Below are 115,343 nucleotides of genomic sequence, written 5' to 3' on the forward strand. Positions count from 1 at the left end.
AAATTAACTCATCGCGTACATGAATATAGCGGTGAACCGGGTCCTTGAACACTTTTTCCTCTTCTAATTTTTTATAACGGCCCGTCATTATGTAGCTCCTTTCATACATTCCAATCAAGATGGTATGCAGTTCTGCTGTTTTTGCTCTTTTTTCGACCTCGTTCTTTGATTCTATTATACAAAACTTACTAACAACTTATCGATATTGTTTAAAAAGTCGGCTAAAAATAGCTGTTTTGCTATAGGTCTTCTGCTAAGTAGGGATTGCTGAATAACGCTAGAACTCATATACAAAGGGTGCCGCTTTCATGGCTTCGCTTTCCGCAGGCAAGCTTCAGCCCCCTCTTTATATACACGATCCTTTAGTAAATATGTAAGTTATTGTGATTATTAAATTGGTGTCTGTTGAAGCTAGCTGAGTTGGAATTGCTCTTGAAGTGTTTGAAAGGCGCCCGACTAACGGAGAGGACGCCTGGAGCTAGATGTCGCTCCAACTTTAAAATGTTACCCAGAGCCTTAAAAAAATATAATTTGTTGGTAAACAAAGAAAAAAGGGCTGGCAAAAGCTCATCTTTTGGCACCCCTCCTGTCTTTATACACGATGTCACGCGGCTTGAAGGTGACTCAAAGTTAAACAAAATCAAGCTTTGAGACAGCATCTCGCTTTATTTTTTCATTCGTTTCAGTACTTTTTCGATGAGTTGCTCTTCACTAAGTCCAGTTAATGCCCGATCATTAACGAATGTAAAAACTTTTTTCCTGCCAGGTCCGCAATACGATTGGCAGCCGATTTTTACATCAGCGTCCGGATCGAGCTCTTTTAACTTTGGTACGAGTGTCTTAATGTTTGTGGCCTGACAATCGTCACAAATACGAAATTCATTTGCCACATTAACCACCACTTTATTGTATTTTCGTGCTGAAAAACAATGTTGTTTTCATTCACTAACGAGTATTTTACTATGAGCTTCACCGTGTTTGCAACGGTAACCTTGTCCAATTTTTAAATGGGTCTAAACACGCTTTGAAGGCAAATATGATATACTCATGTAGCAAAATATCAACGACGAAGTTATTTATTATAAGCTTTTGAACAACCTCTCAAAGGGAGAAAACAAGATGAAAAATAGACATGATTTATTAAATAGAACAAGCTGGCATGTGCTAGATGAGTCCGCAACTGGATTGACAAAAAATCCAATGCACTCCTTTGCAATGGACGATACCCTCTGCAAGAGAGTCTCTGGTGAAAACAACAGAGGCATTGCTAGAACGTGGGTTCATGACCGAACCATTGTCCTCGGTATCCAAGATAGCCGGCTTCCTTATATTGATGAAGGCATCCATTTTTTACGCGAAAATGGATACGATGTGATCGTTCGAAATTCGGGCGGTCTTGCCGTCGTCTTAGATGAAGGGATCTTTAATCTTTCATTAATTTTTAAAGAAGAAAAACGGTTATCTATTGACAGTGGATATGAAGCGATGACGTCCTTTGTTCGGCACTGGCTTGAAGATTTAGGACTAGATATAGTAGATGGAGAAATAGCTGAATCGTATTGCCCAGGGCGTTATGATTTAAGTGTGGGTGGGCAAAAGTTTGCGGGGATTTCGCAACGGCGTCTGCGCGGAGGTGTAGCTGTTCAGATTTATTTAGCTGTAAACGGAAGCGGCAGTAAAAGAGCAGCCTTGATCCGCCGTTTTTACGATAAAGCGGTGAACGGTGCAACAACGAAATTTAGCTATCCAGAGATCATACCGGAAAAGATGGCGTCATTAGAAGAAATCAGCGGTAAGCCTCTAGCAATGACTGACCTCCTTCATTCCCTGCTCCTCACACTACGACCGTATTCGGAACAGCTTGGAAACTTGACACTAACCGAAGAAGACTGGCACCTTTATGAAAAAAATCTTGAAAGAATAATCAAACGAAACGAAAAATTATAGTGCCTGACCCCCAACGCGTTAATACTGTACAGCGGTGGGGGTCAGGCACCTATTCAGGCACCTATTCAGCTAGTCCTTGCATTGCGGTGATTAGCGCCAGCTTGTAGACATCTTCCACGTTGCAGCCGCGGGAGAGGTCATTTACTGGTTTGTTTAACCCTTGCAAGATCGGGCCAATGGCTTCAAATTCGCCTAATCGTTGCGCAATTTTATACCCGATGTTTCCTGCTTCAAGGCTCGGGAAAATAAAGACATTGGCTTCTCCTTTTAGTGGAGAATCCGGTGCTTTTTTTGCTGCAACCGATGGAACAAAGGCCGCATCAAACTGGAATTCTCCGTCTAACATGAGGTCAGGGTGACGCTCTTTTGCGATTTGCGTTGCTTCTACGACCTTGTCTGTTTCTGGACTTTTAGCCGACCCTTTTGTTGAGAAGCTTAACATCGCAACTTTTGGGTCAATATCGAATACGCGGGCTGTTTTAGCCGCTTCGATTGCTGTTTCTGCTAGATCATTGCTATCTGGAGAAATATTGATCGCACAGTCACCAAAAATGAACTTTTGGCCGTTTTTCACCATAACGAAAACGCCTGACGTTTTCCCAACGCCTTCTTTCGTTTTAATGATTTGCAGTGCAGGCCGAACTGTGTCACCAGTAGAATGGGCCGCCCCACTAACAAGGCCATGTGCTTTGTTGACATAAACGAGCATCGTTCCGAAGTAGTTTGGAGTTTTAAGGATTTTACGTGCAGCCTCGTGTGTTGCTTTCCCTTTTCTTCGCTCTACAAAAGCTTCAACCAGCTCTTCGAAGTGCTCATATGTTTCAGGGTTATAAATATCAAGACCTTCAATGGACAAACCTAATTCTTCTGCTTTCCCTTGAATCTCCTTTTCATTCCCTACTAAAATTGGCGTAAGTACACCATCTTGCTTTAAGCGAACGGCAGCTTCTAAAATACGTTCGTCTGTACCTTCTGGTAAAACAATCGTCGGATTTTCCGCCTTCACTTTTTCCGAAATGGAAGTAAATAAGTCGCTCACAGTGATTCCTCCTTGTTTTCGTACCATGACTATTATTTATAAGGATACTCCTTAACATAAAAAAAATAAATTGTTATGATCAATTCTTCACAAAGTTCTAATTTTCAGAACACACCTGCTCTTTTTCGTATGCTTCGATAGCCTTATTTTTACAAGTTCATTGTTCCTTTATCCAATCTCCAGTATAATGAATGAATAATCACTCATTGTCACACTATTTTGACTTCATTTATCATTAAAAGGAGGAGTTTCATGGGATGTGATGCCTTATTTCAACCGTTCACGATTCGAAATCTTACCCTCAAAAGTCGCGTAATGATGGGGTCCATGCACGTAGGGCTTGAAGGGTTAGAAAATGGAATTGAAAAGCTTACGGAATTCTACAAACTTAGAGCCCGTCATGAAGTCGGAATTATCGTAACTGGCGGAGCCGCCGTTTGTCCTGAGGGAAGTGGCGGTCTCGACTTTATGATGATAGACTCCGACGATGATATTGACAGGTGGAAACCGCTAACTGACGGCGTTCACGAAGCAGGAGGGAAAATAGCATTGCAGCTCTTTCATGCTGGACGGTACGCGTATAAGGCGATGATTGGCCGTGATCCGGTGGCACCTTCTGCTCTTCAAGCACCTATTAATCCTGATCCACCCGTGGCTCTTTCAAATGAGGAAATAATCCAAACGATTGATGATTTCGCTCAAGGAGCCAGGCGGGCTAAAGCGGCAGGCTTTGATGCAGTCGAAATTATGGGCTCTGAAGGTTATTTGATCAATCAATTTGTTTCGCCTGTTACGAACCAACGAACTGACCAATGGGGAGGCAGCTTTGAAAAGCGTATCGCTTTTTCCCTCAGAATCACAGAAGCCGTCCGTAAGCAGGTCGGCAATGATTTCCCTGTAATCTTTCGTATGTCTGGTTTAGATCTCATTGAAAATAGTACAACGGCAGAAGAAACCATCTCCTGGGCTAAAGCTCTCGAAATTGCAGGTGCTGATTTACTTAACATCGGCATTGGCTGGCACGAATCACGAGTGCCGACGATCTCAATGAAGGTTCCACGGCTTCATTTTGTACCGGTTGCTGAGAAAATTCGTGAAGCCGTTCAAATCCCGGTCGTCGCTAGCAATAGAATCAACGACCCTCGTGATGGAGCAAAATTGTTGGAAAAAGCCAGTGTCGATATGATTTCTATGGCCAGACCTTTTCTCGCTGACCCAAAAATTTTAACGAAAGCAAAGGCAAAACGTACGGAAGAAATTAACACATGCATCGCTTGTAATCAAGCATGCCTTGATCACGTATTTGAAGGAAAAGCAGCCACTTGTCTCGTAAACCCTGAAGCCGGTCGAGAAACTGAGTTAACTCTCTCCCCCACTTTTCATCCGAAAAAAATCCTCGTCGTTGGAGCGGGACCTGCCGGTTTGGAAGCAGCACGAGTAGCAGCAGAACGAGGCCATATTGTTACACTTGTTGATGAAAAAGATGAAATTGGTGGACAGCTGAATTATTCAAAGCGGATTCCGGGAAAACAAGAATTTTACGAGACGCTCCGATACTACGAGGTTCAACTCCGCTTGTTAGGAGTAAAAGTCGTTCTCGGAAGCCGAATCAATGAAAACGACCAGACTGTAAAAGAAGCTGATGAAATCATTATCGCAACGGGGATCACACCTCGTATCCCTGATATTCCTGGGGTTGACAGCTCGCATGTCTACAGCTATCGTGACGTGTTTGATGGAAATGTGAACATTAATGAAAACGCAATCATTATTGGTGGTGGTGGAATCGCTTGTGATCTCGCCTTATATTTGAAGGAAAAAGGTGTGAAATCACTCACTCTGTTGCAACGAAGTAAAAGTTTTGCCAGAGGAATAGGAAAAACAACGCGCTGGGCTACCATATTGGAATTAAAGCAACATCATATACGGATGATTGGCGGGATCACAACATATAAACGGATAGATGAGTCCGGTGTTGTTGTCGAAGTCGATGGTAAAGAAAGTTTGATTCCAGCAGAGGCAATCATTCTTGCAAGTGGACAGCTAGTGAATAATAGCCTAGCCTCAAAGTTTGAAGACCAAGGTAAAAATGTCCACATCATCGGTGGCGCCAAACACGCATTAGGGTTGGATGCAAAAAAGGCAATATATGACGGCACACTCGTTGGACGTGCAATTTAACGAATACTTTAAAGGAGTGAGGAGTAAAATGCAGGACTATCAAACGTTACGTTACGAGGTTAGAAACGGTGTCGGGACAATTACACTAAATCGACCTGAAGTAAAAAATGCCCTCAATGAAAAAATGCATGATGAGCTTTATGAGTGCCTTCAGGATGCACGGTCACATGAAAGTATACGTGTCATTGTGCTAACCGGAACAGATAGTGCTTTTTCCAGCGGGGCTGATTTAAAAAGTATTCCTGTTGCCTCCATGGAACACTTTGACCATGGAGAATATTTGGAGCGAACCTACAATCGGCTGATTAAACTTATGGATGCTATTAATAAACCTACTTTAGCTTATTTAAATGGAACAGCCGTTGGTGCAGGTTTAAGTATTGCTTTAGCGTGCGACTACAGGGTAGCAGATCGCGATGCCAAGCTCGCTCTGAGTTTTATGAAAATCGGACTCATTCCCGATGCCGGCGCTTCTTATTTTCTCCCGCGCCTCGTCGGTTTATCAAAAGCGTTGGAGCTCGCGTTAGGTGACTCCGTGAGTGCTGAAGAAGCATATAGAATAGGACTGATTCATCATATCGGCAAGCCAGATTCGCTAATCAACGTTTTGAAGCAAGCCCCTCCCACTGCTTATGCGAATATGAAAAACAATATGAAATGTGGATTGAATCTAAGTTTAGATGAGGTGTTAGAGGAAGAACGAAAAGGTCAGCAGCAAGCCGGTAAATCTGAAGAACACCTTCTCGCGATTAAGCAATTTTTAAAAAGTACGGTGAAGTAAATCCCTATTGTAACGGTTTTTCAACTCAAATGATCGTTCATCTGTCCGTAACATCATTTGAGTTGAAATACTTAAAAAAACATCAAACCATTTGAGTACAGAGTTTTGTGATAAAACAGTGACCAAGCGGCAAGTCGTTTGGTTTTTCGTTTTGCTAATAGTATAATAAGAGTGAGTAAAAATTCATGTAATAAATGAACATGATTACATACAGGTAGTCTCAAAAGGCTCTTTTTTGACATTGAGATCACCTCGTAAGTTATGATTTAACAAGTAGATTGGAGTGTTTCGAATGAGTGAAGCAGCTAAAACATTAGAGGGTTGGTATTGCTTGCATGATTTCCGTTCTATGAACTGGCCAGCGTGGCGCAACCTTGAATCAGAGGAACGCGAATCGATTATTGCAGAGTTTAGACAACTTCTAGACAAGTGGAGTGCCACACAGGAAAAATTCAACGGAAGCCATGCTTTATATAGCATTCTTGGCCAAAAAGCAGACCTTATGATCATGGTTCTTCGCCCGACAATGGACGAACTCAATGAATTAGAAAATGCCTTTAACAAAACACGCCTAGCAGAATACACAATTCCAACATACTCCTACGTTTCAGTTGTGGAATTGAGTAACTACCTGCCACCTGAAGTCGACCCGGAAACAGACCCGGAAATTCAAGCTCGCTTAAAGCCGATCCTACCAAGGTGGCAGTATGCTTGTTTCTACCCAATGGACAAGCGTCGTGATGGAGAAGATAACTGGTACATGCTTCCTATGGAAGAGCGGCGTTCCATGATGCGCAGCCATGGGATGATCGGACGTCAGTATGCCGGAAAAGTCCGCCAAATTATTTCAGGCTCCGTTGGCTTTGATGACTGGGAGTGGGGCGTCACACTTTTCGCTCACGACGTGCTTCAATTTAAAAAGCTCGTTTATGAGATGCGCTTTGATGAAGTAAGTGCTCGCTATGGAGAGTTTGGATCTTTCTACGTCGGGACATACCTTGACGAAGATGCTCTTCCAAAATTCCTCTATATATAATAAGAAAAACTGCATAGATATCTCGTAAGAAATACTAAGAAACAGTCGATGCATCAGTCGGCTGTTTTTTTTACCCTCCATAATTGCTATCACCTTTTTAATTCATCCCTTACCCAACTACGTAAAAATAACGAAAGGATTCCACATAGGTCAAGCAACGACTTGCTGGTTATTTCATAGTATGACATTAGCTTGTGAATGCCAATTCGTACTTTAACCGTTATCCACAATTGGAAGAAGTCTTAAAGGAGATGAAATGAATGGCTGTTATTAAAGCTTCTTCAAGCGATATCGATATGCTCGCCCGATTAGTTCGCGCAGAGGCTGAAGGTGAAGGAGAAATCGGGATGCTTAAGGCAGGTAATGTCATGGTTAACCGGGTACGAGTGCCTTGCTTGGACTTCGAAGACATCAATACGGTTCCTAGAATGGTTCATCAATCACCAGGGGGATTTGAAGCAACAGAAAAAGGCTACTTTTATCAACGTGCCAGGGAGCGCGATAAACGATTAGCACGGCGATTGGTTAACGGAGAGCGTACGGGTATTGCGGAGTTTTCCCTATGGTTTTTCCGTCCCGACGGTCCATGTCCTCCAGAATGGTGGGGGCAGCCAACTACTGGACGTTACAAACTCCACTGTTTTTACAGCCCTGAACATGCTGATTGTCCTGAAGTTTATGGCACTTTTTAAAATTCATTTCCGAGGAGAAATGCGAAACGGCCGAAAATTTTCGGTCGTTTTTTCATGAGAGATAAAATAGTATAAAAATCTACGTTTCTGTGTCTAGCCCCAGGCGCCATCGGCTCGTGTTAAATAACCTGCCCGATTAAAAGTAAATATGAGTATGTCATTAGCTCAGAAATCATTCATATGAGAAGCATATTATACTTCCGCAGAAGTGTTGTGGTGTCTTCGGGCCTTTATAAGTAGGGCTGTTTTCTAAAAGATTGTTGTTCTTGACACAAAATATATAAACTGCGACATAGAAGTAGATTGATTTCCGCTCCGGACAGTCGCTTTCCACGGGATCTTCAGTTGTTGCTTTTCCCGCAGGAGTCGACTGCCCTTCGCTCCAATCATCCATTATAAAAATGAATAGCCATTGTTTGACTTCATCAATGTGATGAATTTACAAAGCACTATACCAGCGAAGGAAATACACGTAGACTCCAGCGGGAAAGCGAAGGCGTTGAGACCCCACAGTGAGCGCATTTTGCGAACGAGGAGGCTCAGCGCGAGCCCACGGAAAGCGTAGTGTATTTCCGAAGCGGTAGGTTATGCATGTCGCCGAAAAGCAGGTGCCTTGCGCTTTTCTAAACTCCTTTCTGTACTAAATTGTTTCAGCATTTTCATTGTAAAACCATTTCAATCGAGCATAGCCTATTCACTTCATTCATAGTAATACAATAGCGCAGGTGCGCCAGCTTTCTAATAAACCTTCCCGATTTACTGCAATGGAGATCAGCATTTAAGGAGGTGTAAAACTTACAACGGCACTCTTCTCTCATCCGTTTTATAGGAAAAAGCTGAAGATATCGGTAAACTCGGGATAGTAAACTGTATTACCTTCGCACAGGTTCAGTGGTTGTCCAGATGTTTGCAACGTTATTAATTAGCAAAAGGACGTGATGTAATGTATTATCCTTACCCACAATTTGGATTTGACGCTTACCGCAATTCTCAAGGGATGGGATATAATCAGAATGGTATGGGGATGAATGGGATGAATGGAATGAATGGGATGCAAAACGGGCAGCAACAGTTTCTTCCCGGAACACCTGAGCCACCTCAACCAGGTTTCGCAGGCGGACAACAGCAACAGCAGCAGCAAGGACCATTCGGTATTACTGCACAGATGCCAGGTCAGCTTCCAATTGAACAGTCTTACATCGAAAATATACTTCGCTTGAACCGAGGGAAAGTCGGTACTTTTTATATGACGTTTGAATACAACGAAAGATGGAATGCAAAAATCTTTAAAGGAGTTATTGAAGCAGCGGGAAGAGATCACATTATTCTTAGTGATCCGCAAACAGATAAACGTTACCTCCTTTTGATGGTAAACCTTGATTATGTAACGTTTGATGAGCCGCTTGAATATGAATACCCTTTTGAAGAGGGATTTGATCCCCAGTTGGCAACGTATTCACCGCGATAATGTAATAAGCAGCAAACTAAATTCAGCTCATTCGCACGAAGAATTTTTATCTACCAATGACTCCACTTACTACTCGTATAAAGCATGGATCCCCACATCCTAAAAAGAAGCTAGCTCCCCAGTGAGCCAGCTTCTTTTTTGAAAGGATAGACTTTATCCTGTTTTCTTTCATTCGGTTTTACCCTGAATGATTCATAGCAGCGACAAATAGCAGAGCCCATCCGACTAAAAAGGCGATGCCACCTAATGGCGTGATTGCTCCTAGAACCTTAATGCCTGTTACACTCATTACATAGAGACTTCCGGAAAATAAAATAATTCCGATGAAAAAAGCCCAGCCAGCACCATGCACAAGTCCGGTAGAAGATAAGTACTTCGTTAAAATCGCTACTACAATTAATGCAAGTGCATGAATCATATGATATTGAACCGCTGTTTCAAAGGTTTTTAAATAACCACCTTGCTCCAGCTTATCCTTCAATGCATGGGCTCCAAAAGCACCTAATGCTACAAATAAAAATGCATTCACACTTCCTAGCAACAAAAATAATTTCATATACGATCTCCTTTACTAATTTTCCGGCTTTTACTAAACAATGAAAGAATATCATATACAAGCCTGTAAAGGAAACTCCATTTGTCCTATGTCTGAATAATCCTGCTTTCCTCATACTTTAAGTAATTTAACCCCTTTGATGGAGGAAAGTATAAGCCAAGTCTTTACCGGTTCTGTACAAAAACTCGTAAGGCATTTTCCATTCGTTCTGCTTCTTCGTGGGTGGGTGTAATGACGACGATGTGGTCTCCGTTCACCTCTATATTTACATGCTTAAACCCTTGCTGATGAAGAAAATCCTTTACACCTGCTACATCCTCTTTTTCTGCGTACAAAGTGTGATCGCCTATGTAATGATTGTTTACAAATAGTTCGTAGCGATCTTCGGTCAACTTTGACTCCGTTTCACCCCCTGTAAAAATGTGAAAATAAATCGGAAAACCTGTATTTCCTGAATTGTTAAACATCACTACTCACTCCTTCCTTATCCACACTATCTCCTATTTTTCCGAAACCATGCATTGAACAAAACATTAAAAGCGCATAAGAAACACGCCCCCACCGACGGGAAATATCATCTCGAAACAGCAAAAAACCCGAATCTTCTAGGAGACCGGGTTTTTCCACTTATTATTTTGTACGCTAAAAATCCAACAAGTTATCGCTATCTGGTTTGTCATCTGCATCGTAAATATCCAAAGAAGATTTCGTTGCAGGCTGACGATCCTTCTTAACGGAGGGTTTGTCCTCTAAGTCCCCCATCATTTTCTGCCTTTCCAGTGCAGCCATCGAAGAAGTATGCTGTACATTGGTTTCGCGGTTGGAATCTGATGAAAGCAAGTCACAATACGTTCGTAGTGCCGTAACATGCTCACGAAAACGACCGTTTTCAGTGACACCGGAATCGACTTCCCGTTTTAATTGAGCAAGTTCCTGCTCCATCTTAGCCACTACAGTTTTCGCTGAAATATTCATGGTGCTCGTTCCCCTCCTCTTCCACGCTTTTCCCATACTAGCATAGCTTTATTTTTCCGTTAAATCAATAAACGTATCTACGTCTTCCGCGACTAAGTCAATCGCCTTTTGCCAAAATTCAGGCTGTGTTAGATCGACGTCTAAATGTTTCTTTGCTAAATCTTCTACTTGCATGCGACCTGTGTCGCGAAGTAAATCAATATATTGTTTTTCAAAGGCTGTACCTTCTTCTGCCGCTCGTGCGTAAATTCCCATACTGAACAAATAGCCGAACGTGTACGGGAAATTGTAGAATGGCACTCCTGTAATGTGAAAATGAAGTTTTGAAGCCCAGAAATGAGGTGAATATGAACCTAACGCATCACAGTAGGCTTCCTTTTGTGCACCCAACATCATTTCATTTAACCTGTGTACACTTACAAGACCCTTTTTACGTTCTTCATAAAAGCGAGTTTCAAATAAAAACCTCGCATGGATATTCATAAAGAATGCGATACTCCGGTTGAGCTTATCATCTAACAATTGGACCTTTGCCTTATTTGATGATGCCTGCTTAACAGTAGCATCAGCAACAATCATTTCCGCAAAAGTAGACGCCGTTTCTGCTACATTCATCGCATAACGCTGGGCCATTTGCGGCAAGTCGTTCATCACATGCTGATGATAGGCGTGCCCTAATTCATGGGCAAGGGTAGCAACATTGGAAGCAGAACCGTCGTATGTCATGAAAATACGAGACTCTTCTGATACAGGAAAGCTCGTGCAAAATCCCCCAGGGCGTTTACCAGAGCGGCTTTCTGCTTCAATCCAACGTTCGTTAAACGCTTTCTGAGCAAAGTCAGCCATTTTCGGACTGAAAGATCCAAATTGCTGAACAATCATCGAGGCTGCCTCGTCATAGGAGACTTCCTCCACTTCACTTGTCAGAGGTGCGCCGACGTCAGTCCAATCAAGCTTTTCCAGACCGAGAAGTTCCGCTTTCCTTTTCAGATATTGAACAAATTTTGGTTTATTTTTTTCGATCGTCTCCCACATCACCTTTAATGTTTCCTCTTGCATTCGGTTAATGTCTAAAGGTTCTTTTAAGACATTATCCCAGCCGCGAGCTTCATACGTTTGTAAGCGGAATCCGCCCAAATGGTTCAATGTGTTTGCAAACAGTTCGGCTTCATCGCCCCATGCTTTTTCCCATTTATCAGACATGTATTGACGAGTCTCACGGTTTTTACTTCCCATTTTGTTTGCCGCTTGACCAACAGATAAGGACTTTTCTTCTCCGTCCTCTTCTACATTAATCGTCATTCTGCCAACAATCGTATTATAGAAATCTCCCCACGCGTGATAACCATCAACAGACAACGATTGGATCAATTTTTCTTTTTCACCTGATAGCTTATCCTTTGCCAGGGATCGTCTTTCTTCCAAGTTATATGTAAGAGCTTTCAATTCTTCTAGCTCTAAAAGTTGACTCCATAAATCATCAGTTAATCCCAATAATAGGTCGTCAATAGACGTCATTACAGAAGAATAGGAGGAAGACAGTTTTTTTACTCTTCCTGTGAGAAGCTTCGCCTGGTCATCTTTTGTGTTTTGAGCAGTTAAACAGCTAACAAAAGCACCTGCTTCCCGGACTCGTTTTGAAATCTCCTGTGCACGAACGAGAACATGAACAATATTAAATAACGATTCTTCAGACTTCGACACTTCAGTGCAGTCCAAATCCTTTTGAAATTGGGTAATGTCTTCTTCCAACGTTATTAAAAACGACTGGAATTTGTCCGATTCACTTCCCCCTGGAAAGATTGCATCTAAATCCCAAACTTGATGATACATTTGTTTCATTTTGTTTGCCCCTCTCGCTAATGGTCTTGAAGTAGTTTTGCGAACTGTTGATTAGATTCTTACATAAAGACACCATTGCATTCTTTTCTGAGCTACCGTACACATAACAACAACTTTTGACCTTCATGACTAGTTTATACTTTGTTACTCTATTATGTGTAGTTTCACTTTACCATGTTTCAAAAACAAAAATAAAGAATATTACAATAACTCGAAAGATAAAAGCTGTGTTTTCAACTTACTTAAAAAACTGGCTTCAAAAGGTCAATGTTATTGACCCTTTTGAAGCCTCTTTTTTCATGTCTGTTTATTTTTTAGTAAGTATAGCTTGTCCCTGTTCAGCAGGAAGGCGAATCGTAAATGTAGTTCCTACTCCATGTTTTGAGGTAACAGAGATTTGGCCATCCATTTCTTCAATAATGCGATAGCTGGTAGTCAATCCAAGTCCCGTGCCTGTCTCTTTCGTGGTGTAGAACGGTGTACTTAGCTTACCTAGCGTATTTTCATCCATTCCGGTACCCGTGTCGGAAAAAGAAATGACAATCTCTTCTTCTTGCTTTTGGTAAGAAGTACTGACTGTTAGCCTCCCCCCATTCTCCATTGCTTCAACAGCATTTTGGACAAGATTTAAAAATACTTGTTGTATTTTATTTGCATCCAAACATACTGTCGGTAACCGCCCATGAAAATACGTATGAACTTCAATCCCATTCTTGCGAGCTTGAGATTGGTATAAGAGTAGGAGGTCATCCAGTAAAAGCTCCAAATTCGTTTCCTTCAACACCTCTGATGTCTTTGGATTTGCAATATTCATCAGGTCGGTTAGGATAATATTCACGCGATCAATTTCATTTATAATTAAATCATAATAGCGTTTCTTTGAAGACTCCTCTTTATTATCAAACAGTTGAATAAAGCCGCGAATCGTCGTTAATGGATTGCGGATTTCATGAGCTAGTCCTGCTGCCATTTGTCCGACGACCTTTAACTTTTCCGAACGAACAAGCTCCCGTTCCATCAGCCGTTTTTCTGTAAGGTCATGGATTACCACAAGCATCTCTTCATGAACATTTTCTTTTGAAATACTCGGAAGCGAGGTAATGCTCAAATAAAAGAAATGGGGCGTTTCGTTGATCGTACACTCCACCTCATATGTTTGGCGAACTTCATCTTTACTTAGCATTTCAATAAGGTTTCCTGACTCGATTAAATTGCTGAATGCTGTTGACGAAGCGCTCATTTCAGTAGCCTTTTGGCCAATGATATGCTCTCGCTTAATTCCGAATATTTCCTCACAGCGCTTATTAAACAGAGTCACTTCTTTTGTTATCCGATTGATCGCAAACACACCGTTGTCAGTGGTCTCAAGAATGAGGGACGATTTCTTATGACCCTTCTCTCTCTCCTCAAGCTTTTGTGTCATTTCGTCAAATGTATTGTTTAACCGGTTAATTTCCTCATAAGCATTTACGTATTTCGGCTCTGCCCGTTTTCCGAAAGCAACATTCGTAGTCGTATCAACGAGTTGTTCTACAGGTCTGACGATGTATCGGGATAGTCGAAATACAGCAATTGTCATAATTAACAACACAACACCAAATACAATTAAGTATTGATATAACAAACGCGTCAGCGGTGCGTACATCTCCGATTTGTCTACTGCCACACCAATATACCAATCGTTTTCAAAACCAGGCACTTGATTGATTTTTGAAAAAGCGTGAACTTCTTCTTCCCCGTCATAGGAAGTTAAGCTCTTGTTTTCCGCAAGCTCATCCAGCTCATCCTGTGAAGTCGAAAAACGTTCCATGTAGTTTATCTCTAGTACTTTAGAGGAATCCGGATGGGAAATCACTTCTCCGTCACCATTAACCAAAAATGCATACCCTTGTGCATCCCCTATCGGCTGGGTCCGCGTAAACGTCTCGAGAGTCTGATCGAGCTCATCTAAATCAAACAAGGGCGTAATCACACCAATAACTTCATCTTCATAGTTAAAGACTGGTGCAGATAGAACAATGATAGGATCATTAATAATTGAAGACCGATAAATATCTGAAATAAACGGATCGCCTTTCATTGAATGGTTAAACCAAGCCCTGTCTGTTACATCGTTACCTGCGATGTTGTCGTCCGTATCGGCAATTACCGTCCCATCGGTATCAGCAAGCACGACCCCGAAGTAAATATCATGAATGGCTAAAAATTCATTAAACTGCTGTCTAATTTGTTGAATATCCTCTTGTTCTTCCATAATAATAGGGTTTCTTGATAAATAGTTAACATCATATAACCGTTCTCGAATAAACATTTCTATTTCTTGAGCCATATTCGTCGTATGTGTAGACAAAGATTGCTCTAAATTATTCGTTAATTCACTTTTTTGTGCATAGTAACCCATCACTCCTACAACACTTAACGGAATAAAAGTTACAAGCAAAAAGAAAATGAGGAGTTTTGCTCTGAGTGTCTGAAACATAAGATTTCTCCCTTACAAGCGTTCTTCACTCTCACCATTATAGTATATCGCTTAGGGCATATGTGTAGAAAATACGACATTTTTTTCAGTTTTTTTACGAAGATTACAATTGGAAGTTACAAGCCCAGATAATTGCTAGATGCGGACTTTCTATAGTGCACAGTAAAAGTAGCCAATAAGAGGAGGAAAACATTCGACAATTAATGACATCTGTACCTCTTTAAGCCACGAGGGGGACTTTATGGAGCTCCGTTGGCCTGCATCTGCTCCCTTTCCGCGGACGAACCGCCAAGCCTCCTCGGGAAATGCGCCCTGCGGGGTCTCGGCTGGTCCGTTTTTCCGCAGGAGTCTCGCTGATTACGGCCTAGATCTTTTTTTATTAAGAGATACTATAAAGCGCGAAAGAAGGCACAACGAGCGGACTTTATCTGCTCGTTGTGCCTTAACCTATTCTTATAAATAAACCATGCCGTTCTTCTACAAATAATATTTTATCAACGCTTGAGTACCTGAGCTATCTTCTCCCTGTTCAGCTAACTGTTCATAAAGTTCTTTTGCTAGGGAGAGGCCTGGGGTGTTAAGTCCCATCTCTTCGGCTGTCGTTAGCGCAATCTTCATGTCTTTGATAAAGTGTTTAATGAAAAAGCCGGGACTGTAATCTTCTTTAATCATTCTGGGGACAAGATTACTTAACGTCCAGCTCCCTGCAGCACCCGTTTCAATACTTTCGAGTACACGAGTTGGTTCAAGACCTGCTTGTTTTGCATAAGCCAATGCCTCGCTTGCACCAAGCATCGTCCCCGCAACTGCAATTTGGTTACACATTTTCGTATGCTGCCCGCTGCCAGCAGGCCCTTGAAGTACGATATTCCCTCCCATTACAGAAAAGATAGGCATTACCTTTTCAAATGTGGACATGTCTCCACCTACCATAATCGCAAGTCTCGCTTCTCTTGCACCAATGTCCCCACCTGACACTGGAGCATCGAGCACGGAGACCCCCTTTTTCTTGCATTCTTCATAAAGCGTCTTTGCCAATGAAGGTGTGGAGGTGGTCATATCGATGCAATACGTCCCGCTTCTAACGTTTTCAACAATTCCCTCATTGCCTAGATACACTTCCTCAACATCTTGTGGATAGCCAACCATCGTTATGATGACATCACTTTTTGACGCTAACTCCGCCACTGAATCAGACAAATGAGCGCCTTTGTTAACAAGAGTCTCTGCCTTAGCTTTTGTGCGATTGTATACGTTTACCTTGTAACCATGTTCAACAAGGTTACTTGCCATACTTTTTCCCATCACACCGATTCCGATAAAACCAATGATTGGTAACGTTTCTTTGTTCATGCTGGATCGCTCCCTTAATTTCTTTTAATGATTATCCCCTTTGCTCAGAATTATGAAGGCATCAGCCATGTTTACTATTTCACTTTTATATATGGCTCTTTTCGTATGTATTGTTGCTTTTAATCTTCGCAGCTGAAATAAACTGCGACATCACCTACCGCTTCGGAAATACACTACGCTTTCCGCGAAAAGCGACTGTCCGGAGCGGAAATCAATCTACTTCTATGTCGCAGTTTATATATTTTGTGTCAAGAACAACAATCTTTTAGAAAACAGCCTTACTTATAAAGGCCCGAAGACACCACGACACTTCTGCGGAAGTATAATATGCTTCGAATATGAATGATTTCTGAGCTAATGACATACTCATATTTCTTTTTTACACCATTCAAACGGAAAGTTATAAAGAAACTCCACTACCTAGTATAGGTGGAGCTTCTCATTTGCGGATTTATACGAATTCATCAGGGTCTGCGCCAAAACGGTGATTTTGATTCATGCTATTCAACTTCTCAACATCTTCACGTTCCAGTTGAAAGTCAAAAATCTCTGCATTCGCTTGAATTCTTGACGGTGTCACCGATTTTGGTATTGTCACTACTTCGTTCTCCAAGTCCCAACGCAAAATAATTTGTGCTGGTGTTTTTCCGTATTTTTCAGACATAGCAGTAAGTCGTTTGTCTTCAAAAATACGTCCTCGAGTTAATGGACTCCAAGCCTCAAGCTGAATGCCTTTTTCTTTGCAATAGTTGTGCAGCTCGGGTTGTGTCAAAAGAGGATGGTATTCGACTTGGTTTACGACTGGAACAACCTTTGCTTCTTTCAATAATGCTTCTAAATGGTGAACTTTGAAGTTACTCACACCAATTGCCCGAACTTTACCGTCTTTATAAAGCTTTTCCAACGCTTTCCACGTGTCGAGAAATTTGCCAGTTACAGGCCAGTGAACCAAATATAAATCGACGACTTCCACACCTAGCTTTTGACGGCTTTCTTCAAAGGCCTTGAGAGTTTCTTCATACCCTTGTTGGTCATTCCACACTTTTGTCGTAATGAACAAGTCTTCTCGAGGTACATCGATTTCATGAATGGCTTGTCCTACCCCTTCTTCATTTTTATAAACTGAAGCGGTATCAATACTACGATACCCTACCCTCACAGCTTCCTTGATCGCTTCTGCAACTTCATTTCCGTCCTCTGCTTTATATACGCCCAGTCCAAGCCAAGGCATTTTAACACCGTTGTTTAATGTCGTTGTTTCAGTAATCGATTTCATCGTTTTATCCCCCTTTTATAGTCGGTACTCGTAGAAATCTCTTAATCTAGCTCAACCGGAATAGCCCAATCTATTTCTTCACAACCGATCTCCTTTAAACATGCATTTGCCTTAGAAAAAGGGCGACTTCCAAAAAAGCCCCGGTTAGCTGAAAAAGGACTTGGGTGAGGCGATTGAATAATAAAATGATTGTCATTTGTAATCAGTTCTTTTTTCGCTTGGGCATGGCGCCCCCACATTATAAAAACAACAGGATTATCTCGCTCATTTAATTTTTTAATCACTCGATCCGTAAACTGCTCCCATCCTTTACCTTTGTGAGAGTTCGCTTCATGCGCACGAACAGTCAGTACTGAATTCAAAAGAAGGACACCTTCCTCCGCCCACTTTTTTAAATAACCATGCTTTGGAATCGCACAACCTAGATCGGAATGCAGCTCTTTATAAATGTTTCGTAAAGATGGTGGGATTGTAACACCTGGTTTTACAGAAAAGCTGAAACCGTGGGCTTGATTCGGTCCATGGTAAGGGTCTTGCCCTAATATGACCACTTTCGTTTTTTCATAAGAAGTCGTTTGGAGAGCAGTGAAAATATCTTGCCTATTAGGATAAACTTTCTCACTCTCATATTCCCTTGCAAGAAACTCTCGTAATGTAAGATAGTACGGCTGAACAAATTCGTTTTTCAAGTGGTCTTGCCAGTCGTTTGATAAATTCACCATTTCCTCACCTGCTTTAAATAAGGGTTCAAAAGGAGGACAATCAAAGCGCAGCGGATTACTTGTCCATCCTTTGTTAACAAGTTAATGGAAACAGTTTAACATAGAAAAACCAGCGTTAGCCCGCATATCGTTTCAAGGGTTTGAGTCAGTATTTATGGGAGGAAATATAACCAGGTGGTGTCGTGGCCTGTAGTCATACGTATAGGAACTGTTCGAACGCCTCCCAAAGGCTGTTTTTCTTTATGAATGAAGTGTCGTTTTTCTTTAAAGCTGTGCGCTTTTCCGTTGACTTCCCACTGATGGACCGCTGCGATTTTCACTTCTCTTCCTCGACGATTCTTTTCCTGGCTCTTGGTATAAAGCTCGCCGACCTCCATGAAGAGGACTCTCTAATCGTTTCTTGTCACGCTCTTGCATTAGTCGATCATCAATCACAGAAAGCGTTTCGGTCATCACCTGAGCGTAGGTTTTCTGTAGGGTACTGTGACATCTTTCATGTTGAGGATCTTTTTTTCATTCATTTTGCACTCCTACCGCGCTTCCGCTTGTTCCCCCTGCATTTCCTTTCTCAGCACCCATTCATCCTGGATGTAAATTCCGTTATCAGCACGCAGTGGAATGTCCGGTTTTATCTGTCTTGCCTCATTTACCGCATGTCGTCTAATATTGATTAGTTGGTACCCTCTTTTTTGATAAAAAGAGAGAGCGTGGACATTATCATTTGTCATGACGAGCCAAACTGTTTTAATACGGTTTGCATGAGCATCACTTTCTACCATTTCCATGAACCGGTTCCCTATTCCTTGTCTCTCGATGAGACTGTTCAAAGAAATGATCTCTCTTTCCTTTGTATTTTGGTCATCTTGAAACGTTACAGCACCTACAATACTTTCATCGCTGAGCGCTACAAATCCGTCTAGCTCATGGCAAATATAACTTCCATGAGAATAAACCATTTCTTCATCGCCCCAATGCGCCTTAAAGAAAGATTGGAGTTCGTGCCGATGTGCTTCTTCAATTCGTTCCATTTCAAACGTTATCATTTTATGCCTCATTCCTTTTCCTCTGCCGTTCAATATGCTTGAGACCTTCTTTTTTGCTCAAATTCGAAAGCGACTCATCGAAAATAAATCTTTCCACTCGGTCAGACTCGGTTTTTGAGTATTCACGAAGTGCCCAGCCTATCGCTTTACGAATAAAAAATTCCTTGTCTTCGGCATTTTCTTTAATATAGCGAAACAACCTTTCCTCATCTGTTTTTTCCTTGTATTTCAATTGAAACAAGATGGCACTCCGCCTCAACCACATATTTGAATGGGTTGACCATTCACTTGCGCGCTCAATCTGTGCAGGAAACCGGAGAAAATAGCTGCCTACGACATGCGGCGCTAAGCTATCAACCGAATCCCACCATGACTTGGAGACAATTAACCGTTCGAAAAAAGCCAAGTCCTCCGGCAGGTAAACCTTATGTAGCCGCGCCAATATCTCAATCACAGTATATTGAAACTCACGTTCAGGCAAATCCCAAATCGTTTGAAGTTCGTCAGCTGGAACTCTTTGTGCTGTATCTAATTTTGTTTCTTTTAAAAACGTCTTCGTTAACATTTTTCTTTCAGGTGACTTGATTCCTAAAAAAAGAAAGTTATTTTTCATATATTGTTCCATAGGAGCAGCATGTTCAGGGTTTGCATGTTCACGGAATAACCGTTTTAGTTGAATAACACGGTCACTTGACACATTCGAACATCCTTTCTTTTGTTTGTGCGGGGTTATCGGACTTTCAACAACCTCTACTAAGTAATATTCTCCATTGTTTTCCTTTTCCCTGTTCTTGATTTTAAATGAACGTTCATCATTAAAGCTACTAACTTAAAAAAGGGCGATAGAGCATTGTTAAATAACTGCTTGATTTTCATGACAATGTCATTAGCTAAAACAACCTAAATCATTGACACCTTCATTCTTTATGACTATATTTAAAGAAAATAAGGACATTAGTATCAGTAAAAAAGGAGGGGTTTTACATGGGGAGATTATTGATTACTGACGATGCGGCTTTTATGAGGATGTCGCTAAAGCAAATCGTGACGAATGCCGGGTACGAAGTCGTAGGTGAAGCGGAAAATGGTAAAGAAGCAGTCGAACTCTATGAAGAAATGAAGCCTGACTTAGTTACGATGGATATTACGATGCCTGAAATGAATGGGATTGAGGCACTAAAAGAAATTAAAGAAAAACACCCGAACGCACGAGTGCTCATGTGTTCAGCAATGGGGCAACAAGCAATGGTTGTCGATGCGATCAAGCACGGGGCAATTGATTTTATTGTTAAGCCCTTCGATGAAGTTCGAATTCGTGAAGCCCTCGGCAAAGCGATGGCTCGATAACATTACGTACATAAGAAAGCACAGGACGCACGCGTACCCGACGAAATGCAGTGCTGTCGATAAAAAGTGCTTTCTACTTTTAAATCGGCAAGGTTAATTGACACAAGCCAATGGCGCCTACACCTGGAGCTAGATTTGAAACAGAGATTGTTACTTTCTGATCTTTTAAGAAAACCCGCATGGACTTTTCAGCAGACCATGCGGGTTCCTGATTAAAGACCAAGAGTCCATTTCTTAAGAGAAAAAGACGTCGGTTCAGATGAGCTAAACTGGATGTTTTTCTCATGCGGACCTGGAAAGTAACGCGCGGTAAACACTTCTTCTCCACCGTTTACAAACAGCTCGGCTGATGATGTATCGAGGAAAATCCGCAACGAGCGCAGCTCTTCTAAATGACATTGTCTTCTCTCTGTTAGACGGTTTGCAAAACTCTTACGCTCAAATGTCATTACGCGTGCCTCACGATCATAAATGAGACGCGCCTCTCTACGAAATTCAATCTCAAAATAAGCAGGAAGGTTGGTGAAATCACGAATTTCAATTTCTAACGTGTCTCCACTAACCCCTTCAAACGTCACTCCTTGGTGTTCCACTGTAGCCTTTTCAACAGAAACCTCCCCACTACGTAACGCTTCCAGGTCATCAACTGGTACTTGAATTAAGCGACATCCCTTTCGCTTTAACTCACGAGGAAGGGTTAAGCAATGAATCCAACCGTTCTCAATCGTTGGATGAAGATCTTCCTGCTGTTCAGGAACCCCCATCCATCCGATCATTATTCTTCTACCCTTCTCATCCACTGTCGTTTGTGGAGCGTAAAATTCAAAGCCGCGGTCTAGTTCATCAAAAGCCCCGTGATGAAACTTCGGAGCCGCTAAGTCTAATTCACCAATAAAATACCCAGCTTGGTATGTGTTATGGTAGTGCATCCCTTCTGGTTGAAGGCCTTGTGGAGAAACAATCAGCACTTTTTTATCTTCTAGTGAAAAGAGGTCTGGACATTCCCACATATAGCCGAAATCATGAAGCGGAGGTACTCCAGAACCTGCAACCGGCCCTAAAAAACTCCAACTTTTACCGTCTTCTGAGCGATAAAGCAGTGCATGTCCTTTAAGGTCCTTCGTCTGAGCCCCAATGACCATATACCACTCACCCTGCTCTTTCCACACTTTCGGGTCCCGGAAGTGTGCCGTATAGCCTTCTGGGAGTTCGGCAATAACAGGTCCCTTTTTTTCAAAATGAATTCCGTCCACTGACTGTGCTACACATTGATAGGATTCACGATTTCCCTCCTCATCTTTTACATTCCCTGTGTAAAAGAGGGTGAGTTTTCCATCTAAGTCGACAGCACTGCCTGAATAACAGCCGTTTTTTTCATACCACTCACTTGGGGAAAGGGCAATCTTTTCGTGCTTCCAATTCACTAAATCTTTAGAAGTGTAGTGACCCCAGAATTTTGCACCATGACCGGTGTCGAACGGGTTCCATTGATAGAACATATGGTAAGTGCCTCGCCATTGAATCCAGCCGTTCGGATCATTGATGAGCCCTACCGGAGCCATCAAATGATACGTCAAACGGTGAGGATCACTTTCAACCTTACTTTCACACTCTTTCACTTTATCTTCTGCTTGTTGAATCAGCTTTTTTTCATTGTCTGTCATTGTCATAGAGATACCCCCTCACTTTACACTTGTTCATTTAAAATCATCTTCACTTGATCGAGAGTTGGTAAAGCCGTCATCGCCCCTTTGGTCGCTGCTGCCAAACCACCCGAAACACTTGCAAAGCGTGCCATTTCAGCTGCTTCTGCAACAGTGAGGTCATCCACACTTTTGTCGTAATGGTGAAGCTGATATAGCATACCGGATACAAAAGCATCCCCCGCCCCTGTCGTATCCACCGCATTCACTTTCATTGCAGGAACATGCGTTTTCTCATTATTAACAAAAATATAGCTACCTTCAGCCCCAAGCGTTATCAATGTCACCGGAACCTGATAGTCACGAAGAGCTTTTACACCCGCGTCAATATCTTTTTTCCCCGTAATAAACTCAAGTTCTTCTTCAGAAATCTTCAACACATCTACTTGATCTAACATCGAAATAATTGTATCCCTCGCAGTTTGCTCATCCTTCCACAAACTGATCCTCAAATTCGGATCATAAGAAACAATAACTCCTTGTTCCTTTGCAAACGAAACAGCCTTTTTCGTCGCAGACCGAGCCGGCTCGCTAATCAGACTAATCGAACCAAAATGAAGCAAATTGTGTTCTTCAAAGATCGAGGTGTCAACTTCTTTTTCCGCTAAAAAACGATCAGCACTCGGGTCAATATAGAATTCAAAGCTTCTTTCCCCGCCTTCACCTAATGTAACGAATACAACGCCTGTGCGAACGTCTTTAGAGAAGGTTAACCCTTCAGTATTTACGCCGTATGATTGCAGTGTTTCTTCTAAAAATCGACCGAGAACATCATCACCCACTTTACCTAAGAAGGTAGAACGAGCTCCCAGACGCGCCAAACCCACGGCTACATTTGCCGGAGCACCACCTGGACTTTTTTGAAAGACCTCATTATGATCGTCTAATGGAATAAAATCAATCAAAGCCTCCCCTAAACTAACAATCCCTTTTTTCATCTATTTTTCCTCCTCTATTCATTCCCACTTTTATAGGTATACCCATTCTTTTTTACTACGAGCCAAAAGATAGTGAACTATGTAACATGTTGCCACAACTATCGTTTATCTGGCAACGACTACAGGTTATTTGACACGAGCCGATGGTGCCTGGAACTAGACACCGAAAAGAAAAATTTATACTTTTTTAACTTTGAACAAAAGAACAAGGTGCCCATGGAAAAATACTGAAAACCTTGGTAAACTAAATTAAAACCAATTATTTTTATCGGAATAATATTAAAGGAGAGGTGATCAAATGGATAAGGTATATATCATCCATGAAAACGAAGAATGGACAGCACCTTTAAAAGAAGCGTTGCATTCTCACAATGTTCCTTTTGAAGACTGGCATATGGGCGAAGGTATGATCGATTTACAAGAAGAGCCACCTCAAGGCATCTTTTACAATCGCATGAGCGCCTCTTCTCATACACGCGGGCACCGCTATGCACCAGAACTTACTCAAGCAGTACTCACCTGGCTCGAAAGTCACGGCCGTCGAGTATTAAACAATCGTACAGCACTCTCCCTTGAATTGAGCAAGGTGATGCAATATGAAGCATTAAAACGTTACGGCATCCAAACACCTGATACGATTGCTGCTTTAGGAAAAGAGCAGCTCATAAAGTCAGCCCACTCATTTCCCACTCCATTTATCACCAAGCATAACCGTGCGGGAAAAGGACTTGGTGTGATGCGTTTTGACGCAGTTGATGCCCTTGTGAGACATGTATCTGAACCGGAATTTTCCGAATCCATCGATGGTATCACTCTTCTTCAACAATTTGTTGAATCCCCTACTCAAACCATCACCCGCTGTGAATTTATCGGTGGAAAGTTCTTTTATGCTGTGCGTGTCGATACATCTGACGGCTTCGAACTTTGTCCTGCTGAAGCTTGTGAAATCGGAGACGGCTCTTGTCCGACAACAGGCACTGAGACCGAATCAGTCACAAGACCTAAATTTGAAATTATCGAGAACTTTCAAAGTCCACTAATAGAAAAATATGAAGCCTTTTTAGCAGGAAATGGGATCACCTTTGCCGGTATTGAGTTTATTGAAAATGCAGATGGGAAAACCTATACGTATGATGTCAACACGAATACGAACTATAATCCTCAAGCAGAAAAAACAGCTGGTATGTTTGGCATGCAAGAAGTTGCGCTCCATTTAAAAAACGAATTGGCCATGTTATCAGAGCCGGTTCGTAGATAAGAAAAAGTTCATTTCAACACCAATTCAGTTAGTATATGAAGTCAAAACGAGCGTTCGTCCAGACAAACGCTCGTTTTTTTAGTAACATAGAAGATAAGATATCCGACTGTTGCAGGAGGAATGTAAAACATGAAACCAATTGATCGCCAACAAGTCCAGCAAACAATCGACCAGCTTGCTGGAAAAGAATTATATATTCATTTGGAAACAACGAATGGGGCCTATGCCTCACATAAGAATCAAAGCTTTTTTTCTGCCGGAGCTTTTTTAAGAAATGCAAAGATACAATACGTACAAGGAAAATTGACCGGAGAAGGCCCTTTTCGATTAGGCCTTGAAATGGAGAGTGGCTGGGCCTACGCCGAAGGATTAACCGACTGGGAAATTGACGATTCGCACCAAGTCCTCCTTGCAGGCCACGACCATGACGGAAAGCTAGCCATCGCTTTTCAATTAAGTGAAAAACCATTCCGAAAATAAATGGTGCCTGACCCCCACTGCTGTACAGCATTAACGCAGTGGGGGTCAGGCACCAAAACAACTGAACATAAAAGGATGTGAAATAATGGAACGTCAAGTATTAGTTGTTTTTCCCCATCCCGATGACGAAGCTTTTGGAGTTGCCGGTACGATTTTGTCACATACACAAAACGGAACCCCGGTCACCTACGCTTGCCTCACACTTGGTGAAATGGGACGAAATATGGGGCGCCCTTTGATTGCCAACCGGGAAACGTTGCCCGAGATCCGTCTAAAGGAGCTTAATGAAGCATGCCGCCTTTTAGGCATTAAAGACCTTCGTCGCTTTGGCATGCGCGATAAAACAATCGAATTTACCGATGAAGCTTTACTTGTAAACCGAATGTCTGAGCTCATTGATGACGTGAATCCTTCGTTAATTATCACTTTTTACCCTGGATACGCTGTTCACCCTGATCACAATTCAACAGCAGCGGCTGTTATTCAAGCTGTTCAAAAGATGAAGCCGGAAGAGCGTCCCACTGTTCACGCGCTCGCTTTTTCTGAAGGGTGCGAAGAGGAGATCGGTGAACCCGATATCGTACATGATGTTAGTGCGTACGCTGACCAAAAAATCAAAGTTGTCGAAGCCCATGAATCACAAACGGCGGGTATTATCGAAATGATGAAGCAACGATTCCTTGAAAATGATGAAACGATGAAAGACCGAATAAACACCGAACGCTTTTGGACATACCCTGTTGATAATGGCTAGCTGTCTTCGTAAGAGTGACTTTCAACTCAAATGATGAGCTGAAGGCAATAACTCTGTTCTTTTTCATCATTTAGGTAGTTGAAAGGCTGTCAAGCTCCAAAATAGCAACTGTCTATCTTTTATAAATGTGCCAAGTGGCTAAAGGTAGCACCTGACACCTGAACCGATAAAGTGGTTCAGGTGTTTTTTATGCCAACAAAAGGTTAGAAAATGATAAGTAGGAATAGCTTTCAGCAAAACCAATGATTTGTCGTACCCCACTCCTCGACCTTCTAGGCACTGATTTTGAGCAATTAATTAATGGTTTGTCCCTTTCATGAACAATCTCATTTTTCGACACGGTAAATGCTCCCAAATAATGTTTGAGAGCATTTTAATAAACTAGGATCCCTTCTTCTCTAATTCATCTTGCTTATAAGGGACCGAAACATCTGTTGTTTTTTCTAGGGCATCGACAAACTTTTGCTTTGTGAGAATGAAAAAGGTGAAGTTTTGATACTGATTTGGAAATTTCGCAGTAAACTCCGCAGTCAAGCCATTCACATCTTTCCGAACAATTTCCTTGCCCTTAAGCACGGTACGTATTTTACCAAAGAGGGGGACAAACAAAAGGTAGTTATCAGTTAAAACGAGGTAACCCCTCTTATCCTTTTCCTGACGGTAAGCCTGAACGGTAGCTCTCGGTTCTTCATTCACCATAGCAAATGCTTTTTGCCGGATGATTTGCCGGAACCCAAAATCCAAGCCTACCGTTAAGAAAAATGCGATACTTACACTTGCAAGTGCGAATAGCAATGAAAATTGTATGAGATACGTAAAGCCAAACAAACCGAATAATAGCCAGCATAAAATATATCGAACATACTTATCTGTAAATGGTCCCACCATGAGAGAATCACCTCCTTTTTTAAAAAAAATATATAAGCAGACAGCTACCTCCACGCCGCCATCTCAAGGGAAAAGCATCCTTGAGAATTTAATAAAAGAACGCTATACGGTTTTCTGAAGTGGTGTAATTTAACACTATACCACAACTATTCATAATTTTCAAAATATTGCACAGGGCCAATATTGGTGTATTAGGTATAACTATGCAAATGAGCACGAGATATTCCTATGCCCTTCCCGGCCATAATCAAACATCTTGTAAAATTGTGCGGGGACAGTCCCCGCACAATTTTAATGCGTTAAAAAAACCAAGAGCAGATTATAATCTGCTCCTGGTTAGCGAAAGCGTAGGAGGTCCCCGTAGATAATGTTGTCGGAATAAAACACTTCCCATTCACCTCGTTCACGCATGGCATCACATGACTCTAACAAGGTGGGTTCTCCTGTTTCTTTTTCGTAGCACGTCTCTCCAACGTAAAGATAATCGTCTGTAACAATTGTACCGTTTCTCATTACAACGAAATCTTCCCTTTGCTCTGAAAAAAGATCGGTCCCGAACATGACGTGGGGCCACTCAGGAATTCCTAGCAAGTTTAGTAAAGTTGGTTTGACATCAACCTTTCCAGCTACTGTGTCCAACTCCTCACCTTCTTGACCCGGAATGTGGATGATGAGAGGTACACGAGCAAGCTGAGTATTTTCGAAAACGTCAATTTCTTTTCCTAAAAATTCCCCCATCGCCTCGTTATGACTCTCGGCGATGCCATAATGGTCGCCATAGAAGACAAAAATTGTCTCTTCATACAAGCCCGCTTCCTTCATATCTTCCATAAACAGTTTAATCGCTTCATCCGTATAACGAACCGTTGGAATGTAACGGTTTAAAATATCACTGGACGATGAGTAGGGATCAATATAATGATCTTCCTCATCCAATTCATATGGAAAGTGGTTAGTCAACGTTAACAACTTTGCGTAGAACGGTTCTGAAAAATCTTTAAGATATTCCATGGATTGCTCAAAAAACTCAATATCCTTCATTCCCCATCCTACAGTGTTGTCACCACCAATATCATAATAGCTTTGTGAAAAGTAATCATCATACCCCATATTTTCGTACATAATATCCCGGTTGTAGAAGGTTCTGTCATTAGCATGAAAAGCAGCTGTATAGTAGCCTTCATCCCGAAGTGTGTCAGGAAGACCCATATATTCGTTATCACTATGAGTGTGAAAAACTGCTCCTCTTCCCAACGGATACATGGATGTATTTACTAAAAACTCTGCATCAGACGTTTTTCCTTGTCCTGTCTGATCATAAAAGTTAGGAAAATAGTAGCTTTCCCCAATTAGCTCATTCAAATATGGCGTTATTTCTTCCCCGTTAATCGACTCGCCTATCACGAAACTTTCAATAGACTCCAAAGAAATCATAACCACATTTTTATCACTTGCTACACCCTGCATTTCAGGATTCGCTGGTGCTCGATGTTGAGCAAGATGATCATGAATGTCATCCCAATCATCCTCTTCAGAGAAAAGCGCCTGAGCCGCAGTTCGCGTATGAATAAACGCGTCGTACACATAAAAATTATAGAGACCGTACCGTTTAACCAGCCACTCCCGATCAAAGGAATGCGTCATTGTTTCTGGATTTTCCGGTCGATCAACCTGAGATAATCCGATAATGACAAGAGCAGAGACTAAAAATGCTAGAATAACTTTCTTATTTCTTTTGTATAAAACTTGAGTTACCGTGAGCCATTCTCGTTTTTTCCAAATGAGATAGGCAAAAAGAATAACATCGGCAAAAAACAATACATCATACCATCTAATAAGTTCAAAGACGCTCGTACTTAAATCTCCTGCATTCCCGCTCATTACAAGCATCGGTAGGGTAATAATGTCGGTGAATTCCCGGAAATAAACGGCATTGCTGTAAAGAGCAATAGAAAGAAGTAAGCTCACAGTAAGAATATACCACCGCTGGAAATGTGCTTTCATTAACAACCCGAAGGCAAACACAATGAACATGAACGAAAGAGGATTCAGAACGAAAATAATCGTTTGCAGAATGTTTTCCGTGGATACGTTAAAAACAAACTTGGAGACAATATACGTCTTTAACCACATCGTAAGGAGACAGATCATCATGAAGCGGTGGTTGTTGACGAACGTTCTCATGGATTCACACCTCTTTATTTGATACTTATATTTTAATGAACGTTCCATTTAATTTACAATTAAAAACAAGGAATTACACGATTTTAAACATTTATCCTTCACCTCTTTACCATACCCTTTTCAGCCTATTTCTTAATCACTGTCCATCCATTCTAAGTAGTCTAATCTACCCGGTTAGATTCCTAAAGTTTCAAAATAAACTGCAAACTGATAAAATAGCCGTAAGACATTTAAATTTACCATACGGAGAGAAGGGATTTCGAAAATGAGTAACTTTGAACAAAAGCTTGCAAAATATGCGGAATTAGCTGTTCGAATGGGGATTAACGTCCAAGAAGGACAAGACGTTGTCGTAAACGCCCCGGTAACCGCTGCTGATTTTGTGAGAAAAGTGGTAAAAGAAGCTTATGAAGCAGGTGCAAAAAATGTACACGTAGAATGGAACGATGACCAAACTGCGAGAATCCGCTATGACCTCGCACCGATGGAAGCTTTCAAAGAATTTCCTGAATGGAAAGCAAAAGGAATGGAAGCGCTCGCTGAAAAAGGAGCAGCGTTTTTAACGATCAAATCAACGGACCCGGACTTATTTAAAGGCGTGCCAGCTGAACGAATTTCCACCCAAAACAAAACAGCCGGTCTGGCGATGGACACGTTTAGAAAATACATACAGTCTGACAAAGTCAGCTGGTGTGTAACAGCAGCACCATCTGCAGGATGGGCTAAAAAAGTATTTCCTGATGTATCAGAAGAAGAAGCGGAAGAAAAACTTTGGGAAGCGATGTTTGAGGCTGTTCGTATTAACACAGCAGACCCTGTACAAGCATGGAAAGACCATGATGTAACTCTCCAAACAAAGGCGAAGTTTTTAAACGAACAAAAATACAAAGCGCTTCATTATACAGCTGCAGGAACAGATTTAACAGTTGAACTTCCAGAGGGCCACATTTGGGTTGGCGGTGGTGGTCCAAATACTGATGGCACTCACTTTATCGCTAACATGCCGACAGAAGAAGTGTTCACATTACCTAAAAAAGATGGGGTAAACGGTACCGTTCGCAACACGAAACCATTAAACTACAGCGGCAATGTAATTGATGGCTTCGCTTTAACTTTCGAAAACGGGAAAGTGATTGACTTCCAAGCAGAAGAAGGTTATGAAACATTGAAGCATTTGTTGGATACAGATGAAGGCGCTCGCTACTTAGGTGAAGTTGCCCTTGTTCCACACAGCTCACCGATTTCACAATCAGGCATCCTCTTCTACAACACGTTGTATGATGAAAATGCATCGAACCACCTTGCATTAGGAAGCGCCTATGCGTTTTGTGTTGAAGGAGGACCCGACATGTCAAAAGAAGAGCAAGAAGCTCACGGCATTAACAACAGCATTACCCACGTCGATTTCATGGTTGGCTCTGGTGACATGAACATTGATGGTATTAAAGAAGACGGCAGTCGCGAACCTGTATTCCGTAATGGGGAATGGGCAACGAACGACTAAACTATTTGTCTCATTTACATTTCAAGCCTGCCCTGCTATTAGTAGGGCAGGCTTTTAATTATAGTTCGACGTTTTTTTACTCTAACAGCTTGTAATATAATAGAATTAATATACAGCGAGATTTAAGGAGGTCACACAAATGACAATGAAAAAAGCACTAACAATTGCAGGATCTGATACAAGTGGCGGGGCTGGTATCCAAGCTGATTTGTCAACATTTCAAGAGCTTGGTGTATATGGGATGACAGCACTCACGACCATCGTAACCATGGATCCGAAAAACGGCTGGGCACATAATGTTTTCCCACAGCCAATTAATGTCGTGGAAACCCAGCTCGAGACAGTTCTCGATGGTGTTGGCATCGATGCTATGAAAACGGGCATGCTTGGTTCTAGTGAAATGATTGAAATGGTAGCCGCTACAATTACGGAAAAAGGAGCTAATGTCGTCGTCGATCCTGTTATGGTTTGTAAAGGTGTAGATGAACCACTTCACCCCGAGCATACAGTGAGCTACCGCGAAGCGCTTGTACCTAAGGCAACCGTCGTCACACCTAACCTGTTTGAAGCCTCTCAATTGAGCGGTTTACCACCAATCGAAACACTTAACGATATGAAGCAGGCAGCAGCAAAAATTAAAGAGCTGGGACCAAGCTACGTACTCATCAAAGGTGGCGGTGCTATCGGGGAAACTGCCGTGGACGTCCTTTACGACGGTAAAGAATTCGAAGTTCTTGAATCAAAAAAAATTGACACTAACTACACACACGGAGCTGGCTGTACTTACTCATCAGCGATTTGTGCGGGACTAGCAAATGGCAAGGACGTAAAAACTGCCGTGAAAGACGCGAAAACGTTCATTTCAAAAGCGATCGAAGGTTCATTTGCTTTGAATCAATACATTGGGCCGGTGAAGCGATTCGCATATCGAGAGCAGTGATTCTCGGGGGAGCGAACGGGAAGCGTAAGATCGATGTGGAGCCTGTCTTCTGATTTCTGAAGGCTAATTTGCATTTCACCCGAATGGCGGTGAACTTGAGACCCCCCCCCCACAAAACCTCCTCAATCATTTTTGTTCAATAAAAACGGTCCCAATTATCGAACGCGGATAAATGGAACCGTTTTTTACTTAATGAGAGACTGTATTATCCCAGCTTCTTTTTATATTTAATTCTATTAAATTATAGGTATCCATTAGCTTAAGAATAACCGCATAGTTATCTTTTAATAAAAACAGCGTTAGCTCGCATGCTTTTAAGTCTCAAGGATGCTTTTCCCTTTAGACGCGTAGCGTGAAGGTAGCTATCAGACCTATACTTCCTTATCTCTGAACAAAAACTATTGACTACACCGTATTGTTACTAGAGGATGTTCAAAAAGTCCGCTAAAAATAGCTGCCGTTGAAAAGGATTTCCTGCTAAGTAGCTCGGTGTCTTTTTGGGCTTCTTTTGAACACGCACTACTAAAGAATGATATTTAAGACATTAGACGACAAGATCTTACAAATATCAAACAATTTCTTTCATGTCGACCTCCTATCCAGTATTCATAATGAAATTTTCGTTATTTTCATAGTTCAAATGTAACTGTACAAGGGGATCATCCTAAAATTTAACACGACAGCACTCAACAAATTCTGTATACCTTTTCTAGTAACCTATATTTAGCCACCCTAAATATAGTGGGTAAATACTTAAGAGGAGGAGTTTGATGAATAAAATAGTAAAAGCACTAGTCGTTACTTTAGTTTGGACTCTCATTTTCGCTTCAACAATGAATGTACACGCCAACGGGAATGGTCCTTCCACAGAGGGAGAAACGAACATTTCTAGTATACTTACGTACGATGAAATGATTGAATCATTAGAGCAAATTGAGCGAACAAGCAGGCGTGATGTTGATGTCTTCACTCTTGCTGACTATGGAACTGAGTACAACAAAAGTGAACAAGGTAGAGATTTGTATGTAGCAAAAGTTGGGGACGGACCTAAGAAAATGTGGGTGCAAAGCCGGATCCACGGTGATGAACCATACGGAGCAGAAGCTTCTATTGAGCTATTAAAGAAGTTAGGGAATAATGGTTCGAAAGATTATCAGACGCTTGTCGATGAATTTACGTTATATTTCATCCCGATGTATAACCCAGATGGTAGTGAAATGAATATCCGTCAAACCGTTTTATGGGATCAAGAAAACGATGAACCCCTTTTAGATCAAAACGGAAATGAAACTCGTATTGATTTAAACCGTGATTGGGCACATCATGCTTTCGAGGCTAAAGAATCTAAAGCTTTTTACGAATTTTGGACAGACCTTCAACCTGATTATGTACTCGATATTCATCATCAAGGGTTGAAAGAAATGTATGGCACAGGTGAGACGGTTACGATGTCATTAGGTATTTCACTCGCTCCAGGCGGCCCAACCTTACCGGGAATTAAAGATGGCGCTTATGATGAGCTTACCCGTCAAATGCAAGTCCACGTCTACGATGCATTGACGGAGTTTGGACATATTACGATTGACCGTTACCAGGTTGGCCAGGGCTTAGAAATTGACATTCATGGCGGAGTCGTTTCAGCAATGATGCTTGGGTTGGATCACGAAGGATTAAATCCAGAGGGCTATAGTAACCCTGCGATCTTCTTTGAAACATCCGGTAATACGCGTGACGGCAACCTGGGACAACGCTCAAGAGGGAAATTAATCCGCCAAAACGAAATCGGAATTAAGCATCTCCTTCTTGGTTTGGCCAATGGAGAAGTGTATGAAGCCGATGCAGATCGTTGGGATGAGATCCCGCACCGCCCTACTGAAGGATATCAGACCGATCATAGCGGGATTGTTCCTGTAGGGTACTAAAAAGCTAGCTTTGAGGACAGAGAGACTTTAGTTGGACTTGTCCTTTTGGAATTAAAAGAGGCGAGATGATTCTGCATAAATAAAATACATTAATAGTGCCGAGCTCGCAGTCAGTGGAGCTTAAGCAAATATTGTAAGTTAAAACGGAAAAAACACCCCACACAAGGGGTGTTTTTTCTACTCTAAACGAGTGCTGCTTGTTCCGTTTCAAACTCTGCTTTAATTTTATTTAATCGATCTGGTTCCATCAACAACAGCAGTCCAGTGAGCGCAAGAGATTTCGCACCTAATAGTAGCGCCTCATCCCCCTCTTTAGATTTTGCCGCCTCCCGAAAGGCATCTGTATGAACAACGAGATCCTCTGCTCCAATTTTCAAAAACGGATGAATCGTTGGTACAACCTGGCTCACATTTCCAGCATCAGTGGAACCTAACCCTTTGTTGTTTACTGGATCAAAGGGCGCGCCCAAGCTTTCTACCTGCTCTTGAAAAAGAGCATCCAGGGAATCGTTTAGCTTAAAGTTATCTACTTCATTTTGAATCTTAATCACATTAAGCTCTGCACCAGTAGCTAGCGCTGCTCCCTCGGCAATCGCTCGAACTTTTTTCGTGACTTCGGTGCACCTTTCTCTTGTCGCTGCACGAATGTAAAAGCGCGCTTTTGCGTAATCAGGAACGATGTTTGGCGCGTCACCTCCATGAGTTATGATCCCATGGATTCGTATATCATCTGTTGTATGCTGACGCAGTGCATTTACGCCGTTAAAAAGCTGAATTACACTATCCAATGCGTTAATTCCCTGCTCTGGTGAAGCTGCTGCATGAGCAGAGCGCCCAGTGAATTCGAAATCTAGTGGATCGACTGCTAACGAATTTCCAGAGCGTGTATTTTTGTTATACGGGTGAATCATCATGCAGACGTCCACTCCTTCAAGAAGGCCTGACTTTACAAAGCTCCCTTTCGCACTGCCATTTGGCCCTCCCTCTTCTGCTGGCGTTCCAAAGACAACGACCTTCCCTCCTGTTTCATGAAGAACTTCGCTCAAGGAAATTCCTGCCGCAACGCTTGCAGTTCCGATGATATTATGACCGCACGCGTGACCAAGACCAGGAAGTGCGTCGTACTCTGCCAAGAACCCAATCGTTGGCCCTTCTTTACAGGAGGCTTTCGTAGCTACAAAAGACGTTTCATGACCAGCGACGGCTTTTTCAACGTCAAACCCATTGTTTATAAGCAACGCTGTTAATGTTTCAGAAGCAAAGTACTCTTCATTGCCGATTTCAGGGCGTTCATGTATAAGGTGACTTGTGGTTAGATACGTTTCTTGGTTTTCTTCTACAGCCTGTAAAACAAATTCTCTTAATTCCATTGTCACTTGAACCCTCTCCTCACCTATGCCAGACTTCTGTAAATTAATAGTCGCGAAGCTCTTCCATATCGTCGATGAATGTTGGAAGGAGTGAGTTTTCATAGAGATCAATAATAAACTCCTGCGTATCCTCTTCATGGTATAGCTCAGCTATTCGCTGTAACGTTTCATTATCTGTATCTTCGGATTGGACTGCAAGAATATTAACGTAAGCAGCTGCACCGTCTGAGTCTTCAATAAAAATAGCGTCATTTACCGGAATGTAGCCGGCTTCAACAGCAACTCCATTATTTATTACAGACCCATCCACATCAGGAATTACCCTTGGCGTTTGTGCGGCTTGAACCTCTTCGATATTAATGTTGTGAGGATTATCTACGATCGCACTCGCATCACCAATCCCATCAAAATCTTCCGGAAGCTCAATAAACCCTGCTTCTTGAAGTAAAAGCAGTGCACGTCCCTGGTTCGTTTCTTCTTGAGGAACGGCAATTGTCGCCCCTTCTGGGATTTCCTCGTGAGATTCGTATTTATCGGAATATAACCCCATAGGAGCAATATACGTACCCGCGATCGGCTCTAGGTCTAAATTATGCTCCTCGATAAAATTGTCAAAATAGGAAATCGTTTGGAAAGCATTAAAATCGATTTCTCCGTCTGCAAGTGCCATGTTCGGTCTTACGTAATCAGAGAATTCCTGAACCTCCAAAGTGATTCCCTCTTCAGCTGCTTTATCGGACATGTATTCCCAAAGTGGGATTCCTGATCCGTTCACACCAACTGTTACGGTATCGTCATCTGATCCGCCACAACCGGCCAAAATTGCTGTAAGTGATACTGCAGAAACAAGTGTCGTCATGAGTTTTTTCATGATTGATCTCTCCTTTAGTGTGTGTAATGAACTTTTTAGCGACGGCGGATCGCTCTAGATAAACGATTTCCACCTGTTTGAATGATTTGAACAATAATAACGAGAAGAATAACCGTGACAAGCATGACATCTGAGTGGAAGCGCTGGTAGCCATAGGCAATCGCTAAATCACCCAGTCCACCGCCTCCTACAGCTCCAGCCATTGCTGATGCTCCGACTAATCCGACTGTAGCAATCGTTAAGTTTAAAACAAGTGAACTTAATGCTTCTGGAATGAGAAAGCGGAAGATGATTTGCCAAGGTGTAGCCCCCATCGATTTAGCTGCTTCCGTAACGCCTGGGTCTACTTCTAGTAAGCTACTTTCAACCAACCTCGCAATGAATGGTGCAGCAAAAATAACGAGTGGCACCATCGCGGCTGTTGTACCAATCGTTGTTCCTACAACAAGACGAGTAAACGGAATAATTGCCACCATCAGAATGATAAAAGGTACTGAACGAACAACATTGACAATGGTATTCAAAATTTGGAACGCAATTTTATTTTCAAACAATTGACCTTTTCGAGTAACAACGACGGCGACGCCTAACGGAATTCCGATTAAGCTTGCAAACAGTAGCGGAAAGGCCGTCATCGCGAGCGTCTCTAGTGTTGCTTCCCATACACGAACCCAAAAGGTGCTCCAATCAGTACTCCTCATGAATGTCGACCTCCCTTATCGTCAAATCCTTACCGATGAAGGAGACGGCTTCTTGTATCCGGCTTTCGTCACCGTGGAACTCGACGATTAAATTTCCGAAAGGCTTTTCTTGAAGCTCTGTAATATGTCCATACAACACGTTCACTTCGATATCAAAACGTTTTGACACTTTAGAAAGTACAGGTTGACTGGCCATTTCTCCTTCAAACAAAACCCGGTAGATTTGATGAGAATCACCATCGTTTTTCAGCGTTTCTAGGACCGAGCGAGGAAGCTTATCTTGCATCACGGAACTTACAAAGTTCTTCGTCGTCTTTGACTGTGGTCGGGAAAAAACATCAAATACGCTTCCGGATTCAATAACTTCGCCACCTTCCATCACCGCTACCCGGTTACATATATCACGAATGACCGGCATTTCGTGAGTAATAATGAGCACTGTAATGTTGAATTCGCGATTTACTTTTTTCAATAACTCTAAAATCGCTTTAGTCGTTTGTGGATCTAAGGCGGAGGTCGCTTCATCACAAAGGAGAACTTCAGGTGATGTAGCCAATGCTCTGGCGATTCCGACACGCTGCTTCTGACCTCCAGAAAGCTGGTCGGGATAATTATCAGCTTTGTCACTTAGCCCAACGAAGGAAAGCAACTCTTCAACTCGTTTTTTTATTTTTGACTTCGGCGTTTTGATCAGTTGTAAAGGAATCGCGACATTTGCATAGACCGTTTTTGATTCACACAAGTTAAAATGCTGAAAAATCATCCCGATCTTCTTTCGAGCTTCCCTCAGTTCCTTTGCAGAAAGACTTTTCATATCGCGGCCATTAACAGAAACAATGCCTGCTGTCGGCTCTTCAAGTAAGTTAACACATCGGATTAGTGTACTTTTACCAGCCCCACTGAATCCGATAACGCCATAGATGTCACCTTTATTTACCTTAAAAGACACATCTTTTACAGCCGTGACCGTGCCTTCTACTCCTTCATACTCTTTTGTTACATTGTCGAAGGTTATCATGGTGCGCTAGCTCCTTTCACATCAGAATTTCACATTTTAAGTAAACTAAAAACCCCTCTTCTTATTGAATAAGAAGAGGGGTAAGAATGTAAGATACCTCTCTTCTTATCTCTCAAGCTTGTTGGTTTTGGTAAGCTTGATGGAATTGGCACAGTATTCTGATCGTCATCAGAACCCGCTGCCGAGGCTTCAAAGGGCCATATCCCTCTGCCTCTCTTGATAAGAAGATGAATTATTAAGTTATCGAAATGTCCTTTTAAAGACAATTTTGTCATTCGGTTTTTTCTGAACTTTATGTGATTGTTGTTTATATTACAGCGAACTCCGGAAAAGAGTCAATAACAAACAGTAATGAAAGCGCTTTACATAACAAAAGTAATCTTTTATACCTATATAAATTCCAATAGAAGGATTTTAGTTGACTTTTATAAAATCGAGCAAAGAAGAGCCCAAGAGGTGAAACCTTTGAGCATCGGAAAGTACCTGTGAATTCAAGGTGTGCAGCAATTTTTCTTGTGGGGTCTCCAGTTTTTATGGCTACCATGACAGGTAGTGATTGATACACCCCATCCATTCGCACTCCTTCATTTACACTAACTTCGAGTAAAAACGACATCATTCAATCTGATTTTTGATTTAAATAAGAAGTTATTTTACAAAATTCTCTGAAAAAATATAAAGCAGGCTCCTTCTTTTTTCTGAATTTTCGATATATAATAGAGTGATAAAGAGACAAAGGGGGATAAAGATGGAACAGTTAAACGATTTTATTGGTGCAGTAAGCGATGTAGTCTGGGGTGTGCCTTTGTTGGTACTTCTCGTCGGTACAGGAGTATTCTTAACTCTTCGACTCAGCTTTTTACAATTTCGCACTTTGCCTTATGCTTTAAAGCTTTCATTCAGTCCTAGCAAACAAGATAAAAAATCAAAAGGGGATATCTCCCACTTTCAGGCATTGACAACAGCATTAGCTGCCACAATCGGGACAGGAAACATTGCCGGGGTAGCGACCGCCGTAGTTTTAGGTGGACCAGGTGCTGTTTTCTGGATGTGGATCACCGCTTTGTTTGGCATGGCAACAAAATATGCCGAGGCTATTCTAGCGGTAAAATACCGCGTAGAAGGTAAAGATGGCAAGATGTCTGGCGGCCCGATGTATTACTTGGAAAAAGGGCTTAAATTAAAATGGCTCGCCGTACTTTTCGCAGTATTCGGTGCCTTTGCAGCCTTCGGTATCGGAAATCTTGTACAGTCAAACTCTGTGGCTAGTGCAATGGAATCGACATTTAATGTTCCTTTTTGGTTAACAGGAGTCGTGTTAACTGTTCTAGCGGGTCTTGTTATTTTAGGTGGAATTAAAAGTATTGGTCGTGTGACTGCATACTTTGTCCCATTTATGGCTTTATTTTATGTTATCGCAGGACTTGTGTTGATTATTAATAACTTCGATCTAGTACCAGCAGCCGTCAGCCTTATTTTTACTGACGCCTTTACAGGAGAGGCTGTAGCCGGGGGTGCCATCGGTGCTGTTATTCGTTGGGGTGTTGCTCGTGGTGTGTTCTCAAACGAAGCCGGTCTCGGTTCTGCACCAATTGCAGCTGCCGCAGCACGAACGGATTATCCGGGGCGTCAAGCCCTCGTTTCGATGACCCAGGTATTTATTGATACCATTGTCGTTTGTTCCATTACAGGTGTCGCGATCGTCATGGGTGGTATGTATACGAGTGGAGATTTTGAAGGAGCCGATTTAACTTCTGCTACATTCGAGCTCTTCTTAGGAAATACTGGATCAATCATCGTCGCAGTAGGGCTCGCTTTCTTTGCCTTCTCTACAATTCTTGGTTGGTCTTACTATGGTGAAAAATGTTTTGGTTATCTCTTTAAACAAGAAGCCGTCAAATATTACCGCTTCGTTTTCGTACTCGCGATTTTCGTTGGAGCCATTACTGAACTAAGTATTGTTTGGGGTGTCGCTGATGTATTTAATGGTCTGATGGCCGTACCAAACTTAATTGGCTTACTCGGATTGTCAGGCGTTGTTGTAGCTGAAACACGTCGATTCTTAAAAGTAGCAAAAGAAGAAAAAGAGAAAGCAAAAGCTGCAAGTTAAGTCTTCTACTCAATGAATGTATGAAATGAGGAAGCCGCGCTGCCAGCTGTTAGCAGTGCGGCTTCTCCCCCCCATTTGTGTAAGCGTTATCTTTAGAAATGTTTTCACTAAATATTATTGTAAAATAGTGTTTATTTAATAAAATTGTTGTATTTTTAATCACTATGTATTAATATTTATAACAGTGAATAAATATCGGAACTAAACAAACAACACCAACGAAAGTAATATACGTAGGAGTGAATATAATGAATCAGTCAAAACAACAGACGAACCCTGATACATCTAGTGCCATTTGGAAGTTTTTACTTCCTTCTTTAGTCGGTATCGGATTGTTTATGATTCCAATTCCAATAGATGGAGAAGTTACAATTCCAGTAGCGATATTAGCAAGTCTACTAGAAGAGGCATTAGCTACAGTTCTTCCAGCTATTTTAACCATTATTATTTCTGTTAGTTTCGTAGGATCGGTCATTGCAAAAATCATGAAGTTATCCAACCCAGATACATTTAAGAACTCTCTTTATCTAGAAAAGCTACTCGATGTAAGCCTTTTTTGGCTCGTCGTCCGTTTAATCGCGACTGTATTAGCGATTATGACGTTTTTCCAGCTTGGCCCTGAGGCGGTTCACAACGAATATACTGGTGGACTGTTACTCATGGAAGGCGGACTTCTTCCGCTGCTCTTTACCGTTTTCTTATTCGCCGGACTCTTTTTACCTTTGTTGTTAAACTTTGGTCTCTTGGAATTATTCGGAGCTATTTTAACGAAATTGATGCGTCCGTTATTTAAACTCCCTGGTCGGTCTTCTATCGATTCCTTAACATCATGGTTAGGGGACGGCACGATCGGGGTACTGCTTACGAGTAAGCAGTACGAAGAAGGGTACTACTCCAAACGTGAAGCTGCTGTTATTGGGACAACCTTCTCTGTTGTATCCATTACGTTTAGCTTAGTCGTCATTATGGAAGTCGGCTTAGGTCACATGTTTATACCATTTTATGCAACGGTCATGTTCTCTGGTCTTGTCGCTGCTCTCATCATGCCGCGCATTCCACCTTTATCAAAAAAGGCGAATACGTATGCAAATGATCAAGAGAGCCAGCTAAACGAAGCGATTCCAGAGGGTTACACGCCATTTAGCTGGGGCTTCAAGCAAGCAAAAAGACGTGCAGACACAAATAAAGGTGTAGGAGAATTCTTTAAAGACGGCACGAAAAATGTTCTCGATATGTGGTTAGGTGTAGCACCGGTCGTTATGGCATTTGGTACAATTGCCTTAATTCTCGCCGAATTCACACCGATCTTCTCCTGGCTCGGGGCACCATTCATTCCAATCTTGCAAGTGATGCAAATTCCAGAAGCTGCTGCCGCATCTGAAGCACTCGTCGTTGGGTTTGCTGATATGTTCTTGCCTGCCATTTTCGCTACCGGCATTGAAAGTGAATTAACACGCTTTATTATTGCTTGTGTGTCTGTTACTCAACTTATTTACTTGTCAGAAGTCGGTGGTGTGCTCTTAGGGTCTAAAATCCCGGTTAAGTTTAGAGATCTGTTAATCATTTATTTATTACGTACTTTAATTACTCTACCTATCATTACTTTGATTGCTCATATGATTTTTTAATTTATTTAAAGCTACATTGTTGAGTTGTTCGAAGTCAATGAATGAAGCTAAATGATTTGTGCAGAATAAAATTTTGTCTTAAGGTTTTTCTACTGTTTTTTACTCAATAACCTTTGATCTTTTTCCTTGGCTTTTTGAGCGTGACAGGACAAGCATTCGCTTGCCTAACGCTCAAAAAACAAATAGTTGTAGTCTTTTAAGAGCCATTCGATGAGCATCGTGAAACACCTTTGCCTTTCAATTTTAAACGCTTATATTATAAGAAAAGGACCGTTCTCCGGTCCTTTTCTTTGTAGTTTTTAAGTTAATGAATGTACTTGACGAACCAATATCTAGAAAGGTACGATTCATACCAAGTAATTAAATACATTTGAGAACGATCAAAATGCTTTGAAATTCCGTACCTAATTTCCTCATTACTGTCGTTCCTCTCTTTCTTTTCGCCTTTCCAAGCGAAAAGGTAAAAATTTGAATGTATATAATCTAAATGAAAATGAGTTGCACCCAGTTAAGATCATTCGGTAGCGGTTCCCCCTAAAAGGTATGTAACAGAAAAAAATAAGAATATGGCCCCTACTCCCTTTTCATTACAACAAAACGAACACCAAAGGATGATGACAGTGGACAAACAACAACTGCTTGCGCAAGCAAATGAAAAACTTCAGTTCATTTATGGAGATGAATACGAGGATTTCCATAAAAATGGATTAGAAAACTTAATTTCACAATGGGAAAATAAAAAGTGGCATGTTCCTACTCCTATTTCTGAGAAAAACGTCTACATGATTACATATGGCGACAGCATTTACGAAGATGGCAAGCCTACTCTTGAAACCCTCTATAAATTTTTGAAAAATCAAATCGGTGACACAATAACGGACGTTCATTTGTTACCGATGTTTCCATATACTTCAGACGATGGGTTTTCTGTAACCGATTACCGTAAAATTAATCCTGAGTTGGGAAACTGGGAGCACATTGAAAAGCTTTCCGGTGATTACCGGCTGATGTTTGACTTTGTAGCGAACCATATATCTAAATCAAGTAAGTGGTTTCAAGGATACTTAAATGATGATCCTAAATACCGTCATTATTTTATTCCGAAAGATGAGAACTTTGATACGAGCAAAGTGGTTCGTCCACGTACCTCACCTCTTTACCATGAATATAAAGTCGCTTTAGGTACAAAAACGGCTTGGACAACGTTTAGCGAAGATCAGGTAGATGTGAATGTTCGTCATTTTCCAGTATTACTGGAGCTTACAGATATTTTGTTAGAGTATGCTAACAAAGGTGGTACGAGTATTCGATTAGATGCAATTGGATTTTTATGGAAAAAATCAGCCAGTTCATCTATACATCTACCAGAAACGCATGCCATTATTGAGCTTTGGCACTTACTATTAGATTATTTCAAAGAAGGCACACAGATCATCACCGAAACAAACGTGCCCCATAAAGAAAATATCAGTTACTTTGGTGACGGTGAAAACGAAGCACATATGGTATACCAGTTCTCTTTGCCACCCCTTGTACTATACACACTTACCACTCACGATAGTACAAAGCTAACAGACTGGGCAAAAACAATTAGAAAAGTATCAAACGATGCTACGTATTTTAATTTCCTCGCGAGTCACGACGGGATTGGCATGCGCCCAACAGAAGGAATTTTAACTGATGAAGAAAAACAACTTCTAGTGAATAAAGTCGAAGATAACGGCGGGCGTGTGTCGTATAAGAGTAACCCGGATGGCTCCCAGTCTGTGTATGAGTTGAATATTAACTATTCTGAAGCACTTGTAAACAAGCAAGAAAATGAAACGGACGCAGACGCAGTGCAAAAGATGCTGGCCGCTCACTCGATCCTTACTTCGTTCATGGGTGTTCCAGCTATTTACTACCATTCCTTACTCGGATCGAAAAACTACTACGAAGGACTTGTTGCGTCAGGCATTAATCGCCGGATAAACCGTGAGAAGCTCGAGTACAGTCAAATCGTAGATGAACTTAAAAATGAAGACCGCCGAAAAGCTATCTACGGTGGTATACAGGAAATGATCAAGATTCGCCAACAGGAACCGGCTTTATCTCCTTATGCCGAACAACGCGTGCTTGATCTCAATACCTCGGTGTTTGCACTTGAACGTAAAAACGAACAAACTGGAGATACAGTTTTCACCGTAGTAAATATTGACAATAAAAAAGTTACTATCGAACTTCCAACTAGTGGCAAGAACTTATTTAATGACAGACAAGTCGAACGTACGTTAACACTCGATCCTTACAGTTATGCCTGGATAAAAAAATAGAAGGTAAACATAGCAGGAAAAGATGAACCTCTTCATCTTTTCCTTATGTCTATCTTAGGAAAAAACGGAGTGATCATATGAGCGTCATTCTCTCAAACGCCGTCGCCCAGCGTATTGTAGAAGAAGCGGAAATGGCCCTTGGACATAACATTAACATCATGGATTCCAAAGGGGTAATAATCGCAAGTATCGACAAAAAACGAATCGGAACGTTTCATGAAGGAGCAAAAAGAGTCCTTGAAACGAAACATCCCGTAACAATCCATCCCAATGAACAGTGGCAAGGGGCAAAACCGGGAGGCAATTTCCCGATATTCTTTGAAGATCACATCATTGGTGTGATCGGGATGACAGGTGATCCGCAAGATATTCAAGGATACGGTCGGATCATTCAAAAAATGACTGAAGTAATGATCAAAGAGGAACACCTTCGCTATCAGCTCCAGCTTGAGGTAAAAGCGACAGAGAGTTTTATTCAGGAATGGTTTTTAAACCCCGTTGATGATAATGATTATTTCCGGGCTCGCGCAGTTACACTCGGAATTGATGTAGATAACAAATGGACTGTTGTGATACTCGAAAAAAAAGAGAAAGATATTTCTCACGATGAAATACTTCGCCAAGAACAAATAAGAAATTTAAAAAATAAACTTTCCACCCATCTCAATACCTCCAAAAGCAATCTCTTAATACCTTGGCGGAACGGACAACTCCTTCTTTTACATAAAGAAAATGAGGGAATAAGCTTAAATCAAACCCTTTTAAAACTAGCAAATCATCACAGCCTAACAATCGGAATCGGACGAGCAGCCCATGGGATTGAAGAAACAAGGCTATCATTTCAGGAGGCAATGCAATCCCTCAGCTTTGCCCGGATAAAACGACAACCAGTTGTGAATTTCAGAGATCTTGGTATCGAATCGCTCATTCACCCTATTCCCTCGTCTGTAAAAAACGATTTTGTTATGCGATTCTTTCCCTTCTTAAGAGATAAAACACATTTCACATTGACTGAGACTCTACAAACATTTATCTCATGTGAACAGTCCTTATTAAAAACTAGTGAATCTTTACATGTTCATAAAAACACGTTGCAATATCGGTTAAAAAAGATGACAGACCTTACTGGCTACGACCCTCGAAAATTTCGAGACGGGATACTTTATGCATTAGCCCTTGCAATCATAGAAAATGAAGAAACCGATTATTTCAGTACACATACCAAAAACACCTGATTTATAAGGTGTTTTTTTGTTTCACATACCATTGTAAGCGTTTTACACACTGTGTAAGATAACTGTAATGAATTAATTATGTATTCAAGTGAGAAACGGACGTGTTTTATTTATGAGAGTATTAATTGCACCAGATTCATTTAAAGGCTCCATTTCAAGTGTGAAAGCAGCCAATACCATAAAGAGAGCTATACTAACATTCAATCCTGCATTAACAACGAACATATTCCCTATGGCAGACGGTGGTGAAGGTACTGTTGATGCTATTATTCTTAGTACTGGTGGGGAGAGAATCACTCGAACCATCCAGGACCCTCTTGGTCGTTCAATTGATTCTTCATTCGGCTGGATAGGTGAGAGTCAAACGGCTGTCATTGAAACAGCTGCCGCGTCAGGATTACCATTGCTCACTTCTGAAGAGCTTAACCCACTAAAGACTTCTACCTTTGGAACCGGACAGTTAATAAAAGAAGCCCTTGATTTAGGAGCTAAAACTATTATTTTGGGTCTTGGTGGAAGCGCTACAGTTGATGCAGGAGTAGGCTTATTTCAAGCGTTAGGTCTGAATTGTTTTGACGAAAAAGGTTCCTTTCTCGAGAGAGTTGGCGGTGATTTACAACGTATCTCTCACATTGATTCCTCTACATTAGATCCACGATTAAAGCACGTAAACTTCGTGGTAGCTTCTGATGTGACCAACCCTTTGTTAGGTACGGAGGGGGCAATAGCTGTTTTCGGACCTCAAAAAGGCGTTACACCAGATCTCCTCGTTCCTTTAGAAGCTGGAATGACAAAATTCTCTACTCTAGTAGCTACACATACGAATCGTCAGGAAGTGAATACACCCGGGAGTGGGGCCGCTGGAGGAATTGGCTTTTTACTTCATTCTCTATTAAATGTCACTTTTAAACCAGGACTAGAACTGATTGTTGAAACGTCCAATCTAAAAAAAGCCCTTCCTGCTGTAGATTTAATTATTACAGGAGAAGGAAAGGTAGATGGACAGTCTCTCTTCGGTAAAGTACCTGTTGGTTTGGGGAATTTAGCAAAAGAATATGGAATTCCCGTTGTTGCACTAACAGGTTCTATTGGCGATGGGATTGAGGAGCTTGAAAAAGAGGGCATATCTGTGGTTCATTCAATTGTTAACAGCCCAATGTCCTTAGAACAAGCCATGAAGAATGGAGAAGCTTTATTATTTGAAGCAACGACTCGTCTCATGAAAACACTGAAATTAAAGAAAGAATAGATCACTATCAATTAGGGGGAAAAGAAAATGAGCAGTTTTACGACCATTGACTTTATTGTACTAGTTATTTATGTTCTAGGAATCGCTTTATTTGGTGCTTTGTTTGGAAGAAACCAAAAAACGACGAAAGATTACTTTCTCGGTGGGCGAAACATCCCTTGGTGGGCTGTTGGTTTATCAGTAATGGCCACCCAAGCCAGCGCGATCACATTTATCGGTGCCCCAGGCTGGGGTTATGACGGTGGTTTAGAGAGAATTAACACGTTTATTAACGTACCACTCGTTATGGCCTTTTTAATGGTAACAATAGTTCCATTCTTCTATCGTACAGAAGTTTATACAGCTTACGAATACTTAGAAAAGCGCTTTGATAAAAAGACCCGTTCGTTAACTGCACTGTTATTTTTGGTCGCCCGCGGGTTAGCAACAGGTGTGGTTTTATACGCACCAGCACTTGTGTTAGCTGTTGTTACGGGTTGGGATTTAAACACTACGATCATTATAATGGCAATAATCGCCATAGCTTATACGGTTCTAGGCGGGATCTCAGCAGTTATTTGGACAGACGTTATTCAAATGTTTGTCCTTTGGCTCGGAGCATTCCTAGCTATATTCACTATGGTTGGGCACATTCCTGACGGCTTTATGGGAGCAATCGGAACGGGAACTGAGGCAGGGTTACTCGAATCTCTAAATTTCAGTTTTGATCTAAGTGTAGAGTACAGTATCTGGGCAGGTGTAATCGGTGGTTTCTTCATGCACGCGGCTTACTTCGGGACAGACCAAAGCCAAATTCAACGTGTACTTACAAGTAAGTCATTAAAAGAAAGTAAAATGTCACTCATTGTTAGCGGAATCTTCATGTTCCCACAAATGCTTTTATTCTTATTCATTGGTATTCTCCTATTTGCATTTTATGGTCAAGTTGGCCACCCGGATGTGGATAATCTGAACGAATTGTTTCCTTTGTTTGTTGTCGAGTACTTACCCGTTGGCGTTTCCGGGTTAATAATTGCAGGGGTGTTTGCAGCTGCCATGTCAAGCCTTGACTCTGCTTTGAACTCTCTATCCGCGGTTTCTATCCGAGATTTTTATGCGAAATTTTACAAAAAAGACGCTTCAGAAGCTCATTACCTTAAAGCATCAAGATGGGCGACAGTATTCTGGGGTATTTACGCCACAATCTTTGCATTCTTTGCGGGAAACCTAGGCCCTGTCATTGAAACCGTAAATAAAATCGGATCTTATTTCTATGGTGCACTACTCGGTGTATTTATCCTGGCAATTTTCTTTAAGCGTGCGAACGGAACAGGAGCTTTCACTGGTGTTGTCGCGGGGATGCTAGCTGTATGGGCAACAGAAAGTTTCTTAGATATTTCTTGGCTCTATAACAACCTAGTTGGTGCTGTTGTTTCAATCGCCATTGGTTACCTCGTGAGTCTGGCTGGTAAAAAACCAACTAAAGAAAAAACAGACGGTCTTACCTTTGGTTCCACTGAAAAAGACTTACAAGAGGTTCTACGCGAAAGACAAATGACTGCTGAAGAAATTAACGAAGAAGCTAAAGGAGAAACAACAATGAAAAAGTGGCCTTTGATTTTGGTCGGTTATTTCTTTGTAACGATCGTTATTCTCTTGTTATTACAATCTATTTAAAACTATAAACATTCTAAGGAGGAGCGAGTTCTATCATGGAAGGAAAAAAACTTGCATTGAAATTTGAAAAGAATGAAGCCATAAAAGCAATGCAAACCCACCTTGGTAACTATATTCTAAAAGTTAAGAGGGCTTTTACAAGCAAACAGCAGCTCAATTCAATCGAGCTCGTCTACCTCCCTTATTGGTGTTACCGGTATCGATTTACTACTGCAAAAGTCAAAAAGCCAATTGAAGGTAGGGTTGCGATCGAACCCACACATGGATTAAGCGCTATTTTACCAGAAAACGTCGAGTTACATGATGTTCACGAAGCCCGAATGGGAACGACATTGCTAAACGTAAGTGACGATCCACAGCCGGATAAAGCGAAAGAAACCGTCTATTGGGAAGTTTTTTCTAAGGAAAAAAAACGACAGAACATTAAAGTCGACATTCTAAAAACGAGTCTCATTTATGTTCCCTACTGGGTCGGTTATCTCGAAAATGACAAACTTGACATTGTGGCGGTGGACGGGACAAATGGAAAAGTTGACCTCGGTGTTAAAGAAGCGATATTAAATGGTTTTTTACGAATGTAACTTAAGGAACCTTTTTGTGTCTTTTTTAGTAGCCAAGTAAATTATTACCTCCACTACTTTTTGTGTGGTAAAATCGTGGTAAATTGTTACAGCAACAAGTAAAATCTCAGGAAGTGAAACTCCACACAACTCCAAAATATCAAAAAGCCTCGGTCTGGGACGCTTTGTACAAACGTCCGTGCCGAGGCTTCTTTATTATCTGTCTTTAGCTTGCTTCTTCCAATTCTTCCATGTTCTTCTCTCCTTTTTCTTGTAATTCTTCATCAGCTTCTTCCAGTGACGACTCTTCTTCAGATCCTTCATCTTGTTCTTGCGTCTGCGGCTTTCCAGTCATAATAAGCTGCATACGTTCTTCATTTTCAGTTTCTCCAATTTCATTTTCAGCCACTGCTACAAGGAAATGGTTGCCGTTTTGTAAATCGAGTGTCACTTCGTATCTTCCTTCCTCGTTTGACTCGACTGAGGTTAATAGCATAAGTCTTTGTCCCCTTTGTTCATAAACATGAACTGTTGTCTGCGGGTCTGCTGTTCCTTTAACGGTAACTGGGCTTTCATTTGTACGAAGCTTTGTATCATCCCAAATTGGTGCTGATGGAGCTTCCGGTTCTTCAATTTCAGTTTCTGCTTCCATCACCCACTCTAAAGCTTCTACAAACAACTGACGGCCATCTTCGGTCCAGCCGTATTCAGGTCCAATCATGTTAGTAACAGCAAAGCTCGATAAGAATACGTGGAGATGCTCTTCTCCTCTAAAGTCATAAGCGAGGGCATCGCCTTTCTCCTCTTCATCTACAACGAGCTGACCGATAACTTCCCCTGGCATGTCTGTATAAGTCGCATATGGACTTGTCTCGCTGTGAATGCGAATGGCTTCACCCTCAAAAGCTTCAAAAATCGGATGTTCGGATGAAGCATTCAAGTAAACAGCCCCTTGATCGTAACCGTGCTGGTCAAGACTAGGCGCCCCATACACATCTTTATAAAGTGCCATTGACCCTTCACCAACTCCGTAAGTACCTAAGAATATGAGGCTGACAGCAGCTTCATCAGCCGCATCAACTAACACTTCCAATTCCGACTCTGAACCTTGATTTGTGTTGACAATGACCGTGTTGTATGCGGATAAATCACTTGCTACGTCCCAATCACGCTCTTCGACGAACAGTTCATGGCCGGCTAAGAAATCGGACAATGCATGATTGACATCCCCGATAACCGCCAATTCGTAAGGGTGTAACCCGATATTTACTTCGACATCTTCCCCGTCGATCATTACTTCCTCATGAACAGACACATAGCCGTCACGTTCTACGACCACTTCATACTCACCGTCCCACAGGTCGGAAAATACGTATTCGCCATTCTCGTCTGTCACAACTTCATCGATGCTTTCATCATCATCCAGTGATCGGAGTAAAACACTAGCTCCGTTTACCTCTTCTTCTGTTTCACTATTAAACACCTGCCCGGTAATCGCTGCCCCTTCCAGCTCCTCCAGGACAATCTCTACTTCTACCGTATCACCTACATTTTCAACGGTTACTTCCTTTTGAGCCGTTTCATAGCCTCGTTCTCTCACTTCAAGTGTATACGTGCCTTCACCGATACCAAAACGGAATTGGCCATTACTTCCAGTAGACAGTTGCATATCATTTTCTAAAATAGCCACTGAAGCGCCTATTACAGGCTCGCCTCGTTCATCAGTAACAGTTCCAGTAATTTCTCCTAAGCTGGCTGAAGCCGCCCAGTCAATCGCGTTAAGGTATAGCTGGCGACCCCCATCTGTCCAACGGGTTTCTGGTGCACCGTAAGTGCTTGCTGCGAAGCCACCCATCAACAGGTGCACACTATTCGCAGTACGATGATCAAAGCCGATTCCGTGCCCTAACACTCCTTCTTCTGCGTGAGAAAGCGATCCAATCGTCGTACCACTATAGTTTTCATAAACAGAATACTGCTGGTTGCTCGTTCCGTTATTTAAAATGTCAATGGTATCACCGACATCGTACCCGCTAAATATCGGATGATTCTCTTCTATAGTGACTTCGATCGTACTGCTTTCAAATCCTTGATGTACATTTTCCGGGTCCCCGTAAACACTTACAAGGTCACGAATCGTTCCACCACCGAATTGGGAGGGGAATAAAATACTTGTTTCTGTTTCATCAGCCTTATCAACAAAAGCTTCAAAGTCATCATTAGACATCGATGTGTGTTTATCATTAAAAATAACTAATGCATAGTCCTCCAGCTGATCCTGAAGCTCCCGATAGTCTGCGTTATTGTAATGCTCTGTCATATAACCTTCTTCCTCTAAAAATCCATTGAGTCGATTAAAGTTCGTTGGATTAGATAGAATGGCTATCGCTTCAGAGTCACTCATTGAAACCGTGACATCGGTCTCCTCATCAGCTGTAACCGTCACACCAGTCAGCTGTTCAGGAGCAAAGCCGGTTGCAGTTACCCTCAAGTCGTATTCCCCTTCAGGCAGCGATAAACTAAAGCTTCCGTCTTCATCTGATGTCACTTGACGTGGTGTCCCGAGAACTTGGACTGTAGCACCGTCCACCACTTCACCAGACTCCGCAGCGGTGATTTGTCCAGAGAGTAATCCTGCATTTTGAGATTGAATAACAAAGGTTTGTTCTAAATGTTCACCGTTTTCAATTGACACAGTCACCGTTTCATTCTCATGGCCGTATGCCGTAAAGGTCAATTCATATGTTCCATCTTCAAGACCGAGGAAAAAGTGTCCATCCTCATCGGTCGGAATAGTTTTTCCTGTTTCCTCAATCGTCACTTCGCCTGATACCGGCATATCCTGGTCATTCACAAGCGCACCGTGAAGTTCACCAACTAATGCTTCATCCATTTCGAGTGCCCATGTGATCGCATTGTTAAAGATCGTTTCGCGGCTCTCGTCAAATTCAGAAATAGCTGGGTTCCATGAATGACTGAAGGTCATATTAGCTAGTAAAATCTCAACAGAGTCAGCGGTCCTCCCTTTGTAGCCAACCATCGCCCCGACTCTTTCGTCTTCAGCATCCAAAACATCGGCAATAGTCGCTCCACTGTAATCGTCAAAGGTGTAATAGTAATTTGATCGTGCATTTAATTCAAAGGCTTCACTCTTGGATAACCCTTCAACTAAAGGATGATCCTCGAAAACAATCCCCTGCATACCTGCTTGAGATCCACCAGTCACTTCACCAGGATCCCCTTCATATTGCTCGAGAAAACGAATACTTCCCCTTCCACCATGCTGACCTGTCCAAATTACTGGTGTTCTTGATGCATCCAATTCACTTAAGAACGATTTGAATACCTCTTCTGATGGAATTAAATCGTTATTAAAGTCAGAGTTCGCAATCACGACATCCACTTCACTTAATTGATCTGTTTCATCATAGAAGAAATGCTCAACGAGATAGCCTCTCTCCGAAAGGTATTCTTCTAAAGAAACCGCACTCGATGATGTCGTATCAACAATGACCCCAATTGTTGGAGAAGGTTTTAAGTCAAGCTGAAGCTGTTTATCCTCAGAAGGTGAAAGCTCCACACTTAACTCTCTCATTACAAATCCATCCGCTTCAATAACAAGATCATAGTCTCCTGGCATAATTCGCGATAATTCGTAGCTGCCGTTCTCACTACTTGTCGTTTCACGTGGAACATTGACGAGGTCGATATGGGCATCTTCAATAGCTTGACCACTCGATTCATCAACAATCACACCAGAAATGCTTGCAACGTCGGTAGAAACGTCCATCTCAACTGTAAATGGCTCCGCTTCTTCACTTACGTCCACCTCTTGAACCACCGTATCATAACCGTAGGCACTGATTTCAATGTCATACGTCCCTTCGTTCATCGCGATTGAAAATGCGCCTGTTTCAGGATCGGTTTCTGTTCCAAATTCTTTCCCCACAACTTCCACAGAAGCTAATAATGGTTCACCATCTGTGTCAGTAACGGTTCCTTCGAGCGTCTCAAACCGTTCATACGCAGCCCAAATCATCGTCTGAGTTAATAGATTTTTCGCTTCGTCTGTGTAATGATCGGCATGATGGGTAAAAGAAAATCCATGGCCTGACATTAACACCTCCACACTGTTGGCCGTTCGTGGTTTGTACGCCATTCCTAAACCGTGAGTACCATCATGATCTTCATGCTTGATATCAGCTAACGGATACCCGCTGTATTCATCAAAAAATGCGATTGAACTTCGCGATGGGAGAAGAAGCTCGATAAAATCCTCCGCCTCTCGCCCGTTAAAAATCGGATGCTCTTCATTTACGACATAGCCCGCAGCAGAGCTAGTATCTCGTACTTGTTCTCGAACGGCAGGGTCTCCTCTGCGTTCTTTAAGCTGGTTCAAGCCTGATTGTGTCCAATAGGTATCACCAAACACAAGGCTCGTTTCGTGTTCGTCTGCCATTTGTAAAAACTCATCAAGCCTCTCCTGCGCCGGATTTCCTGAAATTTCATTCACAAAAATCACATCATAGTCTCCGATTTGATCAATGGCTTCATTGATGTCCAAGTCGTCAACCTCAACGCCTTTTTCGGAAAATACGGCTTGGAAGTTGTACGAAGCGCTAAAATAATCACCGATAACTGCCATCTTAGGAACAGGATAGAGCTTTACCGAAAGTTCTTCATCTAACCGTGTTAAGTCGACTGTTTCTTCATGTGTAAAATAATCTTCTTTTTCAAAGGTGAGTGTGTACTGTTCCCCCGTTAAATCAGAGAACGTAAAGCGGCCATTCGACCCGGTCAAACGTTCTTCTACTGTCTCCGCTTCTTCATCCAAAAGCGTCACTTTCACTTCATCCATCGCTTGATTCGTTTGCCCATTAGTTACTGAACCTACGATACTTGTACCGTCACTTCCCCCAAGAACAACTTCAATTTCTGAAGATTCTCCGTTTGTAAAGGTAACTTCTTCAGTCACTGCATCGTATCCAGAAGCCCGCGCTTCAAGGGTATATGTTCCTTCATCATGATAGACGCTAAACTGCATGTCATCTCCAGCTTCTGCAGCCGTAAAGGTCACCCCAGTTTCTATAATTTCAAACTGAGCTTCTACCGGTTCTCCAGTTTCATTTTCGACTGTACCATGTAGCTGGCCAAATTCTGTATTTAACAGAAAATCAATGCCGTTAAAGAAAATATCTTGCTGCTCAGATAACCACCCTTGAAGTGGTGAAATCCATGGTGCCGCACCATGACTTGCGAGGAGTAAATGAGCACTGTCTTCAGAAACCGCTTGATAAGCAACGCCAGAGCCCATAAAACCTTGAGATGTACTTCCAACACTCGCTAAGTGACGCCCTGAATAGTTATTAAACCAAGCAAAATCACCTGTGCGATCATACACGGTAAAACGATCACCAGCTTCATAGCCTTCAAAAATGGGGTGTTCTTCATCAACTTGAATACGAACACTTCCTGACCCAAAGTGGTGAGCAATTTCTTTCGGGTTCCCCAGATAGTTCGTTAGCTGACGGATCGACCCATAGTTGCCTCCCCAAGCGTCTACAAACACGATGCTTACGTCATGATCTTTTGCCGTATCTACAAGCTCCGTGAAAGTTTCTTCATCAGGCTGCCATCCGCCTGATCCATACGCACCATTCAATAGCAAAATCTCGTATTCTCCTATATCATCGACCACATCCCACTCCCGTTCTTCAGCTGTATAGCCGTTCACGTTAAGCGTCGTCGTCATTTCAGATTCATAGTCATTTAACACAGCAATATCGATCGGCTGAAGTGAAAGCGTCACTTCTGTCTCCTCTTCTGCCGTAATCAGTACTTCTTCTTGTTTTTGTACAAACCCTCCGTATGAAGCAGTTAATTCATATGTCCCTTCATACATACTATCAACCTGAAACACACCTTCCTCATTGGTGTCACCTTCAATGGATGTATCGCCAAAAGAAAGCTCGACTCCTTCCAGTGTATTTCCGGACCTATCATCGACGACCGTCACGGTAATCGATCCAGCACCCGCTTCCGATAACGTGAAGGTACGCTCTTCTTCATAACCAGAAATAAAAGTCACTATTTCTTCATGCTGCTGATAACCATATTCACCAACTCGGACGGTATACTCACCGGGCTCATGCTCCAATCGAAAATTCCCATCTTCATCTGCTTCCGCTTTTTTACCTGTATCTGTCACAAGCGCAAAGCCTTCGATCGGATCTCCAGAGTTATCTACGACATCTCCAGACAACACACCTGGTGCATCATAGCTGTAAATACCTGATCGGTGCGGAACTAATAATTTTCCTGATGTAACAGCGATTCCCGATGTACTGTAATCAGAAAGCGTCGTTTCATAAATACGCTCACCAGTGCGTACATCCAAGCCGTATAAAATACCGTTTGTATTCGCAATGTATAGCGTCCCGTCTGCTGTCACTGCGCCGTTATGCAAGGTCGTGCCGACATCACGATTCACCCAAATCTCATCTCCGGTTTCTAGGTCAAACGCGCGAACGACCGGTTGAGCCGCAGAACCAATTAAGACAAGATCTTGATAAACAATGGGTGACCCTGCTTGTGTGTCACCAACTGAACTGTTTTGCCAGCTCACATCACCAGAGTCAGCTTCAATGACGTAAAGCGCTCCTTGTCCGTTTCCAAAATTCGTACTTGCTACATAAAGATACCCATCTTCATAAACAGGCCGTGATGCAAACCCTTGATTGTCTAATGTGATTTGCCAAACCTCCTCTCCATCTTCTAACGAGAGTGCTCTTAGCGTCCGGTTATCATAGCTGCCGATATACAACAGCCCTTCTCCGATACTTCCTCCAAAATATGATGGTGCACCTAAAGACTGCTGCCATTGAACTGATCCCGTCTCTGCGTCTAAAGCAGTCACAGCAGCATCATCAGATAACCCTGAACTTACATAAACCGTCCCGTTATCGTATAACGGAGATTCATAAATTGCTGGGGATCCAACATCTACGCTCCACAGCACTCGTCCAGTTGAGAGTTCTAACGCATATACATGACCATCATTGCCTCCGGATAAATAAACCACTCCCTCTTCAATCGTTGGAGATGAGCGATTCGTGTTACCGATTCTTACACTCCACGTTTCATCACCCGTTCGTTTATCTAACGCCGTAATCCAGCCTCGGTCAGTCACAAATACGACTACACCTTCTCCAACTGCCGGAGTGGAAAAAAGAATCTGACCTTTAGATTCATTGTCATAGCTCCACGCTTCTGACAAACTTTCTGCGTCAACAGCATGACTAGAAACTGCATTTCGACTAGGATTATTATTCGCCGTTTTCCAATCCCGCTCAGCAGTGGAATCTGCTGTGTCTACAACAACCTCCATTTCCTCATCACTATTCAGTGTCACTTCTACTATTTCTCCTGCGATCCCTTCTCCACTTACATGAAGAACATAGTTATTTGCAGGTAAGTCATTGATTGCAAATTCCCCGGCCTGATCGGTCCTCACTGCCGATAAAGGTGTATCCTCAACCCTGATATAGGCAAAAGATACCGGCTCTCCTTCTGTTGTCACGACCGACCCGGACAACGTGTGGCGAGGGGAAGTTTCTAGCGTAAACGAGACCTCCGTTTCTTCTCCTTCAACGATTGTCACTTCTGTCTCTAACGTTTCATAACCGAAACTTTCCACTCGAACATCGTGTGTACCCTCTCGCAAACTAAACGAAAACTGGCCTGTTTCTCCCACTTCATATTCAATCGATTCGGAAGGAATATGTACGGCCCCTTCAATTGAAGCACCCTCTTCATCTGATAAGGTTCCCGTTAACTGACCAGCAAACGAAGCCTCGGTAACCGCTTGATATATATTGATAATCCCATGCCCGTATAAATCATTTGGCAATGTCCCCATATGCCCTTCTGTACGAGCGGTTTCCTCTAATAGCTCAGCTACTTCGTCTAATGAAAGCTCTGGCTTCGCTTGCAATAAAAGGGCAATAGCGCCTGCAACATGCGGGGTCGCCATCGATGTCCCGCTGATTGTATTGTACGTCCCTTCTCCAAGAACTTCCGGCCACGCTGAGTAAATCTCATGACCCGGAGCCGAAACTTCCGGTTTTAAATAGCGCGTACGCTCACCATCCTCGTTATCCCAGAACACCGGTCCACGACTTGAAAAACTAGCGATTTGATCATTTACGTCAGTCGCCCCGATCGCAAACGATTCAGGAAAGCTTGCCGGTGAACCGATTGTTTCCGAACCTGGCCCACTGTTTCCAGCAGCAAACAACGGAAAAATCCCAGCCGCAACCCACGCTTGAACACCTTCGTAAAAATCCATGTTATACGTATTTGCATTTCCCCATGAATTGTTCACTACATGAGGGGCCATTTCTGGATCTCCTCCAGGTGCCATAAACCACTCAAACGCCGCATGAATCGCAGAGGTCGTTGTCGCCCCTGCATCGTTAAATATCTTCGCTGCAATCCATTCAGCTTCAGGTGCAACCCCAACAGGCTCGCCGGAGCCACCACCAACAGCAGATCCAGCTACGTGCGTTCCGTGCCCATTTCCATCTTGAGGTGTACCATACCCTTGTCCTGAAAAGTCCTCCCACGAATACGTATGATCTCCATCACGACCTCGGTAATTATGCTTTAACGCTTCATGGTCGCCTTCAACACCGGTATCCATAATCCCAACGACAATCCCATCACCTTTAAGGCCATACTCCCCCCACACTTGAGGAGCGTTGATCTTCTCTAACCCCCATTCCGGCAAACGTGGCTCAGAGTCCTCAACGGTAATTTCCGGTAATTCAATCTCCCGGTCCAACGTGATTCTGTCAACATCTTCACGGCTTTGCAACTCCTTTAACCCAACTTCAGTTACCGTAGCCGCAACCCCGTTAATAATCCAATATGACTGCTTCACTTCAGCATCCCCGCGCTCTTCCAATGCCTGAAAAGCTCGTTCAATCCCTTGCTGAGACGCTTCAGCATTCGCTTTTAACTTTTCCTGAACAAACCCAATTCGCTCCGAGCGCGAATCCAACCCGCGGGCTTGCACATATAGTTTCTCAAGCTCTGGCTCTTCTGAATCCTTTAAGCGAACGATGACATCCACCGTCTCGCTCTCCTTTAACGTATCAACTACGTCATTTTCAACATTCTCAGACATATCGCTATCATCAAAGTCCGGAACTTCAACCCCAAGCCCCGATAAAACCGTAGCCAATTCATCCTCCTCTACAGCATCCTCTTCTTCACTACCATCTAAAAAAGCAGCCTCCCTTTCTTTTTCCAACTCCTCGTCTTCAACCTGTAAATCGACAACCTCTTCCCGCTCAGCCCCTGCCAAACTAGGAAATAACGTAGAAAATGTAAGTAAAAATGCCAAAAATACAAGCGTAAGCTTTCTTAACCCATCTCCCATTCTAAAAGGCAACCCCCTTATTTCATCGTTACGTTAACAATTAAGGAAAAAAAGACGATCCCCTTTAAAATTCTGATTATTCTGGTAAAAATAAGACTGTAGCAATGGGAGAGGTGTCGAATTTTAAGAAATGACTAAATTCCGCAGCACGCCTTCCCCTCCATTCGACCTAACTGTCTCTACAAACAGTAAAAACAAATATAGACCTAGAACTATATTTATAGTTACCTCGTCGTTTACCTGGTTTGTCCAACAATCTATGATTCGGCTATACTAGAAAAAATAACGTTCACTGATAGGGGATGTTCAAAAAGTCCGCTAAAAATAGCTGTCGTATCTCTTCGTTGGCTTGTTTCTCGCTCCTCACGTATTAACACCATACGCTCTGGTGCTCAAAAACTTCGCCGCCTCGACCTACTCGGCTCTTTTTATGCTCCTTTTTGAACACGCACTGATAGGAGTAGATCAAATGAGCCAAACGAAGAAAGATATTCGCGAAAAAGTTTGGGGAAACATGGAGAAAGGAAAAGTCGGTCGTTTCCCGTTTCCTTTGAAAGGTCGGATCCCAAATTTCAAAGGAGCCGAAGCTGCAGCCAAACACATTTTTCAACTGAATGTTTATAAAGAAGCACACGTCGTCAAAGTTAATCCTGACTCACCGCAACTACCGATACGTACCCAAGTACTTAAAGACGGGAAAATATTATTAGTCCCCACACCACGATTAAAAGACGGATTCATTCAAGTCGACCCTGCCAATGTCCCGCCTGGCGAAGAACGAAAAGCCGCCAGCCTAAAGCATATTCACTCCTACGGTAAGGTGACTCCACTTGCTGCGTTACCAAAAATCGACCTCCTCCTCGTTGGGTCTGTTGCTTTACATCGAGATGGGCGACGCCTCGGTAAAGGTGAGGGGTACGCTGATCGTGAGTATGCCATTCTAAAAGAACTTGGAAACCCTGAAATCCCGGTCATAGGTACCGTCCACTCAATCCAAGTCGTTAACGATGATTTGCCACGGGATGAATATGACTTAGTTGTCGATTATATTGCGACAGAAGACGAATGCTTTCAAACGAATTCTCCATACGAAAAGCCAAAAGGTTTTATTCCGAAGGCGCGTGAAGCTCTTGATCCCATACGACATCCTTTTGATGACTTTTGTTGTGTTATTCATGCCTTCAATAAGGATACATGAAAGATATGAAGAGATTTTAACATCTGACTGGACACCTGATGAAAAGGACAGGCAGTTTTCCTCACTTATTAGTGAGATGGAAAGGAATTATTCCATTCCTATGAAAAGAGACGAAAAATGGGGAAAAAGAAAATCGGAAAGTGATTGCCCTTTACCGTAAGATTTCCCGAAGCAGAAGCTGACAGTTTTATAGCAGTGTGTCTTAACAATGGGAAATGCAAAAAAACAAGCCGGAATAGGCCTGTTTTTTTGCATTTTTGTTTTTATTATCACTCTGGTTTATGGTGTTCCGGAATATGGTCAGGGAACTCAAAACCGGGTATTCCGTGGTGCTCTGGGATGTGTTCCGGTAGACCGTCATCCAAGTCCGGTGGTGCAGGGAGATTCTCAAAAAGATATTCCCAAAAATCAGGACCTTTAGCCGTCCGGGTGTGATCAGAATCCAGGTCCTCGTCCGCGTGGGTCACCTGTTGTAACCCAAGGGAAGCTGCAAGCAGTGTAAGGGTTAAAACAGTCAAACTCAATGTTCTTTTCATATCTATTCGACTCCTTGTAAATTATTAAATAGTATTATTTCACGTATACGCTCCTCGACAATATCAACGAGCTTTTCATTTTTCTGTATATTAAATATAAAAGAAGAGTTATTTAAGAACTCCAGTGCATCGTTATATTTATTCAGCTGCGAAAGATTAAATCCGGATTGATAGTAGCATTCTACCAGGAGGTACATAGATTTTCTTTGTATATTAATTGTAATGGCTTGATTACTGTAAAAAAGCGAATCGCTATAAAGCTCAAGATGAGTTAAGGACTGGGAAAGACCGAATAATATCTTTACTTCAATGTCCCGGCTGATCGTCCCCTTACGACGAGATCCCTGAAGGCATGAATGAAAGAGATCCAGTGCTTCTTCATGCTTTTTTTCCTGAGCCAGGATAATGGCATAACTGTTTTCAATTTCCGAGACCTGCAGATGCTGACTGTCTGTCAATGCCAGTGCCTCCATTAATAATCTTTCCGCGCTGAAAAAATCATTGTCTACGTAATACAAACATATAGCTTTATGCCACAGCAAAAATTGTTTTTCCTGACTCGTTTTCGATTCCATATCTACCATGGCGTTTTCAATTATAAGGCTGAGAGACTTGTAATCTCTCAGATCCTTAAGATTATCAACAATGGATTGGATATGTTTGAAAGTGGGATTCCCCTGTCTTTTATCATCGGTACCTATATTAAAGAAGTAATTCATATCAACACCAAGTTTTTTACTTATACCATAGAGAACAACCGCAGAAGGGGTTAATGCGCCTTTTTCAATGTGACTGACTTGAGCCTGGCTGCAGATTCCATTTGCCAGTTGAGCCTGTGTTAATTGATTTTTTGCTCTTGCCTCCCGGATCCTCTTTCCAATCAGCTCCATCTTACTTCCCCTTTCACACTCTGAAAGTGTAAAAAAATGTATCGTCAGTAAGATGATTATAGCAAAATATTGAAATTTCACTCAAACTAAGACTAGTGTGAGAAGGATAAATAATCCATTAGTACTAGTCTGATTGTTTCTTTACACCCCAGATAGTTAAATATTAGAAAAATGTAATGTTTTTACGACTTTTTGTAATATAAACTTTACTTAAAGTCGTTTATTTGTTACAATTACCTTATCTTAACCTAACTATGGAGGTAAAAAATGCTTTATAATCACATAAGCGTTTGGAGGGCTCATAAGAAATGGACTCAGGAACAGTTGGCCAAAGAAGTCGGTGTCAGTCGTCAAACCATTGTTGCTTTAGAGAAAGAAAAGTATAACCCCTCTCTGGAACTCGCTTTTAAAATATCAAATGCCCTTGAAAAATCAATTTTAGACGTTTTTGAATATAAGGAGGAAAACTAACATGGAAACGATTTTATCTGTAAGTGTGACGGTCCTTGCACTCCTGGTTATTGCTTCTGAAATGTACAAAATATCTTTTGAACGAAAAATAGAAGCTAAAGATGAAAGAGGGCAGTTGTTATTGCTCAGAGTTAAAAATTCCTCATATTATATTCTCGTCGTCGGCATAATCCTCGGTGCGATCCTGGTTAGAAGTGTCGAAGTACTTGCTCAGGAAGACTACATTTACTTCATTATGGTGGTATTTTTTATCCAAAGTATCGTCTCATCAGGTTATTTATTTTTGCTGCGGCGAGTGTAAAGGGGGAGGACGGTGTATACCGTCCTTTTTCTATTTAAACTACTGGTTTTTTTTACTCAAAGGCATTTCACAGCTGTCTTCTTCACAGCCACCTGTAGGAAAGATAGTACGGCGCTTGGCTATCCAGTCATAAACCGGCTGGCCAAGACCAATCATGGAAGAAAAGCTGAGCATGGGAACGAGAAACCATAGAAGAGGTACGTTTTTACAGATCCTGTTTATGCTGTTAATGCCTTCTTCCACGGTGTTCGTAGAGCGCTGGACGGAGTGAATTCGTTTTTCAAGGGAAGCAACTTCTACACCAAACTGCTTTGCGATCCCCGGCTCCCTGAAAGAAGTAAACGATACCCGGTCGCGCCAGTCGAGCTTTTTAAATGTTTGAATGCTTTTGTTACAAAACGGACACCAGCCGTCATATAAGACGATAATCGGACTTATTTGAGCACCGGCTGTCAGGTCGGCATCCGTTTTTCCCCGGCCGGTGAGTGCTGTTTGTTTGTTCTTAGTAAATTTCGCTCTTTTTTCTTTTACGAATTTAAAGAGAGATTTGTATTCATTGTCTTTTAGGAAAAGCATCTGATTTGCGATCATAATAAAAGAAAAAGTAAATAGCCCCATCACCACAGCAATTCCCAGGTGCATACTGATGACTCCCGCCATGGCGGCGTACCTGGTATACCGGTTTGTAAGCAGAAATGGATAAGCAAGCTGTACAACGATGGTGAAATATGCACCGATAACAAGCAACAGGTCAGAAGATAACACTAAATTCGCGAAAAATGGATGTGTAAATTCTTCAACCTGCAAAATGTAATAGATTGCCGTTCCGTTCTGCCAAAGCCCCCCCATCGCCTTGTGCAAGCCTGATGTAAAGTACATAATGCAGACTTGCGCCAGACAGGCAAGGATAGCAAGGTTATGTACAAGAACCCGTAATGAAAAGGCGTTCCTATCAACTGTTTTACTCTCTTTGTTTTCTTTTAGGTGAGAATCCACTGAAAAATAAGCAGCTGTAGTGGCAAAGATCAAATAGAACAGGAGGATCCGCGAGATGTTGCTGCCGCCGTCCAGTACCAACCCGTTTATCTCCATTAAAGACCACACAAAGATAAAGTTTAAAATGGCAGTCAGCCTGGTTTTAAATCCGACTGTGAATGCGACAGCCACAAGAGTCCCGATATGGAACAAGATATCAAAGGCAAGGGGGGACGTATTTAATGAGTAGACAGAGAGGCTCTCATAAGGAGAGTATCCGACTACACCATTTGCGCCCCACAAAAAGTGACGCTGGGAGTAATGAATGGCATAGTTGTAAATGATGATAAATCCAAATGCAATTCGTAACAGGCTCGCTCCGATCAGCATATGTTTTATCCGGTACACAGACCTGATTTTTTCAATCATAATAATCACCTCTTTGCTTAGTACATCGGCAGAACCCCTTGCGATTCAACCCACTCCAAGTTGTAATGACTTTCTTTTAACACATAGTCCAGGTTTCCATTTTCAGAAAAAGGAACCGGCTGTATTTCAGTAATCAGTACTTGAAATTCAATGATATCCTCTTCAGGGAAAATGCTGCTTAAATGAGCTTCAGCAAAACGGTTTATGATATCAATGGATCTTTCCTGGAGCTCTTCCTGCTGGGCATTTTCCAATAAATCTTCGTATCCTTCTTCCTCTAACTCCCCGCGATCAATCTTTCTTAGAATTTCTCTTACTGCATCATCCTGGTAGTTTGGGAGCTGCCAGGCCCCTCTTGGGATTCGGAGCATCGCATTATACGGGGTAAACCGGTTTTGATAGTTTTTATCTACCATATAGTTAATCAGGTCGATCCACTCTGTTTCCCGGTCTCCTAATTTCGCTTTCACATGAAAGTGAGTTGTTGTTGTGACGGGGTCAGGGGCAAACAGTCGCCAATTTTGTTCAAACAGTGGATTCATATACGTATTGATAACCGGTTGATTCTTTGCCTGAACAGGATTGGAGGGGCTGTTATAGAGTAATGTTATTGAAAAATGGCTGACGAACAGGGTACACAGAAAAACACCAATAATTTTTTTTATCAAGATAATCCCCTGCCTTACTGATCAAAGGTTTTAACAATCTCTTCATAACTGTAAAGAAGATCGGATTCGGAGTATGCTCCGAAAACCTTATCCCCAATGTACTTTCCAACCTGTTTGCCCAGGAACGTGGCAATAAAATTATCAGGTGTAATTTCCTCTGACGTTTGGAAGGATGCAATATTAAAATGCTCTTCATCCACAACGGGCTCAGCAGTGGCCGAGCTGTATGTCGCACTGCCCAGAATCATTGTTAAAGCCAAAGCCGAAGAGGCGATTTTCTTCATCTCGGACTCCTCCTAATTTAAGTTACTAGCATGCAGGAGATTTTCCTGCATGCTAGATGGGTTTTACTGGTCAAAGGCTTTCTTTACGTCTTCATAATCATAAACATCATCATTGCTTGAAGGGCCACTCGCGGCATTGTAGCCAATAGCAAACCCCAACCCGCTTACAGCTGCCCGTCCAAGAGCTGCCCATACTTGAGGTTCATACTCGTCCTGAACGTGAACCTTGGTGGTATAGATAGATTTTTCTTCAATATCTGATGCGCTTACAGTCGTCGAGCTGTATGTAGCTCCTCCAAATAAAACCGTTAACGCTAACGCTGAAGATGCAACCTTCTTTTTCATCCTGAATTCCTCCTTTTCCTTTAAAGGTCAAAAGCTGTTTTCATCTTTTCATATTCGATAGCAGCCTTTAATTCGAGAGACTGACCGGAATGAAAGATCAGCTGATGAGACGGCGGACCGGTTATAAATGAATACATTGTAGGAGTAGCACCGGTTTCATAGTCTTCCTGAATGACAGGGACAGACCCTTCGGTTTCAGGTGCGGATCCGAAAGCAGCGGAGCTGTACGTTGCTCCTCCCAAAACAATTGTCATAGCCATAGCTGTTGAGATGACCTTTTTTTTCATTTGATTCACCCTTACTTCCGGGAATTAAAGGTCAAAAGCGGATTTAACCTTTTCATAATCGGCTTCAGCGGTTGAAGAGCTACTTCCGATGGCATTTTCACCAACAGCCCAGCCAACGCCCCAGGCAACACCGCGTCCAAGAGCTGCCCAGAATTCCGGCTGAACATCCTCTTGAATTTCCACCTGTGAAAGCTCAATGGACTTTTCCTCAACGTCCGCTGTTCCGGCAGCAGCAGAGCTATACGTAGCTCCTCCAAACAACATTGTGACAGCAAGTGCAGATGTTACGATTCCTTTTTTCATGAAAGATCCCTCCTAAAAATAATTGTTAAAAAAGTCCATGGTTACTTTTTAACAATTATGAGTATACCAAATATTCTTTCTATATTATGGGAAATTAGAGAACTGTAACCAAAAATAAAACTATAAAACAATCTAAATACCTTATTAGAACCCTAATAATTTATGCCGCTCCGTTATAAAACAACGGTGAACCCAGCCGGTTTTTAAGTGTTTTCAGCTTGTTTATGAGGTGATTGAAACTATGTAATGTCATATATTTCATTCTTTTTGTTAAATTAACTTTACAAAAAGTCGTTTATTTATTACAATGTCTATAAATTAATGGTTTTAAATGGAATATACGCCTTTGTGTGGAAAAACTTTAAGAGAGAAGGGGAAAAATGAAAAGCCTAGCATTTTTACTTAATCGGAAGATCGTTGTCGGGTTATTTTCCATACTGATTGTATTAACGGGGGTCTTCGCGTTTCGAAGTCTGGAACTGGAAATGATGCCTAATATCACGATGGATATTGCGGCAGTTCAGCTGGATGGGGGCGAGTTAAATGTTCTTGACATGGAATCGAGTGTAACCAGCCCGGTTGAGGAGTGGATCTCTCAGGTCGAAGGGATCGAGTCTTTCACATCGACGACGACACTCGGCCAGGCGAACCTTCAGCTGACGCTTACTGAAGGCGAAGGAGAAGAGGTCATAAAAGAGGTGGAGGTGGGCCTTTCACAACTTGTAAGTCAATTGACACCCCTTGAGGATGCACGTGCCTTTTTATTCACCACAACCAGCGGCAGCGATATGTTTTATGATTTTTACGGTGACGCGAGTATTGAAGAGTTGGGAGAATTAACGGAGAACGTAATCAAACCCCGTTTAATGGGGTTAACAGAAGTTGGGAATGTAAGCATTACGGGAGCTCCGGAATCAGAAGTGACGCTTACTTTTGATGAGGATGCGCTGGAGGAGGAAGGACTCAGTATACGAACGATCACACAGCACTTGACGGAAGCGGAGAGAAGTGTGGCGATCGGCCGGCTGCCTGAAGAAGAGGGATCGCCGCGGTTAAGATGGAATCAGACGTTTGAGGATTTAAATGCTCTTGAGTCTTTTGAAATCCTTTCAGAAAACGGCATCAGTGAACTTGGAGATTACGCAGAGGTAAGTGTGGATGAAAGTGAAACACAAACAACAGCGTGGAAAGACGGGAGAAGTGATTTTATAAGTGTGTCGATTGACCGCTCTGACGATACGACACCTGTTGCTCTTGCCCGTACGGTCAGAACAGAAGTAGAAAAGATGAAAGAGGAAGGCATACTCGGGGAGGCTCAGTTACAGGAGTTTTTTGTGGCAGCGGATATGGTCTCGAATTCTCTTTCTGATATTCAAATCAATGTTGCAATCGGAGGTCTGTTGTCACTGGTTATTTTGTTTGCGTTTCTGCGAAACGTAAAAGCTACATCTATTATTGCTGTATCGATCCCGCTCTCGATTTTACTGACCCTCACTTTTATGTACGTTTTTGGGTACAGCTTAAATATTATTACCCTGATCGCCCTTGGGTTGGGGATAGGAATGATGGTAGATTCAACTGTTGTGATTTTAGAGTCTATATACCGGAAACTCCAAGCTGGATATGAACGGACAGAGGCTGTACTCCAGGGTACAAAAGAGGTAAGCACGGCTGTTATTTCTTCCATGTTAACGACAGTAGTTGTATTTTTACCGATCGGGATTTTAAGTGGCGATTTAGGAAAGTTTATCCTTGCCTTATCCGTCGTTATTGTTCTGACTTTACTTAGTTCATGTCTCGTGTCATTTACGCTTATCCCGGTTCTTGCAGCCAAAATATTAAAACACCGTGATAGAAGAACAAAAATGAAAGAAAGCAGGATCACTAAAACATACGGTTTGTTCATAGAATGGATGACTTTCCGAAAATGGCGCTATTGGACGGTATCCACAGGATTCTTCTTTATCTTTATTACATCTTTTGTGTTAATTCCATTCATTCCTACCAGCGTTATTCCAGATTTGTTGGACAGACAGTCGGAAATCATTATTGATCTGGAGAATGATGTCACTCAAGAAGAGGTAGAAGAAATTGCAGAGGCGATCCACCTGGGCTTAACGGATGTACCGGATGTGGATAATTATAGCGTGCTGACACTTGATGAAAAAAGTCTTTATGTTTTAATTAACATGACACGTGACGACGCTGTAACCCTTCCGCAGGGGGACGTAAACAAAGCAGTCATGGATCATCTGGAGACGTTGGAATCGGATTACCCGGTTGACACAGTTGCTTTTGCCGTTGATGCCGGCAGCGGCGGACATCCAATTGCTGTTCGAATTCAAGGTGAAGATCTTTCCGGTCTTCAATCCATTGCCATAGATTTGGAAGATGAGCTAAAGGGGGTTGAAGGAATTTCAGGTCTTCACCACTCCATGGGTGATTTTGAGGTAGAAACAATCGTGGTACCAAATAAAGAGGCCTTGAGTGACTATAACCTGAGCACAAATGAACTCTATCCCATCCTGGAAGATCAATTTTACAATTTTAACGGCTTCACATTAAACATAGGCGGAAATGAAATGCCTGTATACTACGCTAATCATACATCGATTCAAAGCAGTGAAGAACTTTTAGAAACAACTATTAACACTTCAGAAGGGAATGTGGAGATAGGTGAGTTTATTTCTTTAGAAAATGAAGAAGTGCCAGAGACCATCAGCCGAAGGGACGGAGAGCATGTTGTTACTCTTATGGCGGGTCTTGAAGGTAGGGATTTGGGATCGGTCTCTTCTGATATAAAGGAAATCCTTGATTCCTATGAAATGCCGGCAGGGTATGGGTACTCTTTTGGAGGGGAGATTGAACATCAGCAGGATATGTTTATAGAGCTTTTCTATATTTTTGTTCTCTCTGTTCTTCTTGTATATCTGGTGCTGGCAATTCAATTTAATCATCTCATTCATCCACTGGTGGTAATGTCTCTAGTTCCTTTTGCCATTACCGGGGCTTTACTCGGGCTGTTTATTACCCAAATGGATTTGAACCTCATGTCAGCTATGGGAATTATTATACTAATGGGGATTGTGCTAAATAACTCCGTGTTATTTATCGATCGGACGAAACAATTAAGGCAGGGAGGAATGAACAGAGCAAAGGCACTTGAAGAAGCGGGTAAAAACCGTATGAGACCTATTTTTATGACTACTTTTGCTACTGCAGCGGCAATGCTTCCTCTTGCGATAGCCACAGGAAGTTCAAGCAGCTTCCAGGTCCCGCTGGCTGTGGTCATTATCTTTGGCCTACTGTTTTCAACCCTTATTACTTTGTTTTTGGTCCCTGCGGTTTACATGATTATGGAGGATATCATTGGATGGCCAAAGCGATTCTTTAACCGAAAACGCCAAAAAGGAAACCAAAGTGAGATGGAAAACATGAAACATACTGGTTAGACCTCAATAACGCCCCTATCACGTATGTAACAGGGGCGTTCATGTATCCTTATGTTGGACTTTAAAGCATTAATCGTTTAATAGGTAACGGGGCTTTCCTATATCAGGGATATTCTGTGTAGTTATATCATTATTAATAGCAAAGCCTAGTAGAGCCCAACAGGAATATGTTGGTTATCTTCATAATACAGATGAGTTCATGAAGAAGGAGTCCGCAGCTAAGTAAACCAGTTAAAAAGAATGAAAATTCAAGTGTACTTGAAAATCAATAAGGAATAAAAGCCTCCCCTTATAGGGGATGAACATCAAAAATTAAACAACTTTTTTAACCCCGTCCTAAAATCGTGACGGGGCTATGCATATTTGAGGTTCTAAAATTAAATAACTTTATTGTCACTCTACATCACAGTCTTTAAAGTAAGACTGAATGGTCTCGGTTCGTCTGTCCGGAAGAACATCAATGATCTCTTTTGCCTCTACATCCACAATGACCGTTTGGAAGCGTTCGCCCCCTGCATCTCTTTAAACTCATCCAGTGCAATCGCACACGGAAGAACACGGCGCTTTGGTATTTCATGCTTATCAAAAAGACGGATGACCCGTGAAGAACTCATTCCCGTTATCCTTCCTGCCTGAGTAAAAGACAGGTCTCCGGAAAGCGTCACCGCCTTCCGCCCGAGCCGGGTCCCTTGAAAAAGCTGGTCTCGGTACCCGTGAACCTTCTTGGTTTTGGCCTTGCACTTCGGGCATTGTTGCATACGAACCTCCGTCCGAAGCTCAAACCAAAAGCCACCTTCTCCTGAATCCCATACATCTACATATCGGTCTTAAATCCCTAATAAGTTTATGATAAATTTAGGTTGCACTTGAATCCCTCGCTTACAGTCTGGTTGTGGTGACTTTAGACTATCAAAGAGAGTGGATTCGATGCTATTTTTTTGTCCTTTTTTAAGGAATGGGTTAATCTTGCATGTGCCAATCCCCACCACAACATTCAGTATAGAGCCTAAATAATAACGTTCAATTTGAAAAAGCCTGGACTCCATCCAGGCTTTTTTCGGCTTTTATTTTCCTGGTACGCGATGCTTTTCCAAAAAATCCAAAATCTCCTTATACACTTTAATTTCATTTTCTTTTTTGGAAAATCCGTGCCCTTCATCGTCTAGCACGAGGTAATCAACAGCCGTTCCTTGTTTTTGTAGTGCATCGACGATTTGGTCAGATTCTTCTTTTACTACTCTTGGATCGTTCGCTCCTTGGATAACGAGGATTGGGTTGGTCATCGTAGAAAGATACGTCACCGGTGAATCCTTTTCAAATCGTTCTTTATCACGCTCTGGGTCACCAATCCAACGCTCCATAATTGGTTTCCAATGGTCTGGAACAGAATTGACGAACGTAAACAAATTCGATACACCGAATATATCAATCACTGCCCGGAAGTATTCAGGATGTCTTCCGGCAAGTAACAACGTCATATAGCCACCATAGCTGCCTCCAAGTACAAATAACCGGTCTTTGTCACATTTATTCGTATCAAATAACCACTCAACCCCTGCAACACAATCAAGACGCGGCCCTTCTCCCCAGTCTTGTTCAACAAGTTTTACAAATGAAGAACCGTACCCTGTGCTTCCTCGAAAGTTAGGAGCAAAAATAGAATACCCTTGGTTTAAAATGCATTGGAACATGGCACGGAATGTTTTTCTTTCGGCCGCTTGTGGACCCCCGTGCGGCCAAAAAATCACGTGTCCGTTGTCTTGTTCAGGCTTCGCTTTAAACCATAACGCTTCAATTTCTTTTTTATCAAAAGATGGATAAGTCACAACTTCCGGCTCTACCAGCTCTTCCTTTTCAATACCTAGTACTTTATTTTCAGTGAGTTTTCTCCATTTATTATTCTTTTCTAAACGATATAAGTTTGTAGGCTCCGTTGCACTGGTCCCAAGAATATAAACCTGCCCACTCTTTCCAACCTTCACTTGTTCAATAGCAGTTAATGGGCTATCAAGGCGTACTGGGCTATCATTGTCTTTCTTTAAAGAATACAGATGATCCTCTACACCTTTCTCTGTCCATAAATACAACGTTTCTGACTCTTTATGCCACTCGATCCCTTCGACACTTTCCTCTTTTAAAGAGAGGTATTTGCTATGTTTACCTGTAGAAATATCATATTTTGCAATGTAGGCATATTCAGATCTATCGTTCGTCACATACAAAAGCTCTGTATCAGATACAAAGATACTATGGTTAAAGACATGAACACGTTCCGGGTCCTCACTAAGCGTAACTTTTTCACCTGTTTGTGTATCTAATAAATAACCGATAACATATGTGTTCGCAAGTAACTGTTGCAAAACAACATACCTTTCGTTTAGTGAAACCGTATTAATAAATGTCGGCCCTTGTGCCCCTTCATATAAAAGCTCTTCCGACTCGCTTTCAATGTTAAAGCGGTATCCGTTTAGAAAGCTTGGGTTTCCTTTACTCGTCACATAATAAAGATGGTTTCCTTCTTGATTTAAATGAGCAAAGTAATACTTCTCTTCTTTATCTGCTTCAATCAGCTTTTTCTTATTTCCACCTTTATATGGAACAGCGTATAAATGGTAATTCTCATCCCCATCATGATCAAACCCTGCCAAGACAAACTTTTTGTTAGGGTCCTCCTTTAAAAATTGGCAAGACTGCTCTGTATGAGTGAATAAATAAGGAAATCCATTCGGTAAATCCATTGCCCACACATTCATTTTTCCGTTTAAATTTGTTGAAAAAAGCACTCTTTTCTCATCATCAGAGACGGTGAAGTTCGATATCGTATATGTTTGAAAAAATTGTTCCACTGTCGGATCAGCAAAATTCATAAAAAACATTCCTTTTATATGCAGTTTGAGTCGGAAAATTCCGACATTAAAAGTTTACCACAAAAGCGACATCTGGTAAATATTCACTTTTGAAGCCCTGAATTATCGACTTTTCATCCAAGTATGTAAAGAAGCATGTCACCCCCAGTAAGGAACACATGCTTTTTAGATCATTGCTATTCGTAATGTACGGTTTTCAGGTGAATTCGTCCATAGTGAAAATCGCCTTCTGCCAAATGCCAGAACGAGTCCGTTTGGTATGGGACGGTTACGCCATGGATCGTTTGATAACCCGTATAGTGCACGGACCACTTTTCTTTTTCGTCGTTTCGGTAGCGGCCTTCGGAGGTCATTTTTTCAATCAGGCCGTCCTCATTAAAAGTATATATGACCGTATCCTCTTCACTTCCGTTTCGAAGGGTTGCTTTAACGTGCCGCTCATCCACCTCAGCCCAAGTGATCGACGAATTATGAATGATAGCCTGTGGGAACCATGGGATCTCAGACAAGTAACGAAGTCCAAGTGATTGACTTACTTTAGGACCTCCTTGTTTAGTCACAGGTAGAAAAGACCATAACCTTGTCACAATGCTTGCTTCGTTAGCTAATCGCTTTTCGATCGTATTCATACGTACGACTGGATTTATTTTCAGGAAAGCCATCCAAGTAAAGGACGGTTCATCTGTTCTGAAAAATTGTTCTCCTTTTACTGGCGTCCATTTCTGATCTGTTTTCAGCCGGCAAAACCCTATGTGCGTAACAAAAGCTTGTTTATAATTAAGCTCTTGCTCTGCATTTACCCGTTCTAAGTAACGCTCCACTATTGCTGGCCGTTTTGTCTCTTGATTCGTCTCTTCTGTGATGTTTTTTAGTTTAAGCACATCTTCTCTAAATTGGTTTAGGAACACCCAATTGCTAATAAGGAGCACTCCCAAAAAAATGATCGATGCAACGACTAGTACAACCACGATATCAGAAAGTATTTGTTCCATTTGACTTTCCCTCATTTCAATCTCAGTATCTCATCTTACCCCCATTGTACTGCAGAAAAAATCATAAAGAAAGCTAACTGAATCGACAGCTTAGGTGGTTCCCTCATACAAAAGCCACCCTAAAAGGGCCGATCCACTTACTTTTTTTAAAACCGCTGTTGCTGGAACTTCGGTAATTGCTTCCACCGTTTTTTTCACCAAACCTTCTTAAAGTACAAAAAAACCATGAACTGATTTCACAGCCCATGGTTAGTGTTTGTTTGGAGAAAAACCATACAAAGGATTTAACAGCTTGTTATAAGGTTTTCCCGATTATTTTTTTCGTCGTTTACCGGCGAAAGAAAATTCTTTCTTACGACCTTCCGAACGATTGCCGCGGCGACCTTGATCTTTTCCACCGGAACGTTGGCGACGGTTGTTGTTTCTACCGCCATCACGGTAGGATCCTCCACCTTTTCCTTTAGGACCTTTACCTCGCTTGATTCTGACTGGCGGTTCGCTTGTAAGAGTTACTTTCACTTCAGCTTGCTCTTTGCTTACCATTTTCATAGCAGCAGACACAAGCGTTACAGCGTCGTAATTCTCAAGTAATTCTTCCGCTTTATCTGTAAGATCTGCATAATCGCCACCTGTTACAACTTCAAGAAGCTGTTCAGAAGCTTGTTGTTGCCGTCCGACATTAGCATCTTGACGTGAAGGTGCTTTCTCATATGTCATTTTTTTCTTCGTCGTTTTTTCAATCACATTTACATGCTCTTTCTCACGTGGTGTTACAAATGAAAACGCCATGCCGTGTTTTCCTGCTCGCCCAGTACGACCAATGCGGTGTACATAGCTTTCAGGGTCTTGAGGCAAATCAAAGTTAAACACGTGAGACACACCGCTCACATCAAGACCACGAGCAGCAACATCTGTCGCAACGAGGATTTCAATACGTTTTTGTTTAAACTTTTGAATAACCTTATCACGCTTGTTTTGCGGCAAGTCACCGTGGATACCTTCGACTTCATACCCTCTTTGGAACAATGCATCGGAAAGCTCATCTACACGACGCTTCGTACGGCCGAAAATGATCGCAAGCTCTGGAGAGTGAATATCAATGAGTCGGCAAAGCGTATCGAATTTTTTTTGCTCATTTACTTCAACATAGCGTTGGTCGATGTTTTCAACTGTCATTTCTTTTGATTTCACACTGATTTGTTCCGGGTTGTTCATATACTTGTTAAGGATTGACTTCAGTCGTGGTGGCATTGTCGCTGAAAACAGCAACGTTTGTCGCTCAGTTGGGACAGATTCAAGAATTTCCTCAATCTCCTCAACAAAGCCCATACTTAGCATTTCGTCGGCTTCATCTAATACCACTGTATTGATGTTGCTTAGTGAAATCGTTTTTCTTCTCATGTGATCTTGCAGTCGCCCTGGTGTTGCCACGATAATTTGCGGATTCTTCTTCAGTCCGCGAATTTGTCGTGAAATTTCCTGTCCACCATAAATTGGTAATACACGGACGCTACTATATCGGCCAATTTTATTTAATTCCTCTGCAACCTGAATAGCGAGCTCACGAGTAGGGGCTAACACAATACCTTGAGGGTGTTTGGTTTCCTGCTCCATTTTTTCAATGAGTGGAATTCCAAAAGCGGCTGTTTTACCTGTACCTGTTTGGGCTTGACCTATCACATCTTTACCGGTCTTTGCGATCGGAAGTACTTGCTTTTGAATCGGGGTCGCTTCTTCAAACCCCATTTGATCTAGTGATTTTAATATCATCGGTTGAATATTTAATTCTGCAAAAACTGTCAAAAAAACCGAACTCCTTTATTAATTCTTATTTTTTTAGTTCAAAAAAGACGACAAAAACCCTAAACTTTTTGAACATCCACTTTTATATAATAAACAGCTCTCTTCTTTTCCTTAAGAGAAGCTTCTAATATCCAGTTATGCTCACTTGAGCGAGATCTATCCTATATTATTAGCTACTAAATTTTACATCTTTGGCGCCCCATTAAAGGGCATAAAGAAAACCCGGTTTGGACCGAGCTTTGTTAAGGAATGGCAGAGCCGAAATTACATTTACTTACAATACCCAAAAGTTCCGACAACCATAACTTAAGAAACCCTGAACACGAAAGTGACGGCTTTAACCGGTGTGCTCCTAGTATTCCTGAATTTGGTTCTCCTCGCCTTCGAACACCTAATAATAGTATAGACGAAGCTGTGTTCTATCTATTCTTGAAGGTACTAAAAAGGGCATATTCCCTATACGTTGGAATATGCCCGTTCATTCCTATTGGAATCGAGTTGTATTACAGACGTACAACGTTTGCAGCTTGTGGTCCACGGTCGCCTTCAACGATTTCAAATTCAACTTCTTGACCTTCTTCAAGAGTTTTGAAACCTTCAGCTTGGATCGCAGAGAAGTGTACAAATACGTCGTCTCCGTCTTCACGCTCGATGAAACCGAAACCTTTTTCAGAGTTGAACCATTTTACTTTACCTGTCATAATTGACGGCCTCCTTTAAAGAAAAGAAAATTCGTGAAAACTGAATACCGCAAAACCATCTTTCTCCAAAATCCTTACGAGGCCGGAAAAAATGTTTTTCGATGTTCCAGATTTTCAATCTTCTTCACTATATCATGTCAGTTTTTGAAAAGCAAATTTTGCTATTAATAAAAACAGCCTAACGGTCTTTTATTAAAAACAGCTTCAGCTTCCTCATGGAAACCACCCTGCGGGGTCTTCAGCTGCTCCTGCGGTTCCTCGTCGCAAGAAGACCCTTGTTGCTTTTCCCGCTAGAGTCGCCGCCTTTCGCTCTTTCGTTTTATAAATCAAAAACAACAATCTATGCCATTAAAGGCTTTCTATCCTTGAATAGCGACAGCTTCCACTTCGACTAATGCGTTTTTCGGAAGTTTTGCTACTTCAATAGCACTTCTCGCAGGAAAAGGCTCACGTAAATAAGAAGCATAAATCTCATTTACCGTTGCGAAATCGTTCATATCTTGTAAAAAAATCGTTAATTTTACCGCTTGGTACAGGGAGCTGCCACTCGCCTCAAGCACAGTTTGGACATTTTTCATGACTTGGTGAGTTTGTGCTTCTACCCCTTCAACCATTTCCCCTGACTCGGGATCTAAACCGATTTGTCCAGAAGTATAAACCATGCCGTTTACTGTAACCGCTTGTGAATAAGGGCCAATCGCATTGGGTGCGTTTGACGTTTGTACTGGTTGAATTTTCATTAAAAATCCCTCCGCTTTCGATATGTAGTCACCTTTTATTTTAGCATAAGTCAACATCAAAATATGGACAGGTTCTGATATTCCGAGCAAGTCCCCTCTCATACGAAAATCATTTACAATAAACAGCTAGTTGTGTAAGGAACTTTTCCTGTTTGCGCGCTAGCTCCTGTGCTTTTTCCACACTCACTCGTTCAAATGAGACTGTCCCTCCTGGTGGTACTTGCGCAACCCTGGGCAAATCAACACTAATGATGTTCGCTATTTTCGTGTATCCTCCTGTCGTTTGCCGGTCCGCCATTAAAATAATCGGCTTTCCGTCTCCGGGAACTTGAATTGAACCAGGAGCGATAGCGTCGGATAAAATGTCCGCTCCAATTTTGTGTTTGAGTTTTGCTCCCTCTAGACCGTACCCCATCCGATCAGACTGGTGGGTAACTTTATATACTTCTGAGAAAAAAGTATCCAAAGATTCTTCAGTAAATGCATCTTCTTGAGGTCCGACAATAACGCGAACAGTGGTGTTTTTTTCGTAATGAGGAGTAGCTGAAGGAATCAGTTTCCTTTTTCCGCGTACATGATCTTTTCCGCCATTTACTTTCAGCACATCTCCTTTTTGCAGCTCGCGACCGTCAAGCCCGCCAATTCCAATTCGCAACGCGGTTGACTTACTCCCCATCACTTCTGGTAGTGCAAAACCGCCAGCCACACTCATGTAAAGCCTAGCGCCATCTATAGGTTGGCGAAAGGAAATTTGCTGTCCTGCCTTCACATGACAGCTCTTCCACATGAAAGCGGGAACATTGTCGATATGTGGTTGCAAGTCGGCACCTGTAAACGCAACGACTAAGTCTTCGTGCATCTTAAAAGAAGTTCCCATAATCGTCATTTCAAGTGCTGCTTCTGCTCGATCGTTTCCGACTAGGATGTTTGCCACTTGAAGCGCGTACTCATCCATAGCTCCAGATGGGCTGAGACCAAACTGCTGGTACCCATGACGCCCAAGATCCTGAACCGTAGTTAATAATCCGGGTTTTAATACTTCAAGACCTTCCATTATCATCGTTCTCCCACCCGCTTAATATCAACACCAGCTTTCAAGAGTTCATTTTTAAGACGTGTGACAAATGTAAGTGCCTGAGGAGTGTCACCATGTACACAAATCGTGTCAGGTTGAATCGAAATTTCACTTCCGTCTTCAGCTCGCACAATCTTTTCTCGGACCATTCTCAGCGTTCGTTCAACGACCTCATCTTCATCATGTATCACGGCATTCGGTTGTGTACGCGGGGTAAGTGTTCCGTCGGGCTGGTAGGTTCGGTCAGCAAAGACTTCTTGTGCAACGTGAAGGCCCCGCTTTCTTCCCTCTTTAATCAATTCACTTCCTGCTAGCCCAAATAAAATAAGAGAGGAATCTACATCTTGAACAGCTTTTGCGATAGCTTGAGCTATGACAGGGTCTTTTGCTGCCATATTAAATAACGCGCCATGCGGTTTCACATGTTGCAGCTTCGTGTCGCGGATGGTAACAAAGGCTTGCAATGCTCCCACTTGATAAACAACCATGTTGTATACATCATCAGCATCTACTTCTATGTATCTTCTGCCAAATCCAACGAGGTCAGGTAAACCAGGGTGCGCACCAAGACCAACCTTATTGTCAGCTGCTTTTTTAACAGTCTCATGCATTACATTATGGTCTCCAGCATGATAACCACATGCAATGTTAGCAGAGCTTACAAGAGATAAAACTTCCTTATCTTGACCAATTGTATAATTACCAAAGCTTTCTCCTAAATCACTATTTAAGTCGATCCGGTGTTTCATAAGTAAACCCCTCCTCCTCTTCTGAATTGTACAGAGCAACGATTTCCCCATTTTCCGCTCTCTTGCATAGTTCTTTATATTCTTCTTCGATAATTGGTTTAAAGCGGAGCCGATCACCTGCGCGAATAAGAAACGGGTCTTCTTTTCTTGAATCAAACAGCCTGACTGGAGTGTGACCAATAAGTTGCCAACCTCCGGGGGATTTTAATGGATATATTCCCGTCTGTTCACCCGCAATTCCTACAGATCCTGCTGGAACTCCTTGTCTCGGCTTGTCCAGACGCGGGGTATGAAGTTTGTTTGAAAGGCCGCCCAAATAAGGAAAACCTGGAGCAAAACCTAGCATGTACACAAGGTAACTCCTTTGCGAATGTATCCTGATTACCTCTTCCTGACTTATGGAATGGTAAGCAGCAAGTGATTGCAAATCCGGTCCTCTCTCTCCACCATAGAACGTTGGAATGGTAACTACTCGCTCAGGTGGCAGTTCAATATCAGAAACACGTAAGGAAAGCTCATCTATTAAGTCGAGCATGTTTTCATAACCCATCATATGAGGCCGGTAATAAATCGTCAGGGAAGTATAAGCAGGAACCCACTCAACAATTCCCGGGTGCCCCTCCTCCTCCAATACCTTGCAAAATGCTCGTAACACACGATTCGTCTCTTCAGACACCTTCTCCCGAAAGCCAACTCGAACCGCCTTTTCTCCCAAAGGCTGTACCTTGTCAAATCTAGTCACCACCATCACCCCTTCCAAGAAAATAAGCACCTCCCCTTATCTTATCAAATCCCACGTTCATGCACTCGTTCAAGCGACTTCGTTCAGGGGACTGTCCCCGCACAATTTTGTGTAAAATTGTGGGATGAGTCAGGATTTTGCGCTTAAAGAAAAGTGTGTCTCAAAAGATTCAACATGAACCTTTTGAGACACACTTTTCCTTTCAGCTTATTAACGTATATTCACTCTGTATCTTACTTCCTCTCTACTGGGAGCTTGGGTTTCTTTCCTTTCCAATATGGTTGTACATTTCGGGCATTTCAGCGCTCGCAGTGGAATGTCCGAAAAACAGTATGGGCACGTTTTCGAACGTGTCGCTTCTACCGGCAAACGGCGGATCCGATTCATTTGCAAGATAAGAAAGTATGCGGCAAAAGCGATAATGATAAAATGAAGAACCGATTCAATAAAAACACCGTAGTTAATTGTCGCTGCACCGGATTCCTGGGCCTCTGTTAAAGAACGATAATGCCCGCCAGAAAGGTTTACATACAGATTAGAAAAATCGACACTTCCAAGTAAAAGTCCAACAGGAGGCATAATAATATCCGAAACAAATGAACTGACGACCTTTCCAAAAGCAGCACCAATAATAATACCTATCCCCATATCAATGACAGTGCCACGCATTGCAAATTCTTTTAGTCCTTTAAAAAACGCCATAGTTTATGACCTCTTTCTAGTCAATCTCGTACTATCAAAGGTATGTCCTATTGCGTTTAATATGTGTGAAAATGATCCCACTAACTCAATTCTTTACCCAGTGTGCAGTACACATTTTCCGAAAAGTCTAACTTCAATTAAAATACATGTTTTAAGTCTAGTAGGACAAGTTAACTGTATTATATAAGAATGTTAGGAGGCTCTCTAAATGGAAATAAATATGCCGCAGTTTCCAGAACCATATTGGCGTGCAGACAGTCAAAATTCAGAATTCCCTTCCCTATCAGAAGATACAAAGTGTGATGTCGCGATTGTCGGTGGTGGTATCGCAGGTATTACTACAGCCTATTTATTGCAAAAGGAAGGTAAAGACGTCGTATTAATAGATGCAACCACATTAATGAATGGTACTACTGGACATACAACAGCAAAAATTACCTCGCAGCACGGGCTGATTTACGATGAATTTATCCAACATTTTGGCAAGGAAAAAGCGCGCCATTATTATGATGCAAATGAGGAAGGACTCGCATTCATCCGTGATCTTGTCTCTAAAAATCAAATCGATTGTGATTTTAGCCAACAGGATGCTTATGTTTATACAAACGATGATACTTACATTGAAAAATTGAAAAAAGAAGACCAGGCCTACGAGCAGCTTGGAATAGAAGGTGGACTCGTCGATGAAACCTCTCTCCCATTCTCTGTTAAACGAGCAATCACCATTCGTAACCAAGCCCAATTTCACCCAGTGAAGTACCTGCGTTTTCTTATCGATGAATTTATAAAACAAGGTGGGAAGATTCACGAAAATACCACGGCAAGTGATGTAGCAACTGGAGATAATCCAAAAGTAATTACACGAGAAGGACATAAAATTACGTGCAGCTACCTCGTATGTGCGACTCATTTCCCTTTCTATGATAAAAGAGGGTTTTACTTTGCCCGTATGTATGGAGAACGATCCTATGCACTAGGGGTTAAGACGAAAAAGCCAATAACGGACGGTATGTATATTAGCGCTGAGGACCCGAAACGCTCAATTCGCTTTACTCCACTAGGGAACGAAAACCTGATGATCATTGGCGGCGAAAAACACAAAACCGGGCAAGGAATCAATACATCCAAGCACTATGAAGCTTTAGCAAAATTCAGTCATGAACTCTTTCCCGACGCAGAGATTGCTTACCGGTGGGCAACGCATGACCTCATAACGTTGGATAAACTACCATATGTCGGTCACTTAACCGAGAATCAAGAGAATATTTTTATCGCCACTGGTTTTCGCAAGTGGGGAATGACGAACAGCACAAATGCAGCAAAAATGATCCGAGATGCCATTTTAGAAAAAGAAAATCCGTATCGTGAATTATTCACGCCGCACCGTTTTTACGCCGATCCAAGCCTAAAAAAGCTCGTACAAGAAAATGCAGATGTTGCCAAGCACCTTATCAAAGGGAAAATCGAATTGGTTCGTCGTAAACCAGAAGACTTAAAAGTAGATGAAGGCAGTGTGGTCACCGTGAATGGAAAGCGAGCGGGTGGCTACAGAGATCAGGATGGCCAGCTTCATCTGGTAGATACCACTTGCAGGCACATGGGCTGTGAAGTCGAATGGAACGACGGTGAACGAACATGGGATTGCCCATGTCACGCCTCTCGTTACGATATCGATGGGAATGTTATTGAAGGCCCTACTACGAAACCACTTAAAAAGGTTGAAGGGGACAATAACGCAAAATAAAGGTACAAAAAGAACAGCAATCGTTTCGATTGCTGTTCTTTAATTAGTTAATCAAAAAGACCACCATGCCGCTTTTATTAAATGGCTGTTTTCGTAAAGTTTGTTGCTATTTGAGCGTTTTTTCAAGTCAAATGATGTTACGTAGAGGCTGCTGAATAAGTAGCATACGCCTACATGGCAAGATAATGGCCTGAAACTAGCAAGTGAACGATTCATTCGCAATAAAACGCATTAGAGACAGTAGCCTAATTGAATTGTGTTTAAAAGCGCGCTAAAAAAAGATATCCTGTGTAGTTGGCCGTAATCTGTGCAATAAAATAGCACTCTCGGTTTAGCTACACTTTTTTCAGTAAAGTGCCATGCGGTAAATGCCGAGTACTACTGCATAGCACCTACCCACCGATATATGACATTTCAATTTTCGGTCCGTTTTGCTTCGCTTTTACAGTTTCTTCAGTACGCTCATCAGAGTAGCGATCATCACGATCTTTCCATAAGGAAATGAGGTAATCAAAAAGCTCAGCGTCTTCCATTTGAGAACGTACCACAGAGCGTAAATCTTCTCCTCGCTGGGCAAATAAACAAGTGAATAATTTTCCATCTGCAGAAAGCCGAGCTCTCGTACAGCTCGAGCAAAAAGAATCGGATACTGAAGAAATCACACCGACTTCTCCATCTCCATCTGTGTAGCGGAAACGGTCGGCGACTTCTCCAAAGTAATTCGCATCGGCAGGTTCTAAAGAAAAAACTTCATCGATTTTCTCGACAATTTCTTTTTTTGTCACGACACTTTGAAAATTCCAGCCGTTTGTGTTTCCAACATCCATAAATTCGATAAATCGAAGGATCACACCTGAGCCCTTGAAGTGACGTGCCATCGGAATAATTTGCGACTCATTTACTCCTTTTTTAACTACCATGTTCACTTTTATATCCAAACCTGCCTCTTGAGCACGGTCAATTCCTTTTAACACGGGTGCTGTAGGTACGTTTCGCCCATTCATTTTTCGGAAGACCCGATCTTCAATAGCGTCTAAGCTAACGTTTATTCGATCCAAGCCGGCCTCTTTAAGTTTCTCAGCTTGCTTCACTAAAAAGACGCCGTTAGTCGTTAAGGCAATGTCTTTGATTCCGTCTATTTTCTTCAGCTCCGCAATGAGTAGATGGAGCTCTTTGCGAAGAAGCGGCTCCCCACCAGTAATTCTGATTTTTTCCACTCCGAGTTTAGCAAATTGTCGTGCTAAGCGAGTGATTTCATCAAATGAAAGCAGCTCGTCCTGTTTGAGAAACTGAAAATCAGGGCCAAAGATTTCTGCAGGCATGCAATAAGAGCACCTGAAGTTACATTGGTCTGTCACTGAAATTCTTAAATCCTTCAACGGGCGAGACAACGAGTCATAGACTTCTTGCGTTCGCTTCTGCACGGAACCACTCCTTTCTCTTTTTCTAGCCTTGTGAGCTGCAATCATTGTCATTCAAGTTGATCACTCTCTCCGGATGCGAATAGACGTTGAAACGATTGCCACGAATAAACCCAACTGCGGTAATACCTAAATCATCGGCGAGCTCAATAGCCAAGGAAGTAGGCGCAGACTTGGATAACAAAATGCCTGCGCCGATTTTCGACACTTTAAGTAACACTTCAGATGATATTCTGCCACTAAATGCAATTACTTTATCTTTCAACGAAATTTGATGGAACATACAATGACCGTAGATTTTGTCTAAGGCATTGTGACGACCGATATCAGAACGCGATACAAGCACCTCGTTTTTAGAACATAGGGCGGTGTTATGAAGCCCTCCTGTTTTTTGAAAATCAGATGACCCATCCTGCATCGCTTTCATAAGAGCGATGCATTGATCCGGGGTAATCGTCGTTTTCGTCGTCACCGTTTTCGCAGTCTTCATGTCATTATGAAAATAAAACTGACGACTTTTCCCACAGCACGAGCCAATCACTCGCTTTGTGACGAAATTAGCAGAGGAAATTTTTTTGTTTTTTAGTATTACATAAGCGAAGCCTTTATCCTTATCGATAGATAACGAATCAATCTCATTTGGCAAACGAATCAGCCCTTCTGACGCTAGAAAGCCCATCACTAGTTCTTCCATATGAGATGGTGTACAAACCATCGTAGCAAATTCTTCACCATTCACTTGAACGGTTAAGGCACTTTCATTTGCGACCATGTCTTCGGCTTCTATAAGCTTACCACTTTCATATTTTAAGATTGGTTGATTGTTCATTACATCGCCCATAGATTTGGCTCCTTCTCAAACTAATTTCCACTTTAGCTTATTTCCGTTTCAAGCTCATCAATTCGACGCTCTACATATTTTGTGTCTTTTTGCGCGTGGAACGTTTCTGCTTTTTCCACGACAACAGCGGTATTGTACTCCGGAATACCTGCGTATTGCTCGTAGACACCTTTCGGGATCAAGACGTTTCCTTCCGGCCAATAGACCTGGATGTTGCCACGACGTGTCTGATCAAACTTCGCACGCCCATGGTAAACACCGAATTTGTTATAAGCAACGATCGCTTCCCCTTCGCGAATGGCTAACTCTTTTCCATCCGCTTCGTTTAAAAGGATATCAAAACGATCAGCATTGTTGTTAGGATCAGTATCCTTATAAATCATCGAGTTGAACTGCTTACCACGACGAGTCGTCACATAGAAGTGTCCTTCTGGTTTACGCAGCTCTGGTATTTCTATTGGAAGCAGGTTTCCTCTTCCATCTTCGGTTGGACAATTGCCACCTTCTAACAACCAGGCACCTCCCCACTGGAACACATCACCTTTTTCTTTTAAGTGTTGAATTCCATCATAAGATGGGTGAGCTAACGCAATTTCGTCACGGATTTGCTGGGTACTTTGAAAATCGATCAACTCTGACTTATAAGGTTTAACTCGTTTGGCAAGATCGACATAAATTTCCCATTCCGCCCGGGCTTCTTCAATACGGTGGCCTTTAATTTCAGGTGAAAAATAGACCATTCGTTCTGTGGAAGTAGACGTTCCGCCGCCTTCCTGCTCATAACGGGTGGCCGCTGGAAGAACAATGACTTCTTCTTTAGCATCCACTAACGTTGACGTGTTCAAAATAATATCTTGGTGAACGCGAATGTCGACGTTCTTTAAGCACTCTTCTACAAAATCAGGGTCTGGCATCGTTTCGAGGAAGTTGCCGCCTGACGTATAGAAGACTTTTAGTTTTCGTTGGTGATCTTCAGGAAGCACCGCATTCTCTAACGAAACACCGACGATATCCCCTTGCCACTCTGGAATGTCAAACTTCCAAAGCTTCTGTATTCGCGTACGGTTTTGCTCGTCAAAATCGCCACCAGGAAGAACGAACGGGTCCGCCCCCATTTCCCCAGACCCTTGCACGCCAGAGTGTCCTCGAATCGGCATCACACCACAATGCTCCCGACCAAGGAACCCGCGCATCATCGCGAGGTTGGCTACTTGAGAGATGTTGTCAGTTCCAAAACGGTGCTGCGTAAGACCCATCGACCAAACGAACACACCGCTTTTCGATTTAGCTAATAGTTGAGCAAACTCTAGCATCCTCGCTTTTGTAAGACCGGATGACTTTTCAAGTGTCTGCCAATCTTGTTTTTCCACATGAGCTTTGAGCTTTGTAAAGCCGTTAGTATGTTCATTAATAAAACTGTGATCGATTGCCGATCCAGGGTTTTCTTTTTCCATTTCAAACCAATGTTTCATGACTCCATTCATAAAGGCAATGTCGCCCCCAATGTTCACTTGGAAAACATCATCAGCCAGCTTTGTTCCAAACAATGCACTGTCTGGAATCGACGGAATCCAATATTCATCCATGGACGGCTCTCGATATGGGTTAATCATAATGATTTTCGTCCCTTTACGCTTTGCCGCATACATATATTTAGTGGATACGGGCTGGTTGTTCGAGGCTACAGATCCCCAGAAAACAAGAACGTCCGTACCGATCCAGTCCTGATAATTACAACTTGAAGCCCCTATACCTAATGAACGTTTAAGGGCCGTTTTACTCGGTGAATGACAAATACGGGACGCATTGTCGATGTTGTTTGTTCCGATAAAGCGAGCCGCTTTTGCCGCCGCATAGTACGATTCATTCGTAATACCGCGTGCCGTTAAGAAAAAGGAAAGCTGCTTTGGATCAATACTTTTCACTTTCCCTGCTACCCTGTCAAGTGCTTCGTCCCATGATATTCTCGTAAACTTCTTTTCACCTGGTTTGCGAGAAAGCGGGTAAGGAATTCGCCCTAATTGACGAAGCTCAGAGCTGTTCATTTTTTTCAGCTCATCGACGTCTTGAAACAGCACATCATCTTTGATCGCTGGCATTGTGTTTAACCGGAGCACGTTTAAGCGTGTCGTGCAAAGATGCGGACCGGATAACGTTTGGTCGTAAAGACCGGCAACCCCTAATGCACAGCCATCACACACACCTTGTGTTAAAATCCTCGACGCATACGGGAGATTGTCTTTGTTCTCCCAAACAACCTTCATCGTATCGCGAATATGCTTCGGTTTAACTTTACCAAGTCCAAAGGGAACCATGCTGACCCAATGTTTCGGATCTGGCGTCTTTGGAAGCTTCATTGGCCCTTGATGTTTTGTTTTCCCCATTTTCAATCACCCTTTTTAATATTTGTAGAACTTACATGGCTTCTACCTTAAATGTAAGCGCATTCAAACGACTCGCTAGCTGAATTCATTCAGCTACTTTTCACGTCCAGAACCAAACTTTTCCTCTAAGTTTTCATCAAAAATAAAGACAGACATGCCAAAGTCTTTTTCAATGTCGATATCTACAAACAAATCTACAAAATTTGCTCCTAGGTATTCCTCCATCTCAACCGGTCGATGGTTTCTATACATATCTTTGACCATTTCTGTACGAGCCGCTCTCAGCATTTGTTTACCCTCATCTGCATTTGCAATGAATTTTTCAACAGGAGATAAATTTCCTTCCATTTCAGAAATCGCCCAATTGCGGCAAAATGTTGTTTTAATTTGGCGTGGACCTTTTCCCATATGGCGTTTTCGAAAAGATCTCACAAGATTACTAAACTCTGCTTCGTATTTATTCATAGCCGCATCCTTCTATCTTTTTGAAATTTTCACCTCAATACTTAAAGAGGGTGGAAGTCGCACTTTGTAATACTTTAATTATAACATCTCAAGGTGTTACCTTGCTTGGGCAGTGACCTTTTTCTCTAGATTCATATGATCAGATTTTTCTTGTGCTGCGTTTTTCCTTTCTAACCTGCGAATATCGATGCGAATCACCATAGAAATGACAAACGCGACCACAAACATTCCTGCAAAGTAAACCAAGCTATTTGAGTAACTTCCTGTTGTGTCATACATCCAAGCGGTAAACAATGGGCCAACAAGACCTGCCGCGGCCCAAGCTGTAAGGATATATCCATGAATCGCTCCAAGCTGCTTAGTGCCGAAAAGGTCACCAATGTAAGCTGGAATCGAAGCAAATCCTCCACCATAGCACGTGTAGATGATCATGAGCATGATTTGGAACGGTACCGCAGCTGTTGTGAATGGCAACAGGACAAATAGAATAGCCTGAATTACGAAAAACGCTGTGTACGTATTTGGGCGACCAATATAGTCGGAAATAGAAGCCCATCCAAGTCGGCCAATCCCGTTAAAAATACCGAGAATCCCAACAAGTGCAGCAGCTTGTGTCGCTGTCAATCCAATGCTTTCTTGAGCTAACGGGCTAGTAGCAGATAAAATTGCAATGCCACACGTCACATTGATAAAGAGCATGACCCATAAATAATAGAAGCGAGGTGTTTTAATCGCTTCATTCGCTCTAAGTTGCGCCAAATCTTTTTTCACTTTTACTTTTCCGCTGTCCACTTTATCTTTAAACCCTTCAGGCATCCAGCCTTCTGGTGGTTTTTCAAGATATAAAGATGAGCAAAGCATGACAATAAAATAAGCCCCGCCTAAAATGAAGAAGGTATTCGCAATACCGACAGATGAAATTAACGCATCCATAATCGGACTACTAATTGCTGCAGCAAAACCAAAGCCCATGATGGCTAGTCCAGTCGCAAGCCCCCGGCGGTCGGGAAACCATTTTACCAGTGTAGAAACAGGGGCGATATAACCAACACCTAGACCAATTCCTGCAAGTACGCCAAAGGAAAGATAAAGTAAAATAAGTGATTCCATATTTACCGCAAATCCTGAAATAAATACACCGATACCAAAACAAAAAGCAGCAAGAATCCCTGCTTTTTTCGGGCCATACTTTTCTACAAAATGGCCTAAGAATGCAGCAGAAAGTCCTAAAAATAAGATGGCGATACTAAACGTCATTTGAACCTGACTCGAAGACCAGCCAAACTGCTCCATCAGTGGAGTAGTAAAAACACTCCACGCATAGACCGCCCCTATTGAAATATGAATTCCTACTGCCGATAGCGCAATGAGCCATCGATTTTTGATTTTCTTTTCTGTCTGCAACTTCCATTCCTCCTCTAATTATCGACCTTTTAAAAGACACAATCCAACACCTGCGTGGGGTCCAGCATAGTGTTGAACGCCTTTTAATAAAAAAGCGTAAGTATTTAAGAAGTTTTGTAACTCTATTGTTTTAACTAAGCTGTCTCTCCCTCTCACATTTACTCTTCGACGCCTATCTGTTGAACAACTCGAAGCTTTTGTCATGATCGTCGTTGCTGGATCAAGCTATTGAGAATAAGAAAAGCGCAAGCGCCTTGGCGTCGTACGACATAGGAAACTTAACTTATCGCCAAAAAAGGCGAAAGTCATTAGTTGACCTTGTACTTTCATCAAAAAAAAATTTTATACAGAAAGTGACCTCGCATGCTCTAGACATTGAAGCGTAGATTTTTATACTTTCTTAGCTCTAAACAAAAAACCACCGCCCATCCAAAGAGACCTAAAATAGGCCTTCAAAGAATGTGACGGTGGTTGATCCAACAGGAGCGCTATTGACTGACCACAATCAACATCATGTCTAACACAAATGCTCACCTGGCCGAAAACAGGGCCGCTGCCTCGCACCAAACGAACAATCTGTCACAAAATGTTCAAAATATATAGTAAATAGAGTAAACCATTCCAACACTTTCGTCAAGAGCTAACCACCCCAAAACTACCCGTACAGGGACAGTCCCCGCACAATTTTGTGTAAAATTGTTTCAGTAATTAAGACACACCCAACAGTTGGATACTCCTGTCATTTTAATATCCTACTTTTCAACCCCGATTAACATCTCGCTTTTTATTCTTCTCTGGAAACAAGATATAAAGCCATGAGACAACGGTATCGATGACGAAAATTAATCCCCAAATGAGTGTAACTTGGTTAATTGCCGGCTCACTAAACAACCCATAGCTCTCAGGGTCCTCCATCCAATTTTCTATCCCTTCTTGACTCAATACATCAGTCAACATGATGGATTCACTTGGAAATAAGAGAAAAAAGATTATGTGAACGAACGTAAATAGCCCAACGTGCATGACCCACTCCCTTGCAGCGTTTTTTGACTGACCTGCTCCGTAACTTCTCTCTTCATGCTCCCGATGTTCTTTTTCATGAACGAGTTTTTTATTCGTCCATCTATCGATTTGCATCCGAATCCATAAATCAAGCCTTTTGAAATCGCTACGTCCAAAAGTAAGGGCATAAAGGATGAAAATAAAAATAACAATTTGAAACACAGAAAGCTCTCCAGTTTCACGATAAACTAGGAAAGCAATCACACTGTCGAACACATTTAAAAGAATAAAAACCGCAACACTCCATTTACTAAGGGCCGGTCTTACAATAATGTAACGAAAGACTACAAAAGCAACAACACACACAATGGCCAGAATCTCAGTTGCAATGAAGAGTTCCCAATACAATTCCATTAAAAGTGGCATAGGCACGTTCCTCCAAAAAAGGTTTTGTTCAGTTAATCTAGAAATACTCTTTGAGTATATCCCCTCACGTAGCGTGAGGAGCAACTAATTTAGGTGGGGTATTATGTTAAAAGTAAGCGAAGTCGCTAAAAAAACCGCTATTTCCGTGCGAACTCTTCATTATTACGAAGAAATTGGCCTCTTAATCCCAAGTGATAAAAATGATTATGGGCATCGCATGTATAACGAAGATAACCTTTTTACATTACAGCAAATCATAATATGGCGAGATCTAGGCTTTTCCCTAAAACAAATTAAAACGCTCATTCATCATACGAAGCCAGTAGAGGCCATTGAAAAACAGGTCGAACAATTAAAAGAAGAACAAATGAAACTCGCCCATCGTCAAAAGCAATTGATCGGCTTAAAGCATTTAATAGAAATCGAAAACAAGCTCGACTGGGAAATTCTCCTTTCCATGATTAAGCGGGATGAAGTTGCAGAGGAAAACCGAAAGCAGTACGTGGAGATGTTGAAAGAACTACCTAAGCTTGAAGATGAAAATGCAGATACTCGAGAATGGCTGACCATTCTGGCATCATTTAAAAGGCACCAAGAAAAAAATACCCCTTTTGACGATCAAGAATTGAAAAAACTATGTATTCAGGTTGAGAAAAAGGCCGAGCAAATGTTTCAGGGTGAAGAAGCCATGCAAAATGAATTTTGGGAAATTAGACGCTCCGAAACGAAATCCGCCAATCTTCGGCTTTACCCCATCCACAAAGACGTCATCGACTATATTGAAGCAGCTATGAACTACCATGCTCTCAACCCGTCCAAGAATTAATGGAAAGACATTAATGGACCCAATGTAAAAGCACAAGAAGGTTCCCTCATCATATGGCTAAAAAGGAGCTACAAAGATAAAAACTATCCCATTTTTTACTTTACCATGATAACTCTCAAAAACGTCCTCAAGTTAGCGCCGGTACAACCTTCTGTAAAATGTCGATTCAGTTCGAATAATTTCTGAATCAGACTCGCTTCCCCTTTCATATAGTGAACAATGTGCTAACAGATGGAAGGAGAAGATTATGAAGAAACGACTATTATTACTCCCTTGCCTTTTGCTCTTTGTCTTCGCTGCTGGTTGTGTCGAACAAGAAGATGCGGACCAACCTGGTACAACAGACAGTACAGAACCAGCCATTGAAAATAATGAAAACTCAACTGAAGAACAAGACCAGGATGAAAAAGAAAACATAGAAGGTGAAGCGACCGAAACCGAAGAAAATACCCAAGATTCAAACAACCAAGAAAAAACGGCTGAAGATCTTGAAAAAAGCAAAAATAAAAACGGCACAGAACAAGACTTTGACCTCCCAGCCGAAGAGGTTGCCTTCAACTACTATACACTTTTGCAAAACGAAGAGTTCGAGGAGGCCATTCACCTTGTATCCCCCGATTACCTTTATTATTTAGGAATTACTGAGCGCGATTTCATAAACATTTTTCGAGATCGTCAAACTTTACAAAACTGGTCTATCGAAGAGCTGGACATTCGTTCAGTCGATGAGCTTACAATCGACGTTAGTATCCCTCAAGCACTGGAGCCTATGGTGACTTCTCGTGAAAATTACCTGGTCATTGTAGACCTGAAAATAAACACCCACGATGAAGTCACAGGAGGCGTCGATGATGTCCTCGTCTCGACCGATGAAAACGGTGATTGGAAAATATTCGGTATCTTCTCGTACTAAAAGTAAGCAGACTAAAAGAAGACAAAAAAGCTTTTGAAGTCCAAGGAAACGCGGTTTGGAGAAAAAACATCATTCTATTCAATCGAGTTCGATAGCTTTTAATTCGTAATATTTGATAAGAAAAACGGCGTGGCGGTTTTTTATAAAAGATTGTTGCTCATTGAAAAAGCATTCCAAATCGAAAACAGCCTTTTAAAAATTCCGCCTTCCGCTAAAGGGTTTCATGAGTCTTTTTTGTTGTATTAATGTTCTTCCCTACAAATTTATGAAATCACCTAACAAATCACATTCTTTTACACATAGGGGAAATAAATATTCTCAGCTTGTGATTTTCCTGGAATTTGGTTTGTGAATTTGTGAAAGAAAGGCATATGGATATTTGTATTAAAATGGGTGTAGAGAAAATACTATCATGGTTGTTTTTCTTGAGACGAGCGGCGTAGGGAGCTGTCCTCTAATAGCTTTCAAAAACAAGCCTATTATGTTGTAACTATTCAACAAGTGCCACCACGCCCCGATACTACACCTTTTGAATAAACACAACTTTCAAGTAATCACCGTCTGGAAACTGCGGTGCTACAGCAAAATCCGCTGGCAATGAGTGCTCCTCAAGCAGCTTATATTTCTCTCCTGATTCTTTAAATGCAGCGTCAATAAAATGTTTAAACTTCTTCCTGGACACCTTTGCTGCATTCGTTGAAGCTACAATGACTCCCTTCTTTTCCGTGATTGCAATCGTTTGTTTCAAAAGGTCCTTATAGTCCTTTTCCGCACTAAACGTTTTCTTTTTTGAACGGGCAAAGCTAGGCGGATCGAGAATCACCACATCAAATGTGAAACCTTTTTTAACTGAAAATTTGTAGTAATCGAAAACGTCCTGAACGATAATGTCATGTGCTTCATAATCGAGACCGTTCACACTGAACTGCTCGATCGTTTTTTCATAGCTTCGATTTGCAAGGTCAACACTCGTTGTTTTCTCAGCTCCACCTATCGCAGCAAAGATTGAAAATGCACCGGTATACGAAAACGTATTTAATACTCGCTTTCCGTTTGCATATTTGTCGCGGATTGAGCGTCGTACCTCGCGTTGATCAAGGAAAACCCCGACCATTGCCCCATCGTTCAAATAAACGGCAAAATTCACACCATTTTCTTTAACGAGTATTGGGAAATCCCCACGCTCACCTGCCACAAAGTCGTCATCATCAATGTATTTTCCACCTGTATTGAAACGTTTTTTTTCATAAATACCTTTAAAAGCAGTTACTTTTTTTAGCGCAGCTACAACTTGTTCCTTAAACGTATAGATGCCTTCGCTGTACCAATTTAGAAGGAAATAGCCATCGAAGTAATCTATCGTCAAGCCCCCAATGCCATCGCCTTCCCCATTTAAAACACGAAAAGCGGTTGTATTCACGTCTTCAAAGAAGGCCGAACGCTTTGTTAACGCTTTTGAGATCCTATGCTCAAAAAACCTTTGGTTAATTTGTTCATTTGGCTTTTGAGTTAACACCCAGCCAAAGCCTTTGTTTTGCCTCCCATAATAACCGCGACCCAAGAAATCTCCCTTTTCGTCCTCAAGGTATAGTAGCGACCCTTCTTCTTTTAACTTATCCAGATTTCCGATCGCCTCTTTTAAAATTAACGGCGAACCTGATTTAAATGTATTTGCAAAACGTTGTTTAATTTTTAAGCGAATTTCAGTCATTTTTGAATCATCCTCTTTCCCTTAACACTAACTTTCAAGCCATCCATAGCTTAATCATATTCTTTCACGAAATGATTGAGAAAACAAACCGAAGTCTGTTTCTCAATTTAAATTGTTTGGCTCTAAAATAACTCATTTTGCATTCCCTTAAAGAGAATCTTTTAAAAAAGTCAGGGAAAAATCACTGTCGAATTTATCCGTTGGCCTACAAAGGGAGTACTATTTTCTGTCTCTTCCTCTACTAGTGCAGCCTTGAACTTCTCGGCTCTTTTTGTCCTCCTTTTGAACACACACTTAAATGAAAGACCCATTTACTTTTTAGATAACTATTGACAATGATAATCCTTCTCAATTAATATATAGTGAGAATGATAATCATTTACATGGAAGGGGTATTCGTGTACACGTATGGAAACGTTATAGTTTTATCTTGTCGGAGGAAATTATGAAACTCAGATATTTAATTATTTTGCTTGTTGTTTTCTCAAGCACTTCTCTTTTCATCGGTGTCACAGAGTTATCACCGTCGCAACTGTTCAATATGACCGAGCATCAAGCACATATTTTCTGGACTAGTAGAGTCCCACGTCTTGTAAGCATCATCATTGCCGGTGTAAGTATGAGTATTTGTGGCCTCATTATGCAGCAGCTGACAAGAAACAAGTTTGTTTCTCCCACTACGGCTGGAACGATGGATTCTGCCAGGCTAGGGATTCTCGTATCTTTAATGTTGTTCTCCACTGCCAGTCCATTTACAAGAATGTTTATTGCCTTTGCATTTGCTTTAGCCGGAACCTTTGTATTTATGAAAATACTAGAAAAGATTAAATTTAAAAACGCGATTTTTATACCACTTGTGGGCCTTATGTTTGGGAATATCATCGGTTCGATTACGACGTTCTTTGCCTTTCAAAATGACCTGATTCAAAATATGTCAGCGTGGCTGCAAGGTAACTTTGCGACTATGATGACAGGTCGTTATGAATTGCTTTATATTAGCGTTCCACTCGTATTCCTTGCCTACATATTTGCAAATAAATTCACTGTAGCGGGGATGGGAGAAGATTTCGCAAAAAACTTAGGCCTCAATTATCGACAGGTCGTCAACATTGGCTTGGTGATTGTAGCCCTCATAACATCGACCGTCATATTAACGGTCGGGATGATTCCTTTCCTCGGACTCGTAATTCCGAATATCGTGACGATTTATCGAGGCGATAACATCCGTAAAAATTTGCCTCATACCGCTATATTAGGTGCTGTTTTTGTTCTTTTTTGTGACATATTAGGACGAATCGTCATTTATCCATATGAAGTTCCAATCGGACTAACCGTAGGAGTTATCGGAAGTGGTATTTTTCTTTACTTGCTATTAAGGAGAAAATCATATGGGTTATAAAGAGATAGTCAAAAAATCCGCGAAAGATCGTAGTCACTCTCACGACACAACCACTTATAAAAGGAAAATGACGATACTCACCATCCTAGCCGTAACCGTTACCGCGATTTTTATGGTAATTCAAGCCAACGGGAACTGGGAATACATTTTGCCAAGAAGAGGGACCAAGGTTTTAGCGATTGTTATCACAGGTGGGGCGATTGCTCTCTCTACTGTCGTTTTCCAAACGATCACAAACAACCGAATCCTAACTCCTAGTATTATCGGACTCGATTCATTGTACATGTTAATTCAGACGTTCATTATTTTTTCCTATGGGTCCATGAGTGTCGCGATGATCAACCCTAATGTGAACTTTTTAATTTCTGTCGGATTTATGGTTTTATTTGCCGCATTGTTTTACAAAGTGTTACTTAGCGGTGAGGATAACAACATTTATTTTCTCTTACTGATCGGTTTAGTTTTAGGCACACTCTTTTCAAACTTATCGACATTTATGCAGGTGCTTATCGATCCAAATGAATTCATGTCAATTCAAAACCGGATGTTTGCTAGCTTTAACAACGTAAATACCGACCTTCTCACCATTTCGATCGTGGCCATCATTTTGATCACACTTTATTTTTATCGGTTTTTGAAATATTTAGATGTCATAGCTCTCGGAAAAGAGCATGCAATCAACCTCGGTGTCCCTTATCATTACGTAGTTAAAAGACTGCTATTTATTATTGCGATCCTTGTATCCATCGCCACGGCATTGGTAGGTCCGATAACTTTCCTAGGGTTACTCGTTGCCAATGTAACCTATGAATTTATGAAAACATACCGGCACCACCAATTGATTCTCGCATCAATTCTTATTAGTATTATCGCACTCGTTGGAGGTCAATTAATCGTGGAAAGAGTCTTCACTTTCACGACCACATTAAGTGTCATTGTCAATTTTATTGGCGGCGTTTACTTTTTATATCTTTTATTAAGGGAGCGATAAGCATGGTAGAAGTAATGAACATCTCGAAACATTATGGAAATAAAAGCGTTGTCGATGACATTTCCGTAAACATACAAAAAGGAAAAATTACCGCTTTTATCGGTCCAAACGGGGCTGGAAAAAGTACACTCCTGTCGATGATCAGCCGGCTCATAACAAGAGATTCAGGTGAGGTATACATCGATAAAAAAGAGATTAACCAACGTAAAAGTGGTGAATTAGCGAAACAAATTTCGATTCTAAAACAAACGAACCATACGAATCTCAGGTTAACGATACGTGAACTCGTTTCCTTTGGACGGTTCCCTTATTCTAAAGGAAACCTGACAAAAGAGGATTGGGAGCACGTAGATAATGCGATCCGCTACTTAGAACTTGAGGACATACAAGATCAGTTCCTCGACCAGCTCAGCGGTGGCCAACGACAACGTGCCTATATTGCCATGGTTGTCGCTCAGGACACCGAATACGTGTTACTCGACGAACCTCTCAACAACCTGGATATGAAGCATTCTGTTCAAATTATGAAGGTGCTTCAACGGATGGTTAAAGAACTCGGCAAGACGATTATTATTGTCATCCATGACATTAACTTTGCCTCTTGTTACTCGGATTATATTGTCGCTTTAAAAGATGGCAGAGTCGTTAAAGAAGGCGCAAGAGATGAAATCATTAAAAATGGCGTGCTTAAAGAAATTTATGATTTGGACATTGAAGTGAAAGACATTAACTGTAACCGCATTTGCGTTTATTTTACTTAACGAATAAACAAGTTAGAAAACAATACATTTTGAGGTGACGATAATGAAAAAAACGATGAGTTTATTTTTATCCATGACACTACTTGTGATTTTTGCGGTCGCGTGTGGTACGGAAGATGAAACCTCCGCTGTTGAGAACGATGATACAACTGTAGCAGAAAACGAAGATGAAAATTCAGAGGAAGAAGAGTCGTCTGAAATCGTTGTAGAACATGAACTTGGTGAAACAACTGTCCCTAAAAACCCCGAAAATGTTGTAGTCTTTGACTATGGCACACTCGACACGTTAAGAGAGTTAGATGCAGACATCGCCGCTGTACCACAAGGAAATATACCAGATTACTTATCTGAGTTCGAGGATGGTACCTTTGAAAATGCCGGGACGTTATTTGAACCGGACTTTGAAACAATCTTTGACATTCAGCCTGAATTAATTATTATCTCTGGTCGTTCCTCTGATGCTTATGACGAGTTGAGTGACATTGCCCCAACAATTTATATGGGTGTAGATAATACTAATTACATGGAATCATTCGAGCAAAACGCGACAATTTTAGGTGAAATATTCGAAAAAGAAGATGTTGTTGAAGATGCCCTAGTGTCTATCGATGAGTCCATTAACGAACTATATGAAACAGCATCAACCAATGATAAAAACGGGTTAATTATTTTAGCCAACGATGGAAGTGTGAGTGCTTACGGACCAGGGTCCAGATTTGGAATTCTTCATGACGACTTTGGTGTACAGCCTGCTGACGAAAATATCGAAGCATCAACACACGGACAAAACATCTCTTTTGAATACATTGTCGAAACGAACCCAGATTATCTTTTTGTCATTGACCGAGACTCAGCTGTTAGCGAAGGAGAAGAGTCCTCTAGTCAAGCGATTGTTGAAAATGATCTCGTTATGAATACAACAGCCTATGAAGAAGATAATATTATCTACCTTGACCCTGCCTATTGGTACCTAGCAGGGGGCGGATTAACGTCTGTTTCTGAAATGGTTCGTGAAATTCAAGAAGGCTTAAAATAATCGCAACGACTAAAGAAGCAAAAACAATTCTACACAAACTCTAAATTATTCTACAAGAAAACAGTTTACTTCTACACAAAGCTTAACCTATTCTACACAAAAACTCATTAATTCTATATACAACACTCAAAAAGAGGATGGGACAAAACCTAGCTAAAAAGAATGGCCCTCACCGTTGGTGAGAGCCATTTCTTTTTATTTGATGTAACCTTGAAGAATTATATCTTCTGAGAGGTCGTTCAGGAGCTAGACACCGAAATGTAGATCTTTATACTTAACTCTATATAAATTCTTACCCTTTAAAAAAATCCCCTTGCTATTACGAATAGCAAGGGGATTTAATCGTATACCAAAGGCTGCTCTGAACAACTTACACCGTCGTCGTTTCAGCTACCTGTTTTTTCTCTTTATACTTATATTTAAAGATCATCGTTTGAACTATCAAGAGAAACCCACTGACAGACCAGTACAATGGCAAGGCTGCAGCAACGTTAAATGAGAACACAGCCATAATAATCGGTGTGAAATAGCCGAGCATCGCCATTTGCTTTTGCTGTTGGTCATCCATGCCTGAAAGAGATACTCTAAACTGAATCAGATATACTGCACCGGCAATGAATGGTAAAATCATGTCAGTTTGTCCAAGGTTAAACCAGAGAAAGCTGTGCTGGGCAATTTCCGGTGTACGCATAATTGCATAGTAAAAGCCGATCATGATCGGAAATTGAATGAGCATCGGTAAACAGCCCATTGATGTAATTGGATTAAAGTTATGCTCTCTATATAGTGCCAGCATTTCTTGTTGTAGTTTTTGCTGATTTTCAGGATTCTTTTTATCTTTGTACTTCTCTTTGATTTCTTCCATCGCTGGCTTGATTTCATTCATTTTTGCCCTAGTCGTTTGTTGTGTTTTATATTGTTTCATCATAAGCGGCATAAGAGCGAGTCGAATGAGAAATGTCACAAACACAAGAGATAACCCGTAATTGCCTGCAAACATTGCAGCAAAAAACTTAATCAAAAATGAAAACGGCCAGACGACATAATGGTTAAAGAAGCCCGTCGTATCCGCATCAATCGGCTCAGTTGAAGCTCCACAACCTCCCAGAAGTAACAATAATCCAAAAGCAATGAAAATAAGCTTATATTTATTTACGTACGTGAACACAGATGTTTTTCCCATATTAATCCTCCTCGTTTCATTTCAATCATTTCCAACGAGAAGGAAAAATAATCCGCATCATCCTCAGGTGCTTCTTTTCTTTTCACGATTCTTGTAATCCAGTTTTGTCGCTCTTCACTTTTTTCAATCAGTTCAGTATCAGGAACTTGTTCCAGGTGGAGCGAATGGATTTCCCGATTCGCCATATAGCGATTACGAACCACACATTCATTCGACATAAAATTTATCATTTGTGAACCTGCAATCGTCACATACAAACTAATTGAAAGTATGAGTGGGACAAGATCATGATAATGCTCGAAAAACATCTGTATTCACCTCCTTTTTTCTACGTTTACAATACCTTTATCATCGTTGATTTGAAATCAAAAGTCAAAGGCAGGTTTTGGTATGCTACCTACTTCTTCTCAAAGGGAATTCAGCCATCCGTAGGTTCCTCTCCCTTTTTTTCAAGTCATTTTATGCGAGGTTTAGATCGCTTTTTTGCCGAGCGTGACCCTGGCTTTCTACTTTTCACTGCGTTACCTTGCTTTTTCCACGGCTTCTTTTGATTCCGATCAATCCTCGTGCTTTTCTTTTTTATACGATTGTAACCGCTGGCAGGTTTCTCCTCTTCACGACGGCTGTCCTGTTTGACGTTGTATTCAACTCTATCAATGGCAAACCCTATGCCTTTTTCGATCATATCCAAATGCATTCGATCCTTAGGCGCTACAAGGGTCACAGCCAGGCCATCTTTCCCTGCGCGTCCTGTACGGCCAATTCGATGGACGTAACTTTCTACATCATGTGGAATGTCGTAATTATAAACGTGTGTAACTCCTTCTACATCAAGACCTCTCGCCGCAACATCAGTGGCCACTAGATACTGAATTTTCATCTCACGAAATCGTTTCATGACTTTTTCCCGCTTTGCCTGAGATAGATCGCCATGAAGCTCATCAGAACTGTAACCATGATCTTGCAGTGCTTCATTTAGCGTGGAAGCTCTTCGTTTTGTCCGACAAAACAGAATGGCTAAAAACGGCTGATGCTCGTCCAACATCGCACGAAGCGTCGCCTGCTTAGCGCGATCTGTCGTTTCAACCACGATTTGCCTAATTTCCCGAACGGTAATTTCTGAAGCGGCTACTTTAATATGCTCCGCTTTTGCCATATACCTTTTTGTTAAATCGCGAATTTCTTTTGGCATCGTTGCAGAAAACAGCATCATCTGTCGGTTTGCCGGTGTTTTTTGGATAATATCTTCTACTTCGTTTAAGAAACCCATGTGAAGCATTTGATCAGCTTCATCAAGGACGAGCATAGATACGCGATCGAGTCGAATCGTTCCTCTTCGTAAGTGGTCTAGAAGTCTTCCTGGTGTTGCTACCACTAGGTGAGCCCCTCTTTTTAGTTTATGAAGCTGTTTCTCAATATCTTGCCCCCCATACACCGCTAATGTTTGCAAGTCGTTTTGGTGTTTAGTAAGCTTATTCACTTCTTTTGATATTTGCAGCGCTAATTCCCTTGTGGGTGCTAATACAAGCCCTTGAATATCAGACGAAGTTACCTCAATCTTTTCAAGGATTGGTAATAAAAATGCCAATGTTTTTCCCGTACCGGTTTGAGATTGAGCTACCACATTACTTCCTTTTAGCAATATTGGAATCGACCGTTCTTGAATCTCCGTTGCTTTTGTTATCCCGAGGTCATTTAATACGTCGTTTAAATCTGATTTTATACCTAGATGTTCAAATCCCTTCAAGCTATTAACCCCCTGTTTTCGCGTAAAAAAACCAGAAAACATACACGATTTCTGGTTTTAACAGTCTTACGATTTATTATTTGTTCATTTTCATTTCTTCAATCACTTGATCTAATTGAGCATGGTCATAAGGAGAACCGTCAATGTGATTCCAGAGCAAATTACCCTTCTCATCAAATAACCATGTGCCGCCTTGAATGTACACGTCCTGTGTTTTCATTGAGTGCATAACAACTTTTTTCTTTTTCTCTTCTTTCGGAATAAAATTTTTCACTTTTCCGGTTAAAAACCCAAAGGCAGCTATACCTAACACCTTCAGCTTCGGCGGTGTCTGGTGACCCAAGCCTTGATAAGCTTGCCTTGACGGATCTCCGTATATCGGAAACGGATACGGTCCGAAAGCATCTACAAACTGCTTCACAAATGTTGCTTTTGATGGAGCAACGACGACAATTTTATAGTCTTGCCTCTCAATTTCAACAACACGCTTACGCAACTGCGTAAGATAACCTCGACAAACCGGTCAACCGAGATGACGTACAAACACCACCATTGCCTTTTGTCCGCTTATTTCATGTGCGATCGTCGTATCGTGGCCTTCCCCTTGGACTGTATAGTCGAGTTTCATCTTACGTTCACCTCACATATCGAATCTTTATCGCTACCGATAGTATAACAGGTTTTGTTGTAAGTTTCCGTCATTCTCGTTTTCATGGTAAGATAACACTTACTATTAGTAACACTGAAGGAGACGTTTATGAACGGGCAAAACCGCAAAAACATTCAACCTGGAACGCACGTCCAAATCGTTCTAAAAAAAGACCAACGCACAGGAGAACTGACACGCGGTGTTGTGAAAGACTTGTTAACTAAGTCTTCCTCCCACCCGCATGGCATTAAAGTGCGCCTGCAAGATGGTCAAGTTGGACGAGTGAAAGAAATCTTAGAAGACGAAGAGGTGTAACTGCCTTGTCGTCTTTTTTTCTGTTTTCTTAATTTGAGTTAATGTTTTTTTCCTCGAGAGTTAAGAAAGTATAGAAATCTACGTTTCTGCACCTAGCTTCGGGCGCCTTGCGCTTTTCTTGGCTTCGATACAAACTCATTCCCCTCAATCCAAAATCGCCACGGATAGTCACGAGCTTCCCCTGTATTCTCAATACCAATTCGCGGACCCGCGACAACGTGCTCGTTCGATACCTCTCTTTCTCCGTGTGCAATGTATAATGGCGGCTCATCAAATCGTAATCCATAGTCACCTTTCGTAATTCCAAGGGCTTTAGTTAATTTTCCTGGACCACTGGTAAGTTCGTGGCGTTTTCGGTCTCCCCGACGCTGAAACATTAAGGCTTCACCTTCTAATGGTTCTACTGCTCGAATGAGAACCGCTTGCGGCACTCCGATCTCACCACAGACAACATTGACTAAACAGTGGGTATGCATGACATACGTATAAACAAATCCAGCAGGCCCAAACATGACTTCCGTTCTTTTCGTTCGTCTGCCACCAAAACTATGAGCAGCACGGTCTTCAGGCCCTTTGTATGCTTCCGTTTCCACGATTATTCCTGATGCTCGCCCTTTTGGCGACTCCTTTACCAAAACCTTACCGAGAAGGTTCCGGGCTACATCTAAAGTCGGTTTTTTATAAAATTCAGCACCTAGAGGCTTATGATCCATTCTGCTTCTCTCCTTTAGCTTGTCGATCATTGATAATATTTTGCAGATGTTACGTGAAAAAGATGTATTTGACACTTCCGAAGTTGAAGTTGCTCCAATTGGAGTCAACGGAGCACTATGTGCATTTTTGAACCAAGGTATCAAAGAGTTGAGCAACGTCTATTTCTCATCGATTACTCGAGACCGGCAATTGCATCTTTCGCCCAAAAATGAAAACACAGAAGGAATACCAGAGCCAAGGTGACGAGGTCTTTAAAATCCTCGGCATCTCCGCCCTTTTGGTCTCCTTTTTGAAACGCACATTTAATTACTATTTTCAAATATTTTTTATTTCCCTTCTAAATCCTTGTAAAAACAAGGATGTAAACGTTATATTAAGTATTTTTTTATTGGGAATGTTCAGAATTATTGCGTTTTTACTATTGACCTATTATTTCAATGATTGTATGATTAGCGACAACATTAAAAAACAAACGTGGTTATCACCTTTGTCATGGGCTTTGCCTTCTGTTACATATCGAGTAAACAAGGTCATTTTGTACAATTTGATTTTGTCGTTTTAAAGCGTTCAATTATTAAAGAAAGGAGTGGTTTACGTGAGCAGTCAATGGATCTTTCTTAGCGGTCAATTTGTAAAAAAAGAAGAAGCAGTCGTATCGGTTTATGATCACGGGTTTTTGTATGGCGATGGGGTGTTCGAAGGGATTCGCGTCTACAACGGAAATATCTTTAAACTAGATGAACACTTGAACCGGCTTTACGATTCTGCACAGTCAATCATGATGACTGTCCCTTACACGAAGGAGGAAATGTCAGCGATTATTGTAGAATCAGTACAAAAAAACAGACTAGACAGCGCGTATATTCGAGTTGTCGTCTCCCGCGGACCTGGTAATCTTGGCCTTGATCCTACGTTCTGCTCAGAACCACGAGTCGTTGTCATAGTTGAAGAACTCAACATGTTCCCAAAGGAATTATACGAGCGCGGACTTCGTGTAGGATCAGTTGCCAGTCGTAGAAACCGCCCGGATGTGCTGAGTCCTCAAGTAAAATCTCTTAACTATTTAAATAATATTTTAGTAAAGCTTGAAGCTAATCAAGCTGGGGTTGATGAAGCACTCATGCTCAACGACCAAGGATACGTCACAGAAGGTTCAGCAGATAACATCTTCATTGTGAAGAATGACACAATTTATACCCCTCCCATTTACCTCGGGGCTTTGGAAGGTATCACAAGAAATGCCATTATCGACCTAGCCAACCAACATGGGTACAAGCTTAAGGAAACACCTTTCACCCGGCATGACGTTTACGTAGCAGATGAGGTCTTTTTAACAGGAACAGCGATAGAAGTAATTGCCGTTGTTGATGTGGATGGTCGAAAAATTTCTGATGGCAAGCCGGGAAAAGTAACCCAGCACCTGTTATCTGTCTTTAGAAACCTTGTAACTACAGACGGTGTTTCTTGCTATCCAGAAGTCACAAAACAACAATCACGCGTAGGATAAGTTCTGGCGTTTCTTGTAGGAGGGAAAATCATTATGGTAACATTTCTAGTCTCCATTACACTACTGATCATTGGTTATATGGTCTATTCAAAAGTAGTAGAACGAGTTTTTGGCATCAACGATCAAAATAAAACACCCGCCTATAAAAAAAGTGACGGAATGGACTATGTTCCGATGAGCTGGTGGAAAGGAAGTTTAATTCAGCTTCTTAACATCGCAGGGCTAGGACCTATTTTTGGGGCCATTATGGGTGCCCTCTATGGTCCAATCGCATTCATTTGGATTGTTGTTGGCTGTCTTTTTGCCGGGGCGGTTCACGATTATTTTTCAGGGATGCTTTCCCTCCGTCATAACGGGGAGCAATATCCTACGATCGTCGGTAGGTATCTCGGAAAGTCTGTGAGAGTCTTCATCCACATTGTCTCTATCGTGTTAATGATCTTAGTTGCTGCAGCGTTCACAGCTGGCCCTGCTCAACTCATCGCTGAGCTTACACCTTTAAGTTTTATCGTCGCTCTTGGTGTCATTTTTGCATATTTTTTAGTCGCTGCAATTTTACCTGTAAACAAAGTGATCGGAAAAATCTACCCTGTTTTTGGGGCGATTTTAATCTTCATGGCTCTCTCAATTGCTGGAGCACTGATATTTACCAACCAACCGATTCCGAATATAACGATGTCCAACCTTCATCCAGAATCTTTGCCTTTATGGCCGCTCTTAATGGTTACTGTCTCTTGTGGAGCGATCTCAGGGTTTCATAGTACTCAAAGCCCAATTATTGCCCGGACAATTAAAAAAGAGTCAGATGGTAGAAAAGTATTTTACGGAGCAATGGTTGCAGAAGGTATCATTGCCCTCATTTGGGCCGCTGCTGGAATGACATTCTTTGGCGGAACGAACGGATTACAAGGAGCCCTTGCTGCAGGAGGGCCTGCCGGTGTTGTGAATGAAATCTCTACTTCTCTACTAGGAACTATTGGCGGTATTCTTGCGATTTTAGGCGTTATCATTTTGCCTATTACTACTGGAGACACGGCGTTACGTTCTTCCCGGATGATGCTAACTGAGTTTCTCAGTAAAGCTTTCACCAATCTCGATGGGAAAAAGAAAATTATTTTTGCTACTATTCCTGTCACAGTTCCTGCGATCTTCCTTGCAACGATCGATTACACATTTTTGTGGCGTTACGTAGGCTGGACAAACCAGGTTGTTGCCACGGTAATGCTCTGGACAGGTGCGATGTATTTACTTAAACACAAGAAGCTTCATTGGATCTGTAGTGTCCCCGCTATTTTCATGACTAGCGTAGTATGCACGTACATTTTTTATGCTCCAGAAGGATTTAATTTAGGTTTTCAGTCATCAATTATCATCGGTCTCACTTTAACTATAGCTGTTGGTATTTGGTATACTCGCCAAATCCTCGCTCACCTAAAAACAATAGAGAAAGAAGAAGTCTCCAAAATTGCCTCTTAATAGAAAAACTGCCTCAACTTAAAGTTGAGGCAGTTTTTCTATTATTTCTCGGGCAATAATTGTTAGAACATGTCGAATAGAGTAGCTTTAAACTCCCACCGATCAAACCCACAATTGAAACATGAAAGTATGCATATTAAAACCACCCTAAAAGCCAACACTTTTAGAGTGGTTTCTCGTTTTTAGCGATTCATCCGCTCTAAAAACCCACCGAGTAAATCATCAACATCTTCATCTTCTGGTTCCTCTTCTTTTTCAACGTCTTCTTCTGACGCAGCTGCCTGCTCACTTCGGACTTGAGCCCAATCAAAGTTATCTAAGTCACGTTCAAATGACGTCTCATCATGCCTGTCGTAACCTTCATCTGACTGTTTAGTTTCATCGCCTGGTGAAGGTTCAGGTTCAAACCTACTGGAAGCAGCCAGCTCATCCTCTTGTAAATACAGTGCCTCATCAATATCTAACGAGTTGCTGTTCAATGAAGCCAAAACGGAAGTCGCACGAACAGGATCAGCTAGGAGCTGATAAATAATGTTACCAATCAGCGCCTCCGAATGAGCATGCTTCAGCCAGTTTCGCTGTTCTTTATTGAGCTGCTTCGGAAGAGGAACTGTAACCGTCTCTCGTTCCTTTTGAATAGACTGACTAACTCCATCCAGCGTATACTCGGCAATTTTACTGGAAAAGTTTCGTTTCTCTGTCTCTTTTAAGTCCTGTAATTGTTTTATGAGATGCTCAGGTGTATCCGAAGGGAGACGAAATGTGATCGCCTGCCCTCTTTGAATGCCGCCTGTCCCCTTTTTATTCATGGAATCACCTGGTTAGTTTTTTACTGCTTTCTTCTCTGCTTCTTTCTTTTTACTCTCTTTTGCCTTGTTTTTCTTTCTTTCAGAGTCAGAGATTAGTTTGTAATAGGCATTAGCCATCATCCAAATGCTTTCTTTTTCATCTTCAAAGAAATCAATATTGTAACCATCAAGGTTGTTATTAAGTGTCTTAATATAGTCCTTCAACACCATGGCGCCTCCACCTACAAAATAACAAATCTCTGATTGGGAGTTTTTCGCCCATACATTTCGCAAGTGACGGTACTGTTTTTTTGCCAGTTCCAATAAAATACGGTCAGTAATGTCATGTACACTCGTACGGCTACCTTTAACCATAATATGATTGCGGTCGTTTTTCTTTGTTAATATGTCGACTACATCACGACGACTATCTAGCTCTACACCGTGCTTTGAACGAATTTCTTCGCGAATCGACTCTAATGATTCGGAAACACCGAGATTAAAGCCTTGTGCTTTGTCGTCATCAACATTGCGATTGCGAATTACCGCGATATCAGTCGAAAGCCCCCCAATGTCCTGAATGAGGATTTGTTTGTCGATTAAATCACGGTTAATAATGTTCAATTCTTTGTCCATAACAAGGTTAATGTATGCTGCGAAACCTTCAGGGTAAACTTTGACTTCATCAAATTTAATGTTTACTTTCATTCCTTGATATTTAGGTGTTACTAAAAATTCAACTTGGTGAACAGAGCTTAACAGTTGTGAACGATAACCTACATCTTTTCCTTCTTTCACTTCACGAAGAGGGAGACCTGTACCAAGCGTGTAGTTTGCTTCTACTACTTGATTGTTCTTTTTAAAAAGATCCGCATTTTCCTCCTTAACAGCATCCAATGCTAAAGAAGCGAAAAGCATGACCAATGTTTGATCTTCTTCAGATTTACTGCTTCCAGGATCAATTTCCGTTGCATTATCTGACTTCGTAGCAAGATCGCCAACCCGATAAATTACATTGTTTTCCGATAGGGCAGGGGAGTGAACTCGAATGTGAATCCCATCTAATGGATCCTTTTCATTTAATTCTTCAATTCCAATAACCGGACGATCTTCAATATCTCTCGCAATTACGTTTGGTATGTAAAACTCAGAATCTGCCTTTCCAAATAACGCTTTCACTGAATCGTTTCCAACGTCAACAGCCGCAATTCTTGTTTGACTCATATTTATCATTCCTTCCAATAGAATAGTAGGGTAGTAGAGATTTTTACAAAAATGTCTTGCAAACTACCTCTACAGTAAAGAGTTTCGTATACCTTTTCGTTTTTCCTTCCTAATAGCAAAAGAAGAAAGAAAAAAATAGTAACTTGTACCATTTAATAAAAGAGTATAGTAGGTTGGCACATCCGTCAATGATCCATTCGTTGTGTACAATAACGTAAACATGTGTGCACTTTTGTATACATGTTTACAAACCTGTATACATACTGTTAATTCAACACGTGTACGATTTTGTAAACTTGTATACGTTTTTGTATACACAAAGATTACAAATTGTTTACATGTATACATTTTTGTATACATAAAATTATAATGAGAATTTACACTTAATAATTCGAAATCTGTAGAAAAAAGAGAGCTTTTACCTCCCCCCTCCTTTTCATAAATAAAATATTTTATTGCACTAAAAAAAAGTAACTTTATTTTTATAAAAAGTCCGTGTGCACAAATAGGTGAAATTTCCCATTTTTTCTTTAAACATCTCTAAAATCACATTATTATTATAGAAGGTGCTCCCTGAGTAGTTTGCAGTCTTACACAGCACGTGAAGTGCAGTCGTCGCTTCAAGAAAAGGGGACTAAAAACAGAAGACAATAATACGAACCAAAAAAGCGTGCAGTCTCCAAATTAGAGGCTGCACGCTTTTACAAATTTATTTACTTTAATTTAAACGAGCTTTTTAACGATACAATACGATTAAAAACAAGCTTTTCCCCGATCGTATGTTTCGGGTCGACGTTGAAGTATCCGTGGCGGAAAAACTGGAATTTATCCTGTACTTTTGCATCATCCATATTCGATTCAACATAGCCTTGTAGCACTTCTAACGAATCAGGATTGACAAGATCAAGAAATGTCTTGTCGACCTCTTCTACACCATCATTTTCTTTTTCATCTAAAATTAAAGAGTCGTACAAACGAAATTCTGCAGGTTTTGAATCACTTGCGTCCACCCAGTGGATCGTTCCTTTCACTTTTCGACCCGTAAATCCCGTACCGCTTTTCGTTTCCGGATCGTACGTACAGTGAAGCTCCACGACATTCCCCTCTTCGTCTTTTACGAAGTCTTCGCATTTAATAAAGTACGCATGTTTTAGGCGGACTTCGTTTCCTGGATAAAGACGGTGGTACTTTTTCGGAGGGTCTTCCATAAAATCCTCTTGCTCAATAAATATTTCACGAGAAAATGGAATTTGACGTTTGCCCATCTCTGGGTTTTCTGGATTAATGTCGGCTTCAAGCAGCTCACTTTCACCTTCAGGGTAGTTCGTAATGATCACCTTCAACGGTCGAATCACACTCATCGTGCGAGGGGCTTTCATTTTTAAATCTTCACGGATAAAGTGCTCGAGCATTTGAACATCTACAGCACCATTTCCTTTCGACACGCCCGTTGCACGAATGAATTCACGAATCGCTTCAGGTGTAAAACCACGGCGGCGAAGTCCTGAAATTGTCGGTAAACGAGGGTCGTCCCAGCCATCGACAAAATTTTCATCGACTAATTGCTTCAATTTACGCTTACTCATGACGGTATTGGTCAAATTCAAGCGCCCGAATTCAATTTGCTGAGGTTGTGCTTCCATTTCGGTATTTTCGACAACCCAATTATATAGAGGGCGTTGTTCCTCGAATTCTGTCGTACAAATGGAATGTGTTACTCCCTCAATCGCATCTTCAATTGGGTGAGCAAAAGCGTACATCGGGTATATGCACCACTCATCTCCGGTATTATGGTGCTCAGTATGAGAAATACGGTACAATACCGGATCACGCATGTTCAAGTTCGGTGAACTCATATCAATTTTTGCACGCAAGACTTTTTCCCCATTAGCAAAGTTTCCAGCTTTCATTTGTTGAAATAAGTCAAGGTTTTCTTCAATACTCCTACTGCGAGAAGGGCTTTCTTTTCCCGGCTCGGTTAGCGTTCCACGGTATTCTCTGATCTCATCAATAGATAGATCCTCAACATAAGCAAGACCTTTATTGATCAAGATTATCGCCCGATTATACATTTCATCAAAATAATTGGATGCAAAATGGAGTTCTCCCCAATCAAATCCTAGCCATTTTACGTCTTCTTTGATGGACTCAACATATTCGCGATCCTCTTTTAATGGGTTGGTGTCATCAAAACGAAGGTTCGTTTTGCCCTTGAAGTCATCAGCTATTTCGAAGTTTAAGGCGATTGATTTTGCATGACCTATATGTAAGTAACCGTTTGGCTCTGGTGGAAAACGAGTCACAACTTCTTTGTGTTTTCCGGAGCTTAAATCTTTAGAAATAATGTTCTTTATAAAATTTGAAGAAGTCTCTTTATTCTCCATAGCTTTCAACCTCTCTATCGCTTCTTGTAATGAATCTGCAGTCTGCATGATACCTTCTACTATGTACCTATAGTAACATGTTTAAACGTGAAGATGTAGAATGAACGTGGCTAAGATTGGAAGAATTACTCAAAGAAATTCTACAATGGAAAAGGCCGCTGTAAATAAAACTCCCCCATCATTTCCTTACTACCTACACTTTTCCCGCCGGAGTCGCCGCCTTTCACTCTTTCGTATCATAAATCAATAACGAAAGTCTTAGTTGACCTTGTACTTTCATCAAAAAAGTTTTTATACAGAAAGTGACCTCGTAGCTGTCTCTTCCTCTGCTATTCATGCTCCGATGTGTATCCGCCCGAAACAACCCGATACTAATTCACGAAGTAATGCTAGTCGCTTGCGCTAGATATTGAAGCGTGGATTTTTATATTTTCTTAATTCTAATCAAAAACAAATCCAACTCCGAATACTCCATTTACGGCCTTTATGTAAGCGTTTCAAAAAATTTTACATTGTAAAAATAATATTTTTAAAATCCTATTACACCAACAATGTAAGCGCTATTATTAATAAAACTTTTTAAAATTATCAGATTTATTAAAAAAAACCTGTTGACCGCGCATTTTTATGGTTGTAAGATTATCGTCAACATCAAAAACGAGAATAAGCTTTTCCCAATCACGAAATAGCTTTTATTCGGGAGATGACACGGCCTTTTTTACAAATTTCAAAAGAAGAAAATGTAGAAGGTTATTCTTTTATTCTCTGAGTTTATCAATTTAAAGCGTTAAATCACAAAAGGAAGGAGTGGTTATGTATGAGTAATACTCAATGGATTTATTTGAGTGGAGAATTTGTCAAAAAAGAAGAAGCCGTTGTCTCTGTTTACGATCATGGTTTTCTTTACGGAGACGGGGTGTTCGAAGGTATTCGAGTCTACAGTGGCAACGTGTTTAAGTTAGATGCTCATTTAAATCGCCTCTATGAATCTGCCCAGTCTATAATGCTGAACATTCCATACACAAAGGAGGAGCTTCAGCAAATTATTGTTGACACCGTCTGTAAAAACAATTTATCAAGTGCTTACATTCGTGTCGTAGTCTCGCGTGGCGCAGGCAATCTCGGGTTAGATCCAGCATTTTGCTCACAGCCACGGGTCATTGTCATTGCTGAAGAATTGGCCCTCTTTCCTATGGAATTGTATCAACGAGGCTTGAAAATAGGATCCGTTGCCAGTCGCCGCAACAGACCGGATGTTTTAAGTCCACAAGTTAAATCACTTAATTACTTAAACAATATCCTTGTAAAGCTTGAAGCCAACCAAGCAGGTGTCGACGAGGCTTTGATGTTAAATGACCAAGGCTACGTAACCGAAGGCTCTGCTGATAATATATTCATCGTTAAAAACGGAACGATCTACACTCCCCCAGTTTATCTAGGGGCACTTGAAGGAATCACACGAAATGCCATTATCGAGCTCGCAAAAGAAAAAGGATATGACATGAAAGAGTCACCATTTACGAGGCACGATGTGTATGTTGCTGATGAAGTATTCTTAACAGGGACTGCTGTTGAGGTCATTGCAGTGGTTGAAGTGGATGGTCGGAAAGTGAATGATGGAAAACCTGGCAAAGTGACCAACCACTTGTTATCGGAGTTTAGAAACCTTGCCACAGAAGATGGTGTTCAGTGTTATAAACCAGAAGAAGACCATTCAGTTGTGAGTTAAAGAACTTTACACTTAGAAAATGTAAAACGATATAGTGACGAAAACTATGACGGGAATAAAGGAATAGAATCCGTATATTCACAGAGAGCCGGGGTTGCTGGAAGCCCGGAAATATACCCTATTCCGACATCATCCCTGAGTGTTAAGCTGAACAGCACTCCCTAAGTAGGCTTAATCGGGTGTTTTAAAAATACCTGTTATCAAAACCGGAGCACTTACTCTAAGTCGCTCCATAAGACAGTATTCGTAAGGGTACTGTAAATCCGGGTGGTACCGTGAAAAGTAAAAGTCCTTTTCTCCCCGTTACTCTGCATAACGAGCAGTTTATCGGGAGAGACAAGGGCTTTTTATTTTATTATGCAACCTCATTAAATGATTTTCATTATTCTCTTAGGAGGGATGACAAGGTGAAACTAGAAGTAAAGCCCGCTTACGAAGTCACAAAATCCAAAACGGGCGCCGACCTTCTCGTTCAAGCATTAAAAGAAGAGAACGTTGACACAGTATTTGGATACCCGGGAGGTGCTGTCTTACCGATCTATGACGCTATTTATCGAGCGAAGGATGCCTTCGAACATATTCTTACGCGCCATGAGCAAGGAGCTATCCATGCGGCTGAAGGCTATGCTCGAGTATCAGGGAAACCGGGTGTTGTGATGGCCACATCAGGGCCTGGCGCCACAAACCTCGTTACTGGAATTGCTGATGCAATGATGGATTCTTTGCCACTTGTCATATTCACCGGCCAGGTCGCCCGCACAGTTATCGGAACAGATGCCTTTCAAGAGGCTGATGTAATGGGAATTACAACACCGATTACAAAACAAAACTATCAGGTTCAATCTGTGAGTGACCTTCCTAGAATTGTCAAAGAAGCATTTCACATTGCTGGAACCGGTCGTCCAGGTCCAGTCGTTGTCGATATTCCGAAAGATATCTCGGCCAACCAGTGCAAAGACCACTATGACACAGCTTTTTACTTGCCTGGGTATCAGCCGACGACAAAGCCTAACCCGCTACAAATTAAAAAGCTAGCAGACGCGCTTTCTCAAGCGAAGAAACCAGTTATTCTATCAGGTGCAGGAGTTATGCACGGTAAAGCTTCCAGCTCACTAAAACGATTCGCTGAAAAACATTCTATACCGGTCACTACTACCCTGCTCGGATTAGGAAGCTTTCCAGGAAACAGCCCCCTCTCTCTCGGAATGGCAGGGATGCATGGAACCTATTCTGCAAACATGGCTCTCTATGAATGTGACTTACTCATTAACATTGGAGCTCGGTTTGATGACCGGTTAACCGGAAATCTTCAGCACTTTGCGCCACAAGCGACTGTAGCACATATTGATATCGACCCCGCAGAAATCGGTAAAAATGTGTCGACGCAAATCCCGATCGTAGCTAACGCCGATGACGCTCTTAAAGATCTACACAACCAAGCTACCCAATCACCAGATCACGGCGCCTGGCTCGATTCCTTGAACAATAATAATAAAAACTACCCTCTTTGGTACAACAATCCAGAGCAGGAGATGTGCCCACAGTGGTTAATTAAGACTGTCCATAAGGTTACAAACGGAGAAGCGATCGTAACGACAGATGTCGGCCAGCATCAAATGTGGGCTGCACAGTATTATACCTTTAACGAACCTAACCGCTGGGTCACTTCTGGAGGGCTTGGAACGATGGGATTTGGTTTTCCTGCAGCTATTGGCGCTCAACTTGCCGACCCTAAACGAGCAGTTGTCGCAGTTGTCGGGGACGGAGGGTTTCAAATGACCATGCAGGAGCTGTCTGTCCTGCAAGAAAAGAACCTTCCCGTTAAAGTAATCATCGTCAATAACGAAGCTCTCGGGATGGTTCGACAATGGCAGGAAGCCTTTTATGAGAAGCGTTATTCTGAGTCATTACTCCATGTCCAACCAGACTTTGTAAAACTAGTTGAAAGCTATCAAATCCGTGCATTTAAAATTACTTATCAAGATGAGCTTGTCCGGATTCTACCTGAAGTTTTCGCTTATGATGGCCCTGTCGTCTTGGATTGCCGGGTTCTTCAGGAGGAAAACGTCTATCCAATGATCGCACCAGGTAAAGGTCTGCACGAGATGATAGGGGTGAAACCATGAAACGAATTATTACTGCTCTAGTGCACAATCGAAGTGGTGTCCTCAATCGCCTTACTGGTTTACTACAGAGACGTCAGTTCAATATTGAAAGTATCTCTGTAGGCCGTACTGAAACCGAGGGGATTTCTAAGATGACATTTGTTGTTGAAATTGCCGATGAACAAAAGCTAGAACAACTTACCAAGCAGCTACACAAACAAATCGACGTATTAAAAGTCTCGGATATTACAGATAAAGCAATTGTTTCCCGTGAGCTTGCGCTAATCAAGGTTGTGAGCAGCGCTCAGCTAAGAAACGAAATGAATGGAATTATCGAACCGTTTCGGGCTTCCATCATTGACGTAAGTAAAGAAAGTCTCTCCATACAAGTAACAGGAAAGCCTGAAAAAATAGAAGCACTAGTTGATCTGCTTCGTCCCTATGGCATAAAAGAAATTGCCCGTACTGGGTTAACTGCATTTTTACGAGGGCAACAGCCTGCTGTTACTGAGTTAACTTCTTATTCTTTATTAAAATAAACTTTTATTTGAAAGGATGATCCACAATGGCAAAGGTACTTTATCACAATGACATTCAAGAAGAGGTTTTAAAAACAAAGAAAATCGCTGTAATCGGTTATGGCTCTCAAGGACACGCACACGCACTCAATTTAAAGGAAAGTGGTTTTGATGTTGTAGTCGGTCTGCGAAAAGGAAAGTCGTGGGATATGGCTGTAGAAGATGGTGTTCAAGTAGGGTCTGTCGCAGAAGCTACCGCACAAGCAGATGTCGTCATGGTCCTGCTCCCAGATGAGCTTCAACCGAAAGTGTACGAAGAAAGTATTAAGCCTAACCTTTACGAAGGAAATGCCCTCGTATTTGCCCATGGCTTTAATGTTCACTTTAACCAGGTCGTTCCTCCAGCTGACGTTGATGTATTTCTCGTAGCACCAAAAGGACCCGGACACCTTGTAAGACGCACATTTAGTGAAGGCGCCGGAGTCCCTGCCCTTTACGGCATCGAACAGGACTACACTGGAGAAGCAAAAAAGCTTGCTCTTGCTTATGCAAAAGGAATTGGTGCAGGACGTGCAGGCGTTCTGGAAACCTCCTTCCAAGAGGAAACAGAAACTGATCTGTTTGGAGAACAAGCCGTTCTTTGCGGAGGGCTTACAAGTCTTGTAAAAGCTGGTTTTGAGACACTGACTGAAGCAGGATATCAGCCTGAAGTTGCCTACTTTGAATGCTTACACGAACTAAAATTGATTGTTGACCTTATGTATGAAGGTGGTCTTGAAGGGATGCGTTACTCCATCTCGGATACCGCGCAATGGGGTGATTTTGTTTCGGGACCACGCGTCGTAAATGAAGAGACAAAAGCACGAATGAAAGAGGTACTAAACGATATCCAAACAGGCGTTTTTGCTAAAGGTTGGATCCTCGAAAACCAAGCAAATCGTCCCCAATTCAATGCTGTTAATAAAAAAGAAGCCGAGCACGAAATTGAAAAGGTTGGTCGAGAACTTCGGGAGCTGATGCCATTTGTAAAGAAATCTGCAAAAGCCGATAAAAAGGAAGTGGTCTCAAATGCCCCACGTTAACGTCTTTGATACTACCCTTCGTGATGGCGAGCAGTCACCAGGTGTAAATATTAATAAACTTGAAAAACTCGAAATTGCTAAACACCTCGAGCGACTAGGTGTAGATATTATGGAGGCTGGATTCCCAGCCTCCTCCCAAGGAGATTTCGAAGCAGTCAAAGCTATTGCCCAAACGATTAAAGGTGCATCAGTGACGGGTCTTGCACGCGCTAAAAAATCAGATATCGATACAGCCTGGGAGGCATTGAAGGATGCTAGTGAACCTCGGTTGCATATATTCCTTGCTACCTCCCCTATTCATATGACACATAAACTTAAGAAGGCACCGGAAGAAGTCGCCACGCAAGCTGTGGAAATGGTCTCATATGCAAAACAAAAATTTTCCCATGTTGAGTGGTCAGCTGAAGATGCTACCCGCTCTGACATCGACTTTCTTGTTTATATCATTGAAAAAGTCATCGATGCAGGGGCTACGGTCATTAACTTACCGGATACGGTTGGCTATACAACACCGGAAGAATACGGACTTCTTTTCAGAACCATAAGGGATCGTGTCCCAAACATCGATAAGGTTGCCCTCTCTGCCCACTGTCATGACGATTTGGGAATGGCTGTTGCCAACACGATCGCCGCCGTTGAAAATGGTGCCACTCAAATTGAGGGTACAATCAATGGGATCGGTGAACGTGCTGGCAATGCCGCACTGGAAGAGATCGCAGTTGCCTTGAATATCCGCCAAGATCAGTACCCTTATACAACCAACCTAGTTTTAAAAGAAATAAAGCGTACGAGTGATCTTGTGAGTAAACTTACTGGAATGCAAATACCAGGAAATAAAGCCGTTGTCGGACGTAATGCCTTTGCCCACGAGTCCGGGATCCATCAAGATGGGGTCATCAAAAATGCATCAACCTATGAAATCATTACACCTGAGCTTGTCGGTGTAGAATCTAACAATCTCGTACTTGGTAAACATTCTGGACGACGGGCTTTTAAAGAAAAGGTTGAACAGCTAGGCTTTCAGCTTACTGACGAGAAGCTTACTGAAGCCTTTACGACTTTCAAAAAACTGACCGATCGCAAAAAAGAAATCACTGGCGATGATTTATCCGCGATCCTCACCGATATCCAAACGACGTTAACAAACGTAAAGAAATATGAACTCCGTGCTTTTCAAGTTCAGTATGGATCTTCTAATCTTCCAACAGCAACCGTCGCTTTAATGACGCCTGAAGGAGCACCGGTGGAGACCGCCCGTACTGGCCAAGGAAGTGTCGAATCCTTGTACAATACGTTGGAAGCTCTTATTGAAGAAACCATTAACCTCACAGATTTTCAATTAAACTCTGTTGGAAAAGGGCGAGATGCATTAGCCGACGTCTACGTGAAAATGACCGTTAATGGCGATGAAGTAAACGGGCGCGGAACGGCACAGGACATCTTAGAAGCTTCCGCCATAGCCTTTTTAAATGCAGTCAATCGCTTTCTCTTAAATGAACATTCGATCAAGAAAGAAATGGCTTAAATATAAACGAGGAGGTTATTTCATGAGTAAAAAAATCGTGCTTCTCCCTGGTGATGGTATCGGTAATGAAGTCATCCAGGCTGCCAAAGACGTATTAACTGCAGTAGCTGAGGAATTTAATCATACATTTTCCTATCAAACTGAAGAAATTGGAGGAAGTGCCGTGGATAATCACGGCACTCCACTCCCTAAGCAAACCGTTGACGCGTGTAAAGAAGCGGACGCGATTTTACTTGGCGCTGTAGGAGGTCCTAAATGGGACAGTTACCCTTCACATTTACGTCCTGAAAAAGGGTTGTTGGGTATTCGGAAGACTCTTGGTTTATTTGCCAACTTAAGACCTGTTAAAGGCTTCAAGCACTTACTGCATGCTTCTCCTTTAAAAGAAGACGTCGTCAATGGTAGCGACCTTCTTATTGTTCGGGAGCTTACAGGCGGGATCTATTTTGGAACTCCTAGTGAAAGACAAAATGATGGGCAATCTGTGGTAGATACTCTCGCTTATTCAAAAGAAGAAATCGAACGAATCGTTGACAAAGCCTTTCAGTGTGCCCAACTCCGCCGTAAGCACCTTACTTCTGTAGACAAAGCCAATGTCCTCGAATCGAGTAAGCTTTGGCGTGAAGTCGTTGAGGAGAAAAAAGCATCCTACCCGGATGTTGCAGTAGAGCACTTGCTTGTTGATGCTGCTGCGATGAAATTAATCACAAATCCTAACCAATTCGATGTTATTGTCACAGAGAATATGTTCGGCGACATTTTAAGTGATGAGGCCTCTGTTTTAACCGGATCTCTCGGAATGCTTCCTTCCGCTAGCCTCCGGGAAGATGGCGTTGGTTTATATGAACCGGTTCATGGCTCCGCTCCTGATATCGCAGGACACGGGGTGGCTAATCCACTTGCAATGATTTTATCTACGGCACTCATGCTAAGGCACACCTTCCATTTGGAACATGAAGCTCAACTAATCGAATCTGCTGTAAAGGAAGTTCTTGATCAAGGTTATCATACGCCTGACCTTCAGCTTGCTAACGGTAAGAAGATCGGTACCGAAGCGATGACCGAAAAAATTGTGGAATTTATTAAGTCAGAAAGCGCCTCAA

The 115,343-nt window shown here is 41.8% G+C and carries 95 protein-coding genes, 1 pseudogene and 1 riboswitch (2 of these 97 only partly in view); of the genes and pseudogenes, 40 read left to right on the plus strand and 56 right to left on the minus strand.

The window, feature by feature from the left end; translation table 11 throughout:
• Positions 1-88, minus strand: partial view of an HD domain-containing protein gene (locus CDZ94_RS13035; RefSeq protein WP_096437718.1) — the beginning only. Its footprint begins 1,217 nt before the window's first position; only the first 88 of its 1,305 coding nucleotides appear in the window; it begins with the start codon at positions 86-88; the stop codon falls past the left edge of the window.
• 577 nt (positions 89-665) lie between these two features.
• Positions 666-890 (minus strand): YuzB family protein, encoded by a 225-nt coding sequence (locus CDZ94_RS13040; protein ID WP_096437720.1) that lies wholly within the window; start codon positions 888-890, stop codon positions 666-668.
• A 229-nt stretch (positions 891-1,119) separates the two neighbouring features.
• On the opposite strand from CDZ94_RS13040, the gene lipL reads away from it, so the two are divergent.
• Complete coding sequence (gene lipL / locus CDZ94_RS13045) at positions 1,120-1,947, plus strand: octanoyl-[GcvH]:protein N-octanoyltransferase (protein ID WP_096437722.1); 828 nt, start codon at positions 1,120-1,122, stop codon at positions 1,945-1,947.
• A 61-nt stretch (positions 1,948-2,008) separates the two neighbouring features.
• On the opposite strand, the gene pta is transcribed toward lipL, so the two are convergent.
• Positions 2,009-2,986 (minus strand): phosphate acetyltransferase, encoded by a 978-nt coding sequence (pta, locus tag CDZ94_RS13050; RefSeq protein WP_096437724.1) that lies wholly within the window; start codon positions 2,984-2,986, stop codon positions 2,009-2,011.
• A gap of 252 nt (positions 2,987-3,238) precedes the next feature.
• Between pta and CDZ94_RS13055 the strand changes: the two genes are divergently transcribed.
• The 5 genes from CDZ94_RS13055 to gerQ all read left to right on the plus strand — a co-directional run bounded on the left by CDZ94_RS13055 (position 3,239) and on the right by gerQ (position 9,144).
• The gene (locus CDZ94_RS13055; RefSeq protein ID WP_096437727.1) at positions 3,239-5,167 is read left to right on the plus strand and encodes an oxidoreductase; all 1,929 of its coding nucleotides are present in this window, start codon (positions 3,239-3,241) and stop codon (positions 5,165-5,167) included.
• Between the two features lie 28 nt (positions 5,168-5,195).
• Complete coding sequence (locus CDZ94_RS13060) at positions 5,196-5,948, plus strand: enoyl-CoA hydratase/isomerase family protein (protein ID WP_096437730.1); 753 nt, start codon at positions 5,196-5,198, stop codon at positions 5,946-5,948.
• Between the two features lie 292 nt (positions 5,949-6,240).
• The gene (hemQ, locus tag CDZ94_RS13065) at positions 6,241-6,984 is read left to right on the plus strand and encodes a hydrogen peroxide-dependent heme synthase (RefSeq protein ID WP_096437732.1); all 744 of its coding nucleotides are present in this window, start codon (positions 6,241-6,243) and stop codon (positions 6,982-6,984) included.
• Positions 6,985-7,244: 260 nt separating this feature from the next.
• Positions 7,245-7,676: a cell wall hydrolase gene (locus CDZ94_RS13070; protein WP_096437734.1), complete on the plus strand. Its 432-nt coding sequence runs from the start codon at positions 7,245-7,247 to the stop codon at positions 7,674-7,676.
• Between the two features lie 943 nt (positions 7,677-8,619).
• Positions 8,620-9,144 (plus strand): spore coat protein GerQ, encoded by a 525-nt coding sequence (gene gerQ, locus CDZ94_RS13075; RefSeq protein ID WP_232735679.1) that lies wholly within the window; start codon positions 8,620-8,622, stop codon positions 9,142-9,144.
• Positions 9,145-9,322: 178 nt separating this feature from the next.
• On the opposite strand, the gene CDZ94_RS13080 is transcribed toward gerQ, so the two are convergent.
• The 11 genes from CDZ94_RS13080 to CDZ94_RS13130 form a co-directional block, all read right to left on the minus strand.
• On the minus strand, positions 9,323-9,700 hold the full coding sequence (locus CDZ94_RS13080) for a DUF423 domain-containing protein (RefSeq protein ID WP_096437736.1): 378 nt from the start codon (positions 9,698-9,700) through the stop codon (positions 9,323-9,325).
• A 164-nt stretch (positions 9,701-9,864) separates the two neighbouring features.
• The gene (locus CDZ94_RS13085; protein ID WP_096437738.1) at positions 9,865-10,167 is read right to left on the minus strand and encodes a hypothetical protein; all 303 of its coding nucleotides are present in this window, start codon (positions 10,165-10,167) and stop codon (positions 9,865-9,867) included.
• A 175-nt stretch (positions 10,168-10,342) separates the two neighbouring features.
• Entirely contained in the window at positions 10,343-10,675 is a 333-nt protein-coding gene (locus CDZ94_RS13090) for a YwdI family protein (protein WP_096437740.1), read from the minus strand.
• Positions 10,676-10,723: 48 nt separating this feature from the next.
• Complete coding sequence (locus CDZ94_RS13095; protein WP_096437742.1) at positions 10,724-12,517, minus strand: M3 family oligoendopeptidase; 1,794 nt, start codon at positions 12,515-12,517, stop codon at positions 10,724-10,726.
• A 307-nt stretch (positions 12,518-12,824) separates the two neighbouring features.
• Positions 12,825-14,996, minus strand: a complete 2,172-nt coding sequence (locus CDZ94_RS13100) for an ATP-binding protein (protein ID WP_096437744.1) — start codon at positions 14,994-14,996, stop codon at positions 12,825-12,827.
• 477 nt (positions 14,997-15,473) lie between these two features.
• Positions 15,474-16,349, minus strand: coding sequence for an NAD(P)-dependent oxidoreductase (locus CDZ94_RS13105; protein WP_096437746.1), 876 nt, complete (start codon positions 16,347-16,349; stop codon positions 15,474-15,476).
• 451 nt (positions 16,350-16,800) lie between these two features.
• Positions 16,801-17,625: an aldo/keto reductase gene (locus CDZ94_RS13110; RefSeq protein WP_096437748.1), complete on the minus strand. Its 825-nt coding sequence runs from the start codon at positions 17,623-17,625 to the stop codon at positions 16,801-16,803.
• Positions 17,626-17,666: 41 nt separating this feature from the next.
• Entirely contained in the window at positions 17,667-18,347 is a 681-nt protein-coding gene (locus CDZ94_RS13115; protein WP_096437750.1) for a uracil-DNA glycosylase, read from the minus strand.
• A 152-nt stretch (positions 18,348-18,499) separates the two neighbouring features.
• Positions 18,500-18,724 carry a hypothetical protein gene (locus CDZ94_RS13120; RefSeq protein WP_096437752.1) on the minus strand — a complete coding sequence of 75 codons (225 nt, stop codon included), beginning with the start codon at positions 18,722-18,724 and terminating at the stop codon, positions 18,500-18,502.
• Positions 18,725-18,877: 153 nt separating this feature from the next.
• Positions 18,878-19,390 (minus strand): GNAT family N-acetyltransferase, encoded by a 513-nt coding sequence (locus tag CDZ94_RS13125; protein WP_232735678.1) that lies wholly within the window; start codon positions 19,388-19,390, stop codon positions 18,878-18,880.
• A gap of 1 nt (position 19,391) precedes the next feature.
• Positions 19,392-20,087 carry a DNA alkylation repair protein gene (locus CDZ94_RS13130; protein ID WP_232735677.1) on the minus strand — a complete coding sequence of 232 codons (696 nt, stop codon included), beginning with the start codon at positions 20,085-20,087 and terminating at the stop codon, positions 19,392-19,394.
• A 287-nt stretch (positions 20,088-20,374) separates the two neighbouring features.
• Here CDZ94_RS13130 and CDZ94_RS13135 point away from each other — a divergent pair, with 287 nt between their 5' ends.
• Positions 20,375-20,737: a response regulator gene (locus CDZ94_RS13135; RefSeq protein WP_096437754.1), complete on the plus strand. Its 363-nt coding sequence runs from the start codon at positions 20,375-20,377 to the stop codon at positions 20,735-20,737.
• A 212-nt stretch (positions 20,738-20,949) separates the two neighbouring features.
• Here CDZ94_RS13135 and CDZ94_RS13140 read toward each other — a convergent pair whose 3' ends face one another.
• Positions 20,950-22,401, minus strand: coding sequence for a glycoside hydrolase family 32 protein (locus tag CDZ94_RS13140; RefSeq protein WP_096440841.1), 1,452 nt, complete (start codon positions 22,399-22,401; stop codon positions 20,950-20,952).
• Between the two features lie 23 nt (positions 22,402-22,424).
• Complete coding sequence (locus CDZ94_RS13145) at positions 22,425-23,378, minus strand: aminoimidazole riboside kinase (RefSeq protein WP_096437756.1); 954 nt, start codon at positions 23,376-23,378, stop codon at positions 22,425-22,427.
• A gap of 298 nt (positions 23,379-23,676) precedes the next feature.
• On the opposite strand from CDZ94_RS13145, the gene CDZ94_RS13150 reads away from it, so the two are divergent.
• The 3 genes from CDZ94_RS13150 to bshB2 all read left to right on the plus strand — a co-directional run bounded on the left by CDZ94_RS13150 (position 23,677) and on the right by bshB2 (position 25,870).
• A complete protein-coding gene (locus tag CDZ94_RS13150) occupies positions 23,677-24,636 on the plus strand; it encodes an ATP-grasp domain-containing protein (protein ID WP_096437758.1) in 960 nt (319 codons plus the stop codon).
• A 129-nt stretch (positions 24,637-24,765) separates the two neighbouring features.
• Positions 24,766-25,116: a YojF family protein gene (locus CDZ94_RS13155; RefSeq protein ID WP_096437760.1), complete on the plus strand. Its 351-nt coding sequence runs from the start codon at positions 24,766-24,768 to the stop codon at positions 25,114-25,116.
• Positions 25,117-25,201: 85 nt separating this feature from the next.
• On the plus strand, positions 25,202-25,870 hold the full coding sequence (gene bshB2, locus CDZ94_RS13160; RefSeq protein WP_096437762.1) for a bacillithiol biosynthesis deacetylase BshB2: 669 nt from the start codon (positions 25,202-25,204) through the stop codon (positions 25,868-25,870).
• Positions 25,871-26,251: 381 nt separating this feature from the next.
• Here bshB2 and CDZ94_RS13165 read toward each other — a convergent pair whose 3' ends face one another.
• Together CDZ94_RS13165 and CDZ94_RS13170 are read right to left on the minus strand one after the other, a co-directional pair.
• Positions 26,252-26,758, minus strand: a complete 507-nt coding sequence (locus tag CDZ94_RS13165; RefSeq protein ID WP_096437764.1) for a hypothetical protein — start codon at positions 26,756-26,758, stop codon at positions 26,252-26,254.
• A 336-nt stretch (positions 26,759-27,094) separates the two neighbouring features.
• Positions 27,095-28,942, minus strand: coding sequence for an LTA synthase family protein (locus tag CDZ94_RS13170; RefSeq protein WP_096437766.1), 1,848 nt, complete (start codon positions 28,940-28,942; stop codon positions 27,095-27,097).
• A 265-nt stretch (positions 28,943-29,207) separates the two neighbouring features.
• Here CDZ94_RS13170 and CDZ94_RS13175 point away from each other — a divergent pair, with 265 nt between their 5' ends.
• The 3 genes from CDZ94_RS13175 to CDZ94_RS13185 all read left to right on the plus strand — a co-directional run bounded on the left by CDZ94_RS13175 (position 29,208) and on the right by CDZ94_RS13185 (position 33,308).
• Positions 29,208-30,446, plus strand: a complete 1,239-nt coding sequence (locus CDZ94_RS13175; RefSeq protein WP_096437768.1) for an aminopeptidase — start codon at positions 29,208-29,210, stop codon at positions 30,444-30,446.
• A 139-nt stretch (positions 30,447-30,585) separates the two neighbouring features.
• Positions 30,586-31,386, plus strand: a complete 801-nt coding sequence (gene pdxK, locus CDZ94_RS13180; RefSeq protein WP_096437770.1) for a pyridoxine/pyridoxal/pyridoxamine kinase — start codon at positions 30,586-30,588, stop codon at positions 31,384-31,386.
• A 770-nt stretch (positions 31,387-32,156) separates the two neighbouring features.
• On the plus strand, positions 32,157-33,308 hold the full coding sequence (locus CDZ94_RS13185) for a M14 family zinc carboxypeptidase (RefSeq protein WP_096437772.1): 1,152 nt from the start codon (positions 32,157-32,159) through the stop codon (positions 33,306-33,308).
• A gap of 182 nt (positions 33,309-33,490) precedes the next feature.
• Here the strand turns inward: CDZ94_RS13185 and CDZ94_RS13190 are convergent, their stop codons facing one another.
• The 4 genes from CDZ94_RS13190 to CDZ94_RS13205 are packed head-to-tail and all read right to left on the minus strand — an operon-like array spanning position 33,491 to position 37,268.
• On the minus strand, positions 33,491-34,678 hold the full coding sequence (locus CDZ94_RS13190; RefSeq protein WP_096440843.1) for a M20 family metallopeptidase: 1,188 nt from the start codon (positions 34,676-34,678) through the stop codon (positions 33,491-33,493).
• A gap of 43 nt (positions 34,679-34,721) precedes the next feature.
• On the minus strand, positions 34,722-35,549 hold the full coding sequence (locus tag CDZ94_RS13195) for a MetQ/NlpA family ABC transporter substrate-binding protein (RefSeq protein WP_096437774.1): 828 nt from the start codon (positions 35,547-35,549) through the stop codon (positions 34,722-34,724).
• A 35-nt stretch (positions 35,550-35,584) separates the two neighbouring features.
• Positions 35,585-36,250, minus strand: coding sequence for a methionine ABC transporter permease (locus CDZ94_RS13200; RefSeq protein WP_096437776.1), 666 nt, complete (start codon positions 36,248-36,250; stop codon positions 35,585-35,587).
• Positions 36,237-37,268 (minus strand): methionine ABC transporter ATP-binding protein, encoded by a 1,032-nt coding sequence (locus CDZ94_RS13205; RefSeq protein WP_096437778.1) that lies wholly within the window; start codon positions 37,266-37,268, stop codon positions 36,237-36,239. The genes CDZ94_RS13200 and CDZ94_RS13205 overlap by 14 nt, the downstream gene beginning before the upstream one ends.
• 102 nt (positions 37,269-37,370) lie before the next feature.
• A riboswitch (SAM riboswitch) is annotated at positions 37,371-37,494 on the minus strand.
• Between the two features lie 522 nt (positions 37,495-38,016).
• Here CDZ94_RS13205 and CDZ94_RS13215 point away from each other — a divergent pair.
• From CDZ94_RS13215 to CDZ94_RS13245, 7 genes are all read left to right on the plus strand, one after another.
• Positions 38,017-39,378 (plus strand): alanine/glycine:cation symporter family protein, encoded by a 1,362-nt coding sequence (locus CDZ94_RS13215; protein WP_096437782.1) that lies wholly within the window; start codon positions 38,017-38,019, stop codon positions 39,376-39,378.
• A 248-nt stretch (positions 39,379-39,626) separates the two neighbouring features.
• Positions 39,627-41,006 carry a YjiH family protein gene (locus tag CDZ94_RS13220; protein WP_096437784.1) on the plus strand — a complete coding sequence of 460 codons (1,380 nt, stop codon included), beginning with the start codon at positions 39,627-39,629 and terminating at the stop codon, positions 41,004-41,006.
• Between the two features lie 620 nt (positions 41,007-41,626).
• Positions 41,627-43,318, plus strand: a complete 1,692-nt coding sequence (locus tag CDZ94_RS13225) for an alpha-amylase family glycosyl hydrolase (protein ID WP_157911760.1) — start codon at positions 41,627-41,629, stop codon at positions 43,316-43,318.
• A gap of 77 nt (positions 43,319-43,395) precedes the next feature.
• Entirely contained in the window at positions 43,396-44,553 is a 1,158-nt protein-coding gene (locus CDZ94_RS13230) for a CdaR family transcriptional regulator (RefSeq protein ID WP_096437788.1), read from the plus strand.
• A gap of 112 nt (positions 44,554-44,665) precedes the next feature.
• A complete protein-coding gene (locus CDZ94_RS13235) occupies positions 44,666-45,802 on the plus strand; it encodes a glycerate kinase (RefSeq protein WP_096437790.1) in 1,137 nt (378 codons plus the stop codon).
• 27 nt (positions 45,803-45,829) lie between these two features.
• Positions 45,830-47,458: a sodium:solute symporter family protein gene (locus tag CDZ94_RS13240; RefSeq protein WP_096437792.1), complete on the plus strand. Its 1,629-nt coding sequence runs from the start codon at positions 45,830-45,832 to the stop codon at positions 47,456-47,458.
• Between the two features lie 35 nt (positions 47,459-47,493).
• The gene (locus CDZ94_RS13245) at positions 47,494-48,039 is read left to right on the plus strand and encodes a hypothetical protein (protein ID WP_096437794.1); all 546 of its coding nucleotides are present in this window, start codon (positions 47,494-47,496) and stop codon (positions 48,037-48,039) included.
• A 205-nt stretch (positions 48,040-48,244) separates the two neighbouring features.
• On the opposite strand, the gene CDZ94_RS13250 is transcribed toward CDZ94_RS13245, so the two are convergent.
• Entirely contained in the window at positions 48,245-57,460 is a 9,216-nt protein-coding gene (locus CDZ94_RS13250; RefSeq protein WP_096437796.1) for a carboxypeptidase regulatory-like domain-containing protein, read from the minus strand.
• Positions 57,461-57,929: 469 nt separating this feature from the next.
• On the opposite strand from CDZ94_RS13250, the pseudogene CDZ94_RS13255 reads away from it, so the two are divergent.
• A pseudogene (locus CDZ94_RS13255) lies at positions 57,930-58,565 on the plus strand (5-formyltetrahydrofolate cyclo-ligase); the annotation flags it as partial.
• A 362-nt stretch (positions 58,566-58,927) separates the two neighbouring features.
• On the opposite strand, the gene CDZ94_RS13260 reads toward CDZ94_RS13255, so the two are convergent.
• Entirely contained in the window at positions 58,928-59,194 is a 267-nt protein-coding gene (locus CDZ94_RS13260; RefSeq protein ID WP_096437800.1) for a hypothetical protein, read from the minus strand.
• A gap of 2 nt (positions 59,195-59,196) precedes the next feature.
• Positions 59,197-60,084: a helix-turn-helix domain-containing protein gene (locus tag CDZ94_RS13265; RefSeq protein WP_096437802.1), complete on the minus strand. Its 888-nt coding sequence runs from the start codon at positions 60,082-60,084 to the stop codon at positions 59,197-59,199.
• A 267-nt stretch (positions 60,085-60,351) separates the two neighbouring features.
• On the opposite strand from CDZ94_RS13265, the gene CDZ94_RS13270 reads away from it, so the two are divergent.
• Together CDZ94_RS13270 and CDZ94_RS13275 are read left to right on the plus strand one after the other, a co-directional pair.
• Positions 60,352-60,555 (plus strand): helix-turn-helix transcriptional regulator, encoded by a 204-nt coding sequence (locus CDZ94_RS13270; RefSeq protein WP_096437804.1) that lies wholly within the window; start codon positions 60,352-60,354, stop codon positions 60,553-60,555.
• Between the two features lies 1 nt (position 60,556).
• Positions 60,557-60,856, plus strand: a complete 300-nt coding sequence (locus CDZ94_RS13275) for a hypothetical protein (protein ID WP_096437806.1) — start codon at positions 60,557-60,559, stop codon at positions 60,854-60,856.
• A 39-nt stretch (positions 60,857-60,895) separates the two neighbouring features.
• On the opposite strand, the gene CDZ94_RS13280 is transcribed toward CDZ94_RS13275, so the two are convergent.
• The 6 genes from CDZ94_RS13280 to CDZ94_RS13305 all read right to left on the minus strand — a co-directional run bounded on the left by CDZ94_RS13280 (position 60,896) and on the right by CDZ94_RS13305 (position 64,147).
• On the minus strand, positions 60,896-62,260 hold the full coding sequence (locus CDZ94_RS13280) for a DCC1-like thiol-disulfide oxidoreductase family protein (RefSeq protein WP_245415738.1): 1,365 nt from the start codon (positions 62,258-62,260) through the stop codon (positions 60,896-60,898).
• Positions 62,261-62,277: 17 nt separating this feature from the next.
• The gene (locus CDZ94_RS13285) at positions 62,278-62,928 is read right to left on the minus strand and encodes a DUF5819 family protein (RefSeq protein WP_096437810.1); all 651 of its coding nucleotides are present in this window, start codon (positions 62,926-62,928) and stop codon (positions 62,278-62,280) included.
• Positions 62,929-62,942: 14 nt separating this feature from the next.
• On the minus strand, positions 62,943-63,212 hold the full coding sequence (locus CDZ94_RS13290; protein ID WP_096437812.1) for a hypothetical protein: 270 nt from the start codon (positions 63,210-63,212) through the stop codon (positions 62,943-62,945).
• A gap of 63 nt (positions 63,213-63,275) precedes the next feature.
• On the minus strand, positions 63,276-63,557 hold the full coding sequence (locus CDZ94_RS13295) for a hypothetical protein (protein WP_096437814.1): 282 nt from the start codon (positions 63,555-63,557) through the stop codon (positions 63,276-63,278).
• 20 nt (positions 63,558-63,577) lie between these two features.
• Positions 63,578-63,844, minus strand: coding sequence for a hypothetical protein (locus CDZ94_RS13300; RefSeq protein WP_096437816.1), 267 nt, complete (start codon positions 63,842-63,844; stop codon positions 63,578-63,580).
• Positions 63,845-63,868: 24 nt separating this feature from the next.
• A complete protein-coding gene (locus CDZ94_RS13305; RefSeq protein WP_096437818.1) occupies positions 63,869-64,147 on the minus strand; it encodes a hypothetical protein in 279 nt (92 codons plus the stop codon).
• A 380-nt stretch (positions 64,148-64,527) separates the two neighbouring features.
• Here CDZ94_RS13305 and CDZ94_RS13310 point away from each other — a divergent pair, with 380 nt between their 5' ends.
• Complete coding sequence (locus CDZ94_RS13310; RefSeq protein WP_096437820.1) at positions 64,528-67,599, plus strand: efflux RND transporter permease subunit; 3,072 nt, start codon at positions 64,528-64,530, stop codon at positions 67,597-67,599.
• 476 nt (positions 67,600-68,075) lie between these two features.
• On the opposite strand, the gene CDZ94_RS21400 is transcribed toward CDZ94_RS13310, so the two are convergent.
• The 10 genes from CDZ94_RS21400 to mscL form a co-directional block, all read right to left on the minus strand.
• Positions 68,076-68,213: a hypothetical protein gene (locus CDZ94_RS21400; protein WP_157812079.1), complete on the minus strand. Its 138-nt coding sequence runs from the start codon at positions 68,211-68,213 to the stop codon at positions 68,076-68,078.
• Between the two features lie 450 nt (positions 68,214-68,663).
• Positions 68,664-70,466: a S9 family peptidase gene (locus CDZ94_RS13320; protein WP_096437824.1), complete on the minus strand. Its 1,803-nt coding sequence runs from the start codon at positions 70,464-70,466 to the stop codon at positions 68,664-68,666.
• 176 nt (positions 70,467-70,642) lie between these two features.
• Positions 70,643-71,458, minus strand: a complete 816-nt coding sequence (locus CDZ94_RS13325; RefSeq protein WP_096437826.1) for a DUF6544 family protein — start codon at positions 71,456-71,458, stop codon at positions 70,643-70,645.
• Positions 71,459-71,770: 312 nt separating this feature from the next.
• Positions 71,771-73,261, minus strand: coding sequence for a degradosome RNA helicase CshA (cshA, locus tag CDZ94_RS13330; RefSeq protein ID WP_096437828.1), 1,491 nt, complete (start codon positions 73,259-73,261; stop codon positions 71,771-71,773).
• A gap of 503 nt (positions 73,262-73,764) precedes the next feature.
• Positions 73,765-73,965, minus strand: coding sequence for a cold shock domain-containing protein (locus CDZ94_RS13335; protein ID WP_198520904.1), 201 nt, complete (start codon positions 73,963-73,965; stop codon positions 73,765-73,767).
• A gap of 356 nt (positions 73,966-74,321) precedes the next feature.
• Entirely contained in the window at positions 74,322-74,702 is a 381-nt protein-coding gene (locus CDZ94_RS13340; RefSeq protein ID WP_096437832.1) for a RidA family protein, read from the minus strand.
• Between the two features lie 109 nt (positions 74,703-74,811).
• Complete coding sequence (locus tag CDZ94_RS13345) at positions 74,812-75,762, minus strand: 5-oxoprolinase subunit C family protein (protein ID WP_198546720.1); 951 nt, start codon at positions 75,760-75,762, stop codon at positions 74,812-74,814.
• Positions 75,759-76,526 carry a LamB/YcsF family protein gene (locus CDZ94_RS13350; RefSeq protein ID WP_096437834.1) on the minus strand — a complete coding sequence of 256 codons (768 nt, stop codon included), beginning with the start codon at positions 76,524-76,526 and terminating at the stop codon, positions 75,759-75,761. Before CDZ94_RS13350 ends, CDZ94_RS13345 begins: the two co-directional genes overlap by 4 nt.
• A complete protein-coding gene (pxpB, locus tag CDZ94_RS13355; RefSeq protein ID WP_157812078.1) occupies positions 76,501-77,268 on the minus strand; it encodes a 5-oxoprolinase subunit PxpB in 768 nt (255 codons plus the stop codon). Before pxpB ends, CDZ94_RS13350 begins: the two co-directional genes overlap by 26 nt.
• A gap of 210 nt (positions 77,269-77,478) precedes the next feature.
• Positions 77,479-77,970 (minus strand): large conductance mechanosensitive channel protein MscL, encoded by a 492-nt coding sequence (gene mscL / locus CDZ94_RS13360; RefSeq protein WP_096437838.1) that lies wholly within the window; start codon positions 77,968-77,970, stop codon positions 77,479-77,481.
• Positions 77,971-78,178: 208 nt separating this feature from the next.
• On the opposite strand from mscL, the gene CDZ94_RS13365 reads away from it, so the two are divergent.
• Positions 78,179-79,714, plus strand: a complete 1,536-nt coding sequence (locus CDZ94_RS13365; protein ID WP_096437840.1) for an FAD-dependent oxidoreductase — start codon at positions 78,179-78,181, stop codon at positions 79,712-79,714.
• Positions 79,715-80,106: 392 nt separating this feature from the next.
• On the opposite strand, the gene moaA is transcribed toward CDZ94_RS13365, so the two are convergent.
• The 6 genes from moaA to CDZ94_RS13395 all read right to left on the minus strand — a co-directional run bounded on the left by moaA (position 80,107) and on the right by CDZ94_RS13395 (position 87,657).
• A complete protein-coding gene (gene moaA, locus CDZ94_RS13370; RefSeq protein WP_245415739.1) occupies positions 80,107-81,138 on the minus strand; it encodes a GTP 3',8-cyclase MoaA in 1,032 nt (343 codons plus the stop codon).
• Positions 81,139-81,160: 22 nt separating this feature from the next.
• A complete protein-coding gene (gene fdhD / locus CDZ94_RS13375; protein ID WP_096437842.1) occupies positions 81,161-81,976 on the minus strand; it encodes a formate dehydrogenase accessory sulfurtransferase FdhD in 816 nt (271 codons plus the stop codon).
• 32 nt (positions 81,977-82,008) lie between these two features.
• Complete coding sequence (locus CDZ94_RS13380; RefSeq protein WP_096437844.1) at positions 82,009-84,360, minus strand: FdhF/YdeP family oxidoreductase; 2,352 nt, start codon at positions 84,358-84,360, stop codon at positions 82,009-82,011.
• Positions 84,361-84,453: 93 nt separating this feature from the next.
• A complete protein-coding gene (locus CDZ94_RS13385; RefSeq protein WP_096437846.1) occupies positions 84,454-84,825 on the minus strand; it encodes a Na-translocating system protein MpsC family protein in 372 nt (123 codons plus the stop codon).
• A gap of 96 nt (positions 84,826-84,921) precedes the next feature.
• Positions 84,922-86,211, minus strand: coding sequence for an L-lactate MFS transporter (locus tag CDZ94_RS13390; protein ID WP_096440849.1), 1,290 nt, complete (start codon positions 86,209-86,211; stop codon positions 84,922-84,924).
• Positions 86,212-86,988: 777 nt separating this feature from the next.
• Entirely contained in the window at positions 86,989-87,657 is a 669-nt protein-coding gene (locus CDZ94_RS13395) for a hypothetical protein (protein ID WP_096437848.1), read from the minus strand.
• A gap of 103 nt (positions 87,658-87,760) precedes the next feature.
• On the opposite strand from CDZ94_RS13395, the gene CDZ94_RS13400 reads away from it, so the two are divergent.
• Together CDZ94_RS13400 and CDZ94_RS13405 are read left to right on the plus strand one after the other, a co-directional pair.
• A complete protein-coding gene (locus tag CDZ94_RS13400) occupies positions 87,761-88,483 on the plus strand; it encodes a MerR family transcriptional regulator (RefSeq protein WP_096437850.1) in 723 nt (240 codons plus the stop codon).
• A gap of 247 nt (positions 88,484-88,730) precedes the next feature.
• Positions 88,731-89,396, plus strand: coding sequence for a hypothetical protein (locus CDZ94_RS13405; RefSeq protein ID WP_096437852.1), 666 nt, complete (start codon positions 88,731-88,733; stop codon positions 89,394-89,396).
• Positions 89,397-89,916: 520 nt separating this feature from the next.
• Here CDZ94_RS13405 and CDZ94_RS13410 read toward each other — a convergent pair.
• Entirely contained in the window at positions 89,917-91,107 is a 1,191-nt protein-coding gene (locus CDZ94_RS13410; protein ID WP_096437854.1) for a class I SAM-dependent rRNA methyltransferase, read from the minus strand.
• 445 nt (positions 91,108-91,552) lie between these two features.
• Between CDZ94_RS13410 and CDZ94_RS13415 the strand changes: the two genes are divergently transcribed.
• From CDZ94_RS13415 to CDZ94_RS13430, 4 genes are all read left to right on the plus strand, one after another.
• Positions 91,553-92,506: an ABC transporter permease gene (locus CDZ94_RS13415; protein ID WP_096437856.1), complete on the plus strand. Its 954-nt coding sequence runs from the start codon at positions 91,553-91,555 to the stop codon at positions 92,504-92,506.
• Between the two features lie 67 nt (positions 92,507-92,573).
• Positions 92,574-93,497, plus strand: coding sequence for an iron chelate uptake ABC transporter family permease subunit (locus CDZ94_RS13420; protein ID WP_198520902.1), 924 nt, complete (start codon positions 92,574-92,576; stop codon positions 93,495-93,497).
• 2 nt (positions 93,498-93,499) lie between these two features.
• On the plus strand, positions 93,500-94,258 hold the full coding sequence (locus CDZ94_RS13425; RefSeq protein ID WP_096437860.1) for an iron ABC transporter ATP-binding protein: 759 nt from the start codon (positions 93,500-93,502) through the stop codon (positions 94,256-94,258).
• Between the two features lie 43 nt (positions 94,259-94,301).
• Positions 94,302-95,294, plus strand: a complete 993-nt coding sequence (locus CDZ94_RS13430; RefSeq protein WP_096437862.1) for a siderophore ABC transporter substrate-binding protein — start codon at positions 94,302-94,304, stop codon at positions 95,292-95,294.
• 370 nt (positions 95,295-95,664) lie between these two features.
• Here CDZ94_RS13430 and yidC read toward each other — a convergent pair whose 3' ends face one another.
• The 4 genes from yidC to CDZ94_RS13450 form a co-directional block, all read right to left on the minus strand.
• Complete coding sequence (gene yidC / locus CDZ94_RS13435) at positions 95,665-96,477, minus strand: membrane protein insertase YidC (RefSeq protein ID WP_096437864.1); 813 nt, start codon at positions 96,475-96,477, stop codon at positions 95,665-95,667.
• Complete coding sequence (locus CDZ94_RS13440; RefSeq protein ID WP_096437866.1) at positions 96,447-96,785, minus strand: hypothetical protein; 339 nt, start codon at positions 96,783-96,785, stop codon at positions 96,447-96,449. The genes yidC and CDZ94_RS13440 overlap by 31 nt, the downstream gene beginning before the upstream one ends.
• A 146-nt stretch (positions 96,786-96,931) precedes the next feature.
• Positions 96,932-98,224: a DEAD/DEAH box helicase gene (locus CDZ94_RS13445; RefSeq protein ID WP_232735675.1), complete on the minus strand. Its 1,293-nt coding sequence runs from the start codon at positions 98,222-98,224 to the stop codon at positions 96,932-96,934.
• A 76-nt stretch (positions 98,225-98,300) separates the two neighbouring features.
• The gene (locus CDZ94_RS13450) at positions 98,301-98,720 is read right to left on the minus strand and encodes an AhpC/TSA family protein (protein ID WP_096437870.1); all 420 of its coding nucleotides are present in this window, start codon (positions 98,718-98,720) and stop codon (positions 98,301-98,303) included.
• A 261-nt stretch (positions 98,721-98,981) separates the two neighbouring features.
• Here CDZ94_RS13450 and CDZ94_RS13455 point away from each other — a divergent pair, with 261 nt between their 5' ends.
• A complete protein-coding gene (locus CDZ94_RS13455; RefSeq protein WP_096437872.1) occupies positions 98,982-99,188 on the plus strand; it encodes a YwbE family protein in 207 nt (68 codons plus the stop codon).
• 92 nt (positions 99,189-99,280) lie between these two features.
• On the opposite strand, the gene CDZ94_RS13460 is transcribed toward CDZ94_RS13455, so the two are convergent.
• Complete coding sequence (locus CDZ94_RS13460) at positions 99,281-99,901, minus strand: DNA-3-methyladenine glycosylase (protein ID WP_096437874.1); 621 nt, start codon at positions 99,899-99,901, stop codon at positions 99,281-99,283.
• A 596-nt stretch (positions 99,902-100,497) separates the two neighbouring features.
• On the opposite strand from CDZ94_RS13460, the gene ilvE (CDZ94_RS13465) reads away from it, so the two are divergent.
• A complete protein-coding gene (ilvE, locus tag CDZ94_RS13465) occupies positions 100,498-101,409 on the plus strand; it encodes a branched-chain-amino-acid transaminase (RefSeq protein WP_096437876.1) in 912 nt (303 codons plus the stop codon).
• 33 nt (positions 101,410-101,442) lie between these two features.
• A complete protein-coding gene (locus CDZ94_RS13470) occupies positions 101,443-102,885 on the plus strand; it encodes a carbon starvation CstA family protein (protein WP_096437878.1) in 1,443 nt (480 codons plus the stop codon).
• 182 nt (positions 102,886-103,067) lie between these two features.
• Here the strand turns inward: CDZ94_RS13470 and CDZ94_RS13475 are convergent, their stop codons facing one another.
• The 3 genes from CDZ94_RS13475 to CDZ94_RS13485 all read right to left on the minus strand — a co-directional run bounded on the left by CDZ94_RS13475 (position 103,068) and on the right by CDZ94_RS13485 (position 107,281).
• The gene (locus CDZ94_RS13475) at positions 103,068-103,694 is read right to left on the minus strand and encodes a hypothetical protein (RefSeq protein ID WP_096437880.1); all 627 of its coding nucleotides are present in this window, start codon (positions 103,692-103,694) and stop codon (positions 103,068-103,070) included.
• Positions 103,695-103,706: 12 nt separating this feature from the next.
• Positions 103,707-104,897: a ParM/StbA family protein gene (locus CDZ94_RS13480; protein ID WP_096437882.1), complete on the minus strand. Its 1,191-nt coding sequence runs from the start codon at positions 104,895-104,897 to the stop codon at positions 103,707-103,709.
• A gap of 713 nt (positions 104,898-105,610) precedes the next feature.
• Positions 105,611-107,281, minus strand: a complete 1,671-nt coding sequence (locus CDZ94_RS13485) for a glutamine--tRNA ligase/YqeY domain fusion protein (RefSeq protein ID WP_096440851.1) — start codon at positions 107,279-107,281, stop codon at positions 105,611-105,613.
• A gap of 817 nt (positions 107,282-108,098) precedes the next feature.
• Between CDZ94_RS13485 and ilvE (CDZ94_RS13490) the strand changes: the two genes are divergently transcribed.
• The 6 genes from ilvE (CDZ94_RS13490) to leuB all read left to right on the plus strand — a co-directional run.
• Positions 108,099-109,010, plus strand: a complete 912-nt coding sequence (gene ilvE, locus CDZ94_RS13490) for a branched-chain-amino-acid transaminase (RefSeq protein WP_096437884.1) — start codon at positions 108,099-108,101, stop codon at positions 109,008-109,010.
• 407 nt (positions 109,011-109,417) lie between these two features.
• Positions 109,418-111,136: an acetolactate synthase large subunit gene (ilvB, locus tag CDZ94_RS13495; protein WP_096437886.1), complete on the plus strand. Its 1,719-nt coding sequence runs from the start codon at positions 109,418-109,420 to the stop codon at positions 111,134-111,136.
• Entirely contained in the window at positions 111,133-111,654 is a 522-nt protein-coding gene (ilvN, locus tag CDZ94_RS13500) for an acetolactate synthase small subunit (RefSeq protein WP_096437888.1), read from the plus strand. Before ilvB ends, ilvN begins: the two co-directional genes overlap by 4 nt.
• A gap of 26 nt (positions 111,655-111,680) precedes the next feature.
• Entirely contained in the window at positions 111,681-112,715 is a 1,035-nt protein-coding gene (ilvC, locus tag CDZ94_RS13505; RefSeq protein WP_096437890.1) for a ketol-acid reductoisomerase, read from the plus strand.
• Positions 112,702-114,240 (plus strand): 2-isopropylmalate synthase, encoded by a 1,539-nt coding sequence (locus tag CDZ94_RS13510; RefSeq protein WP_096437892.1) that lies wholly within the window; start codon positions 112,702-112,704, stop codon positions 114,238-114,240. Before ilvC ends, CDZ94_RS13510 begins: the two co-directional genes overlap by 14 nt.
• A 22-nt stretch (positions 114,241-114,262) precedes the next feature.
• On the plus strand, positions 114,263-115,343 hold the 5' portion of the coding sequence (gene leuB / locus CDZ94_RS13515) for a 3-isopropylmalate dehydrogenase (protein ID WP_096437894.1). 26 nt of this gene lie beyond the right edge of the window; the window shows 1,081 of its 1,107 coding nt (coding positions 1-1,081); the start codon lies at positions 114,263-114,265; its stop codon lies off the right edge, out of view.

It is taken from the genome of Alteribacter populi (assembly GCF_002352765.1).
Lineage (GTDB): Bacteria > Bacillota > Bacilli > Bacillales > Salisediminibacteriaceae > Alteribacter > Alteribacter populi.

What these genes read in the sequence shown, in the direction of transcription:
- lipL (WP_096437722.1), top strand. Translation starts at nt 1,120, where the DNA reads ATGAAAAATAGACATGATTTATTAAATAGAACAAGCTGGCATGTGCTA.
- CDZ94_RS13055 (WP_096437727.1), top strand. Translation starts at nt 3,239, where the DNA reads ATGGGATGTGATGCCTTATTTCAACCGTTCACGATTCGAAATCTTACC.
- CDZ94_RS13060 (WP_096437730.1), top strand. Translation starts at nt 5,196, where the DNA reads ATGCAGGACTATCAAACGTTACGTTACGAGGTTAGAAACGGTGTCGGG.
- hemQ (WP_096437732.1), top strand. Translation starts at nt 6,241, where the DNA reads ATGAGTGAAGCAGCTAAAACATTAGAGGGTTGGTATTGCTTGCATGAT.
- CDZ94_RS13070 (WP_096437734.1), top strand. Translation starts at nt 7,245, where the DNA reads ATGGCTGTTATTAAAGCTTCTTCAAGCGATATCGATATGCTCGCCCGA.
- gerQ (WP_232735679.1), top strand. Translation starts at nt 8,620, where the DNA reads ATGTATTATCCTTACCCACAATTTGGATTTGACGCTTACCGCAATTCT.
- CDZ94_RS13080 (WP_096437736.1), bottom strand. Translation starts at nt 9,700, where the DNA reads ATGAAATTATTTTTGTTGCTAGGAAGTGTGAATGCATTTTTATTTGTA.
- CDZ94_RS13085 (WP_096437738.1), bottom strand. Translation starts at nt 10,167, where the DNA reads ATGTTTAACAATTCAGGAAATACAGGTTTTCCGATTTATTTTCACATT.
- CDZ94_RS13090 (WP_096437740.1), bottom strand. Translation starts at nt 10,675, where the DNA reads ATGAATATTTCAGCGAAAACTGTAGTGGCTAAGATGGAGCAGGAACTT.
- CDZ94_RS13095 (WP_096437742.1), bottom strand. Translation starts at nt 12,517, where the DNA reads ATGAAACAAATGTATCATCAAGTTTGGGATTTAGATGCAATCTTTCCA.
- CDZ94_RS13100 (WP_096437744.1), bottom strand. Translation starts at nt 14,996, where the DNA reads ATGTTTCAGACACTCAGAGCAAAACTCCTCATTTTCTTTTTGCTTGTA.
- CDZ94_RS13105 (WP_096437746.1), bottom strand. Translation starts at nt 16,349, where the DNA reads ATGAACAAAGAAACGTTACCAATCATTGGTTTTATCGGAATCGGTGTG.
- CDZ94_RS13110 (WP_096437748.1), bottom strand. Translation starts at nt 17,625, where the DNA reads ATGAAATCGATTACTGAAACAACGACATTAAACAACGGTGTTAAAATG.
- CDZ94_RS13115 (WP_096437750.1), bottom strand. Translation starts at nt 18,347, where the DNA reads ATGGTGAATTTATCAAACGACTGGCAAGACCACTTGAAAAACGAATTT.
- CDZ94_RS13120 (WP_096437752.1), bottom strand. Translation starts at nt 18,724, where the DNA reads ATGGAGGTCGGCGAGCTTTATACCAAGAGCCAGGAAAAGAATCGTCGA.
- CDZ94_RS13125 (WP_232735678.1), bottom strand. Translation starts at nt 19,390, where the DNA reads ATGATAACGTTTGAAATGGAACGAATTGAAGAAGCACATCGGCACGAA.
- CDZ94_RS13135 (WP_096437754.1), top strand. Translation starts at nt 20,375, where the DNA reads ATGGGGAGATTATTGATTACTGACGATGCGGCTTTTATGAGGATGTCG.
- CDZ94_RS13140 (WP_096440841.1), bottom strand. Translation starts at nt 22,401, where the DNA reads ATGACAGACAATGAAAAAAAGCTGATTCAACAAGCAGAAGATAAAGTG.
- CDZ94_RS13145 (WP_096437756.1), bottom strand. Translation starts at nt 23,378, where the DNA reads ATGAAAAAAGGGATTGTTAGTTTAGGGGAGGCTTTGATTGATTTTATT.
- CDZ94_RS13150 (WP_096437758.1), top strand. Translation starts at nt 23,677, where the DNA reads ATGGATAAGGTATATATCATCCATGAAAACGAAGAATGGACAGCACCT.
- CDZ94_RS13155 (WP_096437760.1), top strand. Translation starts at nt 24,766, where the DNA reads ATGAAACCAATTGATCGCCAACAAGTCCAGCAAACAATCGACCAGCTT.
- bshB2 (WP_096437762.1), top strand. Translation starts at nt 25,202, where the DNA reads ATGGAACGTCAAGTATTAGTTGTTTTTCCCCATCCCGATGACGAAGCT.
- CDZ94_RS13165 (WP_096437764.1), bottom strand. Translation starts at nt 26,758, where the DNA reads ATGGTGGGACCATTTACAGATAAGTATGTTCGATATATTTTATGCTGG.
- CDZ94_RS13170 (WP_096437766.1), bottom strand. Translation starts at nt 28,942, where the DNA reads ATGAGAACGTTCGTCAACAACCACCGCTTCATGATGATCTGTCTCCTT.
- CDZ94_RS13175 (WP_096437768.1), top strand. Translation starts at nt 29,208, where the DNA reads ATGAGTAACTTTGAACAAAAGCTTGCAAAATATGCGGAATTAGCTGTT.
- pdxK (WP_096437770.1), top strand. Translation starts at nt 30,586, where the DNA reads ATGACAATGAAAAAAGCACTAACAATTGCAGGATCTGATACAAGTGGC.
- CDZ94_RS13185 (WP_096437772.1), top strand. Translation starts at nt 32,157, where the DNA reads ATGAATAAAATAGTAAAAGCACTAGTCGTTACTTTAGTTTGGACTCTC.
- CDZ94_RS13190 (WP_096440843.1), bottom strand. Translation starts at nt 34,678, where the DNA reads ATGGAATTAAGAGAATTTGTTTTACAGGCTGTAGAAGAAAACCAAGAA.
- CDZ94_RS13195 (WP_096437774.1), bottom strand. Translation starts at nt 35,549, where the DNA reads ATGAAAAAACTCATGACGACACTTGTTTCTGCAGTATCACTTACAGCA.
- CDZ94_RS13200 (WP_096437776.1), bottom strand. Translation starts at nt 36,250, where the DNA reads ATGAGGAGTACTGATTGGAGCACCTTTTGGGTTCGTGTATGGGAAGCA.
- CDZ94_RS13205 (WP_096437778.1), bottom strand. Translation starts at nt 37,268, where the DNA reads ATGATAACCTTCGACAATGTAACAAAAGAGTATGAAGGAGTAGAAGGC.
- CDZ94_RS13215 (WP_096437782.1), top strand. Translation starts at nt 38,017, where the DNA reads ATGGAACAGTTAAACGATTTTATTGGTGCAGTAAGCGATGTAGTCTGG.
- CDZ94_RS13220 (WP_096437784.1), top strand. Translation starts at nt 39,627, where the DNA reads ATGAATCAGTCAAAACAACAGACGAACCCTGATACATCTAGTGCCATT.
- CDZ94_RS13230 (WP_096437788.1), top strand. Translation starts at nt 43,396, where the DNA reads ATGAGCGTCATTCTCTCAAACGCCGTCGCCCAGCGTATTGTAGAAGAA.
- CDZ94_RS13235 (WP_096437790.1), top strand. Translation starts at nt 44,666, where the DNA reads ATGAGAGTATTAATTGCACCAGATTCATTTAAAGGCTCCATTTCAAGT.
- CDZ94_RS13240 (WP_096437792.1), top strand. Translation starts at nt 45,830, where the DNA reads ATGAGCAGTTTTACGACCATTGACTTTATTGTACTAGTTATTTATGTT.
- CDZ94_RS13245 (WP_096437794.1), top strand. Translation starts at nt 47,494, where the DNA reads ATGGAAGGAAAAAAACTTGCATTGAAATTTGAAAAGAATGAAGCCATA.
- CDZ94_RS13250 (WP_096437796.1), bottom strand. Translation starts at nt 57,460, where the DNA reads ATGGGAGATGGGTTAAGAAAGCTTACGCTTGTATTTTTGGCATTTTTA.
- CDZ94_RS13260 (WP_096437800.1), bottom strand. Translation starts at nt 59,194, where the DNA reads ATGAAAAGAACATTGAGTTTGACTGTTTTAACCCTTACACTGCTTGCA.
- CDZ94_RS13265 (WP_096437802.1), bottom strand. Translation starts at nt 60,084, where the DNA reads ATGGAGCTGATTGGAAAGAGGATCCGGGAGGCAAGAGCAAAAAATCAA.
- CDZ94_RS13270 (WP_096437804.1), top strand. Translation starts at nt 60,352, where the DNA reads ATGCTTTATAATCACATAAGCGTTTGGAGGGCTCATAAGAAATGGACT.
- CDZ94_RS13275 (WP_096437806.1), top strand. Translation starts at nt 60,557, where the DNA reads ATGGAAACGATTTTATCTGTAAGTGTGACGGTCCTTGCACTCCTGGTT.
- CDZ94_RS13280 (WP_245415738.1), bottom strand. Translation starts at nt 62,260, where the DNA reads ATGATTGAAAAAATCAGGTCTGTGTACCGGATAAAACATATGCTGATC.
- CDZ94_RS13290 (WP_096437812.1), bottom strand. Translation starts at nt 63,212, where the DNA reads ATGAAGAAAATCGCCTCTTCGGCTTTGGCTTTAACAATGATTCTGGGC.
- CDZ94_RS13295 (WP_096437814.1), bottom strand. Translation starts at nt 63,557, where the DNA reads ATGAAAAAGAAGGTTGCATCTTCAGCGTTAGCGTTAACGGTTTTATTT.
- CDZ94_RS13300 (WP_096437816.1), bottom strand. Translation starts at nt 63,844, where the DNA reads ATGAAAAAAAAGGTCATCTCAACAGCTATGGCTATGACAATTGTTTTG.
- CDZ94_RS13305 (WP_096437818.1), bottom strand. Translation starts at nt 64,147, where the DNA reads ATGAAAAAAGGAATCGTAACATCTGCACTTGCTGTCACAATGTTGTTT.
- CDZ94_RS13310 (WP_096437820.1), top strand. Translation starts at nt 64,528, where the DNA reads ATGAAAAGCCTAGCATTTTTACTTAATCGGAAGATCGTTGTCGGGTTA.
- CDZ94_RS21400 (WP_157812079.1), bottom strand. Translation starts at nt 68,213, where the DNA reads ATGAGTTCTTCACGGGTCATCCGTCTTTTTGATAAGCATGAAATACCA.
- CDZ94_RS13320 (WP_096437824.1), bottom strand. Translation starts at nt 70,466, where the DNA reads ATGAATTTTGCTGATCCGACAGTGGAACAATTTTTTCAAACATATACG.
- CDZ94_RS13325 (WP_096437826.1), bottom strand. Translation starts at nt 71,458, where the DNA reads ATGGAACAAATACTTTCTGATATCGTGGTTGTACTAGTCGTTGCATCG.
- CDZ94_RS13340 (WP_096437832.1), bottom strand. Translation starts at nt 74,702, where the DNA reads ATGAAAATTCAACCAGTACAAACGTCAAACGCACCCAATGCGATTGGC.
- CDZ94_RS13345 (WP_198546720.1), bottom strand. Translation starts at nt 75,762, where the DNA reads ATGATAATGGAAGGTCTTGAAGTATTAAAACCCGGATTATTAACTACG.
- CDZ94_RS13350 (WP_096437834.1), bottom strand. Translation starts at nt 76,526, where the DNA reads ATGAAACACCGGATCGACTTAAATAGTGATTTAGGAGAAAGCTTTGGT.
- mscL (WP_096437838.1), bottom strand. Translation starts at nt 77,970, where the DNA reads ATGGCGTTTTTTAAAGGACTAAAAGAATTTGCAATGCGTGGCACTGTC.
- CDZ94_RS13365 (WP_096437840.1), top strand. Translation starts at nt 78,179, where the DNA reads ATGGAAATAAATATGCCGCAGTTTCCAGAACCATATTGGCGTGCAGAC.
- fdhD (WP_096437842.1), bottom strand. Translation starts at nt 81,976, where the DNA reads ATGGGCGATGTAATGAACAATCAACCAATCTTAAAATATGAAAGTGGT.
- CDZ94_RS13380 (WP_096437844.1), bottom strand. Translation starts at nt 84,360, where the DNA reads ATGGGGAAAACAAAACATCAAGGGCCAATGAAGCTTCCAAAGACGCCA.
- CDZ94_RS13385 (WP_096437846.1), bottom strand. Translation starts at nt 84,825, where the DNA reads ATGAATAAATACGAAGCAGAGTTTAGTAATCTTGTGAGATCTTTTCGA.
- CDZ94_RS13395 (WP_096437848.1), bottom strand. Translation starts at nt 87,657, where the DNA reads ATGCCACTTTTAATGGAATTGTATTGGGAACTCTTCATTGCAACTGAG.
- CDZ94_RS13400 (WP_096437850.1), top strand. Translation starts at nt 87,761, where the DNA reads ATGTTAAAAGTAAGCGAAGTCGCTAAAAAAACCGCTATTTCCGTGCGA.
- CDZ94_RS13405 (WP_096437852.1), top strand. Translation starts at nt 88,731, where the DNA reads ATGAAGAAACGACTATTATTACTCCCTTGCCTTTTGCTCTTTGTCTTC.
- CDZ94_RS13410 (WP_096437854.1), bottom strand. Translation starts at nt 91,107, where the DNA reads ATGACTGAAATTCGCTTAAAAATTAAACAACGTTTTGCAAATACATTT.
- CDZ94_RS13415 (WP_096437856.1), top strand. Translation starts at nt 91,553, where the DNA reads ATGAAACTCAGATATTTAATTATTTTGCTTGTTGTTTTCTCAAGCACT.
- CDZ94_RS13420 (WP_198520902.1), top strand. Translation starts at nt 92,574, where the DNA reads ATGACGATACTCACCATCCTAGCCGTAACCGTTACCGCGATTTTTATG.
- CDZ94_RS13425 (WP_096437860.1), top strand. Translation starts at nt 93,500, where the DNA reads ATGGTAGAAGTAATGAACATCTCGAAACATTATGGAAATAAAAGCGTT.
- CDZ94_RS13430 (WP_096437862.1), top strand. Translation starts at nt 94,302, where the DNA reads ATGAAAAAAACGATGAGTTTATTTTTATCCATGACACTACTTGTGATT.
- yidC (WP_096437864.1), bottom strand. Translation starts at nt 96,477, where the DNA reads ATGGGAAAAACATCTGTGTTCACGTACGTAAATAAATATAAGCTTATT.
- CDZ94_RS13440 (WP_096437866.1), bottom strand. Translation starts at nt 96,785, where the DNA reads ATGTTTTTCGAGCATTATCATGATCTTGTCCCACTCATACTTTCAATT.
- CDZ94_RS13455 (WP_096437872.1), top strand. Translation starts at nt 98,982, where the DNA reads ATGAACGGGCAAAACCGCAAAAACATTCAACCTGGAACGCACGTCCAA.
- CDZ94_RS13460 (WP_096437874.1), bottom strand. Translation starts at nt 99,901, where the DNA reads ATGGATCATAAGCCTCTAGGTGCTGAATTTTATAAAAAACCGACTTTA.
- CDZ94_RS13470 (WP_096437878.1), top strand. Translation starts at nt 101,443, where the DNA reads ATGGTAACATTTCTAGTCTCCATTACACTACTGATCATTGGTTATATG.
- CDZ94_RS13475 (WP_096437880.1), bottom strand. Translation starts at nt 103,694, where the DNA reads ATGAATAAAAAGGGGACAGGCGGCATTCAAAGAGGGCAGGCGATCACA.
- CDZ94_RS13480 (WP_096437882.1), bottom strand. Translation starts at nt 104,897, where the DNA reads ATGAGTCAAACAAGAATTGCGGCTGTTGACGTTGGAAACGATTCAGTG.
- CDZ94_RS13485 (WP_096440851.1), bottom strand. Translation starts at nt 107,281, where the DNA reads ATGGAGAATAAAGAGACTTCTTCAAATTTTATAAAGAACATTATTTCT.
- ilvE (WP_096437884.1), top strand. Translation starts at nt 108,099, where the DNA reads ATGAGTAATACTCAATGGATTTATTTGAGTGGAGAATTTGTCAAAAAA.
- ilvN (WP_096437888.1), top strand. Translation starts at nt 111,133, where the DNA reads ATGAAACGAATTATTACTGCTCTAGTGCACAATCGAAGTGGTGTCCTC.
- ilvC (WP_096437890.1), top strand. Translation starts at nt 111,681, where the DNA reads ATGGCAAAGGTACTTTATCACAATGACATTCAAGAAGAGGTTTTAAAA.
- CDZ94_RS13510 (WP_096437892.1), top strand. Translation starts at nt 112,702, where the DNA reads ATGCCCCACGTTAACGTCTTTGATACTACCCTTCGTGATGGCGAGCAG.